We start from the raw sequence: 111,646 nt of genomic DNA on the forward strand, positions 1-111,646 counted from the left end.
GCCGCGTCACGCGCCTGACGCGCGCGTGGAGACATGCGTCACGCGCGCGTAGGCGCACGCTTCAGGGGACGAGGTGCCCCACGTCGTTCCAGCTCTCCACGGCCGGCTCGCCGTACGCCCAGCCCAGGACCGACAGGGAGGTCGGGCTGAGGCGGATGCGGGCCGCGAAGTCCAGCGGCAGGCCCAGCCAGCGGGCGCCGATCGAGCGCAGGATGTGGCCGTGGGCGAAGATCAGCACGTCACGGTCGGCGGAGCGCGCCCAGGCGACCACCTCGTCCGCGCGGACCCTCACCTCCGCGAGCGTCTCGCCCTCCGGGACCCCGTCCCGCCATATGAGCCAGCCCGGACGCACCGCCTGGATCTCCGCCGGGGTCATGCCCTCGTAGGCGCCGTAGTCCCACTCCAGGAGCGCGTCCCAGTGCCGGGCACGGTCGCCGAAGCCGGCCAGTTCACAGGTCTCCCGCGCGCGGGACAGCGGGCTGGTGCGCACCTCGACGTCCGCCGCCCCGTCGTACGGCGGCCGCTGAAGACGCTCACCGAGCAGCTTCGCCCCCTGACGGCCCTCCTCCAGCAACGGCACGTCGGTCCTGCCGGTGTGCTTGCCGGACAACGACCACGCGGTCTGTCCGTGCCGGGCCAGCAGGATGCGCGGAGCCATGGGGAACCTTCCGGGAAATTCACAGGCGGGACCCGTCCATCATCGCTCACCCTGGTCGCGGGCAACCCGGGGGGCGATCTCCGCGTCTATCCGGTTCCGAAGAGGTGTACGCGGGAAGACGCGCACACACCGTAGAGTGGCTGGCCGCCGACCAGGACAGCACGAGGACAAGGGGGAGCGATCGGATGCCGCACACCGAGACACCGGGCACCGAGGCGGTCCCGGCGACCCGGATGCGCTGGTGGACGGAGCTGCCGCTCATCCTCCTCGTGTACGCCTGCTACTCCGCCGGACGGCTCGTCGTCCGCGGCGACGTCTCCGACGCCGTAGACCACGGCCTGGCGCTGCTGCGCATAGAGAAGGCGTTGTACCTCAACGCCGAGCACCCGCTGAACCGCCTGTTCACCCGCGAACCGTGGATCGGCATACCCGCCGACTTCTGGTACGCCTCCCTGCACTACCTGGTGACCCCGGCGCTCCTCGTGTGGCTGTTCCGCTCCCGCGCGGTGCACTACCGGGCGGCCAGGACCTGGCTGATGACGTCGACGTTCATCGGCCTGATCGGCTTCACCCTGCTGCCCACCTGCCCGCCCCGGCTGCTCGACCCGAGCCACGGCTTCGTCGACACGATGGCCTACTACAGCTCGTGGGGCTGGTGGGGCGGCGAGGCGAGCGCCCCGCGCGGCCTCGGCGGCATGACCAACCAGTACGCGGCGATGCCCAGCCTGCACGTGGGATGGGCGCTGTGGTGCGGGGTGATCCTCTGGAAGCACGGGCGCGGGCGCTGGACCAGGACGGCCGCGGTCGTCTACCCGCTGGTCACCACGATCGTGGTGATGGGCACCGCCAACCACTACTTCCTCGACGCGCTCGCGGGCGCCGCCGTGATGGGCGCGGGCCTGCTGCTGGCCCCGCACGTGATGCGGTACGCGGACGTCGTGAAGGCCCGCTTCCGGACCGCCGCGGCGGCCGTCCCGGCGGCCTCTCCGGCCACGGATGCCATGATTGTCAGTGCCGGATGCCAGACTTCCGCGGGTGAGCGAATTCCACGGCAGCGGCATCCCGAGTCGCGGTACGGACCAGGAGCCGAACCGGGTGCCTCCCCCTCGGAAGCGGGGGAAGGGGCTCCGGCACCGGCTCGCTGAGCTGCGCGGTCCCGAGACGCAGGCCAAGGCGCTGGACGCGCGCGCCCTGGCCGCCCTCGCCGCCAACCCGGGCTGCAGACGGCGCGCGATCCTCGACGGCGCCGGGGTGGACAAGGCGGCGCTCGCGGGCGCGCTGGGCTCACCCTCGGTCTTCGGCCAGTCGCAGTTCGCGTTCGTCCGGGGCAACGCCTTCGAGGCGAAGGTCAAGGCCGACGGCGGCACGGAGCTGCTGCGCCTCGCCCACGAGAAGCTGGACCGCGGAGCCGAGCCGCCCGCCGGGGCGCGCGTGCCCGATCTCACAGCGCAGGGCCCCGAGGGCCGCACCGCGCGCACGGAACTCGCGCTGCGCGAGGCCGCAGGAGAGCCCGGTGCGTGGACGCTGCTGGACCATCCGATGCTCGCCCTGGACGTGGCGGGCTCGCCCGCGTTCCTGGAGCCGGACGCGGTGGTGGTGCACCCGGACGGCAGCTGGACGGTCGTCGAGATCAAGTCGTTCCCCATGCTGGACGGGGCCGCCGACCCGGCGAAGGTCGGCGCGGCCGCCCGCCAGGCCGCGGTGTACGTGCTGGCGCTGGAGCGGGTCGCCGAGCGGCTCGACCCCCCGCCCCGGGTGCGTCACCGCGTCCTCCTTGTGTGCCCGAAGGACTTCTCCAACCTGCCCACCGCCTCCGCCGTGGACGTGCGCAAGCAGCGCGCCGTGACCGCGCGCCAGCTGGCCCGGCTCACCCGCATCGAGGAGATCGCCGACACCCTCCCCGAGGGCGTCTGCTTCTCCCCCGAGCTGCCCGCCGAGCAGCTCGAGCAGGCCGTGGAGTCGGTCCCGGCGACCTATGCGCCCGAGTGCCTGTCCGCGTGCGAGCTGGCCTTCCACTGCCGTGACCGCTCCCGCGCGGCCGGCGCCGTCACCTCCCTGGGCCGCCCGGTGCGGGCGGAGCTGGGCGGTCTGACGACCGTCGGGGACGTGCTGGCGGCGGCCCGCGGCGAGGCGGGCGACCCCGACGACCCGGCGGTGGCGGCGCTGCGCCGCGCGGCGGCCCTGCGCGCGGAGGCGCTGGCGTCGGCCGCCGAGGGGACGCGGGAGGCCGCCGAGGGGACGCGGGAGGTGGCCCCGTGTCGCTGATCTCCACCCTCGCCCGGCTCGAGGCGGTCGACACCGGCCGCGCCCAGCCCGCCGCGACCGTCCGGCACCGGCATCTGTCCGCGCGGCCGCTGGTGTTCGTGCCGCTCATCACCGCGGGTGAGGCGGGCGCCCCGCTCGGCGCGCTGGTGGGGAGCGACCGGGACGCGCCGCGGCTGCTGGTGGTGCCGCAGCCGCGCGACCGTGAGCTGCGGTTCGCGTTCCTCGCCGAGCTGGCGGACGTGGTCCTGCCGTACCTGGACGGGTTCGCGGACGCCGTGGAGGCGGCCGAGCGCTCGGAGACCGACCCGGAGACCGGCAAGCGGGTCAAGGTCGAGGTCGAGCTGTGCGCGGACGCGCCCCAGATGATCGTGCCGAGCCGGGCCGGCGTCGACCTGGTACGGCTGCTCGGCCGGTCCATGCGGTTCCGGCGCACGGCGGAGCAGGACCCGGAGGCTCCGTTCCCGGCGCCGCCCCGCGTGCCGCTGCTCGGGCGGTGGCTCACGCACTTCGGGGAGCGGGCCCGCGTGCCCGGCTCCTGCCTGCTGCTCGCCATGACGGACGTCCTGGGCCGGCACTGGGCGACCGGCCAATCCACGCTGGAGGACCAGCATTTGGGGGCGCTGCTCGCCTGGATCGACCCGCCCGAGGGCCGCTCCGGCGCGGAGGCCGCCGAGGAGGCGGAGCTGGCGCGGGACGCCGACGGGCAGCTGGTGTGCCCGCCGGCGGGCCCGGCCACCGACCCGGCGTTCGACAACAAGCTGCTCGCCCCGGCCATCGAGCGCTACGACCGCGCGCGTACGGCGCTCGCCGCCGCCGAGGACGGTGTGGAGGCCGACGACCGGCTGGGCGCGCTGACCGCCGCCGAGCGGGAGATCCGCGCCCTGGTGGAGAGCCGTACGCGGCCCACCTGGGACGCGGTGTGGCGCGGCCTGGACCTGCTGCGGGAGCTGCCGGAGGGCGCCCGCGTGGAGGAGCGCTGGACGCGCGACCGCTGGTCGTTCACGGGCCACCGGGACCGGGTGGCGGCCGGTGAGCCGCCGCAGCCGCGCCGCGACGACGCGGTGACGGCGGCGAACAAGCTGGCGGCCCGTGAGCGGGAGCAGGCCCGGCTGGAGGCGCAGGAGGCGCTCGACGACCCGCTGGTGATGGCGGCCCGGCGGCTGTCCGGGGAGGCGTTCGCCGGGGAGGTCGTCGACGTGGTCATGGCGTACAGCGAGAGCAAGCGGCCGAGCCCCCGCCCGCTGGTCACGGTCCGTACGGACGACCGGCCGCACCTGGGCGAGCGCGTCAAGGTGTACCGCTCGCTGGGCGGGAAGCCGCAGACGGCGGAGTTCGTGGGGTACGAGACGGGCCCCGAGGGCGGTCTGCTGGTCCTGCGGATCATGGACAAGATGGGCCGGGGCAAGGAGCCGGAGCCCGGTTCGGTGCCGGAGAAGGGCGACCGGCTGTGCTTCACGCTCTTCGAGCACGAGCCGCGCGGCGGCGCCAAGCTGCCCGACCCGGAGGAGACCCCGTGGACCCACGGCGGGCCGCCCGGTGAGGAGCCCGCCCCGGAGCCCGCCGACCCGGTGACCGAGGAGGACCTGCTGTGACCGCCCCTGTCGAGGAGACGGCGTTCGACCCCGGCTCCGCGGCCGCCCGCGCCACGGACGCGATCCTCCACGACACACTCCACGGCTCCGCGCGCGGTGTCGTCGTCGACTCCCCGCCCGGCGCCGGCAAGTCCACGCTGGTGGTGCGCGCGGCGCTGGAGCTGGCGGAGGCGGGCCGCCCGCTGATGGTGGTGGCGCAGACGAACGCGCAGGTGGACGACCTGGTGCTGCGCCTCGCCGAGAAGAACCCCGACCTGCCGGTGGGCCGCCTGCACAGCAGCGACACCGACCCGTACGACAAGGCGCTGGACGCCCTGGACCAGGTGCGTACGTCGGCGAAGGCGGCGGACCTCGCCGGGCTGCCGGTGGTGCTGTCGACGGCGGCGAAGTGGGCGCATGTGAAGAACGTGGAGCCGTGGCAGCACGCGATCGTCGACGAGGCGTACCAGATGCGCTCGGACGCGCTGCTCGCGGTGGCCGGGCTGTTCGAGCGGGCGCTGTTCGTCGGCGACCCGGGTCAGCTCGACCCGTTCTCCCTCGTGGGCGCCGAGCAGTGGGCGGGCCTGTCGTACGACCCGTCGGGCTCGGCGGTGACCACGCTGCTCGCGCACAACCCGGATCTGCCGCAGCACCGGCTGCCGGTGTCCTGGCGGCTGCCCGCCTCGGCGGCGCCGCTGGTGTCGGACGCGTTCTACCCGTTCACGCCGTTCCGCAGCGGCACGGACCACGGCGACCGCGCCCTGACCCTGGCCGTCCCGTCGGACGGCTCGGGCCCGGACCGGGTGATCGACGAGGCGGCGGAGACCGGCTGGGGCCTGCTGGAGCTGCCGGCCCGCCACACCCCGCGCACCGACCCGGAGGCGGTGGGGGCGGTCGCCCAGGTGGTCCGCCGGCTGCTGGACCGGGGCGGAGCGGCGGTCTCCGAGCGCTCCCCCGACCCCACCCCGCTCACCGCGGACCGCGTCGCCGTCGGCACGGCCCACCGCGACCAGGCGGCGGCGGTGCGCGCGGCGCTGGCGGATCTGGGCGTGAGCGACGTGACGGTCGACACGGCGAACCGGCTCCAGGGGCGTGAGTACGACGTGACGGTCGTCCTCCACCCGTTGTCCGGCCGCCCCGACGCCACGGCGTTCCACCTGGAGACGGGCCGCCTCTGCGTGCTGGCCTCCCGGCACCGCCACGCCTGCATCGTCGTCTGCCGCGAGGGCGTGACCGACCTCCTGGACGACTATCCGTCCACGGAGCCGGTCCAGCTCGGGACGCTGGTGAAGTTCCCGGACGGCTGGGAGGCGAACCACGCGGTGCTGTCGCATCTCGCGGAGCACCGGGTGCGGTGGCAGCCATGAGGAGCGGCTGACGGCGACCAAAGTCGTAGTCCATCATCGACCACGGGATGACGCTCTCGCAGGTGTCGGCGCGTCGCTCATAGTCACGGACCAGGCGGCTGCGCAGGATCCAGGCGAAGGATCCTTCGACGACGCAGCGGCGAGGCAGGACCTGTGGTCCCGCCGCGGCCACGCACCTGGTCCGCAGTGCGGGGCCGCCCTCGCCGCCGCTCATCGGTGGCCGCCCCGGCCTGCTAGAAGTCCGGCGAACCCCTCCGACTGATTACCGACCCTGCCCGGACGCCCTGCCGGATGGACGCAAGGGCTCCTCCTTGAAGGACTACCGCGACCTGATCCAAACCGCCCACCAACAGCTCGGCGGCCCGATCGTGCTGGTCTGGGACATTCGAACACCCATCTGACGGACAGCGTGCGCCGTTGCATCGCCGACCGCGACTGGCTCACCGTCTTCCAGCTGCCGCCCTACGCACCCGACCTCAACCCAGTCGAAGCGTCTGGTCCGCCCCTACGACGCACCATCACGGCCAATCGCGCCTTCGCCGACCCCGACGACCTGATCACCGCGGTCCGGCGCGGCCTACGCCAGTCCAGTACCGCTCCGACGTCCTCTACGGCTGCCTCACCGGCACAGGCCTCCGAAGGCAGCCACCATGACGACATCAAGCATTCAAGGTCAGTATGTGTGGGCACTGAGCGTTGAATCTCCGAACTGGCTGCAATTAAGCCCAAGAGATCTACTCTACGATTCTGAATCGCACGGTTGCCCCATCCGGGAGATCTCGGAGTTGCACCGCCAAGTCCCCTCGAAGGCGCATTGCCTTCACAGAATCGAGCACATACATGTTTCCGGTGGAGAATTCTCCACCCAACACGAATGGACACTTCGGGATAAGGCGAGATCCATCCTCAATCACACCGTTCACAGTCTGCCACTCATGCGCTATGGGATACCCGGTCAGAAACTCGTAGTCACTGAGAATTTCCGCTGCCCAACCTTCCAAACTCTCTGCAACGGGAGAGCTCTCTCCAGTTTCCGGATCGAACGAATAGATCACCTCATCCTTGATTGCGAACTGACCACCAAAGATATCTTCAGCGAAGAAGAAAAATCCCTCCGCCATGCCGTCATAGGCATCCCGCCAGAGCTGTGGGGCGTTCCATTCCTCCAAGTCAGTGCTGAGGCCCGCCGAGTCCACAGGGAACACATGCAGGGACGCCTCAAAGGCGTAGAATCCGTTGATACGTCCCAGCAGAGTGTTCAGTTCACCGCCAATACGACCTTCGACCGAAAGCGGCTTACTCACGCCATTGACCCCGAGCGCTGGCCCCGCGAGCGAGATCAGCTTTTCCAATCGACTACCCATCAGTCACACACCACTATTCGCACCTTCGTCCCGTCAGGAAGGCCGCGGCACTGACGCCCCATTGCGGACCCCGCGCCTCGATTATCGCCAGGAGTGATAGGCCGCACGCTGGCGCCAGTCCCACCCTCCTCAAACATTGCTGGCGGGTACTCGTCCCGGTCCTTGCCGGGCACACGCGGCTTGCCACGCAACGAGTCCCTGCGGTTAGCTTCTGCACCCTTACGGTTAATAGTCAATTCGGCCGGGTAACCCGCCGCCTGAGAATCCTCGATGTGCTGAGCAGACTCAGGATACTTACTGCGACTCACGTTGATCTCGCAAGCTGGCGACGTGTTGTGCACCAGGATCGGCGTGCCACCCGCCAGCACATAGTACGTGTGCAGGTCGGTGACAGTCAGGTTGTGGACGGTAGCCGGGCGCTGCGTCAGGGAGGTGCCGTTGATGCGGACGGTCTTTCCGCTGACGGTGTGCAGTTCTTGGCCAGCGGTCAGCCGACCGGCGTCAACCCACTCTTCGAGACCAGGCACCCAGAAGGGATGGCCATCCGTCGCGGTGACCCACACCTCCTCCCCGCCCACGGAGATGGAGAGCGTCACCAGGTTCTTCGGGCCTTCGCCGGTGATTTCAGCGGTGACCGTCTCTATCTCGGTCTTCCCCGTCTCTGGATCCGTAGCCAGGACCTCATCGCCGACTTCGACGTCCTCGATGGGTTTCCTGCTGCCGTCCGCCATAAGGACTTCGGTACCAGTGGCAAAGCTATTGCAGGGCGGATCCGCCTTGAAAATCTTCAACCCCTTGAACACTCGCCCCCAGGGCAAGTCCGTCATCGCCCAGCCGCAAGCACCGAGGCTTTCTCCGCTCAAGCAGCTCTTCCACGCATCGACGTCGGGGGCAACCAGGGATATGACGATCTGCTGGAACAAGGTCTGTTCGTGGTGGACGATGCCGAGAGCTTCGGCCGCGCCGCAGAACGCATCGAGGCTGTCATCCATTTGCGAGCACTTGCGCTCTGCCCACGCTTCGAGTTGCTGCTCCCTTTCCTGGTACTGCGGGAACATTGCCGCCAGCTCCCGCGCTGCCGGTATTTGAATGTTCTCGATGAAGACCGCGCCATTCTTCTCGGTGACGTTGATCGTCACCGCCGGCGAGCTCGTCGACCCCCCACCTCCCCCGGACCCGCTCGCTAGGTCGTTGCCGTCCTGGTCATAACAGGTGTAATGCGTGCAGCCCGGTCCGTTGCCCTTACTGGGGTGCCAAACCGAGTCCGGATTGTTGGCGCTGCATCCGTCGCAGTACAGACCCGACGGGTCGGAGAAGGTGAGCGGGTTGTTGTTGCTGTACGTGTAGCCGTTGATCTGCTGCGGGTCGGTCAAGTCCATGATCGGGTCGACCGAGAGGAAACGGCCCGTGGACGGGTCGTACTCACGGGCGCCCAGATGCGTCAGGCCTGTGGATGTGTCCTGTGTGCCACCGACGAAGCCCTTGGTACCTGGCCAGTCCACCGGTTCCTCGCCCCGAATTCCGCCGAAGGGGGAAGTACGGCGCTGGGTCAGCTTCTGGGTGGACGCCTCAATGGCGAGCAGGGCTGTGCCGTGGTGGTCCGCTGTGGTGAAGGAGACCGTGCCGTCGTCCTCTTGGACGGCTGTGTGTCCTCCGCCGAGGTCGATGTAGCGGGTGCCACGGGGTGTGCTGCTGCCCTTGGCGACCGTGATCTCGGTGCTTCCGAGGTAAAGCGTGGTCTCGGTGGGAGCCCGGGAGATCAGACGGTTGCCGTCGGCGTCGTAGACGTACTCGGTGACCTTGGGCGAGCTTCCTTCGACGGGTTCGGTGACCTTGGCGAGCTTGCCTTCGGCGTCCCACTCCAGATCCTGTGTGGTGCCGTCACCCAGGGTGCGGGCGTCGGTGTTGCCAATGGCGTCGTAGGTGTACGAGTCGCCGGACGTCACACCGGCCCCCACGCGGGTGACCGCCTTCAGGCCGTGCGGGCGGACCGAGGCCGCACCCGGCTCCGGGTAGTCGTACGTGCTGGTGACGTCCTTTGTGGTGTCACCGGTGGTGTCGTGCTGGACCTCGGTGCTGCGGTTGCCGGTCTTGTCGTAACCGTAAGAGGTCCAGTACGGGGCTGGGCCGCCAAGCACCGGGGCGCTGGGCGTGCTCGCGCAGGCGGTGGTGGACTGAGTCCAGGCCTCTGTCAGACGGCGCAGGTGGTCGTAAGTGAAGCACTGGGTGTCCGTGCCGGAGCGGGAGGTGTCCGAGACGGAGAGGACGTTGCCGGCCTCGTCATACCGGAAGGTGGAGGCTTGGTCGACGCCGGGGACGTCCTGGCGGTCAACGCGGGTGGACGCCAGCCGCTGAGTGCCTGGCTCGTACTCGTTGGTTACCCAGGAATTCTTGCTGCCCGAGTCGGACAGTTCGTACTGCAGCGGCTTCCCGGTGAGGCTGTATGACGTGGTGGCCTTGAGGTTCACGGGGCCTTCCACCGCGATGGGCCGCAGTGTGTCGTCCTCGTAGGCGTAGGCCATCGTCGACGCAGCCAGGGAGCCTGCCTTGGGCAGGCCCACAGTGAAGAGCAGACCGGACGACTTGTATGAGGCGCCCGAGAGGTAGGTGCCGGCCAGGCCGATGTTGGCCTCGGACTCCGGGATCGTCACCGAGGTGCGCAGCGGCCGGTAAAGCCCGTCACGGGCCAGCACCTGGGATGTGTAGGCCAGTCCGTCATCGGCATAACGGGTGGTCTGCGCGAGGTACCCCTTGGCCCTACTGAGCGTGTCGTAGGTCCATTTGGCGCGCAGCGGGCCAGTGACGGAACCGGAGCGCAGTTCGGTCTTGCGGCCGAGGCCGTCGTAGACGTTGACGAGCGTGGTGTCACGGGCGTCGACCGTGGAGGTGAGCCGGCCCCGGTCGTCGTAGTGGTAGCGAGTGGTGCCCTTGTCCGGGTCGTCGGACCGTGTCATCCGGCCGAGCAGGTCGTACGCGAAATCCCACTCGTTGCCTGCCGGATCAGTCACCTTGGACAGGTGACCTGCTGGAGTGAAGGCGTACTTGGTGGTGTCGTACGAGGCCTCCGGGATGCGCTGATGGTGCTGCCGCAGTTCTGTGGTCTGCCCGCGGGCGTCGGTGAGGGTGGTGGTGGCGGTGCCGCCCTCGGGTGGGATCACGGTGGTGCGGTCGCCGCCGTGAAGAGTACGGGTAGTGCCGAGGAGCTTGCCGCCGTCTCCGTTGCCGGAGATCTGCCGGTGCTCCGTCTGCCGGCCGAGGCCGTCGTGGGCATATCGGTTCTGGGTCTCCACACTGAGCGCGTCCTCCGGTGCAACCAGGGATGTGGAGGGCGCGGAGGTAGCGTAATAGGGCAGAAACTCCGTTACTGTCAGGCCGCGTTCGTCATAGAAGGTATCGGTGAGCAGCCGTCCGCCGTCGGGACCCGGGGATTGGGACTGGCGAGGCCGCAGGAAACCGTCATAGAGGACGTACGAGACGACCTGGGAATTGTCGTTACCGATGACTTTGGTACCGACCGCGATAGGTGCGTCCCCGGTGACCTTGTAGGTGTACTCGTACGTGGGGATGTCACTCGTACGCCGGTCGGCGAGCCAGACCTTGGTGGTGCGGCCGAGCGCATCGTAAGCGAAGTTGGTGACTCTGTCGTTGCTGTCGGTCTGGGTCAGCGGCACTCCGCGTGCCGGGTCGTTCGTCGTGGTCGTGGACAGCGCGGTGCTGCTGTCACCAGACTTCGCAGGAGGCGTGGTGACCTTTGCGGAGGTGGGGAATCCGGTCGACGGGGTATAGGCAGTGGTCGTCGTAAGGCCGTCTGTGCGCACGGTGCGGGTCAGGGTGCCGGAGGCGACGGTGAGGGTGCCGGTAAGGTCGGTGCTGGTGAGCTTGCGGCCGTAAGCGTCGTAGGTCGCACCGCTCTCCGTGTAGGTGGCCGTTGTGCCGTCGTGGGACTTGAGGACCGCGGTCGCCGTCGCGTCGCCCTTGGCCGGCGCGGCGTCGTAGGCCCGGCCGTCATAAGCGGTGCGCAGGTCGGAGATGACGTGCTCGGCACGGTCAGGCGTCCCGGCGCAGTTCATGGCGACGGTCTCAGCCCGAGAGGGAAGAGTGAGGATCGCGCCGGCCGCCGGATAGGTCGTACGGGTGCATCGGTCGTCGGCAGTGGTGGCATCGTCGCCGCGGTCGTCGATACGGGTGATGCGGCCTGCGACGGTGTCGAAGGAATTGTTCACCGTGGTCGTACGCCACTTGGCACCCGCGCCGTCGTCCAGCGAGGTCCACGAGCGGACCTGGCCGGTGCCGGCGAGGTTGGCGGTCACCGTGCCCCAGGAGCGGGTGCGCTTCGCGGTCTCATGGTGCCAGGGCCGGTTCACGACCTTGCTCAATACCCGGCCGCCGGGGCCGGAGTACTGCACGGTCTTGTAGGCGAAGCCTGCGGCCGACTCGTGGTCGGTGATCGGGTCACCTTCACCGCTGCCGAGAGTAACGTCGACCGACTTGGTGCCGCCGCTGGGCGCGAGGCGGTCGCCGTCCATGCCGCGCAGGAAGTAGGTGTCGGCCTGCGATTTCATCGCCGCCGCGCCACCCAGTCCACCTGTCTTCACCCGGACGTGGCCGTAACCACGCCACTGTGACCACGTCTTCTCCTTCTCCTTGGTCAGCCCGTCATCGTCGTCGTAGTGCCAGGCGGCGCCATCCAGGTACTCGTACGAAGTGACCTGGTCCGGTGCGCCGCCGGTGCGGTCGGTGAGAGTGACGGTGGAGACGACGTACTTGTTGAACCAGTGCAGGTCCGGATCGTCGGAGGAGCTGCCGCCGATGTACTGCGGGAAGCAACGTGTGGTGTTGGTCTGCGGAGAGGGCAGGGCCCCGGCGTCGCAGGCCGCCGTCGAATAGCCGACGTCGATCTGGCCGCCCGCCTCGTCGGCGACGCTGCTCAGTCGTGCCTTGATGAACGGCGCATATCCGTCACCGGTCTTGTCGAGCCGGTTGGCCCGCTGGACGTACCCGAACGTGGTCTTCGGGAGAGTGATCGCCGGAGTGGCGCTGAGCCCGGTGCGCTGCACGGAGTCCAGCAGCAGTTGGTAATCGGTGTCGGCCATACCCCAGCGGTGGACGAGCTCCCAGGAGTCGACGTTCGTGTAGGCACCGGACTTCAGCACCTGGGTGGCGACAGAGGTCAGCCGCTTCTGGGTGAAGAACACCGGGGCGAGTCGGCCCTGATCACAGGTGGCGCCTTCGTCGCAGTTCAAGTCCCACGGGGTGTCGTACCAGTAAGAGGCGTCCTCGTCGATGTCGCCACAGGTGGTGTTCGCGTCGGGCAGGCAGCGTTTACCGCTGGTGAAGTCGACCTTTGCCAGCGGCTGTGCGTACATGGCGGAGGAGCGCAGACCGTACTCGATCCGGTCGAGGCTGCCGCCTCGCACATATCGCGTGTTGGCCTTCTCATCCAGGTTGCGACCGTAGGAGTTCCACTCCTTGTCGTAGTAGTACGCGATCGCGTTGCCGTGCGGGTCGACGACGTAGTCGAGATTCCACCGCCAGCCCTGCTGGCACCAGGAGTCGGCGAACGACGAGGCATGGCACGGTTCATTGGCGTCATCACCGAAGACCGGAGCGGTCCACGTGGAGTTGGTGGTCTCCTTGCCGTCGGTCCAGCCGGGCAGCCGGTTGTAGCCGAAGTAGTACTGCACTCCGTCCGGAGTGGTGACTTTCCAGTACTCATCGTTCCGCGCATCGTTGGCTCGCACGTCGGAGGAGGAGCCGCGCATTCGTTGGATCTTGGTGCCGTCGTCGTCGCGCAGCCGGAAGAGGTCGGTGCCGTCCGGCACCAGCTCACCCCCCTTGCCGTTGAAGGAGATGAACGCGTTGTCGTACGCCCAGCACAGGTCGGCCGGCTTCCCACCGTCGGCGTGCTCGATTCCGTCGTCCATGCAGGACTTGTAGCGCCGCTCGATGGAGCCGGGCCACATGTCGAAGCCGTCGCCGACCCAGGAGCCCTGGTTGTTGGAGTTGCCGGACCGGCCGTCGACGGACCCTGAGGAGTACGAGATCCCCACGCTCGGCAGCAACCCGCCCGGGACATCGGGCACGTTCATCGCGTAGGACCACGAGAAGTCGCCGGTGTTGAGGCTGGTACTCCACTGCGCCGACGACGACAACGGAGTGGCCTTGTAGTCGCCGCCCATGCTCGCGTCGTCGGCGACGGCCGCAAGGACGGTGGCGCCGGAAGCCTTCAGCGGGATGCTCGATGCGGTGAGGGTCGCCGACTCGGTGTCGTTGACGGCCTCGATGGGAGTGGCCTTACGGCAGGCGGCCTTGGCCGGGGTGGTGAGCGCGCAGGTCGGCAGCTCGACCAGGCGCAACCGGTCGGCATAACCGCCACCGAACGCCTCGGCGATGGAGGAATAGTCGAGCCGAGCCCGTACGACGCCCCCGTTCCTCTTCGTGGTCGTGTCCGGCTCGTCGGCTTCCAGACTGAACAGCAGACCGTCCGCTCCAACCTGTCTGGCGCTCTCCCGGTCGAATATCCGGGCCCGCACCTTCTCGGGCGCTTGCTTGCCGCCGACCGCCAGCGGCAGCCCTTTCGCCCGTACGACAGACGATGAGTCCTCTGGCGGGTCGATGGTCGCCACGCCCGCCAGCGGCCAGGCCGCCCGCGGGGCCTTCGCGGGAGTGCGCGGGCCCTTCGTCGGAGTACGCGGGATCACCGGGACGGCCGAGACCTCTACCGGCTTCTCCGACGCGGGCAGGTCGGGGCGGCCGGAGTCGCGGTCGGCTGCGACCGACGCGGGCTGGGCCGCCGCCTGGAGCAAGGTACCGATCATCACCGTGGCCGAGGCCAGAGCGATGCGGCGGCGCAGGGCAGGGACTCGCGTCCGGGATCTACCGTTCATCCTCGTCCTTCGTCATACGCGGTCGGTGCGGCGGGGTGGGACATGCGGGAGACCGACGGCAGGTCAGCCATCGCCGGGTACCTCGGTGGGGATCCCCGGCCAGCCCAGCGACAGGCGGGCGATCTGCAGCTCGCTCAGCGCACCCTGGAAAACCCATACGTCATCGACAGACCCGGGCCAGTACTCGCCCCACTCCCCGGAGGTCCTGGCCCGGCCGATCTGCAGTCCGCCCGTGGCCTTGTACGACAGCACGTTCTCGGCCCACGACATTCGGTCGGCACAGGTGGTGTCGTCGGACTCGCCGTCGCCGTCCCCGTCCGCGCAGGCGACCTCTTCCAACTCGCCGTTCACGTACAGCCGGACTTCCTTGGTGGAGCCGTCGTACACGAGCGCCAGGTGGTTCCAGTCCCGTGCGTCGTAGAACCGGTGGTTCTCCACTCGCACGACTGTGGCGCCCGCCGAGTCGGAGTCCGGTATCGATATCTCCCAACGCCCGGCGTCGTCCACATCCCCGGGCGTGGGTACATGTCGTACCGCGAAAGCGCTGTTGGTTGTGCCGGGCATACTCAGGACGGCCGCGCTGTTGGCAGGCGCGCCTGCAGCCTGGGCCCAGCCCATCACCGTGAAGCTGGCGTTCGTGTCGACGACGGCCGTGGCGGTCGCGGCATGGTCGTCGATGCCGTCCAGTTCCAGGGCTCCGTCGTCAACCCAGCCGAAGCCGGTCTTCGCACCGCCGCCCAGGACCAGTGCCCGGCTCTCGGCCGAGGCGTCAGGACTGGTGGCCGGAGTGGTCGTGGTGGCTTGGTCCAGCAGCCAACGGCCCTTGACCAGTGGCCGCTGCTTGAACAACTGCTGCACTTCCTCGGCGGAGACCGGCCGGTCCATCACACGCACGTCGTCAACGGTGCCAGGAAAGAAGTACTGCCTCGCTCCGCTGAAGTCACCGACGCCGATGTACATCGATCTGTCGGCGTAGAAGGGGCTGTTCTGGGTGACGGAGCCGACCTTCGTGCCGTTCACGTACAGGGTGAGCGTGTTGTCGTCCGTGTCGTGCACTCCGACCAGGTGCGCCCATTCCCCGGCGTAGGCCTTTGCGCCGGCGGGCTGCGTGACACGGGTGATGCCCCCGTCCGCCGAGTCCGCGGTGTACTGGGCGAAGGCCCACTGCTGGGCGGCGGCGGAGTAGTACAGCTCCATCCCGGGCCGTTCCTTGCCGGCCTGCAGCACCACTACGCCGCTTTCGGCCGCCAGGGAGTCCAGTTTGGCCCAGGCCGAGACGGTGAAGCTGCGGAAGGTGTTCACGTGTGGGGCGCTCGTTTCGCCGACCTTCGCGTAGCCGGTGGTGCCGTCGAAGTGGGCGGCCTTGCCCGCGACTCCAGGCACGCCCGTGGTGACCGTTCCGTGGTAGGTCGCCGGGATCACTCCGCCGTGTCCGACGATCTCCGTCGCGCCGGCTGCCTCGTCCATGGGGAACACCGCGAGCGCGGGCGAGCCTGGGTCGCCGACGGTCTGCTTCGCGTGCAGCTGAGTGACCTCGCTGTCCTCCAGCTGTCGATTGAAGATCTGCACGTCGTCGATGGCGCCGGAGAAGAAGTTGCCGGGCGTTCCGCTGTAGGAACCGGCCCCGATTCTGAGACCGCGGCGGGCGTTCCAGGGGGTCGACCAGGACTTCTCACCGACCAGTTGACCGTCGACGTACAGGCGCAGCCGGTCCAGGGTCGCGTCGTAGGATCCGGCGACGTGCGTCCACTTGCCCACCGTGACCGGGGCGGGCATGGCAGCCTTCGCCATGACCGATGCGGCGCCGGCGGTGTCCGATGCGTGCTGGTTGAACACCCATCCGTGGACCGGGGAGTAGTAGAGCTCAAAACCGGCCGTGATGTTGCCCGGCTGGGTCGCCACCACCATCGAGCGGGTGGGCTGCTGATCGAAGTTGACCCACGCGGAGACGGTGAAGCCCTGTGTGGTGTTGACCGGTGAGAGGTCGGTGTCGGCATATCCGTCCGTGCCGTTGAACCGCACCGCTGTGCCGACCGCGCCTTCGGCTTCGGCGGTCGTGCCACCGAGCAGCTTCAGGGTGCGCGGGGGTGTCGATCCCTTCGCCTGGTTCGCCCCCGCGCCTTCGTCCATCTGCCATGTCGCCCGGTCGGGCTGCCCGGCCTTGACCCGGTACTGGTAGGTGCGGATCTCACTGCCGTTACCGGCTGAGTCGAAGGCCTGTGCCGTGAAGAAGTTCACGCCGGGTCTGGCCGGCAGCACCTTCGCGATCCGCGCTGCACCGCCCGAGGTGGTGATCTTGTTTCTTGAGGTCGGATCCCCGTTGATGCCGTACCAGTACGTCGTCACGTCCGAGTCGACCCCGTCGACGGTGAACGACCCGTACTGGCCCACTCCGTCGTACCAGGGGTCCTCGGGGTTGGCCGGATCCGATTCCGGATACTCTCCCGAGCTCACGGTCGGCGCCTGGGGCACGCTGGTGTCGTAGACGAAATAGCACGCCGATGCGGCCCCCGCATGTGACCACGGTGAGTACTGCGCCCCGTCGAAGACCCTGGCGTACCAGCGGACGGTCTTGTTCTTCGGGATCGACGACGGCAGGGAGATCGCAAACGACGAGCCGGACGCCTTGCCCGCCGCACGAGTCGGACTCCACGAGCCTCCGTCCCACTTCGCCTGGAACTGCACACCGACGTTGTCCCCGTCAGGATCGGTGACATTGTTCGCGCGGATCGTGCCGAGGGTGCGGACGCGGGCGAGGGAGGACGGGGTCTTGCAGGTACCGCCGTAAGTCATCGTGAGCTGCGACATCTTCAGCTGGGCCGGCGGACGGTTGTACTCGACCCGGAGATAGGCGTCGTCCGAGAGCCGCTTCCAGCCGTAGCCGTCACTTTCACTCGACGCCCGCAGACCGAAGGTCATCGTCGACCACTTGCCGTTCGCGGCCTGCTGGACAGCCGACTTCACCTCGAACTCGGCGTCCTTGGCAGCGCACCCCTCGTACCCGTACGCAAACTCCTCGGTCTTGAGGTGGTCGATCCAGAAGCCCGAGGCGTTCTGCGAGTTCCACGTGGTGGACGAACTGATGTCCTTGGTACGCCACAATTGCACGCCACGGTCGGAGCACGACGCCGACCAGGTGTTGCGTACGACGAATTCCGCTGACAGGATGCTGCGTCCCGCGAACTTGGATACGGGGATGCGGTAGAAGAGACGCTTGGTGTCGTGCGGCTTGCAGTAGTTCCAGTTGCAGTAGCCGAGGCCCGAATCGGAGTCACCGTTGAACTTCCACTGTGGTGAATCCGCCCAGTACTTGGACACCATCGTCCAGGCGGAGGCCTTGGGGGTGTACCACTGCGGGTCGATGAACACCGGGTACTCGGTGTCCTCTCCCTTCAGCACATCCGCGTCCGGCGTCAGAACCAGTTCGTCCTGCCCCTCCGCCACGTCGACCCCGACAGGGGCGAGCTTGCCCGACTCCCCCGCGCCCGGCTGATCGCCCGACTCCGCTACCGCGCCGGCCGACGCACTGCTGCCCCCTGCCTTCTCAACTGGTGTTGTCATGCTCGATTCCGCGCCTGCCGGGCTCTCTCCCGGGCTTGAATCCCACATCATCGGCCGCGGAGCCTCGAAGACCGGCGACTCGGCTCCCTTGTCGAGTGCCTGCAGTCCCCCCTCTTCGGTCTCCTCCACCGACAGACCGCGCGTATCCAGCTCCAGCCGCAACTGGGCGAGCTCTGGGCTCGCGGCAGCTTCCGCCGACTTGACCACCAGCAACTGGGTGAACCCGTCCTGCTGCGCCGTCATCCGCAAATCGACGTCCGGCAGCACCGACGGGTACGTGGCGACCGGACCCTCGACCTCGGGCTTCGGCAACGGCGTGGGCCAGGTCAGGCTCAGTTCACGCCCGGCGCGCTCCATACGCACCAGCGGGCTCTCTCCTCCGCCGGAAAACTCCAGATCTATGGTTGACGCCTCGGGGGCGATGGTGCCGTCGCTCGTGGCAGTCAGGTCGGTGTTGACCCGCTTCCAGCCGCCGTGGATGCGGGTCCACACCGGACGCAGATATTCACGCGCCTGCAACCGACCGTCCGGAGTCGCGAAGACCTCACTCGCCTCCCCGCGCAGCGACACAACTTCCACGGGCTCGCCGGTCTTCTTGGCCTTCTCCAGCGCTTCGGCCTCCGTGAGACCACTGGCGTCCAGGTCGGCAGTCTTCGCCGCGCTCGTCGGCGAAACCGGCGCATCCGGCGTACCTGCCACGGCCTCACTGGTCAGGGCTGGAGTCGACCCGACGGCCAACGCTGCGCCCATCAGAACGCCAACGATTCTGGTCCTACCTCGACTTCGGCCCCACATCCCCGCCACACCCCACCCACAGAGCCCACACAGTTGCCTTCCGTACCCCACCCCGTTACCGAACGTCAGGTCAACGGGCAGCAAACGGACATTGGCGTCGGAGATTCATGTAGCGAGCGTGATGATCGTTACGTTTGAGAAGGGGCCTGTGAGGCTTGATCACGCTATGGGCCGGTGTGGGATGCACCACAGTCCGAGTCGGCGACGCACCGTCTCAATGGGCCCGCTGAGTGCAGATACCGGACGCGCACCCCACAACTTCGCCCGACCGCTCCATACGGCTCCCCGATGTCACGTCCTGCCCCAGTTCGCACTGGATGTACGTGCCCCAGAGCGGTCGAGCACGCATACGACACACCCCCGGCCAGGGGAATAACCGGGGACCACCCCCTGTTCCCCCACCGCACATGCACCGAGTGCGAGGACGTCCGACAGGAGGCACCCACGTGACCGCAGACGACGAGATCAGGGGCACGGCACACGGCACCGCCCCGGTGCCCCTCTCCGTTCTCGACCTGGTCACGGTGGGAGCCGGGCGGACCGCGTCCGACGCGCTGCGGACCAGCGTGGAGCTGGCGAAGCTCGCCGAGGCGCGTGGGTACCACCGGTACTGGGTGGCCGAGCACCACTCCATGCCGGGCGTGGCCTCCTCCTCGCCGGCCGTGATCCTCGCGCATCTGGCCGCCCACACCGGACGGATCCGGCTCGGGTCGGGCGGCGTGATGCTGCCCAACCACGCGCCGCTCGTGATCGCCGAGCAGTTCGGCACGCTGGAGGCCATGGCGCCGGGGCGGATCGACCTGGGGCTCGGGCGGGCGCCCGGCACCGACGGCGCGACCGCCGCCGCCCTGCGCCGCACCGACCGGCTGAACGAGGGTGCCGACGACTTCCCCCAGCAGCTCGCCGAGCTGACCCGCTTCCTGGACGACGACTTCCCCGACGGGCACCCGTACCGGCGGATCCACGCGGTGCCCGGACCGGTGCAGGCCACCTCGCCCGGAGGGGTGCAGTCCCCGCACCGGCCGCCCCTCTGGCTGCTCGGCTCCTCCGGGTTCAGTGCCCGGCTGGCCGGCGTGCTCGGCCTGCCGTTCGCCTTCGCCCACCACTTCTCCGCGCAGAACACGGTCCCCGCGCTCGACCTGTACCGGGAGAGCTTCCGGCCGAGCGAGGTGCTGGACGCGCCCTACGCGCTGATCGGGGTGGCCGCGCTCGCCGCCGACGACGAGAAGGAGGCGCGCCGCCAGGTGCTGGCCGCCGCGCTGAACATGGTGCGGCTGCGCACCGGACGCCCGGGGCTCGTGCCGACGCCCGAGGAGGCGGAGGCGTACGACTTCAGCCCGATGGAGCGGGAGTTCGTGGAGTCCTGGAACGCCAACGTCGTCCACGGCACGGCGGACGAGGTCCGGGCCGGTCTGGACGACCTGCAGAAGCGCACCGGGGCCGACGAGCTGATGCTCACCGCCAACGCGCACGGCGGTGACGTCCGGGTGCGGTCGTACGAACTGATCGCCGACGCCTACGGGTTGCCGACGCCCGCCTGAACCCCGGGTGTGCCGAGCAGTTCGGAGATGCGGTCGGGCGGGACGGGCCGTGAGTACAGCCAGCCCTGACCGGTGTCGCAGCCGATCCGGCGCAGCCGGGTGGCCTGCGCGGAGGTCTCCACGCACTCCGCGGTGACGGTCAGCCCCAGCCGGTGGGCGAGCTGGACCATCGCCTCCACGATGACCTCGTCCGCCGGGCTGGCCTTGGCGGTGCGGTCCTCGATCTGGAAGCCGCGCACGAAGGAGCCGTCGAGCTTGAGCACGGACACCGGCAGCCTGCTGAGGTAGGCGAGGTTGGAGTAGCCGGTGCCGAAGTCGTCGATGGCGATGCGGACGCCCATGCCGCTGAGGGCTTCGAGGACCTGGAGGGGGCGGCCCGAGGAGCCCATCACCGCGGACTCGGTCAGCTCCAGCTGGAGCAGGTGCGGGGGCAGCCCGGTCTCCTCCAGGGTGTCGGCGACGTCCGCGACCAGGTCGGAGTCCCAGACCTGACGGACCGCCACGTTCACGCTGACGAAGATCGGCGGCTCGTCCGGGTGCTGCGTCTGCCAGGCGCGCGCCTGCCGGCAGGCGGTGCGCAGCACCCAGCGGCCGAGCGGCACGATCGAACCGTCCTCCTCCGCCAGGGAGATGAACCGATTCGGCGTGAGGGTGCCGAAGCGGGGGTGGTGCCAGCGGATCAGGGCCTCCACGCCGTGCACGCGGTCGTCGTCCATGCCGACCAGCGGCTGGTACTCCAGGGCGAACTCGCCCCGGTCGATGGCCGGGCGGAGGGACGAGGCGAGGGCCTGGCGGGTGACGCGGGAGGCGTTGCGCTCCGGGTCGAACAGGGTCCAGCGGGCCTTGCCGTCGGCCTTCGCCCAGTAGAGCGTGGTGTCGGCGGCCTGCATCAGCGCGGTGGGGGTGGTCCCGGCGGCGTGGCGCTCGACCACGCCGATGGAGGCGGACACCTTCAGACGGCGGCCGGACAGGTCGAACGGCTCCTGGATCGCGTCGAGCAGCGACTCGGCGAGGTCGGCGAGCTGTTCGGTGCCGGTGGAGTCCTCCACGAGCAGGGCGAACTCGTCGCCGCCGAGCCGGGCGACCAGCGGAATCCCGGCGCGGGCCCGGCCCGCGTCCTGCGCGCACCGGGTGAGCCGCTCGGCGACGGCGGCCAGCAGCTGGTCGCCGACGCGGTGGCCGAGGGTGTCGTTGACGGCCTTGAAGCCGTCCAGGTCGAGGTAGCAGAGCCCGATCCGGCCGGTGCCGCTCTCCGCGTACGACTCCGCCTCCAGGGCTGTGGTGAGGCGTTCGAAGAACAGGGTGCGGTTGGGCAGCCGGGTCACCGGGTCGTGCATGCGCAGATGGCGCAGCCGGGCCTGGAGGGCGCGGTGGTCGCTGATGTCGGCGACGGAGACGAGGACGCCGCCGTCGTCGGGGGGCAGCGGGGCGACCGTGACCCGCACCCACAGGGCGTGTCCCTCGGGGTGTTTCAGCCGGCGGGTGCAGCGCAGCCGGGCGCGGCGGCCGCGCAGCAGTTCGCGGTAGGCGTGCCAGGTGCGGGCGTCGGAGGCGAGGTCGACCAGATCGGCGGCGACGGCGCCGGTGAGGGTGTCCTGGTCGCGGCCCAGCAGGTCGGCGAGGGCGGCGTTGGCGCCGGTGACCATGCCCTCGCGGTCGACCACGGCCATGGCGAGCGGGGCGGCGGTGAAGACCGAGCGGTAGGACGGGGGCGCGGGCGAGCGCGGGGACGGCGACTCGACGGGCTCGACGAGTCCGGCCGGCCGGAGAGGATCTGCCGGCCGGACAGGATCGGCCGGCTCGCCGGATGCGGCGGGCTCGCCAGGGTCGGCCGGCTCGGCGAACTCGACAGGCTCGGCGCGCTCGGCCCGCGCGGCGACCTCGGCACCGGGGGACGCCAGGATCTCACTCTCCGTGACGACCGGCCGGTTGAGCTCAGTCGCGGGCGTCGGCCCTTCGGACGTTCCGCTCACCACTCGCTCCCGCAGTGCACTCGCTCGCTGTCGTGCAGGAAAACACCTTCCGCATCCGGAAAGTGTGCCGATCATAGAGGCCCGCGTCGGGCCGCTCCAGCCACTGTCCGGCCTCGGACCCGGTTCCGCATCTCTGCCGGATCGTTTCCGCACGGGTGCGGACGGCTCCGTCGGGGCTCCGACCAGTTGTGACGTTCCGTGAGTGCGGACGGTGCGGATCGCGCACGATCCCGCCCGTTTCCCCGCTGTTCTCACCCGACCGGTGCAGCTGAACAGGGCGTAGTACGACAAATCATCCCACTCTGGGTGCGGTGTCCCGCGAACCGTCTCCCGGAGGTCCCCGTGCCGCGTCAGCTCACCCCGAGAGGACTCGGTCGTGAGGCACTGCGGCAGCGGCTCGGCCGTTCGGGTGTCCGGCCCCGGCTGCGGACCACGGCGGCGATGTGCACGACGATGTCGGCGCTCGCGGCGACGTCCTTGGTGAGCGTGCCGTCAGGACCCGAGCCGTTCTCGGCGGAGCCCTGTGTGCTGACCCGGACCGACGCCCACCACTCGGAGGGCCTGGACACCTGGAACACGGCCTATCCGCGTCCGACGAGCCGGCTGGACGCGGTGATGGTGTTCCTGTCGTTCCCCGACTCGCACCCGCTGACCTCGCCGGACGAGCTGGCCGCCGACCACTTCCCGATGACCAGCCGCTTCTTCGACCGGGCCTCCTACGGCAAGTTCAGCCTTCGGGCACACCCGGTGAAGCGGTGGATCCGCATGCCGCGCTCCTCGACGGCGTACGCCATACAGCGCGACTGGACGGTGGCGCACCGGGCGGCCTATCTGCGGGACGCGCTCGCCGTGTCCGATCCGCACGTCGACTACTCGCGCTACGACATCGTGTACTTCGTCGCCGATCCGGACGCGCCGGGGGTGGACTCCGACGCCACGAAGGTGGTCAACCTGGACCGGCCGATGCGTGCGGACGGCGCCGACATCCGGCGGGTCGTCACCGTGTTCGAGAACCATCCTCCGGACCGGCTGGTGCTGGCGCACGAGACGGGGCACGTCTTCGACCTGCCGGATCTGTACCACCGGCCGGTGGACGGCAAGGGCGACTGGGACACCCATGTCGGGGACTGGGACCTGATGGGCAGCCAGTTCGCGCTGGCTCCGGATCTGTTCGGCTGGCACAAGTGGAAGCTGGGCTGGCTGGAGCCGCGGCAGGTGCGGTGCGTGCAGGAGGGCGGTCCGGTGCGGCTGACGCTGGAGCCGCTGGGGGCGGGGCCCGGCACGCCGGTGACGGGCGCGGCGGGGGCGCCGTCGTTCGGTCTGGGGCGGGGCACCAAGCTGGCGGTGGTGCGCACGGGCGCGGACACCGCCCTGGCCTTCGAGGTGCGCGGCCCGGTCGGCAACGACCGCGCGGCCTGCCGGCCGGGGGTGCTGGTCTACCGGGTGTCCAGCGGCACCCGCTCGGGGCGCGGCCCCGTCGAGGTGATCGACGCCCACCCGCACACCGAGGCGTGCTGGGAGGACTCGGTCTATCCCCCGCTGGCGGACGCCCCGGTCGCCCTGGGCGAGAGCTTCACGGTCCCCGGGGAAGCGGTACGGGTGGACGTGGAGGGCCGCACTCCGTCCGGCGCGTGGACGGTGAAGATCACCACGGGCGACCGGGCGGCCAAGGCGTCCTGACCGGACGCGTGACCTGCGCGAAGAAGGCCCCCCGCTGATGCGGAGGGCCTTCTTCGTGTCGTGCGCCGCCAGGGACTCGAACCCCGGACCCGCTGATTAAGAGTCAGCTGCTCTAACCAACTGAGCTAGCGGCGCCTGCTGACGTCGTAGACATTAGCATCACGATCGGCGGGAGGAAAAATCGATATCCGCACGGCCGAGCGGGCCGCCCGCACCGCCGCCCAGAGCAGTACCTCCGGGCCCGGCAGCCAGGGGCTCCGGCTGTCGGGGGCGACCAGCCAGCGGGCCGGGGACACCACGTCGGGGCGTACGGGTCCTGACGGGGCGGGGACGGTCACCGCGTCGCCGGCGCCGTGGCACAGCAGGGGCGGGACACCGTCCGTGCGGCTGCCGTGGGCGCCCCATTCCTCCCACTTCAGCAGGGCGGGCAGCCGCTGGGCCGTGCCCACGGCGCCGAACAGCAGCGTCCGGCCCCGGTACTCCGCCACGGGACCCGAGCCCGGCCCCTCCTCCCACAGGCGGTCCAGCATCCGGCGCCCGAAGATCGCGGGCACGCTCACCACGTCGAAGACGACGCCGCAGTGCAGGACCACCGGGGCGTCCGGCCGCTCGCCCCAGAGGGCGCGGGCGCCGCGCGGGGCGGCGCCGGCCGAGGCGAGCCAGGCGGCTCCGTCCGGAGTGACACCGCTGACGTCGGAGACATTCGGTGTGCTGCTCATACAGATATTTCTACGGACCGTGAGGGAACGGTTCCGCAGAGTTGCCGGAATCCGGGACAGGAACCCGGCCGGGCGCGTACCCTGTCGCCCGGCATATGCCGCACCCGTTCGACGGGCCGGGGAACCGGGGAGGCCGGCGCGGCTCACACGGGGTCGACGTGCCCCGGGCCCTCGCCGCCGCGCATCAGGTCGCGGCCGAACTCGACCATCTTCTTCGCGTAGTCCTCGGTCCACTCGGCGCGCTCGGCGATGTCCGCCGTCGACAGCCGGTCGAAGCGCCGGGGGTCGGCGAGCTGGGCCGCCGCCACCGCCTGGAACTCCGTCGCCCGGTCCGCGGCGGCACGGAACGCGAGCGTCAGTTCCGTGGCCCGCTCCAGCAGTGCGCGCGGATCCTCGATCGACTCCAGGTCGAAGAAGTGCTCGGGGTCCGAGGCCGCCTGCGCGGGCTCGAACAGCAGGGGCGCGGGGCGTAGCCGCGGCTGGTCCGGGCGCGGCGTGTGCTCCGCCATGACTTCTCCTTCGTACGTCGCGGGGGCCACCCGGATGCCGGAGGGCCACCGTCCATTGTCCCGCGCCCCCGCAAGAGGGCGTCCGGCCCGCGGGGGCCGGCCGGCCCCGGCGGTGCGGGTGCGCCGACCGGTGACTACCCAGCTCGCGGGGCGCACAAAGACGGCGACGGCAACGCGCTCCGGGCGCGCGGGAGGGTGTACGCCCGCACCAGTGGTGTTCCTCACGCCGCTACGGGCACGTCACACCTGGACGACCGGCTCCCGCGTGAAGAGCGCGCCCAGTTCGGGCGCGTTCACACGGCGGTCGGTGAGGCGCAGGCACTCCCAGACGGTGACCTGGTTGGCGGTGAGGACCGGCTTGCCCAGGTCCTTCTCCAGGGCGGGGATGTGGGCGACGGTGTGCAGGGCGGTGTCCGGCAGGAGCAGCGCCTGGGCGTCGGGGCTGTCGGCGGCGCGGGCCAGCGCGAACAGTTCCCGCTCGCCCCAGGCGCCGGCCTCGGCGGCCGTGACGGTCCCGGAGCTGTGCACGCCGGTGACCTCCGCTCCCCCGGCCCGCAGGAAATCGGCGAAGAGCCGGGCCACGTCGTCGGGGTAGGTCGCGGCGACGGCCACCCGCCGCACCTCGATCTCCTGGAGCGCGTGCACGAAGGCGAAGGAGGTGGAGGAGGCGGGCATGCCCGCGGCCAGGGCGATCCCCCGCACCTGTTCGTGGGCGCCGTCCCAGCCGAGCACGAAGCTGCCGCCGGCGCACGCCCACACCACGGCCTCGACGCCGGCCAGCCGCAGCTCCTCCAGGCCGGCCGCCAGCCGCTCGGGCGAGCCCGTCCCGCGCAGCGCGTCCACCCGGTACGCGTCCTCGCCGATGTCGGTGTGCACCAGGTCCACGCGGATGTCGCTGCCCAGCAACTGCTCGATGCGCGGATAGTCGTCCTCCGCGGAGTGGCCGGGGTAGAGGAATCCCAGTGCGGTCATGTCCAGCCTTTCTGCTGCTTCTCTCCGGGTGCGTCCGACAGGACCGGTGCTCCTCCCGGGTACCCAGTCGGCGCAACGCTGCCCACACGGTCACCCGGTTGACCGAGATGAGCGGTATGCGCCGCTCGGCCTCCCGCCGCGGGATCACGCCGTACGCGCACGGGGCCGAAACTGGCCGGAATAACTCGCATCCGTTCGGGTATCCGCGCCGCCATGGCTCCACCACTTCAACCACTGAGACGAATCACGGGGACCTCCGGGCCCTCGCGTCGGTCGCTGCTCGCGGGGGTCGCGGCGCTCGGCGCGCTGGGCGCGGCGGGGTGTTCCCGCGTACCGACGGCCTCCACGACGGACGGCGGCGACCTCCTCGAGCGGCTCAGGGCGGCGGGCGTGGTCCGGCTGGGCATCGCCGGCGAGATCCCGTTCGGCTACATCGACAAGGACGGTGAGCTGACCGGTGAGGCGCCCGAGCTGGCCAAGGTCATCTTCAAACGGCTGGGGGTGGACCGGGTGCAGCCCGTGCCCACCGAGTTCGGCTCGCTCATACCCGGGCTGAACTCCCAGCAGTTCGACGTCGTGGCCGCGGGCATGTACGTCAACCCCGAGCGCTGTGAGCAGGTCATCTTCTCCGACCCCGACTACCAGATGCTCGACTCGTTCATCGTCCGCAAGGGCAACCCGCTGGGGCTGCGCGACTACCAGGACGTCGTCGAGAAGAAGGCGAAGTTCGCCACCGGCACCGGCTACGCGGAGATCGCGTACGCCGTGGAGGCCGGTTACAAGGAGAGCGACATCCTGATCGTCCCCGATCAGGTGGCCGGCCTGAACGCCGTCGAGGCCGGACGTGTCGATGTCTTCGCCGGTACCGCGCTCACCACCCGCGAGGTGGTCAAGAAGTCGGGCAAGGCCGAGGCCACCGAGCCGTTCAAGCCCCTCGTCGACGGCAAGCCGCACGTCGACGGCGGCGCGTTCGCGTTCCGTCCGACCGAGACCAAGCTGCGGGACGCCTTCAACGTGGAGCTGGCGAAGCTCAAGAAGAGCGGCGAGCTGCTGCGCATCCTCAAGCCGTTCGGGTTCACCGAGGACGAGATGACCGATCTGACCGCGAAGGAGCTCTGCGGCGGATGACCTCTGGACTCTGGGAACGCGTACTCGACGGCGTCTGGGTCACGATCCAGCTGCTCGTGCTCAGCGCGCTGCTCGCCACCGCGGTGTCGTTCGTGGTCGGCATCGCCCGCACCCACCGGCTGTGGATCGTCCGCTTCCTCGCGGGCTTCTACACCGAGGTGTTCCGGGGCACCTCCGCGCTGGTGATGATCTTCTGGGTGTTCTTCGTGCTGCCGCCGGCCTTCGGCTGGCAGCTCGTGCCGCTGTGGGCGGGCACCCTGGCGCTCGGCCTGACCTACGGGGCGTACGGGTCGGAGATCGTGCGCGGCGCGCTCGCCGCGGTCGACCCGGCCCAGCGTGAGGGCGGCATCGCCCTCAGCTTCACGCCCTGGCAGCGGATGAAGCTCATCCTGCTGCCGCAGGCGGTGCCGGAGATGATCCCGCCGTTCTCCAACCTGCTGATCGAGCTGCTCAAGGGCACCGCCCTGGTGTCGATCATGGGCATGGGCGACCTGGCGTTCAGCGCCAACCTGGTGCGTCTGGCGTTGCAGGAGAGCGCGGAGATCTACACGTACATCCTGCTCATCTACTTCGTGATCGCCTTCCTGCTCACCCGGTCGATGCGCGGGCTGGAGAAGAAGCTGAAGGCGGGCGTCGGCAAGGCGCCGAAGAAGAAGGCCGCCGCCGCCGGCCGCGTGCCCGAGGGAAGTGGTGTGTCGTGACGTGGGACTGGGGCGCGGTCGCCGACTTCATGCCGTACTTCTGGGACGGTCTGCTGGTCACCCTGCAGATCCTGGTGTTCGGCTCGCTGATCTCCTTCGCGCTGGGCCTGGTGTGGGCGCTGCTGATGCGGACGCCGACGCGCTGGGTGACCTGGCCGGTCGGCGCGGTCACGGAGTTCATCCGCAACACCCCGCTGCTGGTGCAGCTGTTCTTCCTCTTCTACGTGCTGCCCGAGTGGGGGATCACCTTCTCGGCGCTGACCACCGGCGTCTTCGCCATCGGGCTGCACTACTCGACGTACACGATGCAGGTCTACCGCGCCGGTATCGAGGCCGTGCCGGTGGGCCAGTGGGAGGCGGCGACGGCGCTGAACCTGCCGCTGCGCCGGACGTGGACCGTGGTGATCCTGCCGCAGGCCGTGCGCCGGGTGGTGCCCGCGCTCGGCAACTACGTCATCTCGATGCTGAAGGACACCCCGCTGCTGATGGCCATCACCGTGCTGGAGATGCTCGGCCAGGCACGGCTGTTCGCCCAGCAGAACTTCCAGTTCACCGAGCCCCTGACGGTGATCGGCGTGGCCTTCATCGTCATCTCCTACCTGGCCTCCCTTGCCCTGCGAGCCCTGGAGCGACGCCTTGTCCACTGACACCCACGCCCCGTTCGACGAGAAGCCCGAGACCCCGCGCGCGACCGGTGAGCTGATCCGGCTGGAGCGGGTCACCAAGCGGTTCGGGGACCACACGGTCCTGGACAACCTCGACTTCTCGGTCGACGCCGGCAAGCACGTGACGCTGATCGGCCCGTCCGGGTCCGGCAAGACCACGATCCTGCGGCTGCTGATGACCCTGCTGAAGCCCGACGAGGGCGTCATCACCGTCGACGGGCAGCGGCTGTTCCCGGCACCGGAGAAGCAGGTCCGCGAGGTCCGCAAGAAGATCGGCATGGTCTTCCAGCAGTTCAACCTGTTCCCGAACATGACCGTGCTGCGGAACATCACCGAGGCCCCGGTCACCGTGCTCGGCATGTCCAAGGACGCGGCCGAGGAGCGGGCCCGGGAGCTGCTGGAGATGGTCGGGCTGACCGACCACCTCGACAAGCACCCGGCCCAGCTCTCCGGCGGCCAGCAGCAGCGGGTGGCGATCGCCCGGGCGCTGGCGATGCGCCCGCAGGTGCTGCTGCTGGACGAGGTCACCTCGGCCCTGGACCCGGAGCTGGTGGCTGGTGTGCTGGACGTGCTGCGGGACATCGCCCGCTCCACGGACATCACGATGCTCTGCGTGACCCACGAGATGAACTTCGCGCGGGACATCTCGGACCAGGTGCTGATGTTCGACTCGGGACGGGTCATCGAGGCGGGCTCGCCGGAGAAGATCTTCAACGAGCCGGAGCACGACCGGACGCGGGAATTCCTCAGCGCGGTCCTCTGACCACGGAGCGCGCCCGGCGCATCGCCCGAGGTCCCTGGCGCGGGTCGTTCCTCTGGCATATGCCAGAGGGTCGGCGCCGCAGTTCAGAGGGCCGCAATCTTGTCAACCCCCGCTTCCGCCAGGGCCTTTGACGGCTATCGTGGAGGGGATTCGCTGACCGGATTGCGGCCCTACGAGCGAGCGCAGGGGGAAACCGTGGCGCTGAGGCACGAGCCGACCGCGTCGTACCACTCGGTCCAGGACGCGCTGCGCGTCCTGGAGACGGTGGGGCGGCGCGGCACAGGAATCAACGAGACCGAACTGGCCCGCGAGACCGGCATCGCCACGGAGCGGCTGACCACCCTCCTGCGCATGCTGCGCCGCGAGGCCTACGTCGAGCAGATCACCGACGGCGCCTACGTCACCGGGGCGGCCTTCGCCCGGCTCGGCTCCGCCGACGGACACCGGCAGGCCCAGCGGGACACCCTCCAGCGCACCCTCGACCGGCTGCGCGACCGCGTGGGCGCCGCCGTCTACCTCAGCCGGTACGTCGACGGCGAGGTCCGGGTCACCCAGTACGCCGACTCCCCGGCCACCCCGAAGGTGAACGAGTGGGTGGACTTCCGCTACTCGGCGCACGCCACGGCGGTCGGCAAGAGCCTGCTCACCCAGCTGGACCACGAGGGACGGCGCGACCACCTGGCCCGGCACCGCCCGGCCCGGCTCACCTCGCGCACCATCACCAGCGACCGCCTGCTGCTGTCGAAGCTCGCCGCACAGCCGCCGACGGCGCCGGTCCTGGACCTCCAGGAGTACGCGGTCGGCACGGTCTGCGCGGCCGTCCCGCTCACCGCCGGGTCCACGGCCGGCTGCCTGGCGCTGTCCCTGCCGCTGGAGCACGCCCACCGGCTGCGCCGGGCCGCCGACACCCTCAACCGCAGCGCCGCCCCGATGCTGCTGTCGCTGGCGATCTGAGCCCGCCACGGGAGTGGTCGGAAGCACCCTCGCGGACCAGGTATGATTTTTCCCGTCGCCGACCGCGGAAGCGGACGGCGGGAGTCATGCGCCGCTAGCTCAGTTGGTTAGAGCAGCTGACTCTTAATCAGCGGGTCCGGGGTTCGAGTCCCTGGCGGCGCACCGAGAAGGGCCTCTCGTGGGAGCGAGAGGCCCTTTGACGTGCCCGGATCCTTATCTCGGGCCGTGGGGCCCGGACCGGTCTAGAAGGTCACGTCCGAGCAGGCGTAGAACGCGTTGCCCGTGTCATGGACCGTCCACACCGCGAGGATCACGTGGTGGCCGCTGAGCCCGGTGGGCAGCCGGCCGCTGTGCGACAGGGTCTGCGGCGGACGCTGACCGTTGTAGGGGACGGTCAGGAACGGCGTGAGGTTGAGGTCGGACCGGGACAGGTTGTGGTTCTGGTTCCAGCCCGGCTTGGTGACGTAGTACTTGAAGTCGGTGGTGGCGTGCATCGCCGTGAACTGCCACCGGAAGGTGTACTCCTGGCCGCCGGTCACCCGGGTGGTGGGCCAGGCGCCGCCCGACGGGGTGCGCGGGGCGTCGAGGGGGGCGAAGGACGCGTTGCCGGCCGAACAGAGCTTGCCGTCGGCGGGGCCGCCCGCCGGGAAGCCCTTCGGGCCCTCGACGCTCTGCGGCTCCCACTGGATGGCGCCGCAGTTGGAGACCCCGCCGTTCTGGCAGAGCTTCTGCCTGCTGACCGGCAGGTCGGTGTAGCCGTGGCCGCTGGCGCCGCCGGAGGAGAGCATGAGCGCTCCGGTCGTGGCCAGTCCCACCGCGGCCGCGTACAGCTTGGTCCGTTTACGCATACTGCCGCTCCTGGAGTGTGGGGGAGTTGTCAGGGTGCAGGTCTAGACCAAGTCTCAGCGTAAGGACGCCAGTTGGGCATGTCCAGACCAATCGCAGGGCTTTTGTTTCCCCTTCTGTCTCCCGGTGCTTCCCCACCGCCTCGGGCGCCGTTCAGGACCCGGTCTCGCCCCGGCCCGCGCAGAACGCCACCGTCAGGTCCTTCACCAGCACCTGGCGCTCGTAGTCGTCCAGGTCCACCAGACCGCGCATGGTCAGCCGGGCCACGGTGTCCTCCACCGAGTCCACGACGGAGCCGATCACACCGGCCCGGTGCCGGGCGTCCAGCGCCGCGATCCGGCGCCGGTGCATCGCGGCGGCCACCTCCGGCGCGTACTCCACCCGCAGCGGCCGTACCGCGCACACCTCCACCCCCACAGGACCGGCGTCCGCCGCCACCAGCCGGGTCAGCGCGTCCTGCGTCGCCTGCACCGCACCCCGCCCGGCGCCCGGCGCGGCCACCGGCACCCGCAGCAGCGCCGCCTCCACGCACGCCCGCAGATACCCCTCGTGGTCCTCGACGCCCAGCGTCGCCCGCGCCGTGTCCCGCACCCGCCACACCACCAGCACCGTCACCCGCAGCGCGACCCCGCCCCGGTCGGCGGCCGGCAGCGGCTCACCGCGCCAGTGCCGCAGCCGCACGTCGACCCGGCGGCGCAGCAACAACGGGTTCACCCACAGCAGTCCGGTGCCCCGCACGGTCCCCCGGTAGCGGCCGAACAGCTCCAGCACCCAGGCCCGCCCGGTCCGCCCGCGGGCCAGACCGCCGAAGCCGAACAGCCCGAGCGCCCCGGCCCCGGCGAACGCCGCCCACTGCGCCGGCCCGGGACCGCCGGTCCCGGCGGACAGGCCGGGCGCCTCCGCCGCGAGCGGCGGCAGCACCCCCGCCCACCACGCGGTGACCGCGCAGCCCGCCGCGCCGCACATCCCCGCGAGCACCCCGGCGATCCCGGGCAGCACCCGCGCGGGCCGCTCCACGATCTCCGGGTCGACGCCGGGCGCGGACGCCCGGGCTCGTACGCCGATGTCCCGCGTGTCCCGGTCCTCCTTGTCGGGCGCGGGACGGTGGGCGACGACCGCGGGCCGCAGCTTCACCTCCGCGGGAGGCGCCGCGGGTTCCTCGCGGAACAACAGGTGGACGGGGATCTCGGTGGTGGACTCGGTGTGGATCAGCCGGGCCGGGCGGGCGGCCGCGACGCCGCCGTCGGCCCCCTCGGACTCGGGGACGTGCTCGGGGATGTGGGATGTCGTGGTGGTCATGCGTGCCTCCAGCCTCCGCGCCAGATGCGTCACAACGGGGAACAGCGAGAACAGCGAGATACCCGGACGGGGGCGGACGCCCGGCGCCCCGGTCGGGTCAGGAGAAGAGCCGCCGCCAGGTCTCCGGGCCCGGGACGCCGTCCGCCGCCCTGCCGCTCCGGCCCTGCGCCCGCTGGAAGTCGGCCGCGTCGCGGCGGTCCTCCTCGCCCCGGCGCGGGCCGGGCCCCTGAGTTCGGTGCCGGCCGGACCCCTTCGCCGCCGGCTGCCGGCCCAGCCGGGTGACGTGCTCGTTCTCCGTCCCCGGGCGGAACCGCGCCCGTCCCGGAGAGCCCGGTGCCCCGTGTGACGCGGGCGCGGCGAGAAGGCCCGCCGGAGCAGAAGCGGAACCTCCGTTTGAGACATCCGGGGCCCCGCCGGACCGACCGGTCCGGGGACCAGGAGCGCCGTCCACGGCGACGCCCCGCCGCGCCGGCGTCCCACCGGCCGCCCCCTCCCCGGCGTCCGTTCCGCGCGGACCGTCCGGCACGGCGGGCGCCGGCTCCCCGCCGCCCGGCCCGGCGGCGTCCGCGCCCTCGGCGACAGGTGGGGAATCCGCCACCGGCTCGGCCGGAAGCGCGGGCCGGGCGGCCGCGACGGCCTCCGGACCGGCTCCCGCGGCCCCGTCGGTCACGCCCTTGTAGCGGTACGGCACATAGCTCGCCGAGTTGTTCCAGTAGGCGTACGGAGTGGTCATCTTGCGGGTGTGCGGCGGGGTCTGCTCGTAGGCGACGTACTGGGTACGGGCGGAGTTCGCCCATCCGCCGAAAATGACGACGTGCGAACCGTTGTACGGGTCGGACGCATTGTGGAACAGGAGGATGTCACCCGGCTGGAGTTCCGCCTTGGTGATTTTGTCGGCGTATTGCGCGAGGCTGCCCGTCCATTCGTTGCCGGGCAGTTTCCAGGCCATCGACACATAGCCCGAGCAGTCCTGCCGGTATCCGTCGGACCAGTAGGAGGACACGTTGTAGGGGACCTTCTGGCTGACCCAGGAGGCGGCCCGCTCGACGATGTCCGTCCGGCTGATCGCGGGGATCGTCCCCGGGGCGCCGGGCGGCAGCGCGGGACCCGTGCGCCCGTCGGAGCCGAACAGCGGACCCGGCGCGCCCTGCCCGCCGCCGCTCCCCTGATCTGCGGAAACGCCCTGGCCCGTGGAGACCCGGGCGTCCTGGGCGGCGACCGCGGGGACCGGGTGGGCGCCGAGCGCGGCGGACGTGACCGCGGCCACCACCAGGGCGGCGCGGTGCGCCGGGGAGCGATGCGGCCGCCCCGCGCGGGGAAGCGGCCGCTCCCGATGTTCACCCGCACAGCCGGGGCACGCGCGGTCTCCGGCCGGACCGAATTCCTGGCACACCGGAGACCCCATGCGATTCCCCTCACATTCCCGGAACGTTTCTCCGCCTCTGCGCACGAGCGTCAGTGTCGCAACGGTCCTCCGGGCGCGCACTTTGACGGTCCGAATGATGTAAAGCACCCCTCCCCCGGACGCCCCCGGGTGGCGGACGCCGGACCGGGGCGGTCACGAGCACCCTCCGCGGTCCTGTAGAGTTCTGCCGTCAGCAGGCGCCGCTAGCTCAGTTGGTTAGAGCAGCTGACTCTTAATCAGCGGGTCCGGGGTTCGAGTCCCTGGCGGCGCACCGACACGACGGGCTCCTCGTTCCACGAGGAGCCCGTCGGTTTTTGGCCGGAAACTCTCTCGCCCCCGTTGAGCGCCGCACTCTCGCGCCCCGTACGGAACTGTGACACCACAGGACGCCCTCGGGCGTCACTTTGACCTCCTTTGCCCGGTCTGCACCATGTTTCGCACCTTGCGATCATGAGGAGCGAACCGGGAACCTGGTCCCTTCAACGAACCGTGCCATCGCGGCCGTTGGGGGGACCGGGGGAAGCACCGGCCGGCGGCCGGGACGGGGTGGGGGACCCCGTTCCCCCGCGCCGGCACCGAAGGGGGATCATGCAACCGGAAGGACACGGGATCGTGTCTATAAGGTGTGCGTGACGTGGTGACCGCGGTCCGCCACTGACACGTCCGGAGGTCGAGGGGGACCGGCCCGGACGTAAGGAAGCGACGAAACACGCGTTCCAACCGCGTGTGGGGGGATGACTCATGACGTCGACGCCGACGGGCGCCCACCGGGACGACGACCCGTCCCAAACCACCCAGCTACGGGTGCCCGGCCATCGGAACTGGAACACGGGGACGTTCCGCCGGATCAAGAAAGCGCTGCCCAGATACGACTACGAGCACTACAGCCGCCTCGCGGGTCCCCTCACCCAGCCCGATCCGAACAAGCCGTACCGGGTCCAGTACCGCTCGCTGATCTCGCAGGAGCCGCACCGCATCCGCATCGCGCTGATGCTGCTGGCGGCCCCGGTGCTGTCGCTGGTGCTGCTGGTGTGGCTGCTCCAGCCGTCGCACTGGACGGAGCGCGACCATCCGGCGTTCGAGTGGCTGCCCGCCCTCGACGTCGTGATGCTCGTCTCGATCGGTCTGATCGAGTTCTTCCGCTGCATGAACGTGGTGTCGAACGCGCATGCCACGCTCGTCGCCCGCGACCCGGTCCCCGTCGTGCCCGAGACCGGCACCCGGGTGGCCTTCCTCACCTCCTTCGTGCCCGGCAAGGAGCCGCTGGAAATGGTGACGAAGACCCTGGAGGCGGCCGTGAAGATCCGCCACCGGGGACTGCTGCACGTCTGGCTGCTCGACGAGGGCGACGACCCCGAGGTCAAGGCGGTCTGCGAGCGCCTCGGCGTGCACCACTTCTCCCGCAAGGGCGTCGCGAAGTGGAACCGGAAGAAGGGCCCGCACCGCGCCAAGACCAAGCACGGCAACTACAACGCCTGGCTGGACGCGCACGGCGACAACTACGACTTCTTCGCCTCGGTGGACACCGACCACGTGCCGCTGCCGAACTACCTGGAGCGGATGCTCGGCTTCTTCCGCGACCCGGACGTCGGCTTCGTCATCGGCCCGCAGGTCTACGGCAACTACGACAACTTCGTCACCAAGGCCGCCGAGTCCCAGCAGTTCCTCTTCCACGCGCTGATCCAGCGGGCCGGCAACCGCTACGGCTCCCCGATGTTCGTGGGCACCTCCAACGCCGTGCGCATCAAGGCACTGAAGCAGATCGGCGGCCTGTACGACTCGATCACCGAGGACATGGCGACCGGGTTCGAGATGCACCGCGCCAAGAACCCGGAGACCGGACGGAAGTGGCGCTCGGTCTACACCCCGGACGTGCTGGCGGTCGGTGAGGGCCCCAACGCCTGGACCGACTTCTTCACCCAGCAGATGCGCTGGTCGCGCGGTACGTACGAGACGATCCTCAAGCAGTACTGGAAGGGTTGGTACTCGCTCCCGCCGAGCAGGCTCTTCAACTACACGATGATGATCATCTTCTATCCGATGTCCGCCCTGAACTGGATCCTCGCGGCGCTCAGCTGCGCGCTGTTCCTGGGCCTGGGCGCCTCGGGTGTGAACATCGACCCCGCCGTCTGGCTGATGCTCTACGGCAACGCCTCCGCGCTGCAGATCGGCCTGTACGTCTGGAACCGTCGGCACAACGTCTCCCCGCACGAGCCGGAGGGCTCCGGCGGTGTGGCCGGCATGGTGATGTCCGCGCTGTCGGCCCCGCTCTACGCGAAGGCGCTGATCGACTCGGTGCTGCGCCGCAAGAGCAAGTTCGTGGTCACCCCGAAGGGCGACTCGGCCAGCCCGGACACCTGGTTCGGCACCTTCCGCTACCACTGGTACTTCATCCTGATCTTCGGCGGCTCCATCGCCGCGGGCCTCGTCCTCGGGCACTCCCACCCGGCGATGGTCATCTGGGCCACCTTCGCCCTGCTCATCACCGCGGCGCCGATGTTCGCCTGGCGCCACGGCATGCGGCAGGACCGGAAGAAGCCCGGCGCGCACGCGGCGGGGCAGCAGCGTGAGAGCGCGACCCCGGCCGACGGCGTGCGGATGCCCCAGCAGCAGCACGCCCCGCACCAGCCGCAGCCCCGGCCCCACTGGGCCGGGTCCCACGGCGCACCGGGCGGATCCGGGGGCCCCGAAGGGCCGGGAGGCCCCGGGGGCGGCACCCCCGGTGACGACCAGACCATGCAGATCGCCCTTGGTGGACTTGGGGGACGTAAGGAATGACTGACCGTGCAGGCCGCCGTCGCGCCCGTCGGATCGCGATAGGCACGGCGGTGGTGCTCGCGCTGGCCGGGATGAACGGGCCGTGGCTGTACCGCTTCGGGACCGAGAAATACCACCAGTACAAGATCAATCAGCCGGAGTACAAGGCCGCGAACGGCAAGTGGGAGATCGTCGAGTTTCCCGAGGAGTACCGGCAGAACACCATCCACGCGGCGCTGCTGCGCACCGGCAAGGTGCTGCTCGTCGCGGGGTCGGGCAACAACCAGGACAACTTCGACGCGAAGAAGTACGACACCCGGATCTGGGACCCGGTCAAGGGGACCGTCAAGAAGGTCCCCACGCCGAACGACCTGTTCTGCACCGGGCACACCCAGCTTGCCAACGGCAACCTGCTGATCGCGGGCGGCACCAAGCGGTACGAGAAGCTCAAGGGCGATGTGAAGAAGGCCGGCGGCCTGATGCTCGTCCACAACGAGAACCCGGACAAGCCGATCACCCTGCCGGCGGGCACGAAGTTCACCGGCAAGGAGAACGGCAAGACCTTCGTCTCGAAGGACCCGGTGCTCGTGCCGCGCGCCGAGAAGAAGTTCGACCCGGAGACGGGCGAGTTCCTCGGCACCACCCCGGGCGTGGGCCGTATCTACGTCGAGGCGCAGAAGGAGGGCGCCGCGTACGAGACCGGCACCCAGGACAACTACCGGGTGCGGGGCCTCAGCGGCGCCGACGCGCGCAACACGTACGGCATCGCCGAGAAGCTCGCCCTGGACAAGAAGGACTTCCAGGGCATCCGGGACGCCTACGAGTTCGACCCGGTCGCCGAGAAGTACATCAAGGTCGACCCGATGAAGGAGGCCCGCTGGTACCCGACGCTCACCACCCTGAGCGACGGGAAGATCCTCAGCGTCTCCGGCCTGGACGACATCGGCCAGCTGGTCCCGGGCAAGAACGAGGTCTACGACCCGGAGACCAAGGAGTGGGAGTACACCGACGAGGTCCGGCAGTTCCCGACGTACCCGGCGCTGTTCCTGATGCAGAACGGCAAGATCTTCTACTCGGGGTCGAACGCGGGGTACGGGCCGGACGACGTCGGGCGCGACCCGGGCGTCTGGGACGTGGAGACCAACAAGTTCAAGAAGATCCCGGGGCTCAGCGACGCGAAGCTGATGGAGACCTCCAACACGGTGCTGCTGCCGCCCGCCCAGGACGAGACGTACATGGTCATCGGCGGCGGCGGGGTGGGCGAGTCCCCGCGGTCCAGTGAGAAGACCCGGATCGTCGACCTGAAGGCCGACGACCCGGCGTTCGTCGACGGGCCGCCGCTGGACAAGGGCACCCGTTACCCGCAGGCGTCGATCCTGCCGAACGACGAGGTGCTGATCTCCGGCGGCTCGGAGGACTACCGCGGCCGCGGCGACTCCAACATCCTCGAGGCGCGGATCTACGACACGGAGAAGAACGAGCTGCGGCGGGTCGCCGACCCGCTGGTGGGCCGCAACTACCACTCGGGCTCGATCCTGCTGCCCGACGGCCGCGTGATGTTCTTCGGCTCGGACTCGCTGTTCGCCGACAAGGCCAACACCAAGCCGGGCACGTTCGAGCAGCGCATCGAGATCTACACCCCGCCGTACCTGTACGGCGACGAGGAGCAGCCCGACCTCTCCGGCGGGCCGCAGACCATCAAGCGCGGCGGGTCCGGGACGTTCACCTCGCGGGACGCGGCGTCGGTCAAGAAGGTCCGGCTGATCCGGCCGAGCGCCACCACCCACGTCACCGACGTGGACCAGCGCTCGATCGCCCTGGACTTCACGACCGACGGCGACAAGGTCACGGTGACCGTGCCGAAGAACAAGAACCTGGTGCAGTCGGGCTGGTACATGCTGTTCGTCACCGACGGCGACGGCACGCCCAGCAAGGCCCAGTGGGTGCAGGTGCCGTAGCGCGCCCGCCGGTACACGAGAAGGGGGCGCCGTGCGATCCGCACGGCGCCCCCTCTCATGTCGTCGCTGCCCGGCCGCTACCGCGTCGACGCGCGCGCCAGGCCCAGGGCGTAGTCCTCCCACCACTCGCCGGCCTTCGGGCCGCCCTTGCACTCGCCGTCCGACTCCCCCGGGCGCTTGATCCACAGATAGGCGTCGACGAGCGGGTCGGCCGTGCGGGTCGTCGGGGTCTCGCCGAGCGCCCGGCCGGGCGGGTTGCACCAGCGCTCGTCCGGATCGCCGCCGGTGTAGGGGCCGTTGCCGTTGCGGCTGGTGTCGACGACGAAGTGCTTTCCGCCGACCTTGGCGGACAGCTCCTTGCCGTAGGCGATGGAGTCCTCGGTGGTGTAGAAGTTCGAGACGTTCACCGCGAAGCCGTCGGCCTGCTCGATCCCGGCCCAGGTCAGCGGCTCGTGGATCTGGTCGGGGTTGCCCCAGCCCGCGTTGCCCGCGTCCAGGTACACCGTGGTGTCCTTCAGGCCCTTCAGCTTGGTGACGGCGCCCTTGAGGAGGTCGTAGCGCTCCTCGTGGTACTCCTGCGGGGTGCAGCCGTCGACCAGGTGCAGCACCGCGTCCGGCTCCAGCACCACCGTCGCCGGACGGTCCCCGATGCCCTCGGCCACCGCGTCGACGAAGTCCCGGTAGGCGTCGCCGTCGGCGGCCCCGCCCTGCGAGTACTGGCCGCAGTCGCGGTGCGGGATGTTGTAGAGGACCAGCACCGCACGGCGGCCGGCCTTGTCGGCGCCCTCGGTGAACTCCCGGGCCTGCTCCTCGGCGTTCTCCGGGTTGATCCACTCCGCGACGGGCTGCTCGGCGATCTTGCGGAGCTGCTGGGCCTCCGTCTTTCTGCCGTCCCCCAGCAGCTCGCCGACCTCGCGCGCCGCGACACCGTCCGGGTTGACCCAGAAGGGGTCCGCCTCCTTCGGCTGCTGCGTGACGACGCCCGCCGAGCCCTCCTTCTCGTCGTCACCCCCGGAGGAACATCCCGCGAGCAGCAGCGCCGCCCCCAGCACCGCTGCGGACGCCCGCCCCCCGGCGAACGCCCCGACCCCCCTGCTGCCGTACATCCAACCCCCCTTGGGTGCACTTGTTCCAAGTGTTCCGAGCCCCAATCCTGGCACACCCCACGGCCCGCCAGGACGGCCGAGTGCCGCTTGTCCACGGCCTGTTACAGCGGGCCGGGGACGGTTCGGCGCCCGCCGTGCCGGGCGTGGCCGGATCCGCGCCCACCTGCGCCGATCACGGGATGCGACCGGTCCGGGACTTGACGTCCGCCGCCCCCTGGGCCGGGCCCGGCTTTCCCTCTGAAGTCGTGTGCGCCGGCCGGCCGGGGCCGCGCCGGTGTTCCCGCGCGCCTTCTCCGGACCTCCCGCGCGTCCCGCCGGGTCATCTCCCGCGGCCCGTGCTGCGCGCGGTCGAGGACCGGCCCGGCCGACGGCCTCCGGGGAGCAGGCCGCCGGCCGGGCCCGGGGCGCCCGCTCCGCTCACGCGTCGGTGTGCGGCGCCGAAGCGTCGGTGAGATACGCGGAGACCACGACGTTGGCCTCGTAGGCGCCGGCCGCGGGGTCGAAGGCGCCGCCGCAGGTGATCAGCCGGAGTTCGGCGCGCCCGTCGTGGCGCGGGCCGTACGCCTCCTGGGCGTCGAAGCCGTCCCGGTCGAGCACGCGGACGTCCTCGACGGTGAACTCGGCGACCGTACCGTCGGTGCGGGCGACCCGGATCTCCTGGCCGGGCTCCAGCGTGTCCAGCCGGTGGAAGACGGCGGGCCGCGTCTCGGTGTCGACGTGCCCCACCATCAGCGCGGCGCCCTCCGCGCCGGGGGCGGTGCCGGCCGCGTACCAGCCGACCTCGCCCGCGCGGTCCAGCGGCGGCGGCTCGGGGCCGCCGCGCTCGTCCAGGCCGCGGGCGACGACCGGGGCGCGCAGGTCCAGGCCGGGGATGTCGAGGGTGAGCGGCTCGGCGGCCTCCAGCGGCCGGTGCACGGTGGGCAGGTCGGTCAGCGGCGGGCGTCCGGCCGCCGCCATGTCGCCGGTGGCGGGCCCGGCCGTCCCGGCGGGCACCTCGGTGAGTCCCTGCCCCCACAGCCACAGTCCGAGCAGCAGCGCCACCCAGACCGCGCCGGCGGGCAGCCGCTTCGTCAGGTCGCGCATGACGCCGGTCACCCTGTCCCCCGCCCGCGCCGCGCCTGACGGCGGGCCGCCCGGTGCACGGTGAGCGCCGCGGTCCCGGCCAGGGCGAGGGCGACCACCGTCTGCGCGGCGCCGGGCCCGTGCCGCTCACGGCCGTCCGCGAAGACCCGCGCGGCGCCGCCGCCCCCGGCGTTCACGGGCGCGACGGGGGACGGATGCGCGGAGGGCTCGGCGCCCGCCGCGGGTGCCTGCTTCCGGACGACCTCGACGGTGCCCTTGTGCTCGGTGCCGTCGCAGGCGACGGTCACCGTGTACGTCCCGGCGGTGAGCGTGGACCGCACCCGCCCGTCGCCCGCGAGGCCGTCGCCGTCGTCGGGGGTGAGGCGGGCGTCGGACACCAGCGCCGGGGACTGCGCGACCGCCTCGCGCGCATCGCACCCGGTCACCCTGAGGGCGATGTCGGCGCCGGGCGCGGGAGCCGCGGGGACCACCGAGACGTCCCCGCCGTCCGCCGCGTACGCCGCGCAGGCCGCCGGGCCGAACGCGGTGACGGTCAGGACACCCGCGCAGAGAGCGAGTCGCCGCTTACCCATCGTGTACCTCCAGACACTCTGGAGGTTCCCCCGCCCGGTCCGGCCCCGCACCCTCTTACGCGCGGCACTGGACCGGTCGGGTGAACGAGGTACGGCGAAACGGCCGTACGACGATCAGACGAGGTCGACGATGTCCGCGATCGAGTCGACGACCTTGCTCGGCCGGTACGGGAAGTTCTCCACCTGCTCCGGCCGGGTCAGCCCGGTCAGCACCAGGAACGTCTTCATGCCGGCCTCGATGCCCGCCAGCACGTCGGTGTCCATCCGGTCGCCGATCATCGCGCTGCTCTCCGAGTGCGCCCCGATGGTGTTCAGCCCGGTGCGCATCATCAGCGGGTTCGGCTTGCCCGCGAAGTAGGGCTGCCGGCCGGTCGCCTTGGTGATGAGCGCGGCCACCGCGCCGGTCGCCGGGAGCGGGCCCTCGGTGGAGGGGCCGGTCTCGTCGGGGTTGGTGCAGATGAACCGGGCCCCGGCGTTGATCAGCCGCACGGCCTTGGTCATCGCCTCGAACGAGTACGTGCGGGTCTCGCCGAGGACCACGTAGTCGGGGTCGTGGTCGGTGAGGATGTAGCCGATGTCGTGCAGCGCGGTGGTCAGGCCGGCCTCGCCGATGACGTACGCGGAGCCGCCGGGCCGCTGGTCGTCGAGGAACTTGGCGGTGGCCAGGGCGGACGTCCAGATGTTCTCGATCGGCACCTCGAGCCCCAGCCGGCGCAGCCGGGCGTGCAGGTCGCGCGGGGTGTATATCGAGTTGTTGGTGAGCACGAGGAAGGGCCGCCCGGACTCGCGCAGCTTCTTGATGAAGGCGTCGGCCCCGGGAATCGGCACCCCTTCGTGGATCAGCACCCCGTCCATGTCGGTGAGCCAGGACTCGATGGGCTTCCTGTCTGCCATGTACACGATCTCCTGCCGTCGTCGGGCCCTGTGGGCCCCAGCCTAAATCGTCCCGGGTGCGGGTCGTCCGTGGCCGGTCGCGCAGTTCCCCGCGCCCCTGAGGGACGCCGCAGGCGCGGGCAGTCGTGCCGCAGGGCGATGGGGGTACCTCCCGCTCGAGCGAAGCCGAGAGTGGGGGAGGGTGGGCGCGACCGCACCCCGCATCGCCGGGTTGCGCAGTCCCCCCCCCCGGCCCGCACCGACACCGCCGTGTCTCAACCCCCGCCCGCGCAGCTACCCGTCCTGCCCGAACACCGGCGCCAGCACCAACTGCGCCGCCCCCTCCGCGACCCGCTCCTCCCCCGACACCAGCCGCACCACCCCGCACTCCTCCCCCGTCCGACGCGCCCGCGCCTCCAGCACGCCCCGCACACCGGAGACGAACACCTCCGGCGCCCCCTCCACCGTCCGCCCGCCCACCAGCACCCGGTCGATGTCCAGCAGCCCCACCAGATTCGCCGCCCCGGTCCCCAGTACCCGCGCCGCCTCCGCCGTCTCCCCCCGGGCCACCGCCGCCAGGCACAGCGCCTCCACGCACCCCCGGTCCCCGCACCCGCACGGCGGCCCGTCCAGCTGCACCACCTGGTGTCCGAACTCCCCCGCGCCGGTCCGCGGCCCCCGGTGCACGCTCCCGCCGATCACCAGCCCGGCCCCCAGCCCCGTACCGAGGTGCAGATAGGCGAAGGACCCGCCCTCGCCCGCGACGGCCAGCCCGAGCGCCACGGCGTTGGTGTCCTTGTCCACCACCACGGGCACACCTCCCAGCCGCGCGGACAACGCGTCCCGCAGCGGGAAGCCGTCCCACTCGGGAAACCCCGTCACCCGGTGCAGCACCCCCCGCCGGTGGTCGAGCGGCCCGGGCAGCGCGACCCCGGCCCCCAGAAGCGAGCCGCCTGCCGGAAGCTCCGCCTCCAGCTCCTCGACCACCGACGCGACCCGCGTCAGCACCGCCTCCGCCCCGGCCCCCAGGTCCAGCGGCGCGTGCCGCCGGGCCACCACCGTGCCGTCGAGATCCGCCAGCACGGCCCGCAACTCGTCCCGGTCGAGATGCACGCCCACCGCGTGCCCCGCCTCCGGGACCAGCCGCAGCACCGTGCGCGGCTTGCCGCCCGTGGACGCCCGGCGCCCGGCCTCCGCCGCGAGGCCCTCCTCGCGCAGCCGGGCGGTTATCTTGCTGACCGCCTGCGGGGTGAGCCCGGTGCGCTCGGCGAGCTCCAGCCGGCTGATGCCCTCCGGCCCGGCCGTGCGCAGCAGGTCCAGCACCAGCGCGGTGTTGTGGCTGCGCAGGGCGAGCAGGTTGGCCCCGCCGCCCGGGCCTCGCATGCCACCGCCGTACGTCCTGTTCACCCGCCCATTGTGTCCCGCCCTTGCACTTTGGCAACAGCGTTGCGAAAGTAGGACGCATGACTGGCATTCCCCTCCGCGTCGGCCTCGTCGGCTACGGCCTCGCGGGCTCCGTGTTCCACGCCCCGCTGATCGCCGCGACCCAGGGCCTCGCGCTCGACACGGTCGTCACCTCGAACCCCGAGCGGCAGGCGCAGGCCCGCGCCGCGTACCCGGACGTACGGGTCGCCGCCTCGGCGGACGAGCTGTGGGCGCGCGCGGGCGAACTGGACCTGATCGTCGTCGCGTCCCCGAACAGGACGCACGTCCCGCTCGCCACCGCCGCCCTGGAGGCCGGTCTGCCGGTCGTCGTGGACAAGCCCGTCGCGGGCACGGCGGCTCAGGCCCGGGCGCTGGCGGAGCTGGCCGAGAAGCGCGGCCTGCTGCTGTCCGTCTTCCAGAACCGCCGCTGGGACAACGACTTCCTCACCCTGCGCCGGCTGATCGCCGACGGCGAGCTGGGCGAGGTCTACCGGTTCGAGTCGCGGTTCGAGCGCTGGCGCCCGCAGCTCAAGGGCGGCTGGCGGGAGTCCGGCGACCCGGCGGAGATCGGCGGCCTGCTGTACGACCTCGGCAGCCATGTCGTCGACCAGGCGCTGGTCCTGTTCGGCCCGGTGACGTCGGTGTACGCGGAGACGGACGTCCGCCGCGAGGGCGCGCGGACCGACGACGACACCTTCCTCGCGCTCACCCACGCGAGCGGGGTCCGCTCCCACCTGTACGTCTCCGCGACCACCGCCCAGCTCGGCCCGCGCTTCCGGGTCCTCGGCTCGAAGGCCGGTTACGTCAAGCACGGCCTGGACCCGCAGGAGGCCGCGCTGCGCGAGGGCTCGCGCCCGGGCACGTCCGGTACCGAGTGGGGTGCCGAGCCCGAGGAGCTGTGGGGCCGTCTCGGCGCCGGGGAGTCCCCGGTGACCGGCGGCGGCAGCCCCGTCCGCACCCTGCCGGGCGACTACCCCGCCTACTACGCGGCCGTGGCGCGGGCGCTGCTCTCCGACGGCCCCAACCCGGTGACCGCGCTGGAGGCCGCCGCGGCGCTCGACATCCTGGAAGCGGCGCGCCGTTCGGCCGCCGAGAAGGTGACGGTGACCCTGTGACCACCACCCCGAAGCCGGAACTCACCCCGACCGTGGAGGAGCTGGAGGCGCAGGAACGCCGCCTGGTCTTCCGCCGGTTCACGCACGACGACGCGTGGGCGCTGGGCTCGCTGCTGGTGGAGCTGGCGCGCGAGCGGCAGGCGCCGGTCGCGATCGACATCCACCGCGCGGGCCAGCAGCTGTTCCACGCCGCGCTGCCGGGCTCCACGCCCGACAACGACGCGTGGATCGCCCGCAAGCGCCGGGTGGTGGAGCGCTACGGCTCCGCGTCCTACCTGGTGGGCGCGCGGTTCCGGGCGAAGGGCACGACGTTCGAGGAGTCGTCCCGCCTCGACCCGGACACCTACGCGGCCCACGGCGGCTCCTTCCCGGTCACCGTCGAGGGCGTGGGCGTCGTCGGCGCGGTGACGGTCTCGGGCCTGCCCCAGCTCCAGGACCACCGGCTGGTGGTGGAGGCGCTGGAGCACTTCTTGTCACGGGCGTAGCCCGGGTCATGTGACGAGGAGGAGGACGAGGACGACGAGGGCCGCGGCCGCCGCCAGCACCGCTGCGGTGTTCCGGCGGCCCTCGTCCGACATGGCCGGCCGCACCGTGAGGCGGCCGGACACGTTCCTGAAGACGTAGTACTCCCTGTTGCCGCTGCCCTTGGGTCGCGCCCTGACGACGGTGAGCCGTCTGATGACGACGGTGCGGTCCTGCTCCCCCTTCACCGGGTCCAGGTGCTGTTCGACGAGCGAGCGGTGCGGGAGGGAGAGGTCGTCGGGGAGCGGGTCCCCGGGGCCGAGCCGGTTCTCGTGCCACGACCCGGCGTGCAGCTGTGACGTCACCCGCTTCGGCGGACGGTGCGGCCACGGCACCTTCTCGGTCTCCGAGGTCCAGGTGATCCGTCCGGCGGTCCAGGAGGTCAGCTCACCGCGGCCACCGCACGTCCTGCACCTGACGGTCCCCTTGGAGGTGCAGGTCGTGCACGGAACGCGCCCCCGTCCCTGGCACGTCTGGCATCTGACCTTCCCCCAGCCCTGGCAGCCGCCGCACGCGCTGTCGGGTGTGCCGCAGGCCGCGCATGTCACCCGCTCCTCGGGGCGCACCGGCCTGCGCGCCTTGGGCGGGCGGGCCGTACGGCCGGGCTTGCCGCCGTGCGCGAGGTACTGCGTGCACGGGGAGACCCCGGCGCACACGGGGCAGGGCCGGGCGGGCTCGCACGGACGGTATGTCATGCCGTCGCAGGCGGGACACTGCCGGAGGCCGTTCCCGCAGGCGCAGGCACGCTTGCTCACCGTGTCCCGCTTGACCAGGTCGAGCGGCTCGCCGCGCCGCACGTCCCGCGGGTCGACCTCGTACTCGTCCAGCACGTCGTAGACCGGCCGTTCGGCGAGGCCGGGGTCGCCGGGCTCGTCACGGGTCGTCTCGGTGCGCGTCTCGACGCGCCGGATGACCGAGGCGTCGAGCAGGTGCAGCCGGTCGAGGTGGAAGTACGCGGACGTCCGAGCCCCCCATCTCCCCCGGCGGCGAGCCAGGCGCGCGTCCAGCTCCGCCCGCACCTCGTCCTCGGACGGATCCTCGGCCACCGTCACGCAGCTCACTCCCCCCGGGTCGCGCGCCGCCCCGCCCCTCGGCGGGCGTGGACCGGCGTCGGGCGGACCCAGTGTGGCGGGGCGGGGCCCGACGGGGAAGGGCGCGTACGACGGCCCCGCGGGGGAGCGCGGGAAACCCGCGCTCCCCCGCCGTGGCTACGCCTGTGCCAGCACCTGCCGTTGCCGTCCCAGCCCCGTGACCTCCAGCTCCACCACGTCCCCTGCCCGCAGGTACGGCTTCGGTTCGGGGTGGCCCATCGCCACCCCGGCCGGGGTGCCGGTGTTGACGACGTCGCCCGGGTACAGGGTCATGAACCGGCTGACGTAGCGGACGACCTCGCCGACCGGGAAGATCTGCTCCGCCGTCGTGCCGTCCTGCTTCAGCTCGCCGTTGACCCACAGCCGCAGGGACAGGTTCTGCGGGTCGGGCACCTCGTCTGCGGTGACCAGCCAGGGTCCGAGCGGGTTGAACGTCTCGCAGTTCTTGCCCTTGTCCCAGGTGCCGCCGCGCTCGGTCTGGAACTCCCGCTCGGAGACGTCGTGGGCGACGGCGTACCCGGCGACGTGCGCGAGTCCTTCCTCCGCCGACTCCAGGTACCGCGCGGTCCGCCCGATCACGACGGCCAGTTCGACCTCCCAGTCGGTCTTCACCGACCCGCGCGGGATCAGCACGGTGTCGTCGGGGCCGACGACGGTGTCCGGGGCCTTGAAGAAGATCACCGGCTCGGCGGGCGGCTCGGCGCCGGTCTCGCGGGCGTGGTCGTGGCAGTTCAGCCCGATGCACACGATCTTGCCGATCCGCGCGAGCGGCGGCCCGGTGCGCAGCCCCGTCGCGTCCAGCGCGGGCAGGTCGCCGGCGGCGGCCGCGCTCCTGATCCGGCCGAGGGCGTCCTCGTCGGCGAGGAGCGTCCCGTCGATGTCCGCGACGAGTCCGGACAGGTCCCGCAGGGTCCCGTCGGGGTCGAGCAGCGCGGGCCGTTCCCGTCCCGCCGTACCGACGCGCAGCAGCTTCATGGTCGTGTCTCCCTCGCTCGCGGGCGCCCGCCCGACGGGGACGACCGGTGCGGCGGGCGCGGCCGTCGGAGGACCGGCCGATCCTCCAGGCCGGGCCCTCCACTCCGCAAGACCCGGTTCACGTACTGGACCGCGCCCGCCGCACACCTCACCGGTACAGCACGGACCGCTCGATCACGCTCCACGTCGTGGAGGTGACCACGTACAGCGCGGCGGCGAGGGGCACGACGGCGACGGTGACCAGGGTGAGGAAGGACATGAACGGCATCACCTTCATGACCCCGCCCATGGCGGCGGCGCCCGGCACCTGCGGGTCCGCGCCCGCCGTGCCCGCGAGCGCCGCCGACGCCTCGGTCATCCGGCGGGAGAGCCGGTAGCTGACGTACGCGACGACCGTGACGACGGCGAACAGGCCGAGGTACACCAGGCCGGCCCCGCCGAACACGCCGCCGTCGCCGAGGGCGTCCGCCCACCGGCCGCCGAGGGGCGCGTCGAGGAGTTGGTGGGTGAGCAGCGTGTTGGGCTCGCCGCCGATCGTGCCGCTGGAGAAGAGGTGGTAGAGCAGGAAGAACGCGGGGAGCTGGAGCAGGCTGGGCAGGCAGCCGGACAGCGGGGACACCTTCTCCTCGGCGTGCAGTTCCAGCACGGCCTTCTGGAGCTTCTCGGGGTTCTTGCCGTGCTTGCGGCGCAGTTCGGCGATGCGCGGCTGGAGCGCGGCGCGCGCCTTCTGCCCGCGTGCGGCGGCCCGGGAGAGCGGGTGGACGAGGAGGCGTACGAGGGCCGTGAACGCGATGATCGCGGCGGCCGCGGCGGACAGGCCGAACAGGGGGCGGAGCAGGTCGGCGAGCTGCTCGACCAGGGTGGCGAAGACAGACAAGGGTGAGCCCTCCGGGGGTCTCGTCGTGCCGGGGGTCCCGGCGCGGCGGACGGCCGGGACGGGACGGGGAAGGTCGGCATGACGACCCGCGCGCGGGGCGGGCGGAAGGATCGCGGAGAGAAACGTCCCGCGAGATGCCCTACGCGGCGGTCGCCGGGAGGGCGTGACCGGGCGCTCGGGGACGGGTGCGCCCCTTGGCGTCGGGATCCCGCTGGGGCAGGAAGGCGGTGCGCCGGGCGCGGTCGCGCAGGGCCGTCCGCACCCGGGTGGGCGGCACGGCGGGCGCGCTGCGGGCGGCGACCACGGAGCAGAGGCTGAGGGCGGCGCCGGCCGCGGCGGTCGCGGCGAGCGTGACGTGGACCAGGGCGAGGCCGCCGTCGGGGGCCGGGCTCAGCAGCAGGGCGATCTGGAGCAGCGGGAAGAGCACGGCGAGGAGGGTGCGCGCGGAACGCGTGGCCGGCTGTCCGGCGGGCGCGTGCCGCGTGGTGAACCCTGACATGGGCCGTGTCTCCCCTCTCTCCGTCTCGTGGTGCGTCGTGCACCGCATTGTGCCAGGCCCCTCTGTCGGCGCGGCGTGAGCCGGGCGGTCAGGCGGGGTCGGTCTCCACGGGCCGCAGCAGCCGCTTGGGCTTGAGCAGCGCCCGGCTGACCGGGTCGGCCGGGTCCCGGCTGAGATCCGGTCCCGGCACCACTTCGACGTCCCCGACGGCCACGACGGTTCCGCAGGACGGGCAGTCGCTGTACGGGCCGAGCTCGGTGCCGCAGTCGGCGTGCCGGAAGATCCGCAGCCGCCGCTGGGTGAGGTGCTCGCGGCCCCACAGCCCGAGGGCGCGCAGGGTGGGCCACAGGGCGATGCCGCGGTCGGTGAGGACGTACTCGTCGCGGGGCGGGGACTCCTGGTAGCGGCGCTTCTCCAGGATGCCCTGGGCGGTGAGCGTCTGGAGCCGGGAGGCGAGGACCGCGCGCGGGATGCCGAGGTGGACGAGGAAGTCGTTGTAGCGGCGCACGCCGTAGAACGCGTCGCGGATGACGAGCAGCGTCCAGCGTTCGCCGATGACCTCCAGGGCGCTCGCGATGGAGCACTCCTGTGTCGCGTAGTCCTTGCCCAGTGCCATGCCGTCCACTGTAACCACATTTCCCCTTGTTGGTTCAATGACCGAACCGACTGGTGCTACGGTGGCCGGGTCCGGGTGAGTTCATTAGGCGAACCCACTCTCCCCCGACTCCTCACCCAGCCCCTCCCCGATCCCGCAGAGGACCCCGACGACATGACCGCCACCCCCGCCTCCGCCGCACCGGCGCAGGCCGCCACCGCGCGCGCCGCCGGCCCCGCATCGTCACCGCGCCCCGGCGCCACCCTGGCCCTGACCAGCGCCGCCACGGCCGTGGCGCTGATGACGTACACCGCCCCGATCGTCACGCTGCCCGCGACCGCGGCCGCCCTGCACACCCCGCTGTCCGCCCAGGCGTGGCTGCTCAACGGCACCCCGCTCGGGCTCGCCGCGCTGCTCCTGGTGGCCGGCAGCCTCGCCGACGACTACGGCCGCCGCCGGATCTTCGTCTGGGGCACCCTGGCGCTCGGCGTCACCACGGCCCTCGGGGCCCTCGCCACCGGCACCTGGCTGTTCACCCTGGCCCGGATCGCACAGGGCGCGGCCAGCGCGGCCCTGCTGGCCAGCAGTCTCGGCCTGATCGTGCACGCCTTCCCCACGGCCGCCGGACGGCTGCGCGCGACGGGGGTGTGGGGCGCGTTCGTCACCGGAGGCATCGCGGTGGGCCCGCTGCTCGCCGCCGGGATACCCAACTGGCGGACGGTCTACGGCGTTCTCGGCGCCGCCGCCCTGCTGATCGCCCTCCTCGGCACCCGCGCGCTCACCGAGTCGCGGTCCCCGCGCGGCGGCCGGCCCGACTTCGCCGGGGCCGCGACCTTCGGACTCGCGCTGGTCTCCCTGGTGGCGGCCCTCACGCTGGGCCGGGACGGCTGGCTGCGGGCGCCGGTGTGGCTGCTGCTCGGCGCGACCGTCGTCCTCCTCGCCGGGTTCACCCTGGTGGAGCGGCGCACGGCGACCCCGATGATCGACCTGTCCCTGCTCCGCCACCGCGGCTTCCTCGCGTCCTCCGTCGGCGGCCTGTTCACGGGACTGTCGGTGATCGGCCTGTTCAGCTTCCTGCCGGCGGTGCTCCAGCGGGTGCTCGGGATGTCCGCGATGGACACGGCGCTGCTGTCGCTGCTGTGGGCGGGTCTCGCCTTCGCCGTCGCGCTGCAGGCCCGCCGCCTGGCCGGCCGTATCCCGACGCGCGTCCAGCTCGCCCTCGCCTTCGCCCTGCACGCCGTCGGCGTGATCACCATGCTCGGCGCGGTCGACGCGGGCTCCACGGCCCGGTTCGTCCCCGGCATGATGATCGCCGGTGTCGGCAGCGGTCTGCTCAACGCGGCGCTGCCGCTGCTCGCCGTCGAGTCGGTCCCGGCCGCGCGGGCCGCGATGGGCTCCGGCGCGCAGCAGACCCTGCGTTACATCGGCTCGTGCGCCGGCGTCTCCCTCACCATCGCCGTGGCGACGTCGTCGAGCGGCGGCCCGGCCCGCGGCACGGACGTCGCGATGGTGGTGTCCGCGGTGCTGGCGCTGGTCGCGGCGGTGGCGGTGCTGGCGCTGCGGGAACGGTCGTAGGACCGGGACGAGTCGGCCGTGGACCGGCCCCGGAGGGCCTTCAGGCCCTCACTTCTGTCACCTGCCGGCAGTACGGTGTCCCCCATGCGCCCCGACACGCCTGCCGAAAACGTCGACCACATCAACGAGGCCGCCCGTCTGGAGCGGACCGCCGACCGCTACCCCGAGGACGCCGAGGCCCTGCTGCTGCGGGCCGCAGCGCACCGGGAGCTGGCCGGCGACCGCCCGGCCGCGACGGCGCTCTACGACCGCCTGCTGACCTCGGGCGCGGACCTGGACAACCCGCACCTGGTCCGCGCCCTGAAGGCCTCCAACCTGTGGGAGTACGGCCACGAGGCGGAGGCCCGCGCGATCATCGCCGGCATCCGCACGGCGTCCCCGCGCGACCCCGCCGCCTGGGTGATCGTCGCGGAGGCGCTGGAGGCGCACGACGAACTGGAGCAGGCGCACGAGACGTTCACCGAGGCGGTGCGTCTGCTGCTGTCCGGCGTGAGCGAGCCGCCGCGCGCCACGCACCCGCTGCTCCTCGGCCGCCACCGGGTGCGCAGGATGCTGGGCGCGGCGCACGACGAGTGGGACGCGCTCGCCGACTCCGTGCACACGCACATCATCGGCCTGGACGAGCTGCACGACCCCAAGCGCGTGTGGTCGCTGGGCTCGGAGAACCCGGAGGAGCTGGAGGCGGAGATCCTGCGGCTGCGCGCCGAGCTGGGCGCGTACCGGGAGGCGTTGTCCCGCCCGTTCCCGGTGGCGGTGCTGCACTGGCCGGCCGGCGAACTGGCGGAGCTGACGGAGGCGTACCCGGACCTCGCGGAGGAGTACCCGTCCTACGAGGCGCACCTGGGGACGATAGAGGCGGCCCTGCGCGAACTGGCCGCCTCCGGCACGCCGAACCTGGGCATCGTGCGGGGCACGGTCCCGTCGTACGAGGCGTTCGCCGCGTCGGAGTCGGCGTCCCCGTCCGACGCCTCACTTCTCCCCCAGTACGCGACGACGCTCGCGGCGCGGGGGCGTGCGGTGGCGTGGCCGCCGGAGCGGTCGGAGGCGTGCTGGTGCGGGTCGGGGCGGGCGTACGGGGAGTGCCACGGGGCGTAGACGCTTGCGTCACCGACGCGCGCGCAGGGGTGCGCCCGGCCACCGGTTCGTCCGGCGGCCGGGCGCGCTCGCTGTTGCCGGTGTCGCCACCGGCTCCGGTGTCGGTACCGACTCCGGTGTCGCTACCGGCTCACTTGGCCAGGAAGGCGAGCAGGGCGTCGGTGACCTCCTGGGCGTGAGTCCACAGCAGGCCGTGCGGGGCGCCCTCGACGACGACGTACTCGGCCTGGGGCAGGGCCCGGTGGAAGGGCTCGCCGGTGGCCTCGATGGGCAGGATCCGGTCGGCGGTGCCGTGCAGGATCAGCGCCGGGACGTCGATCTTGGCCACGTCGGCGCGGAAGTCGGTGGTCCAGGTGGCGACGGCGGCGATGGAGGCGTAGGCGGACGACCCGGCGGCCACGTTCCAGCTGTTGCGCAGGGCCTCCTCGCTGATGCGGGTGCCGAGGTTCTCGTCCAGGTTGTAGAAGTCCTGGTAGAACCCGGTGAAGTAGGCGTACCGGTCCGCGATGACGGCCTTCTCGATCCCCTCGAAGACGGCGCCGTCGACGCCCGTGGGGTTGTCGTCCGTCTTGAGCAGATACGGCTCGAGCGAGGCGAGGAAGGCGGCCTTCGCGACGCGCTCCGACCCGTAGGTGCCGAGGTAGCGGCCGACCTCGCCGGTGCCCATGGAAAACCCGACGAGGACCGCGTCGCGCAGGTCCAGGGTCTCCATGACGGTGTTCAGGTCGGCAGCGAAGGTGTCGTAGTCGTACCCGGTGGTCGGCTGGCTGGACTGCCCGAACCCGCGCCGGTCGTAGGTGATGACCCGGTACCCGGCGGCGAGCAGGGCGGCGGTCTGCTTCTCCCAGGAGTGACCGTCGAGCGGGTACCCGTGGATCAACACGACCGGCTGCCCGGTGCCGTGGTCCTCGTAGTACAGGTCGATGGTGGTGCTGTTCTCCTGGCCGACGGTGATGAACGGCATGGTGTGGGCCCCTCTGTGAGGTGTGGGGTGCGGTGAGCACTGATGAAGAAGATAGCGCGCCCTTTGATTGTGTGCAACTGGATTGCACACAACCTATCTAGACGTGGTGGACTGTGACCCGAGGGGTTTCTGGCGCGGGGCGGTTCACTACCGCCAGTAGACCGGGTCGGAGGCGGCCACGGCGGTGCGCAACAGGTCGCGGACCAGGTCGAGGTCGACGCTGTCGGGCCTGACAGAAGCGGCCTTACCCGTGCACTGGCCGACCGGCTGCTGCGCGAGGGCGTCCCGGACGTCGCCGCGCATGAGGGAGGAAGAGACGCACTGCTTCTGGCTCACGTAGGTGGCGTCAGCGCCTCCATCCCGCTCGTACGCGGGCATCCCGTACGCCATGACCTTCGTGAAGCCCTTACAGGCACGTCAGGATGCTCTCTGCGGTCGGGAGGCTCCGCAAGGTAACCATCGACGTCGGTCGAACTGCTGCTTTGCGTGACCATCTCTGACACATGTGAACCTTCGAGGTAATAACGGCAGACGCATGAGTGAAAGATAGACACAAAGCCTGCAGAACCTCATAAGATGCAAGGTCAGTAGCCAACGAAAGGTAGCACAGAGTGAGCCACGCGGGCGGAGACGCAAATATGGCTTCAACATCCGACGAAGAAGCCGAGCAGACGGTAATCCTCGATCCCGAACAGGATGAGGACGAGGATGACGTTAACGTTTTAGTTGACATTGAGGTTGAGGTCGGCCCCCCCTCGGCAGAGGAGGCGCTCCGCTACTTCGGAGTTGACTTCGACGTTGACGGCCTAGTACGCAGGTTCAAGCAAAAGGAAATCATCGTCCCGCGGTTCGACCCAGAGGAACCCGAGAATTCAGGTACCGGTTACGCCGGATTCCAGAGGAACTTCGTTTGGAAGAAGCGGCAAATGGATCGATTCGTCGAATCCATCCTTCTGGGTTATCCGGTTCCGGGAATTTTCCTCGTTGAACTTCCGAATCGTCGATATATCGTACTTGATGGACAGCAGCGACTCACCACACTGCGGGACTTCTTCAATGGTACTTACGAGGCGAAGAACGGGGAGCGCCCCTTCGCTCTCGACTACGCCGCTCCACCCTTTCAGGGGCAAACCTATGCCACCCTCCAGCCCGCAGACCGCCGCCTCCTGAATAACGCTTTGATTCAGGCCACGGTCGCCCTTCCTATCGGAGAAAACGGGAAGCTTGCCGTATATACATTGTTCGAGAGGATTAACAGCGGCGGGACTAAACTAAACGAACAGCAGATTAGAGTCGCCATCTTCCCGGGAAGCGCCACGCAACTTGTGCGCCGCCTAAATCGGGATTCGAATTGGCGCCAACTGTTCGGAAATGTACATAGAGACCTTAAGGACCAGGAACTAATTCTCCGCTACCTGGCACTTAAGCGAGTGGCCGCTGAAGAAACTGACCCCAAGGGTGAACCCGTTCAGTACAGAGCCCCTATGGCCACGTTCATGAGCCAGTACCTCAGCGACAACGAGGACATGAGCGAAGAAAAGATCGAAGAGGAGGAGCGCGATTTCGCCGCTGCCTGTCGTCTCCTTGTGGAGGCCGTGGGGGCGAACGCGCTGAAGCGAAATCGGACCATCAATGCAGCGCGAGCCGATTCGGTTCTAGTCGGCCTCTCTCTCGCCGTCCGGGAGGACCCGACCATCAATGCACTCAAGGTTCGCTCAGCCATGGCTGAGCTAGAGGCGAATAATGATTATGTAGAGAAGACACAAAAGAGCACGTCCCACAAACTAAGCGTAACAGGGCGGCTGAGTGCCGCAATGTCTGCGTTCACGGGACGCCAATGATAACGACCAGATCTGTCGCCCGTCTCGAGATCCATCGCATGAAGTCGGCGCTGGACGCTACGTACGATCGATATCGAAGATCACTCTTAGAGGTGCCGCTTGACCTGCAACAGGACTTGCATCTCTACATGTGTATCCGCTTGTCAGGCTACCTTGAGCAGTTGATGTACCAAGCGATCTGCGGATATATCTCAGATGCTTCTGGCGGAGCCGCGAGAGCGTTTGCTCTGTCATGGTTCAGGAACGCCCCTAATCTTGGCCCTAGCGCACTCGAAAGCCTCATTGAGCGATTCGGCGAGGACTGGCGAAATGACCTGAGTGAATTTCTCAATAAAGACAATAATCGCGGCTCTCTGGGAACATTAATAAAGATCAGGAATGACACTGCGCACGGCAAGAGTTACGGTGGCGCTCTGGCCAACGTCGCCTCATATAAGAAATTAGTTGATGACATTCATGACTGGGTTCATCAACGGATGATCGACGATTGAGCAGGCGCCGACCTCGATGCAGTCCTGTAACCTGCCGCCACAGTACTTCACGTGGGTACCGAACCCGATTTCTTGAGGCGGATCCTGTCGTTGCGCCGCGTACGCAACACATGCAGGACCCGCTACGGTTTCGCAGCCACGATGCCCGCAGTGCGCCGACAACGCCTCCCAGCGGTTAGCTCCAAAACGAACAGGACGGACATTGCTACCCTTCGACGAAAACGTCACTGCCCAATCAGCGGCCCGCATTGCGATGCAGGAGGCGCTGGAGCGGGACGTAGAGGCAAAGCAGGTAGCCGAGCACGTTCGCTTTCTCGACCCAGACGGAAAGAGGTTCGCCGGCGTCCTCCGCGACACCATCGACCAACTGCTGAACGGCGAAGTGACGGGAAGATACGCCTGGAATCAGCTGTTCAAAACGGAGAAGACTCACGCAGGCACGCTCGTTGAGATCAACTTGCAGCGCGAGTTCAGATTCGACGACGGTGGTGATGTGGGCAGGGTTGACGATAAGCACCCCATGGACTACCGCATCCTTGACATCGACGTGGACTGCAAGTTTTCTCAGACCTTCGGCGGATGGATGATCCCTCCGGAGGCCATGGGGCACCTCTGCCTTCTGGTGTGGGCGGATGACAGCAAGAGCAAGTGGAGTGCTGGAATACTCCGGGTGCGGAGAGAATGGCTCAACAGCGGCAGCAACCGCGACAAGAAGCTGACGCTGAAGGCGGAGCACCGGGACGATGCGGTGCACTGGATCTGGCGAGACGCGGAGCTTCCTGAGAACGTTCTGCTGCATCTGCCAGAATCCACACGCTCCGCTATTCTCAGCGAAAAGTCCGGCCAGAAACGTGTCATCGAACTGTTCCGCAGGGTTCAGAACCGCCGCATCGGACGGGGAACGGTCCGGACGGCTGCACAGCAGCTCGACTACATGGCCCGGCTGCGAGAGGGTAAGGGCCGAGCACGAACAGTTCTCCGCCGAGATGGCATCGTCATAGTCGGCCCGTACAGCAAGCACCGTGAGATCGCCAGGAAGATCGGAGCCGTGGTCCCCCAGCGAGGTGAGTTCGTCAGCTTTCGGGTGGCCGAGGCCATGCCGCATCATGGCGACCGTCCACGTGTTGAACTGGAGGGACGTGAATGGGTCCTCGCGGATCCAGGCGACCCCGTGATCACAGCACCTCGTCTGCCCAAGGTCGTCGGTGAAGAAGAAGCCTGATCAGGAAAGCACTGACCGGGACACCGCTGCTGCCGTGACGGTCAGCAAGGAGGTCTGGGTGCCGCCCGCCGGCTCCTGGGCCTCCTCAGCGGCCCGTCGGCGCAATATGCAGGCCATCCGCAGCCGGGACACCACACCCGAGAAGCTGATCAGGCGGCTGGTCCACGCCCAGGGCCTGCGCTACCGCGTGGCGGCGAGGCCGCTGCCTGACCTTCGCCGGACGGCTGACATGGTCTTCCGTCCGGCGAAGGTGGCGGTCTTCATCGACGGCTGCTACTGGCACGGATGCCCTGAGCACTACGTCCCGCCGAAGACCAACGAGGGCTACTGGTCAGACAAGGTCGCCCGGAACGTAGCCCGTGACCGGGACACCGACCAGCGTCTGACAGAGGCGGGATGGACGGTGCTCCGGTTCTGGGAGCACGAGGCGTCGGAGGAGTGCGCCGCACGCATCGCTGCCGAGGTGGAGAAGCACCGCAATCAAGGCAAGCAGGCGAAGCCTAAGCAGACTTAGCCTCGGAGCGGTCACGCTCCTGTGCTGCCCTGAGCACATCGGCGATCGACTCCCCCACGGCCTTGGCTACGGGCGGCGGGAATGCGTTACCGACCTGCCGGTATTGCGCCGTCTTCCCGCCGAAGAAGTCCCACTCCACCGGGAAACCCTGGACGAGGGCTGCCTGCCGCACCGTAAGCATCGGGCCGTCCGGGCGGAAGAGATCACGGTCTTCGGTCTGCTTCTTCTCGCAGGTCTCGATATCGTTGGCGACACCCATGCCGGAGATACCGAGCTGGCGCCAGGCCGCCTTCGCGCGACTCGGCCCCAGGTCTGCGCCGCCGTGCTTCTTGGATCCGCCTACAAGAGTCGGGGCGATCCCGCCGCCCTTGCCCTTCAGCTCGGCGTCTCGTTCCTGCGCCTTGCGGAGCCAGTTCTCGTAAGCATCACGGGCCCGCTGTGCGTGGATTCCTTCGAAATACCGCGAGTACCGCTCCAGCATCGAAGGCTGGAGTTTTGCAGCCACACTCACCGGTTCCTCGTGGGTGGGGGTTGGCCACTCGTACTTCAAGTCCTTGATGACGTCGTCACGGAAGGCAACGAGGATGGCGCGCGGTCTGAGCTGCGGCACGCCGAAGTCGCTGGCTTCGAGGACTCCCCACTTCGCGACCGTGTAGCCAAGACCTGGGTCCTTGGCCATCTGGCCGTCGTCACCTCGGTACTCGCCGCCCTGCAGCCGGGCCGTAATCCAGTCCCGGTAGTCCGAGAACTTGGGGTCCATGATCCCGCGTACATTTTCAATCATGACGGCACGAGGCCTGAGAATGTCCACCAGCTCGAGCATGCGCGGGAAAAGATCCCGCTCATCATCCTTGCCGAGCTGCTTGCCGGCGTGAGAGAAGGGCGGGCAAGGCACGCCACCAGCCAGCAGATCGAGGCCTCGCATCCGCAGCAGCTCAGCGCTCTTCTTGATGTCCCGGTAAGGGTCGAACTCTTTGACGTCTGCGGACAGAACGTCGCAGTGCTCCCGCTCCCAGGCCCATACCTCATGATCTTCGATGTTCAGCTTGAGTGTCTCGACCGCATGTGCGTCGATCTCGACCAAGGCCAGATGTCCGAAGCCCGCCTGATGGAGACCGATGGCCTGACCTCCAGCCCCAGCGCAGATCTCGATCGAAGTGAGCTGAGGCTCCATCGGCGTCGCCCGGACGCCGTGAGCTTCCTTCATGTGGGTCATGCCCCCTCCTTACAGCCGTGCAGCGGCAGACACATCTTGCGATCCACCATCACTGAGGGTGACAGACCCCACTGACAACGAGACCTGACCAAGTGTGCAGCACGCCTCGCAGTCCCCAGAACGCACCCTCCGCCACGCCGAACACTCATACGATATTGCCTATGCGGATACCTGCCTGGACCGAGGATGAACTTGTGCTCGCAGGGGCCCTGGTGGTGAAGAACGGCTGGCGTGAGCTGCGGACCGGAGACCCCGAAGTCCATGAGCTGTCTGATCTGCTCCGCTCGCTGCCACTCCACACCCCAGAGGCCCGCAGCCTTCCCAGCTTCCGGTCGCCGGACAGCGTGAGCCGCAAGACGACGGACTTCATGACCAACCACCCGTCCTACGCCGGCAAGGCCACACGGTGCGGGAAGCCCACCCTGCTGATGATCCAGGCCTTCAACGAGCGGGAGGCGGACATGTGTCTCGCTGCGGAAACCATCAGGGAGGCCATTGGCTCCGGCGAGCTGTACCACATCCGGCCGCAGGACGACGAAGTGGACGAGACAGGCACGTCGGCGATCGAAGGCCGCCTTCTCGTCCGGCGGGCGCTCGCACGTGAGCGTGACCCCAAGCTGCGCGCCCGCAAGATCGGACATGTGCGACGTCAAGGACTCCCTTTGCGTTGTGAGGTCTGCGCCTTCGACTTCGCCCAAGCGTACGGAGACCTCGGGGAGGATTACATCGAGGTCCATCACATCACTCCTCTTCATGTCTCCGGAGTCAGGGAGACGAAGCTGGACGACCTCGCATGCCTGTGCGCTAACTGCCATCGCATGTGTCACAGAATCCGCCCGGGAGAATCCTGGCGTACGCCAGACGCGCTTCGTGAGCTGATGCGGAAGCCCGCCGAGAGAGTCGTCCACTAAGCCGCGTCCGCCTCAGCCTCGTAGTGCATCTGCGCCCGGTCCAGCACGTCATCCGGATCCAGTCCGCGCGCGCTGGTCCAGTGCAGCAGGTCGGCGATCAGCTCCACGGCTGATTCCGCCAGGACGGCGTCGCACCGGCCCTGCGGAAGCGTTCCGCTGCGCGCCCGGTAGGTCTCCAGCGCGTCGGCGGCCCGCTCCATGCGGAGGCAGCCGGCGTCCTGGCCGAGCTCGATCTCGCACCAGACCGCCTTGCCCATGGCCGTGGCCACCGTTCCCCAGTCCACGGCCATCGCAGCCAGCATGTGCAGGCCTCGGCCGCATTCCGCGTCACAGTCGGCGGCACGCAGCGAGGGCGGCGAGCTGGCCTTGTCATGCATCTCGACGCGCAGCCGCTCAAGCTTCCGCTCAAGAATGAGCGTCGCCGCGGAGCCCTCGCCGACGTGCTTGATGACATTCGTCGCCAGCTCCGTCACGATGAGCTGTGCCGCGTCAGCGGCCGTCGGCACGCCCCACTGGCTCAGCTGGGTAGCCGCCGCTCTCCGCAGCAGACGCACTTCACTGGGCAGCGCTTCGAAAGGCAGCACGCAACGGCGCTGCACGTCCTCCGTGTAGATCCCGGACACGGCGATTCTCCCTCCCACGCCACTTTCCGAATGCGCATCGTGGCCGACCGGACGCGCTGGGTGGCGGTGCGCTATCGAGAATGGCACAGAGAACTCTCACCATGTAACTTCTCACGAACCTCGATCGGGTGAATCCGTGTGTGGCGCAAGCCCGGCCTCCCTAGCCTGTTCTCGCCCCGAACGGCCGCCTGGCCTACGCCTCAGAGGAGTCCCATGTCCGTAAGGACCACAACCCGCCGCCGCCAACTGGGCTCAACCCTGCGCAAGTTGCGTGCTCGCAGCGGCATGACGCTCGAGGAGGCCGGAAGGCTGGTCGGCGTGTCAAAGGCGACGGTCAGCCGTTACGAGACGCAGGCAGGGCCGGTGAAGTGGATCGTCGTCGACGCCCTGTGCCGTGAGTACGGCGCGACGGACGCCGAGCGGGAGGCCGTCGTCAGGCTGGCCAAGGACGCCAAGCAGCAGGGCTGGTGGAGTTCCTTCGCCGACTCCATCCCGGAGAGCATGAACCTGCTGCTCACGCTGGAGGACGAGGCTGTACGGGAGGATCACTTCTCCTGTGTGTACGTCCCTGGCCTCCTGCAGACCCGCGCGTACAGCACCGCACTCCAGAGGGCGAACGAGATCCCGCTGGCGCCGGCGGAGATCGAGCGGCTCGTCGACATCCGCATGAAGCGACAGGAGATCCTCACCCGTCCCAGCCCGCCGCGGTTGTGGGCGATTCTCGACGAGTCCGTCATCCGCCGGGTCGTCGGATCACCGGAGACGATGAAGGAACAGCTGGAGCGGCTGCTGGAGGCGAACGAGTCCCCTCACATCACGCTTCAGGTGCTGCCGTTCTCCAAGGGCGCCCACTCCGCCGCGCTCGGCAGTTTCGTCATCCTCGGCGGCTCCGAGTCGGCCCTCGACGTCGTGTACGTCGACTTCCACACCGGCTCGCTCTTCCTTGAGAAGGAGGAAGAACTCCACCGATACAGGCTTGCGTTCGAGTACCTCCGCGCACAAGCGTTGGACATGGAGGCGTCGTCTTCCCTGATCCAGCGCGTCTACGAGGAGCTGTGAATGCCAGTCGACCAGCCATCCGCCCACAAGCCGAAGTGGTTCAAGTCGTCCTACAGCGGCGGCAACGCGACGGAGTGCCTGGAAGCGGCTTACACGCCGAACGGTGTGCTCATAAGAGACTCGAAGCGGTCGTCAGGGCCGCGCCTTGAACTGTCCCGCGAAGCCTGGGCGCACTTCATAGCGGGCGTGCCCGCGCGGTGACCGCGTCACGGTGCCGCGCAGGCGAGGTGTGACTTCCGGCAGCGTCAGGGCTGACGGCGCTGCAGTCCCGGCAGGAGGTTACGCCGCCCCACTCCCCTCCCACTCCCCCGCCAACAACCCCAGCACCACCTCATCCATGAACTCCCCCAACACCCACGCCGACGACCGCAGCACCCCCTCCCGTACGAAGCCGTTGCGTTCCGCCGCGCGGATCATGCCCTCGTTGTCCGCGAGGGTCTCGATCTGGAGGCGTTGCAGGCCGCGCACGGCGAAGCCGTAGTAGCAGAGGGCCGCGACGACGTCCGTGCCGTAGCCCTTGCCGCGGGCGGCGGGGAGCAGGCCGACGCCGATGTGGGCGTTGCGGTTGTGGGTGTCGATGCCCCACAGGTTCGCCGTGCCGATGAGGGTGTCGCCCTCGAGCTCCACCACGGAGAAGGACGCCAGGTTCTCCGGTGGGTTGTCGAAGGCGAGTTGCGGGTCGTTCGCCGTGACCGGCCGCCAGGGACGGCCCTCGGCGCGCGCGGCGTTGACCACGTCGTTGTAGAGCTCGGCCCGCAGGACCGGTATGTCGTCCTCGTGCCGGGCCCGGAGGCCGACCCTGGTTCCCTTCAGCATGCGGCCCTTCCTATCCCCGCGCGCCGGCCGGCGGCAAACGATTAAGGCGTGCCGTATGCGCCCCGCTGGGCGTCACGGATTCCAGGTCATGGTGGCGTAGACCCGGTCGAAGCGGCCCGCGGCCAGGTCCTGCCGGGAGATCGACCAGGAGTAGAGGGCCATCTCCAGACCGTCGAGCCCATGTATCCACTGGGCGAGGCACACCCAGTCCTCGGGACGTACGTCCGTGTCGGGCGGGGGCAGTTCGCCGCGGGCCACCGCGCGTGCCGCCTCCCGCCCGGCCGCCACGCTGGGATCCTCGTCCCCGTACTCGTCCTCGGCGTATCCACCCAGCTGAAGCCCGAGGCCGACGCCCTCGCCCGGCATCTCCGTCCACACGTCGATCAGTTCGCTCGCATACGGATGTTCCGGGTGAGGCTCGCAGCCCGAAGGGGCTCCGGACGCGTGGACCGAGGTGAAGTACGGGAGGGAGACGTCGGTACTCAGGCGGAGCAGCCCTTCCGGGAGATCCTTCTCGTACGGGTAGTTTCTCCATTCCGGGTCAAGGTCCGCAGGGCGTTCCTCGACGGGTGTGCCTGCGGGGATGTGGAGGGCGGTGCCCAGGTTTCCCTCCCCGATCCGGTCGGGGTCGGGGTCGGCGAACAGCAGGAGGTGGCCGTCGACGGGCAGGTCGAGGTCGGTCGCTCCGGCGGGCAGCGCGGCCAGATCGATGGTGGCGGCGAGCTTGCACCACGGGTCGGGGGCGTCCGCGGGAAGCATGAGGGGCCCGCCGAGCCGGCCCACCACCGGCCCGTCCCCCTTGGTGCCCAGGAAGGCGCAGGGTCGGGCGAGGTCCGTCCACCGGGCGATGTCGTCCGGGGGGATGCCCTCTGTCAGAGCTCTCTCACGGAACTCACGCAGTACGTCCGGCGTTTCGGGGGGCATGGGGAGTCTCCTCGCGGTCAGGTGGGTTCGACAAGGGGTAGCGCTCCGGGTGAGCGGCGGACCGTGGACGGTCAGGGGTGCAGCGTGACGGTCACGCCGCGTGCCCTGAGGTCGGTCACCACGGGATCGGGGACCCCCGAGGGCGAGATCGCGATCCGCTCGGCCAGGTGGACGTGTGACAGCGCCGGCATGTCGAGCAGGGGCCGGAGATCCGTCAGGGACCGGCAGTGGCGCAGGTCGAGTTCCGCGAGGCGGGGCGAACCGGTGAACAGGGTGATGTCCTTCCACGCGGCCCAGCTCGGGCCGGCCACGCTGAGGGAGCTGAGGCGTTCCACCGGTATGCCCTCGGCCGGGGGGCAGTTCTTCAGGGAGCGGAGGGTCAGTTCGCGCAGACCGGGGCAGTCCTGAAGGGCGCCGAGCGATTCCAGCTCCTCCATGTAGAGCAGGGTCAGCGTGGACAGCGGAGATCCGGACAGATCGCCGAGGCCGCGGACGGCGGACCCGTTGATCATCAGCGTGCGCAGTCCGGGCAGGCGGCCGAGTCCCCTGAGGTCGGCCAGCGTGGAGCAACCGGTCAGCGTCAGCTCCCGCAAGGCGGGCAGCTCGCCCAGACCCTCCGTGGTGCGCAGGAGCGGACTGCCGTGGATGCCGAGCTTCACCAGCCGTGGGTGGCCGCCCAGCCCTTCGAGCGTCGTCAGCTCATCGCAGTTGTCGAGTTCCAGGGACCGGAGTCCGGGAAGAGCCGCGAACGGCGAGAGGTCGACATGGTGGCCGCCGCTCAGCTGGAGGTGTGCGAGGCGTGGTAGTCCGGCGAGTCCGTCCAGGTCCGTGAGAGACCCGCAGTGCCGGAGATCCAGGGATTCCAGAGCGGCCAGTGCTTCGCCCCACATGCGGAGGGAACGCACCTTGGTCCGGATCAGCCTCAGCTGACGCAGGCCGCTGAGGTTCAGCAAGGGGTCGAAGTCCTCGACGGCGCCGCACCAACTCAGATCCAGGCGGGTGAGCCGGGTGAGCCGGCCGACCGGGGTGATGTCCTCCACGCTCGTGCAGCCACTCAGATCGAGGTCCGTGAGACGGGTGAGTTCACCGGCCTCGGTGAGGTCGGTGAGCCCGTCACACTGATGGAGGTCGAGCTTCTCGAGCATCGTGAGATGCCGCAGCCCCCGCAGGGAGGAGGCGTACGGCAGGCGCAGTTCCGTCCTGCCCTCCTGACGGAACGCGGGAGCGAGCAGGTGCTCGGCGAAGGGGTCCGGGTCAGGGTGCGTCCTCCACAGGCGAACGAGGAACTTGGACGCGTAGGGATCCAGGTGGGTGAACCGGGCGGCCAGTTTCAGGGCGTGGTGTCCGCCGTCACCCGCTGCGGACAGGGCGACAAGGGCCCTGACGGCCTTGCGCGCACGGTACGCCGAGGCCTCGAAGGTCTCGCAGAAACCGAACGGGTCTCCGTCGGCCCTCGCCCACAGGAGGAGCAGTTCCTCGGTGGAGCAGTCGGACGCTTCGCTGTACCGCACGGCCAGACGCAGCGCCGCGTCACCGCCGCCGGACGCCGCCAGCAGCATGAGTTCCCTGACCGCCTCACCCGCCTCGGCGGGACTCGCGGTCCCGAAGCCCTCCCTCAACTGCCGTATTCGTAAGGCCGTGTTGTCGTCCGGTGTGCTGTCGGCGGGCACACCGGAGGGGGTCGGTTGTGTCATGTGAGGACTGTAGGGGCCAGGGGTGACAGGCGGCTCTGTCGGGCCTTGGGTGCCGTGGCCGGTCGGTCACGGTACTCGTATGCCTCAGTCCGCCGTGATCCGCCGCACCGCCTCCCGCGTCACCGACCGGTCCGGCGGATCGTCGTCCAGGGCGCGGTGGAGGGTCAGGCCCTCGATCAGGGCGTCCAGGCGGCGGGCCGTGGCCGGGGGGAAGTGGGCTTCCAGCAGGGCGCGGCTGCGGCGCATCCACCGGGCGCACAGCGCGCGGTACGGCTCGCGGCGCGCCGCCAGGGTGTACAGCTCCTGGACAAGGATCAGGTCGCGGCGCGGGCCCTCCGAGAGGGTGTGGACGAGGTCGGTGACCGCCTCGCGGGCCTCCTCCTGGGTCGCGGCGCCCGCGAGGTGCCGTTCGAAGACGGCGACCACGTGGTCGGCGTACCCGGTGAACGCCTCAAGCAGCAGTTCGTCGATGCCGGTGAAGTGGTACGTCATCGAGCCGAGCGGCACCCCGGCGCGGGAGGCGATCTTGCGGTGGGAGACGCCGGCGACGCCCTCCTCGGCGATCAGGTCTAGCGCCGCCGCGAGGATCCGTTCGCGGCGGCGGGGGTCGGTGTGTCCGGTGGCCATGCGTGCGGTGCGCGGGCGGCCGTCAGAGGGTGCGGACCGGGCGGGCCGGGTTGCCGACCGCCACGACGTTCGCCGGGATGTCCTTGGTGACCACCGCGCCCGCGCCGATGACCGTGTTGTCGCCGATGGTCACGCCGGGGCAGACGATCGCGCCGCCGCCGATCCACACGTTGTCGCCGATGGTGATGGGCCGCGCCGCCTCCAGCTTGTCACGGCGGGGCCCCGGATCCACCGGGTGGGTGGGCGTGAGGAGTTGGACGTTCGGGCCGATCTGGCAGTCCTCGCCGATGGTGATGGCGGCGACGTCCAGCGCGGTGAGGTGGTAGTTGACGAAGGTGCGGGCGCCGACGGTGATGTTGCTGCCGTAGTCGACGTAGAGCGGCGGGCGGATCTCGACGTCCTCGCCGACCGAGCCGAGGAGTTCGGCCAGGACCGCCTTCGCCTGGTCCCGCTCCTCCAAGTAGGCGGCCTGGTAGCGGGCGGCGAGCCGCATGGCGCGCTCCAGCCGGCGGCCGATCTCCGGGTCGTCGGCGATGTACAGGTCGCCCGCGAGCATCCGCTCCAGGTTCGTGCGCGGATCGCCCGCGAAGTAGTCCGTCGTCATGCGTACGACCGTACGCTCACGGGTGCCCGGAGTGGACGGGGCGTGGACTCCCGTCGCGCGGCGAGCGCCCCCGCGCCTGAGGGGCACGAGGGCGCTCGCCGGTGAGGAAGGGGAGCTACGGCGTGGCCGTCACGCCGCCGGTGTCAGCTCCGCCCGGCCGAACAGGAGGGCGTAGCCGGGGGGAAGCTGGTTCAGGATGCGCGTCACCAGTTCGTCGCCGACCAGCGGCGGCAGGACGCTGAGGACGGAGCTGACGTCCCAGCGGGCCGTCGCCGGGGTCGCGCCCTCGATACGGGCCGCCACCGAGTCGACGAACTCGGCCGCCGTCAGCGGGCGGGTCGCCGGGACCTGCGAGGCGACCACCCGTGCCGCCTCCTCGGGCAGGGCGCGGGCCAGGTCGACGCGCTCGTCCCCGACGACGTGGCCGCCCAGGGCGGACAGGACGATGCGGGTGACGCTCTCCGCCTCCGGCCGCGTCGCGTACTGCCCGGAGTCCCGCACGGCGTCGACGAGTTCACGCCAGGCGGGGTCCTGCGCCGGGCGCGGCCCGGGCGCCGGGGCGACGTCGCCTCCCGGCTGCGGGATCGCGGGCTTCCGCGGCGTCAGCGTGGTCATCCGAAGCTCCTCTCCTGCTGCGGTATTCGGTTCTGAAGGGGGTGCGGTGTCTGAAGGGGTTCCGGGGTCGCGTCGCCCGCCGGGGGCGTACGGCGCGTGGACGCGTCCCGCGGGAGGGGGATCCGCGGGACGCGTGGAAGGGGCGGGCGGGTGTCAGCCGGCGATCTGCCTGCGGCTGTCGCCGCCCGTGATCTGGATGCGGCGCGGCTTCGCCGCCTCGGCCACCGGGATGCGCAGGGTCAGGACACCCGCGTCGTACGTGGCGTCGATGCGCTCGGTGTCCAGGGTGTCGCCGAGGAACAGCTGCCGGGTGAAGGTGCCGGTCGGCCGCTCGGCGACCACCGTCTCCGCGCCCTCAGGGGCCGGCGAACGGCGCTCGGCGCGCACGTTCAGGACGTTGCGCTCGACGTCGAGCTCGATGGACTCCGGGTCGATGCCGGGGAGGTCGAAGTGGACGATGAAATCGTCCCCCGCCCGATAGGCGTCCATCGGCATCACCGAGGTGCGGGCGGCCTGGCCGAAGGCCTGCCGCGTGAGGCGGTCGAACTCGGCGAACGGGTCGGTACGCATGAGCATCACAGTCCACTCCTCTCCGTGAAGCCGCTTGTGCGATGCCCTACGGCTCACTTCCTTATATAGCCCACCCGCTGGAAAGTTGACAACCCCCGACTCAGTTTTGCGGGGTCGGCTGCTGCGGGGCTGGTGGGAGGGGGCGCCGCCGGGCGCGTTAGCCTCGGAGGTCCGTGGTTCCCGCGCCCCGCGCGGGGCGCAGTGGCAGGAGGCAGCAGGCATGGCGAAGGTTCCCAGTTCGGTCGTGGCCGCGAGCGGGCTCGTCGGCGGGTACGGCGTGGCCCGCTGGACCCGTAAGCGGCAGCTCGGCGGGGTCGTGCTCGCCGCCGCCGGGGTCGCCGCCGCCCAGCAGTGGCGTGAGCGGGCCGGTGGCCCGGCGGCCGGTGTGCTGTCGGCGGCGTATGTGGCCGCGTTCGCCGGGTCGCACCCGCTGGCGAAGAAGGTCGGCGCCTGGCCGGCCGTGTTCGGGGTGGCCGGCGCGGTCGCCCTCGCGTCGTGGGCGGTGGCCGACCGGCGGGGCTGAGAACCCCCGCCGGCCGTACCCGGTCGAAGCGCCCCTCAGGAGCCCGTCCCTCAGGGGCGGGCCACCGCCTGCTGCGGTTCGGCCGCCGACAGCGGCGTGGCGATGTCCTCCAGGGACCGCCGCTCCGCGTTCACCGCGAGGACCGCCGCGACGATGCCCGCCGCGACCATCAGCCCCGCACCGATCTGGAACGCGAGCACCGTGTCGCCGACCTCGCCGGTGTTGGTCAGCTCGGCGAAGAGCAGCGGGCCGCTGATGCCGCCGGCGGCGGTGCCGAGGGCGTAGAAGAAGGCGATGGACATGGCCCTGGTCTCCATCGGGAAGATTTCGGAGACCGTGAGGTAGGCGCTGGAGGCGCCGGCCGAGGCGAAGAACAGCACCACGCACCAGCACGCCGTCATCGTCGCCGCGGTGAGCGCGCCGCGGTCGAACAGCCAGGCCGTGCCGAACAGCAGCGCGCCCGACAGCACATACGTGCCGGAGATCATGATCCGGCGGCCGACCGTGTCGAACAGCTTGCCCAGCAGCAGCGGGCCGAGGAAGTTGCCGGCCGCGATCACCGCGAAGTAGTAGCCGGTGCTCCCGGACGGCACGTCGAAGAACTGCGTGAGGATCGCGCCGAAGCCGAAGGTGATCGCGTTGTAGAGGAACGCCTGCCCGATGAACAGGGCGAAGCCGAGGGCGGAGCGCCTGCGGTAGCGGGCGAAGACGGTCCGGGCGATTTCGGTGAACGTGGTGCGGCTGCGCTGGTGGATCGTCATCTCGTCCGCGGCGGGCGGCAGTTCCTTGCCCTCCTCGGCCGTGACGCGTTCCTCGATGGAGCCGACGATGCGCTCGGCCTCGTCGTCCCGGCCGTGGATCAGCAGCCAGCGCGGGCTCTCCGGGACGTGCCGCCGTACGAGCAGGATCACCAGGGCGAGGACCGCGCCCAGCGCGAAGGTGAGGCGCCAGCCGACGTCCGCCGGGAAGATCGAGGTGTCCAGGGCGACGATGGACAGCAGGGCGCCGCCGACCGCGCCCAGCCAGTAGCTTCCGTTGATCAGCAGGTCGACGCGGCCCCGGTACTTCGCCGGGATCAGCTCGTCGATCGCGGAGTTGATGGCCGCGTACTCGCCGCCGATGCCGAAGCCGGTGAGGAAGCGGAAGAGGAAGAACCACCAGGTGTCGAAGGACAGCGCGGTCATCGCCGTCGCGCCCAGGTACACGGCCAGGGTGATCAGGAACAGCTTCTTGCGGCCGTAGATGTCGGTGAGCCGCCCCCAGAACAGGGCGCCCAGGCAGGCGCCCGTGACATAGAGGGCGGCGGAGATGCCGGTGACCTCGCCGGAGGTGATGGGCAGTCCGCTGCCGGGCTCGGACAGGCGGGCCGCGATGTTCCCGACGATGGTGACTTCCATCCCGTCGAGGATCCATACGGTGCCGAGACCGATCACGATGGACCAGTGCCAGCGGGACCACGGCAGGCGGTCCAGGCGGGCGGGGATTCTGGTGGTGATGGTGCGTCCGGTCCCGGACTGCGCGGTGGCCATGGGCTCCCTCCTCGACGAAGTGAACCTCGTGTGCCCCGCGCCCGCCGGTTTCACGCCCGGGCGGTCCGCGGCCGGGGCCGCCCGCACGGCCCCGGCCGCGTCGCTACGCGCCCAGCGCCCGCGACACCGTGTAGATCAGCAGGCCCGCCAGGGAGCCGACCACCGTGCCGTTGATGCGGATGAACTGCAGGTCGCGGCCGATGTTGGCCTCGATCTTCCGCGTCGTGTGCTCCGCGTCCCAGCTCGCCACCGTGTCCGTGATCAGGGCGGTGATCTCCTTGCGGTAGGTGGTCACCACGTACACCGCGGCGCCCTCCAGCCAGCCGTCGACCTTGCCCTGGAGCTTCGGGTCGAGCGACATCCGGGCGCCCAGCGACAGCAGCGACGCCCGCAGGCGCAGCCGCAGCTCGCTGCGCTCGTCCTCCGCCGCCGAGACGATCATGCCCCGTACGGCCGTCCAGGCGGACGCGATGAGGTCCTGCACCTCGCTGCGGCCCAGGATGTCGCCCTTGAGGCGCTCCACGCGGGCGCGGGTGTCGCTGTCGGACTGGAGGTCGGTCGCGAAGTCGGTGAGGAAGCGGTCCAGGGCGCCGCGCGCCGGGTGGCTCGGCATGTCCCGCATCTCGGTGACGAAGCGCAGCAGCTCCTTGTAGACGCGCTCGCCGACCTTGCGGTCCACGAACTTCGGGGTCCAGCCGGGGGCGCCGCCGTGCACGGCGTCCATCACGGTGTCGCTGTGCAGGACCAGCCAGTCGTGGGCGCGGGAGACGACGACGTCCACCGCGCGTTTGTGGGCGCCGTCGGTGACGATCCGTTCCAGCATCTTGCCCATGCCGGGCGCGATCTCCTGCGCGCTCGCCCGGCGCGTGACGGCCTCCCCGACGACCGCCTGCACGTCGGAGTCGCGGAGCACGGTCAGCGCGCCGCGCAGGGCCGCCGACGCCTCGGCGGTGACGCGGTCGGCGTGCTCGGGGACGGCGAGCCAGGCGCCGAGCCGGCGGCCGATGCCGACGGCGCGGAGCCGTCCGCGGACGACGTCCTCGGAGAGGAAGTTCTCCCCGACGAAGTCGCCGAGGGCGGTGCCGAGCTGGTCCTTCTTGGTGGGGATGATCGCGGTGTGCGGGATGGGCAGGCCCAGGGGGTGCCGGAAGAGCGCCGTGACGGCGAACCAGTCGGCCAGCGCGCCCACCATGCCCGCCTCCGCCGCCGCGGCGACGTACCCCGCCCAGGCGCCGGCGCCCTGGTGGGAGGCCCACTTGGCGAGGACGTAGACGACGGCGACGAACAGCAGCAGGCCGACGGCGGTGAGCTTCATACGGCGCACGCCGCGCTGCTTCTCCTCGTCCGCGGCGCTGAACGTCGTCATCGCGCGGTTCGTGGCGGCGCCCGCGCCGGGCCGCTGCCCGGCGGCGTCCCGGTCCTCGGTGTCCGCCGTCTCAGTCCGTTCCATCCGCTCCACCCGTTCGGTGATCCCTCACGCATTGTCCCTTCCTGACCGACTCCTGGAACGGAACAGGAGTTCCCGGCGTCTGTCCGTGGGGGGATTGTCCAGGGACGTCACCTAGGGGTACCCCGGGCCGGCCCCGACACCCCGGGCCGCCCGGATCGACCACCCGAAGGCCCGCCCGGGGCCGGTCCCGGGTCCGCCCGGATGATCTTCGGCCGCGTCCCGCACCCGGCCTCCCCCGCCCTGACCCACCATGGTGCGACGGACGGAGCCGCCCGCGGCTCCCGCTTCCCGAGGAGAACAGAACAGCATGACCCGTGACGGGGACACGGCGGTGCCGCCCCGCGCACCCCAGCCCTCCGCCCCGCGAGGGCGGCCCGGACGGCACGCGGCCCTGCTGGCCGCGATGGCCGCGGCCGTCCTCGCCGTCTCCGCCGTGATCTTCGTCGGGGTGTCCGCCGACGGCCTGCGCGGACGGGACACCCCGGCCCGGGAGGGCGGCGGGGCCGGCAATCCCGTCGCGCCCGCCTCCGCCGGGACCTGGGTCACCGCCTGGGCCACCGCGCCGGGCGGCGGCGAGCCCGGCACGGAGACCGCCGGGCTCGCGGGCCGCTCCGTGCGGAACGTCGTGCACACCACCGCGGGCGGCACCCGCGCCCGCGTCACCCTGTCCAACCTTTTCGGCCGCGCCCCGCTCACCCTCACGCACGCGTCGATCGCCGTCTCCGCCGGCCCGGACACCGCCGCCGCGCTCGCCGGCACCCTGCGTCCCCTCACCTTCGCCGGGAACCCCTCGGTCGTCGTCCCGGCGGGCGGGCAGGTGGTCAGCGACGCCGTGCGCGTCCTGATCCCCCGCGACGCGCACGTGCTGATCAGCACGTACTCCCCCGTCCCTTCCGGTCCGGTGACGTACCACAAGCACGCCCGGCAGATCTCCTGGGTCGCCGAGGGCGAGCACACCCGCGACACCTCCGGGGCCGCCTACGACGGGCAGAGCACCGTCTGGCGGTACGTCACCGCGCTGGACGTGCTCAGCAACGACTCCGAGGGCACGGTCGTCGTCCTCGGCGACTCCCTCACCGACGGCATCTCCGCCACCGTCGGCGCCGACGCCCGCTGGCCCGACGTGCTGTCGGACCGGCTGCGCACGGCCCTCGCGTCCGGCCGGGACCTCCCCCGCTACAGCGTCGTCAACGCGGGGCTCAGCGGGAACCGGGTGCTGGCCGACGGGCCCGGCCGGCCGCCGCGCAACCCCAGCGCGCCGCGCCGCTTCGACCGGGACGTGCTGGGCCGGGCGAACGTCCGGGTGGTGGTCGTCGTCCTGGGCGTCAACGACATCCTGCGCGCGCCGGGCACCGCCGACCCGGAGCGGATCGTGGGCGGGCTGACGGCCCTGACGGAGCGGGCGCACGCGCGGGGGCTCAAGGTCGTCGGGGCGACGCTGATGCCGTACCGCGGGCACCACGGGTACACCCCGTCCGGCGAGGACGTGCGGCAGCGGGTCAACGCGGAGATCCGCGACGGCGGGGTGTTCGACGAGGTCGTGGACTTCGACGAGGCGGTGCGGGACCCGTACGACCCCCGCCGCTTCCGCGCCGGGTACGACTCCGGCGACGGGCTGCACCCCAGCGACGCGGGCTATGCGCGCATGGCGGAGACGTTCGAGCTGACGGCGCTGAAGGGCGGGGCGCCGGCCCGGCTGTGACCGACGCCGGGCCGGTGAGGAGGCTCAGCCGTCCTCGGGCCGCCGCTCGTGCTGCCGGTGCGGGCCGTGCAGGTTCAGCGGGTCGTGCAGGCGGCGGGACTCCTCCAGCTCCCGGCGGTGCCGCTCGGCGCTGTCCAGATGCTCCCGCCGCTGCTCCTCCTTGAGCTCCAGGTGCTCCCGCCGCCGCTCCTCCTTGAGCGCCTGCTTCTCCCGGCGCCGCTCCTCCCGCAGCCGCTCGCGCTCCGCGCGGGGCAGCTTGCGCTGCACGCCGACGCCGCCCCAGAAGGCGAGCCCGGTGACGATCACGCGCGGGGCGCCCGGCTCGGCCGGCACGCCCTCCTCCCGGTGGTCGAAGCCGCCCATGATGCCGACGCCGCGCACCACGACCTCGACGCCCGGCGGCACGATCACATCGATGCCGCCCATGATCGCGACGGCGTTGACGACGATCTCCCGGTCCGCGAAGTTCGCCTCGCGCAGGTCGATCTCGCCGCCGCCCCAGAAGGCGAGGCAGTTGAAGCGCCGGGGCGCCGTCCACCGGCCCTTGCGCTGGAAGCCGCTCATCACGGCGACCGCCCAGGTCGACGTCCCCGAGTCGTCCCCGCCGACGATGCGGTCCGCCCAGCCGCCGCCCGCCGCCGGGTCCTTCGTCATCGACACGGCGGGCGCGACCGTCGCTCCCGGCGCGGGCAGGTCGCGGGTGATGGGCGCCAGTTCCCCGTAGGTGCGCGCCTGGTAGGTGGCGTCCAGCCGCTCCTGGAACTCCTCCATGTCCAGGCGGCCCTCGGCGAGGGCGTCCCGGAGGACTTCGGCGACCCGTTCACGGTCGGCGTCGGAGGCGCGGAGGTCCGGTGCGGGTGCGTCGTCGGTCATACCCAGCAGCCTACGAGTTGTCCCCGTCACACGGCTACGAGGACTGCGTGGACGCCCGCCCGGCCCGCTCCGCGTACATCTTCGCGATGACCGCCTCGATGTCGGGCTCCCGCACCGACAGGTCGACCAGCGGGTAGCGCTCCGCGATCCGCGCCACCAGCCCGGCCGCCGACTCCGACGCGGGGAACGCCACCCACTGCCGGGCCCCCTCCACCCGTACCACCCGGGCGGGCGCCGGCACCTCCACCGGGGGGCGCTCCCGCTCCAGGTCCACCACCAGCGTCCGCTCGCTCTCCCCCACCTCGTGCAGCCCGGCGAGCGCCCCGTCGTACACCAGCCGGCCGTGGTCGATGACCATCACACGGGAGCACACCTGCTCGATGTCCTGGAGGTCGTGCGTGGTCAGCAGCACCGTCGTGGAGCGCTCGGCGTTCACCTGCCGCAGGAACTCCCGCACCCGGGTCTTGGAGACGACGTCCAGGCCGATCGTCGGCTCGTCCAGGTACAGCACCTCCGGGTCGTGCAGCAGCGCCGCCGCGATGTCCCCGCGCATCCGCTGGCCCAGCGACAGCTGCCGCACCGGCACCTCCAACAGGTCGCCCAGGTCGAGCAGTTCGACCATCCGCGCGAGGTTCTCCCGGTAGCGGGCGCCGGGGATGCGGTACATGCGGCGCATCAGCTTGTACGAGTCGATCAGCGGGAGGTCCCACCACAGGGTGGTGCGCTGCCCGAACACCACCCCGATGCGGTGCGCCAGCCGGGTCCGCTCCCGCGACGGGTCGATCCCGGCGACCCGCAGCCGGCCGCCGCTCGGGGTGAGGATGCCCGTCAGCATCTTGATCGTCGTCGACTTCCCCGCGCCGTTCGGCCCGATGTAGCCGACCATCTCGCCACGCGCCACCGTGAAGGAGATCGAGTCCACCGCCCGCACCTGGTGCCGCTCCCGCCGCAGCAGCCCCTTGCGCCTGCGCACGTCGAAGACCTTCTCGACCCGGTCCAGCGCGATGAACGCCTCAGGTCCGGCACCGGGCCCCGGTCCGGCTGTCGTGTGCATCCGCCCTCTCAACTCCCCACACTCCTGTACGACCTCAGACCCGTCCGCCACGCCAGCCCCGCCAGCGCGCAGCACCCCGCCGCCACCAGCGGCGACGCGAACGCCGCCCACCCCGGCAGCGCCAGCGGGTACGGGCGTCCCAGGACGTGCGCGGCGGGCACCCAGTTGACGAAGGCCAGCGGCAGCACGAACGTCACCCCGCGCACCAGGTCCTTCCCGAACACCGCCGGCGGGTACTGCAGCATCGTCGTCCCGCCGTACGTGAAGGCGTTCTGCACCTCCGCCGCGTCCTGCGCGTAGATCTGGAACGCCGCGCCCGCCACGAACACCGCGACGAAGATCACCGCGCCGGACACCAGCATCAGCGGCAACAGCAGGACCTTCGACACCGTCCAGTCGATGTCCGCCGCCACCAGCGCCCAGCCCAGCACCGCCCCGCCCTGCGCGATCCGCCCCAGGCGGCGCAGCGAGAAACGGTCCCCGCCGACCTGCGCGAGCACCGGCACGGGACGCACCAGCAGCACGTCGAAGGAGCCGTCCCGGATCCGCGAACCGAGCTGCGGCATCGACCCGGCCGCGAGATGCGCGAGCCCGAACGACGTCACCGACGCCCCGTACAGGAACGCCACCTCGGGCAGCGACCAACCGGCCAGCGAGTCGACCTGCGAGAACATCAGCAGGATCCCGACGAAATCCATCCCGGTCATCACCAGGTTGCCGAACAGCGTGAAGACGAACGACGCCCGGTAGGTCATCCCGGACCGCACCCACATCCCGGCGATCAACCGGTACGCCCGCAGCCCCTCCAGCACCGCGCCGCGCTCAGCCACCCTGCACCACCACCCGGCGCGTGGCCGCCGACTGCAGCAGCCGGCCCGCCGCGAGCAGCAGCACCGCCCACATCGCCTGGAAGGCGAACGCCCCCGCCACGGCCGTCTCCCCCATCAGCACGTCCGCCGGGACCTGGAGCTGCGCCGCCCACGGCAACGCCCGCGCCACCTCGCCGAACACACCCGGGAAGACGTTCAGCGGCAGCACCATCCCCGAGAAGAACACCCCGAGGATCATCAGCACCTGGTTGACGCCCGTGCCGTCCAGCAGCCAGAACACGCTCAGCGCCACCAGATAGCGGATCCCGAAGCTCACCAGGGCCGCCAGCGCCAGCGCCACCGCGAACCACACCCAGGTGTCGAAGCGCGTGGGCAGCGCCGTCGGGAAGAACAGCCCGCCCACCAGGAACGGCACCACCCCGCGCCCCAGCAGCTGGAACGCCGCCCGGCCCAGGTCGCCCGCCAGCCACCACAGCTGAAGATCCGCCGGCCGGTACAGGTCCACCGCGATCTCACCGGTGCGGATGCGCTCCATCAGCTCCGTCTCGACGCCGCCCCCCTGCAGCGCCAGCGCCGCGAACAGGCACTGCCCCAGCCACACGTACGTCACCGCCTGCGCCTGGTCGTAGCCGCCGAGGTCCGGACGCTCGTCCCACAGCGCCAGATACGTGTACACGAGGATCAGCCCGAAGACCGTGTTGGTGAACACCCCGGCCGCGGTCGCCGCCCGGTACGACGCGTACCGCCGGAACCCCCGGGCCGCCACGGCCAGGTACAACCGTGCCGAACCCACCCCTTTCCTCCCCTTCCGCCGCGGACACCGAAGCGCAGGAGCCTAATGCGCGCGCCGATTGCGCCGCCACGGGTTTTCCGGCCCGTACTCCGGTCAGGTGAACACCCGGCGCGGCCGTACGGCGGGAGCCGCAGGGTGCACGACGCGCGTCGCCGCCCGGCGAACGCGGCGACGGATGCGACAGTCTTCAATAAGAGGCACGCACCAGGCGTACGCGCACACATGACGCGTACGCCTACGCATGAGGCGTACGGGAACGAACGAGGCGAATCAGGAGTCCGTGCACGACATGAGCGACGAGCCGCAGCCGAAGAAGCCCCGCCCGGGCTGGGCATCGCACGAGCCTCAGGCGGCCGACACGCCCGACGACGCCCGGGACGACACCCGGGCGGACGCAGCCGGCCTCCCACGATCGAATGAATCCGACGGGGAAGCCGACGGGCACGGTGAGCCCGGCCCCGCCTCCGCGAAAACCGGCGCCTCCGCGACGGCCGGCGCCTCCGCGAAGAAGGCCGCCCGCGAGGAGCGCCGCGCCGCCCTCAAGGCCCGCCGCACCGGCTGGCGCCGCCTCGTCCCCACCTGGCGCATGGTCCTCGGCGCGTTCCTCGTCACCGCGCTGCTCGTCGTCGGCAGCTTCCTCCTCGGCTACACCCTCGTCCAGATCCCCGCCGCCAACGCCGCCGCCACCCAGCAGGCCAACGTCTACCTCTACGCCGACGGCACCGTCATCGCCCGCGACGGCGAGGTCAACCGCGAGAACGTCACGCTCTCCCAGATCTCCGAGGACGCCCAGCACGCCGTCCTCGCCGCCGAGGACCGCGACTTCTACACCGAGTCCGCCGTCGACCCCCTGGCCATGGTGCGCGGCGCCTGGAACACCCTCACCGGCAAGGGCAAGCAGTCCGGCTCCACCATCACCCAGCAGTACGTGAAGAACTACTACCTGCGCCAGGAACAGACCGTCACCCGCAAGGTGAAGGAGTTCTTCATCGCCATCAAGCTGGACCGCAACCAGTCCAAGGACGAGATCCTCGAGGGCTACCTCAACACCAGCTTCTTCGGCCGCGGCGCCTACGGCATCCAGGCCGCCGCCCACGCCTACTACGACATGGACGCCTCCGAACTCGACGCCGGCCGCGCCGCCTACCTCGCCGCCCTCGTCAACGCCCCCAGCCAGTACGACGTCGTGGCCCACCCCGGGAACCGCGCCTTCGTCGAGAAGCGCTGGAACTACGTCCTCGACGGCATGGTCGACGAGGGCTGGCTCGACCCCGCCGAACGCGCCCGCCTCACCTTCCCCGTGCCCAAGCGGACCACCCTCTCCACCACCATGTCCGGGCAGCGCGGCTACATCGTCAACATCGTCAAGCAGCACCTCGTCGACAACAAGATCGTCGACGAGGCCTCCCTCGACGCCGGCGGCTACCGCATCACCACCACCCTGCAGAAGAGCAAGCAGGACGCCTTCGTCGAATCCGTCGACGACAACCTCATGGACCGCCTCGACAAGAAGAACCGCAAGGTCGACACCTACGTCCGCGCCGGCGGCGCCTCCATCGAGCCCAAGACCGGCAAGGTCGTGGCGATGTACAACGGCATCGACTACGTCAAGCAGTACACCCCCAACGCCACCCGCCGGGACTTCCAGGTCGGCTCCTCCTTCAAGCCGTTCGTCTTCACCGCCGCCGTCGAGAACGGCTCCCGCACCCAGGACGGCCGCCGCATCACCCCGGGCACCCACTACGACGGCACCAGCGAACGCCCCGTCCAGGGCTGGCCCGGCCCCCGCTACGCACCCGAGAACGAGGACCACGAGGACTACGGCGACATCACCGTCAGCGAGGCCACCGACAAGTCCGTCAACGCCGTCTACGCCCAGATGGCCGTCGACGTCGGCCCCGACAAGGTCCGTAAGACCGCCGTCGACCTCGGCCTCTCCCCCGACACCCCCGACCTCGACGGCGCCGGACCCTCCATCGCCCTCGGCGTCGCCAACGCCAGCGTCCTCGACATGACCCAGGCGTACGCGACCCTCGCCAACCACGGCAAGCACACCCCGTACACCCTCGTCGAGAAGGTCACCCAGAACGGCCGCGACATCGCCCTCCCCGAGCGGCACACCCGGCGGGCCGTCAGCCGCGAGGCCGCCGACACCACCACCTCCGTCCTCAAGGGCGTCGTCGAGAAGGGCACCGCCACCGCCGCCCAGACCTCCGGACGCCCCGCCGCGGGCAAGACCGGCACCGCCGAGGAGGACACCGCCGCCTGGTTCGCCGGCTACACCCCCGACCTCGCCACCGTCGTCGCCGTCATGGGCCAGGACCCCGTCACCGCCGGCCACAAGTCCCTCTACGGCGCCATGGGCCTGCCCCGCGTCAACGGCGGCGGCGCCCCCGCCGAGATCTGGGGCCAGTACACCCGCGACGCCCTCGAGGGCGAGCCCGTCAGCTCCTTCAGCCTGCGGCTCCAGCCCGGCGCCGACGAGAGCCAGCCCCCCGCCCCCGACTCCAGCGGCGGACCGTCCTCCTCCGGCGACGTCTCCGCCCCCGCCACCGACGCCCCCGACGACGAGGACACCGACAGCGGCACCCCCGACGACGACGGCGGCAGCACCGGCGACGACGGCTCGGAGAGCGAGGGCGAGAACAGCACCGGCGGCACCACCACCGGCTCCCCCACCGGCGACACCGGCGACAGCGGCGGCACGGGCACAGGCACGGGCGGAGGGGACACCACCGGCGGCGGCACCACCGACGACGGCGGCTCCAACCGCGACGAACTCCCCGGCCCCGGCGGACTCAGCGGCGCCCTCGACGGACGCCGCTGGGACTAGCGCCGAAGCCCTCGGGGCTCAGTGACCCGAGGTCGCCTTCAGACCCACCACGGCCACCAGCAGCAGACAGATGAAGAAGATCCGCGCGGCGGTCACCGGCTCCCCCAGCACCACCATCCCCAGCACCGCCGCCCCGGCCGCACCGATCCCCACCCACACGCCGTACGCCGTACCGATCGGCAGCGTCCGCGCCGCGTACGACAGCAGCAGCATGCTCGTGACGATGCCGGCGCCCGTCAGCACACTCGGCCACAGACGGGTGAAACCGTCCGTGTACTTCATACCGACCGACCAGCCGACCTCCAGCAGACCGGCGACCACCAGCAGAACCCAGGCCATGACGGCACCTCCGGGACACGAAGCGAAACGGGGGTGCGTCGTCTTTGCCTCCACCCCGGTACGGCGCGTCTCGTCGGGGCCCGCACGGTCACGCCACACAGGACGCCGTACAGGACCTCCCACGGTAGCCGACCACGCGCAAAGGGCCGGTGACGGATGTCACCGGCCCTTCCGAACAGCTGGAACTACGGAACTACAGATACAGCCCGGTCGAGTCCTCCGACCCCTCGAAACGGTCCGCGGCCACCGCGTGCAGATCGCGCTCCCGCATCAGCACGTACGCCGTACCGCGCACCTCGACCTCCGCCCGGTCCTCCGGGTCGAACAGCACCCGGTCACCGGGCTCCACGGTCCGCACGTTCTGCCCCACCGCGACCACCTCGGCCCAGGCCAGCCGACGGCCCACCGCCGCCGTCGCGGGAATCAGAATGCCGCCCCCCGAACGCCGCTCACCCTCACCGGTCTCCTGCCGCACGAGCACACGGTCGTGCAGCATCCGGATCGGCAGCTTGTCGTGCGGGGAACTGTCGTTTCTGTTGGCGCTCACGACCTGAAACCTACCTGCCTCGACGACGGACGCACACGGGAGGGGGGACCGTCGGACGGCACCTCAGCGCCGCCGCTTACGGGACCCCAGGGCCAGCAGCCCCACGACCCCCACCACCAGCAGCCCCACCGGGACCACCCGCTCCAGCCGCGGCGCGCCCGTCTCGTCCACGAACTGCGCCTTCACATCGCTCACCACACGGTTGACGCCCACATAGGCGCGCCCCAGCGTGTGGTCCACGTTCGACACGACCCTGGCCTTCGCGTCCCCCACGATCGTCTTCGGGTGCACCCGCACCCCGATCTCGTCCAGGGTCTCGGCCAGCACCGCGCGGCGACGCGCAATGTCCGCCTCGATCTGCGCCGGGGTCCTGGTGTCCGCCGTGTCCGCCACCGTGTCGCCTCCACGATCCGCTGTGTTGCCTGTGCCGGACAGTCTGTCAGCTTCAGGCCGCGCCGCACTGTCAGGACCCCCGGTTACCCTCGATCCCGGCACCCGATCCACGCAGTGCACGTACGAGGAGACGAGACCGATGAGCGCACGCCTCACGCCCGGGGACGAGGCCCCCGCCTTCACCCTGCCCGACGCCGACGGCAACGAGGTGTCGCTGGCCGACCACAAGGGCCGCAAGGTCATCGTCTACTTCTACCCGGCGGCGCTGACGCCCGGCTGCACCAAGCAGGCGTGCGACTTCACCGACAACCTCGACCTGCTGGCCGGCGCCGGGTACGACGTGATCGGCATCTCCCCGGACGCCCCGGAGAAGCTCGCGAGGTTCCGCGAGAAGGAGAACCTCAAGGTCACCCTGCTCGCCGACCCGGACAAGAAGGTCCTGGACGCCTACGGCGCGTTCGGCGAGAAGAAGAACTACGGCAAGACCTACCTGGGCGTCATCCGCTCCACGATCGTCGTCGACGAGGAGGGCAAGGTCGAACACGCCCTCTACAACGTCCGCGCGACGGGCCACGTCGCCAAGATCATCAAGGACCTGGGCATCTGACCCGGCTGCCCGGTCGCTAGCATGGCCGGGCAGCAGCACGCGGTCGTGGCGAAATAGGCGATACGCGCGGGTTTTAGGTGCCCGTGGGAGAAATCCCGTGTGGGTTCGAGTCCCACCGACCGCACAGGAAGAGGCTGTCCGGGACGGACAGCCTCTCTTCGTGTCTCAGCCCAGCAGTTCCTTGACCACCGGCACCAGCGCCCGGAACGCCTTCCCCCGGTGGCTGATCGCGTTCTTCTCCTGCTGGGTCAGCTCCGCGCACGTGCGTGTCTCGCCCTCCGGCTGGAGGATCGGGTCGTAGCCGAAGCCGTTGGCGCCGGCGGGGGCGTGGCGGAGGGTGCCGGTGAGGCGGCCTTCGACGACGCGTTCGGTGCCGTCGGGCAGGGCGAGGGCCGCGGCGCAGGCGAAGTGGGCGCCGCGGTGTTCCTCGGCGATGTCGGAGAGCTGGGCGAGGAGCAGGTCCAGGTTGGCCTGGTCGTCGCCGTGGCTGCCCGCCCAGCGGGCGGAGAAGATGCCGGGGGCGCCGCCGAGGACGTCGACGCAGAGGCCGGAGTCGTCGGCTACGGCGGGCAGGCCGGTGGCCTGGGCGAGGGCGTGGGCCTTGAGGAGGGCGTTCTCGGCGAAGGTGACGCCGGTTTCCTTGACGTCGGGGATGTCGGGGTAGGCCTCGGCGCCGACGAGTTCGTGGGGCAGGCCCGCGTCGGCGAGGATCGAGCGGAGCTCGGTGATCTTTCCGGCGTTGCGGGTGGCGAGGATCAGGCGGGTCATGGGCCCAGTATCCCTGGGCCCATGACGGGGGCCGTCGCTACGGGGTGCAGACCTTGGTGAGTTCGCCCGCGGCGTCGGTGACGGGGCTGAGGTCGGGGGTGGTGTCGCCGTTGTCGATGGAGGTGCGGACGTTGGCGACGGCCTTCTCGAGGTCGTCGACGGCCTTGCTGACGTCGGCGTTGTCGGTCTCGTCCTGGAGTTTGCCGAGGTTCTGGTCGACGGAGTCGAGGGCTTCCTCGAGCTGGGTGACGTCGTTGGAGGCGTTCTCGACGGCCTGCTGCATGTCCGTGACGCTTTCGGCGACGGCGTCGGCGGTGCGGACGCAGTCGAGTGCCTTGTCGACGGCGGAGCAGCCGGTGGTGAGTCCGGCGGTCAGCGCCACGGCCGCCAGGGTGGCGGCGACGGCTGCGGTGCGGCGTCGACGGCTCGCTGCCATGGAACGTTCCCTCCCTCGTCGGGCCGGTGCGGCCCGGTGTGTCGGCGGGGCGCGCGGGGGGTGCCCGTGCGCCCGTATCCCTTCAGACGCGGCGGCGGTCGGCGCGGTTGCTCGCGCCGACCACGGTTCTTGGGGTGCCTTTTACTTTTCGAGGAGGGTATCGAGTGCGGTGCGCTGGGCGGCGGCGAGGTCGGTGCATCCGGCGACGGCGAGGTCGAGGAGGGCGTTGAGCTCGTCGCGGGCGAAGGGTTCGGCCTCGGCGGTGCCCTGGACCTCGACGAAGCGGCCGTCGCCGGTGCAGACGACGTTCATGTCGGTGTCGGCGCGGACGTCCTCCTCGTAGCAGAGGTCGAGGAGGGGGACGCCGGCGACGATGCCGACGGAGACGGCGGCGACGGTGCCGGTGAGGGGTTTGCGGCCGGGCTTGACGAGCTTCTTGCCCTGGGCCCAGCCGATGGCGTCGGCGAGGGCGACGTAGGCGCCGGTGATGGCGGCGGTGCGGGTGCCGCCGTCGGCCTGGAGGACGTCGCAGTCGAGGACGACGGTGTTCTCGCCGAGGGCTTTGTAGTCGATGACGGCGCGCAGGGAGCGGCCGATGAGGCGGCTGATCTCGTGGGTGCGGCCGCCGATGCGGCCGCGGACGGACTCGCGGTCGCCGCGGGTGTTGGTGGCGCGGGGGAGCATGGCGTATTCGGCGGTGACCCAGCCCTCGCCGCTGCCCTTGCGCCAGCGGGGGACGCCTTCGGTGACGGAGGCGGTGCAGAGGACTTTGGTGTCGCCGAAGGAGACGAGGACGGAGCCTTCGGCGTGTTTGCTCCAGCCGCGTTCGATGGTGACGGGGCGGAGCTGTTCGGGGGTGCGGCCGTCGATGCGAGACATGGCGTCGAGCCTAGCCGTAGACGCGGCGGGCCCTTCCCGGTGTGAGGGGAAGGGCCCCGGGTGCGGTGGCGGCCGGTGGGGGCCGCGGCGCGCGTCAGGTGGTGCGGTGGTTACATCATGTCTTCGATCTCGGCGGCGATGGGGTCGGCGTCGGTGCCGATGACGACCTGGATGGCGCTGCCCATCTTGACGACGCCGTGGGCGCCGGCGGCCTTGAGGGCGGTGTCGTCGACCTTGGAGGGGTCCACGACCTCGGTGCGGAGGCGGGTGATGCAGCCCTCGACCTCTTCGATGTTGTCGATGCCGCCGAGCCCGGCAACGATCTTCTCAGCCTTGGTGGCCATGTTCGTTCTCCCTGATCCGAACCGCTTTGTCGCAGTAACCCACAGTTGGCCCATCTTTGCGAGCGGTCATGTCGTGGGCGCTCGATGATGGGCGTCACGACAGCGGAACCGTCCTGCCTCACTGGTCTACACCACCGGGTGGACTGCCGCCAAACCCTCAGGGTCGTCCGTCGAAGGGGGACTTGATGGCTGCCGAGAGCCCCGCCGGCGCCGGCGCCGGGGTGAACCCGCTGCGGGAGCGTTGGCACCGGCTGTTCCAGGGCCTGCAGAAGATGGGGCGGAGTCTGCAGTTGCCGATCGCGGTGCTGCCGGCGGCGGGCATCCTCAACCGGCTGGGACAGCCGGACGTGTTCGGGGACGACGGTCTGGGGTGGACGGACGTCTCGAAGGTGATGGCGGGGGCGGGCGGGGCGCTGCTGGACGGTTCGCTGGGGCTGCCGCTGCTGTTCTGCGTGGGTGTGGCCATCGGGATGGCGAAGAAGGCGGACGGGTCGACGGCGCTGGCGGCGGTGGCGGGGTTCCTCGTCTACTTCAATGTGCTGCGTCAGTTCCCGAAGGACTGTCCGGAGGGGTCCCGGGCGGTGCCGAACGTCGGCTGTCAGCTGGCGGACGGGACGGTGACGTCGTTCGACTACCAGAATCCGGGGGTGTTCGGCGGCATCGTCATCGGTCTGACGGCGGCGTATCTGTGGCAGCGGTTCCACCGGACGAAGCTGGTGGACTGGCTGGGCTTCTTCAACGGGCGGCGGCTGGTGCCGATCATCATGGCCTTCGCGGCGATCGTGTTCGCGGCGCTGTGTCTGTGGGTGTGGCCGCCGATCGGTTCGGCGCTGGAGAGCTTCAGCGACTGGATGACGGGTCTGGGCGCGTGGGGTGCAGGTGTGTTCGGTGTGGCGAACCGGGCGTTGCTGGTGATCGGGCTGCACCAGTTCCTGAACGTGCCCATCTGGTTCCAGTTCGGTTCGTACACGAAGCCGGACGGGACGGTGGTGCACGGTGACATCAACATGTTCCTGGCGGGCGACCCGGACGCGGGGCAGTTCCTGTCGGGGTTCTTCCCGATCATGATGTTCGCGCTGCCGGCGGCGGCCCTGGCGATCACGCACTGCGCGCGGCCGAGCCGGCGCAAGGAGATCGGCGGTCTGATGCTGTCGGTGGCGCTGACGTCGTTCGTCACGGGCATCACGGAGCCGATCGAGTACTCGTTCCTGTTCGTCGCGCCGCTGCTGTACGCGCTGCACGCGGTGCTGACGGGGGTGTCGATGGCGGTGACGTGGGGGCTGGGGGTGCACGACGGGTTCAGCTTCTCGGCGGGGCTGATCGACTACGTCATCAACTGGAATCTGGCGACGAGGCCGTGGCTGATCATCCCGATCGGGCTGGGGTTCGCGGCGGTGTACTACGTGGTGTTCCGCTTCGCGATCACGAGGTTCGATCTGAAGACTCCGGGGCGGGAGCCGGAGGAGGAGGTGGAGGACGCGACGCGGCGCTGATCTCCTAGGCTGGAGGCGGCTGTCCAAGCCCTCGGAACCTTGTGTTCCGGGGGCTTTTCGGTGCGCCCGTGAAGGGGTCCGTCCGGCGCTCCCGCGGAGGCACCGTGCGTAGTCGCGCGGTCGCGGATCCGCGGGTTCCTTACGTGGCCTTCATCGTGCTACAACAGGTCTACACCAGTAGTGGTGTAGACCACCACCGATGGAGGAAGTATGAGCACCGCCACCGACTCGGCGGCCCCCGCAAAGAAGCGGGGATCCGGCCTCTTCCAGGGCCTGCAGAAGGTCGGCCGCAGCCTTCAGCTCCCGATCGCCGTGCTGCCGGCGGCGGGCATCCTGCTGCGCCTCGGCCAGCCGGACGTGTTCGGCGCGGACGGACTGGGCTGGGACAAGGTCGCGGCCGTCTTCGCCACCGCGGGTGGCGCCATCTTCGACAACCTGCCGATGCTGTTCTGCATCGGTGTGGCCATCGGCTTCGCCAAGAAGTCCGACGGTTCGACCGCCCTCGCCGCGCTCGTGGGCTTCCTGGTCTACAGCAACGTGCTGAAGGCCTTCCCCGTCACCGAGGCCAAGGTGCAGGACGGCGCGGACATAGCGGCGACCTACAACAACCCCGGTGTGCTCGGCGGCATCCTGATGGGTCTGCTGGCCGCGATGCTGTGGCAGCGGTACCACCGCAAGAGGCTGGTGGACTGGCTCGGCTTCTTCAACGGCCGCCGGCTCGTCCCGATCATCATGGCCTTCGTCGGCACGCTCGTGGGCGTCTTCTTCGGCCTGGTCTGGGAGCCGATCGGCAGCCTCATCTCCGACGCGGGCGAGTGGATCACCGGTCTGGGCGCCGCGGGCGCGGGTCTGTTCGGTCTGATCAACCGCGCGCTGATCCCCATCGGCATGCACCAGTTCGTGAACACCGTCTCCTGGTTCCAAATCGGTGACTTCACCAACGCGGCGGGCGAGGTCGTCCACGGCGACCTGAACCGCTTCTTCGCCGGTGACCCGGACGCCGGCCAGTTCATGTCGGGCTTCTTCCCGATCATGATGTTCGGTCTGCCGGCCGCCGCCCTCGCCATCGCGCACGCCGCCCGCCCCGAGCGCCGCAAGGCCGTGCTGGGCATGATGCTCTCGCTCGCGCTGACCTCGTTCGTGACCGGTGTGACCGAGCCGATCGAGTTCGCCTTCATGTTCATCGCCCCGGCGCTGTACGTGATCCACGCGCTGCTGACCGCGCTGTCCATGGCGATCACCTGGGCGCTCGGTGTGCACGCCGGCTTCACCTTCTCGGCGGGCTTCATCGACTACGCCCTGAACTGGAACCTGGCGACCAAGCCCTGGCTGATCATCCCGATCGGCCTGGTGTTCGCGGTGATCTACTACGTGCTCTTCCGCTTCGCCATCGTCAAGTTCGACCTGCCCACCCCGGGGCGTGAGCCCGAGGAGGAGCTGGAGGACGCCACCAAGGCGTAGGTCTCCCCCGTACGACGCGGAAGGCCCCGGAACCGGCTCGGTTCCGGGGCCTTCGGCGTGTGCCGCGACGTCGCGCGGCCTCAGATCTCGTACGTCGCGCCCGGCGCGGCCAGCCCGACCGGGCCGTCGTACACCGCGCGGGCGTCGGTGAGGTTGATCTGCGGGTCGGTCCACGGCGGGATGTGCGTGAGGATCAGTCGGCGGGCCCCGGCGCGGGCCGCGGACTCGCCCGCCTCGCGGCCGTTGAGGTGCAGGTCCGGGATGCTCTCCTTGCCGTGCGTGAAGGCGGCCTCGCACAGGAAGAGGTCGGCGTCCCGGGCGAGGTCGTCCAGCAGCGGGGTCACCCCTGTGTCGCCGGAGTAGGTCAGCGTCTTCCCGCCGTGCTCGATGCGGATGCCGTACGCCTCGACCGGGTGCGCGACGCGCTCGGTGTGCACGAGGAACGGGCCGATCTCGAAGGTGGACGGCTTGACCGTGTGGAAGTCGAAGACCTCGCTCATGGAGGAGGCCGAGGGGGTGTCGGCGTAGGCGGTCGTCAGCCGGTGCTCGGTGCCCTCGGGGCCGTAGACCGGCAGCGGGGCGCAGCGGCCGCCGTCGTGCCGGTAGTAACGCGCCACGAAGTAGGCGCACATGTCGATGCAGTGGTCGGCGTGCAGATGGCTGAGGAAGATCGCGTCGAGGTCGTAGAGACCGCAGTGGCGCTGCAGTTCGCCCAGGGCGCCGTTGCCCATGTCGAGGAGCAGCCGGAAGCCGTCGGCCTCGACGAGGTAGCTCGAGCAGGCCGATTCCGCGGACGGGAACGACCCCGAGCAGCCGACGACGGTGAGCTTCATGAAGCAGAAACCTCCGCTGGCGGGTGTGAGAAGACGGGGGTCGTGCGGTTCGTCGAGCGTAAGGCGCAAAACCTGCGGTCGCTCCTCCACCAGGCGCCGTTGTGGGCGAACTCACCTGTGCTGTCACCGGTTCGGCTGGAAGGGACGCGTGCGGGGGCGGGAGGGGGCGCGCGTCCTCGGCCCGCGCCGGTACGGTCTGGGCATGAACACGGCCTGGTGGCTCGCACTCGCCGCGGTGGTCCTGCTCGCCCTGGTCACCGCCCTCGTCGACGGCTGGGGCAGAGGCCACCGGCCGCGCAGGGACCGTCGCCGGGAGAAGGAGGGGGAGGCGGAGTGAGTCCGCCCGGGACGGAGGAAGGGCCGGGGAGTGTGTCCCCGGCCCTGGCATGTCACGCGTGACGGACTACGCCCAGAGCTGGCCCTGGAGGGTTTCGATGGCTTCCTCCGTCGTCGCGGCCGTGTAGACGCCCGTCGACAGGTACTTCCAGCCGCCGTCGGCGACGACGAAGACGACGTCGGCGGACTCGCCCGCCTTCAGCGCCTTGTTCGCGACGCCGATCGCCGCGTGCAGGGCGGCGCCGGTGGAGACGCCCGCGAAGATGCCCTCCTGCTGGAGGAGTTCGCGGGTGCGGGTGACCGCGTCAGCGGAGCCGACGGAGAAGCGGGTGGTGAGGACGGAGGCGTCGTACAGCTCCGGCACGAAGCCCTCGTCGAGGTTGCGCAGGCCGTAGACCAGGTCGTCGTAGCGCGGCTCGGCGGCGACGATCCTCACGTCGGGCTTGTGCTCGCGCAGGTAGCGGCCGACGCCCATCAGGGTGCCGGTGGTGCCGAGGCCTGCGACGAAGTGGGTGAGGGACGGGAGGTCGGCGAGGATCTCCGGGCCGGTGGTCGCGTAGTGGGCGCCCGCGTTGTCCGGGTTGCCGTACTGGTAGAGCATCACCCAGTCCGGGTGCTCGGCGGACAGCTCCTTGGCGACGCGCACGGCCGTGTTGGAGCCGCCCGCGGCCGGGGAGGAGATGATCTCCGCGCCCCACATGCCGAGCAGGTCGCGCCGTTCCTGCGAGGTGTTCTCGGGCATCACGCAGACCATGCGGTAGCCCTTGAGCTTCGCGGCCATGGCGAGGGAGATGCCGGTGTTGCCGCTGGTCGGCTCGAGGATCGTGCAGCCCGGGGTGAGGCGGCCGTCCTTCTCCGCCTGCTCGATCATGAACAGGGCGGGGCGGTCCTTGATGGAGCCCGTGGGGTTGCGGTCCTCCAGCTTGGCCCAGATGCGGACGTCGGCGGACGGCGACAGCCGCGGCAGGCGCACCAGGGGGGTGTTGCCCACCGCGGCCAGCGGGGAGTCGTAGCGCATCGCCGATCAGGCCATACCGCCGGCGACGGCCGGCAGGATCGTCACGTTGTCGCCGTCGCTCAGCTTGGTGTTGATGCCGTCGAGGAAGCGGACGTCCTCGTCGTTGAGGTAGACGTTGACGAACCGGCGCAGCTGGTCGCCGTCCACGATGCGGGCCTGGATGCCCGCGTGCCGGGTCTCGAGGTCGGCGAAGAGCTCGGCGAGGGTGTCCCCGTTGCCCTCCACCGCCTTCTGACCGTCGGTGTACTGGCGGAGGATGGTGGGGATGCGGACCTCGATGGCCATGGCTGAGGGCTCCTGTCGGAAGGTGTCGTGGGTTCTTCGTAGGCGCGCGGCGGCGCCGCGGCTCACGGCCGCAGGCGACTGCGGAACGTCAACAGATGGCGCTGTTCAGCCTGCACAGGTCGACGTGGAGCCGCGCCACGAGCAGCATGCCCGGCGCGTTGTCGCCCACGTCGAAGAGAACCATGGACTCATCGTATCGATTCCCTGTCCGGGACCCGGAGTGTGATCCCACATACCGGACCTCTTCCATCCGCCATGCGGGATCAGTACGCGTCGACGACGCGCACCTCCTCCTCGGTGACCTCTCCCTCGACGATGCGGAAGGAGCGGAACTGGAACTCGCCGGCGCCGTCGGTGTCGGCGGTGGAGACCAGCACGTAGTGGGCGCCGGGCTCGTTGGCGTAGGTGATGTCGGTGCGCGAGGGGTAGGCCTCGGTCGCGGTGTGCGAGTGGTAGATGACCACCGGCTCCTCGTCGCGGTCGTCCATCTCCCGGTACAGCTTCAGCAGGTCCTGGGAGTCGAACTCGTAGAACGTGGGCGAGCGGGCCGCGTTCAGCATGGGGATGAAACGCTCGGGGCGGCCGGAGCCCGCCGGGCCCGCCACCACGCCGCACGCCTCGTCGGGGTGGTCCTCACGGGCGTGCGCGACGATCTGGTCGTGGAGGGCCTGGGTGATGGTCAGCATGGGCTCAGGATAAGCAGACGGGCCGTTCCGTACCGAGGGGTGGTACGGAACGGCCCGGATGCCGGACGCCTTGAGCGGGCGGCGGCGGGGAACGCCACGAGTGCTCCCCGTGCGCCGGCGTCCTTCGGGGTGGTCAGCCGACCTTCTCGAACCGGCTCTCGTCGCGGTCCGCGATCGCCGGGTTGCCCTTCTTGAGCACGGTCCAGCCGACGCCCAGGGCGACGGCCCAGCCGGCCGCCACGTACAGACAGACGCGGGCGTCCGCGTCCGCCGCGATCATGCCGGTGACGCCGATCAGGAAGATGAGGGCGACCCAGCTGAACAGGGCGCCGCCCGGGGCGGGGAAGGACGAGGCGCGCAGCCGGCCGGCCTCGACGGCGCGGCGGTAGCGGATGTGGCTGACGAGGATCATCATCCAGGTCCAGATGCCGGCCGCGGTGGCGACGGAGGTGACGTAGGCGAACGCCTTCTCCGGGACGACGTAGTTGAGGATCACGCCGATGCCCATGAGCGCCACGGAGACGGCGATGCCGACGGCGGGCGTCTTGCGGGCGTTGAGCCGGGCGAAGGCCTGCGGGGCCTCGTTGTTGGCGGCGAGGCCGCGCAGCATCCGGCCGGTGGAGTACATGCCGGAGTTGCAGGACGACAGGGCCGCGGTGAGCACGACGAAGTTGACGATGCCGGCGGCGAGCGGGATGCCGATCTTGCCGAAGGCGTGCACGAAGGGGCTCTCGCCGGCGGAGAACTCGGTCCACCTGACGACGGAGAGGATCACCAGCAGGGCGCCGACGTAGAAGACGATGATGCGCCAGGGCAGGGTGTTGATGGCCTTGGGCAGGGTCTTCTCGGGATTCTCGGACTCGCCCGCGGTGACGCCGACCAGCTCGACGGCGAGGTAGGCGAACATGACGCCCTGGAGGGTCATCAGGCTGGAGCCGATGCCGTTGGGGAAGAAGCCGTCGTGCGACCAGAGGTTGGAGACGGCGGCGGTGTCGCCGGCGTCGGAGAAGCCGAGGGTGAGCACGCCGAGGCCGATGACGATCATGCCGATGATGGCGGTGACCTTGATCATCGAGAACCAGAACTCGACCTCGCCGAAGATCTTGACGGAGATCAGGTTCACGCCGAACAGCACGACGAGGAAGACCAGGGCGCTGACCCACTGCGGGATCTCGGGGAACCAGAAGTGGATGTAGATGGCGGCGGCCGTCAGTTCGGCCATGCCGGTGACCACCCACATCAGCCAGTACGTCCAGCCGGTGACGAACCCGAAGAACGGGCCGAGGAACTCGCGGGCGTACTCGGCGAAGGAGCCGGAGACGGGCCGGTAGAGGAGGAGTTCTCCCAGGGCCCGCATGATGAAGAAGATGACCACGCCCGCGAGGGCGTACATGAGGATGATGCTGGGGCCGGCCTTGGCGATGTTCGCCCCGGCGCCCATGAAGAGGCCGACGCCGATGGCGCCGCCGATGGCGATCATCTGGACCTGGCGGCTGCCGAGTCCGCGCTCGTATCCCTCTTCAGGAGCTTCGGTGACCTTCGCAGAGGTCATGTGTCGTGCGCCTTTCTCCATGCCGACCCGGGCCGGTACGTCGGCCGCGGATCGGGTCTCGATCCCCCCGGACTGATGGAGCTGAGCGGGCGCGCGGGCCCGCTCGTGCCTGGCCGGCGGTGACCGGCTCGGTGGCGCACCCGGCCGAACGTTCGGGTGGCGTTCGCCGGGCGGTCGTGAAGGTCTATCACGGTCGCGGGAGTGGTCACCCGTGTCCCGTGTGACGCGCCGCACAGGAAAAGGGGGACAAACGCGACCCGGAGACGGAAAGGCGATGCCGCGTTTGACGGAACCGTTATGCGGATTTGAGACACCGTTGAGCGAACACCCGTGCACAAGTTGCAGGTTGGACAGAATGCGGAAGGGGCCCGTCCGCACCGGCACGCGGTACGGACGGGCCCCTGGGGCCGGGGCGCTCAGAGCGCCTTGACCTGCTCCGGCTCCCCGGTACCGGCGTCCGGCTCCACCGCGCCCGAGCGGCGGTCGCGGACGTAGGCGAGGAAGGAGTCCAGCTCGCGCTTGACCACCGGGGCCAGCAGATAGAGGCCGATGATGTTGAACACCGACAGCAGGAACAGCGCCGAGTCGGCCAGGCTGATCAGCGAGTCGAGGGAGAGCAGCGAGCCCGCGACCACGAAGACGCTCCACACCAGCTTGAAGACGGTCTCGCTGGTCTTGCTGCGGCCGAAGAGGTACGCCCACGCCTTCAGGCCGTAGTAGCCCCAGGTGAGGATCGTGGAGAAGGCGAACAGCAGCACCGCGACGGTCAGCAGGTTCGGGAACCAGGGCAGCACGGTCGCGAAGGCGTCGGAGGTGATGGTGACGCCGCCGATGCTCTCGCCCTGGCGGGCCGCGTCCCAGCTGGCCGGGGCGGCGATGACGATGGTCAGCGCGGTCATGGTGCAGATGACGACCGTGTCGATGAACGGCTCCAGCAGGGCGACCAGACCCTCGCTCGCGGGGTGCTTGGTCTTCACCGCGGAGTGGGCGATGGGCGCGGAGCCCAGACCGGCCTCGTTGGAGAAGGCGGCGCGCTGGAAACCGACGATCAGGGCGCCGATGACACCGCCCGCGACGCCTTCGGCCTCGAAGGCGCCCTGGAAGATGTTGCCGATGGCGTCGGGCACGGCGGTGACGTTGGTCAGGATGACGATCAGACACGCCACGACGTACATGATCGCCATGGCCGGGACCAGGCGGCTGGTGACCGAGGCGATGGAGCGGATGCCGCCGAGCAGCACCAGACCCACGAGGGCGGCGACCACCAGACCGAACAGCACGGCGCCCGCGGAGGACGCCAGGAAGCCGTCCTCGCCGCCGAAGGTCGAGGAGATCTGCGCGTAGCTCTGGTTGGTCTGGAAGAGGTTGCCGCCGAACAGACCGAAGAACAGGATCATCACGGAGGCGAGGACCGCGAGCACCTTGCCGAGCTTGGCGCCGCCGCGGCCGAAGCGTTCGGCGAGGCCCTTGGGCAGATAGTGCATCGGACCGCCGGAGACGGTGCCGTCGGGGTGCTCCTCGCGGTACTTCACGCCGAGGGTGACCTCGACGAACTTGGTGGCCATGCCGAGCAGGCCGCAGAGGATCATCCAGAAGGTGGCGCCGGGACCGCCGATGGAGACGGCGACGGCCACACCGGCGATGTTGCCCAGGCCGACGGTGCCGGAGACGGCGGCGGTCAGCGCCTGGAAGTGGCTGACCTCGCCGGGTGATCCCTTCTCGTCGTAGCGGCCGCGCACGACGTCGAAGGCGAGCTTGAGCTTGCGGGCCTGGACGAGCCCGAACCAGGCCGTGAAGACCAGGCCGGCGATCACCAGCCAGGCGACGATCAGCGGGAGGTCGGTCCCGGCGACGGGGACCGTGTAGAAGACGATGTCGCCGATCGTGGTGGCGACAGGGTCGAAGAAGTCGCTGACGGCGTCGTCGATGGTCGTGGTGATGGAGTCGAGTGACATCGAACTTCCTCAGATGGTGCGGGGACGTTCTGGCGGTGTGAGGAGTCGGGGACGTCTCGGGCATGGCCCGCGTCCCGGTCCGGCGACGGCGGTAGGGGGGCGCCCCCGGGGGAAGGGGCCGCGTCCGTGTCGGGCAGGCGTACACACCGGCGGATCACCGGCTTCGTCGCTCGTCACCGCGAGGGCGGCGCGAACGGGTTGCCGATTCTTACCACGCCCTTACCGAGGGCCAAGTGGCCCAGATCACAAAGAACCGCCCCCGCGGCATGAATGCGCAGGGGCGGTGACACGATCGTTATCCGGACTTGAGGTTCCTCTGAGCGAACGCGTCGCGGTACTTTCCGGCCGGATTCGGGCGTTCTCTACGGCGTCAGCGTCGAGACCAGCGTCTCCTGGAGGCCGCCCAGCCAGAGGTAGGCCATCACCATCGGCTTGCGCGGATCCTCGTCCGGGAGACGGAACAGGACATCACTGTCGTCCTCGTCGGTGATCTCCAGCCGGGCGCCGATCGCCAGGCGCAGGTCGTTCAGCGCGCCGAGCCAGCGCACGGACTCCTCCGGCGTCAGCCGGAGCACCGCCTCATCCTCGCCGGCCGCGGCCCTGAGCGCGTCCAGGGAGCGGATCACCGCCAGCGCGTTCTCCCGCTTGCCGGCCCGCAGGTCGTTCTCCGTGTAACGACGGAACTCGGCGGAGTGCGCCCGCTGCTCCTCGGCCTCCTCGGCCCGCGGGGCGCCCTCCGGGTCGACGTAGGCGTCCGGGAAGAGGCGGCGCAGCACCGGGTCGGAGGGCGGCTCGCTGGGGCCGTCGGCGAAGAGCTCCGCGAGCGGGTCGCCGCCGGACTCCTCGGCCGGGCCGGGGCCGATGATCTCCATCAGCTGCACGGCGAGCGAGCGGATGATGGAGATCTCGACGTCGTCGAGGGCGACGGCCGCGCCGCCGCCGGGGAGCGGTTCGAAGTGTCCTGGCATGGAGGCGATTCGCTACTTCCGGTCCTGCGGGCGGGGGCGGGCCACGTCCGGTGCGGTCATGTCCGGCTTCACTTCCGGTCGTGCTGGAGGGTGGCCCACAGGCCGTAGCCGTGCATGGCCTGGACGTCGCGCTCCATCTCCTCGCGGGTGCCGCTGGAGACGACGGCCCGGCCCTTGTGGTGGACGTCGAGCATGAGCTTGGTGGCCTTGTCCTTGGAGTAGCCGAAGTACGTCTGGAAGACGTACGTCACATAGCTCATGAGGTTGACCGGGTCGTTGTGGACGATCGTGACCCACGGGACATCAGGCTCGGGTACGGCGAAGACCTCCTCCGCCGACTCGGTGCGTTCGATCTCCAGGGGTGCGGGTGACGTCACACAGCCCATGCTGCCACCGGAGGGGGGTGGTCGCACAAACCGGCCCGCTCACCGGGCCGCCGGAGTGTTCCGCGGAGCGCGCGGCGGCCACCGCGACACTAAAATCGTCAGAGTGACGAAATGGGGGTACCATCCTCGCCATGGACACAGCGGACCTTGGGTTGCCGGTGACTGTGCCGTCGACGGCGCTCTTCACCGACCAGTACGAACTGACGATGCTGCAGGCGGCGCTGAAGGCCGGCACGGCCGGGCGGCACAGCGTGTTCGAGGTCTTCACCCGGCGGCTGCCGAACGGCCGCCGCTACGGCGTCGTGGCGGGCACCGGACGGGTGCTCGACGCGGTGGAGAACTTCCGCTTCGACGAGGGCGTGCTGCGCTTCCTGCGCGAGAAGGCCGTCGTCGACGAGGAGACCCTGGACTGGCTGGCCGGCTACCGCTTCTCCGGCGACATCTGGGGCTACCCGGAGGGCGAGGTCTACTTCCCCGGCTCGCCGGTCATGCGGGTGGAGGGCAGCTTCGCCGAGTGCGTGCTGCTGGAGACGGTGATCCTGTCGATCCTCAACCATGACTCGGCCATCGCCGCCGCGGCCTCCCGGATGTCGTCCGCGGCCGGCGGCCGGCCGCTGATCGAGATGGGCGCCCGGCGCACCCACGAACTGGCCGCCGTGGCCGCCTCCCGCGCCGCCTACATCGGCGGCTTCTCCTCCACCTCCGACCTGGCGGCCGGCTTCCGCTACAACATCCCCACCGTCGGCACCTCCGCGCACGCCTTCACCCTGCTGCACGACACCGAGCGGGACGCCTTCCGCGCCCAGGTGGACTCCCTCGGCGCGGGCACCACACTGCTGGTGGACACCTACGACGTGGCCGAGGCGGTCCGCGCGGCCGTCGAGGTCGCCGGACCGGAGCTGGGAGCGGTGCGCATCGACTCCGGCGACCTGCTGCTGGTGGCGCACCGGGTGCGGCAGCAGCTCGACGAGCTGGGCGCCCGCGACACGAAGATCGTCGTGACCTCGGACCTGGACGAGTACGCCATCGCCTCGCTCGCCGCGGCGCCGGTGGACGCGTACGGGGTGGGCACCCAGCTGGTGACCGGCTCCGGGCACCCGACCGCCTCCATGGTCTACAAGCTGGTCGCCCGGGCGGAGTCCGCCGAGCCGGGGGCCCCGCTGACGGCGGTGGCGAAGAAGTCCACCGGCGGCAAGGCCTCCGTGGGCGGCCGCAAGTGGGCCGCCCGGCGGCTGGACGCCTACGGCGTCGCCGAGGCCGAGGTGATCGGCACCGGCGAGGTGCCGCCGGAGCTGGCCGAACGGCAGCTGCTGGTGCCGCTGGTGCGCGGCGGCGAGGTGGTCGCCCGCGAGCCGCTGGACGTGGTCCGTGACCGGCACGCCGCCGCCCGCGCCGGGCTCCCGCTGTCCGCGACACAGCTCTCGCGCGGGGAACCCGTCCTTCCGACGGAGTACGCGCACGGGCCGTCGGGTAGCTAAAGGCAAGCCGTAGGCGCGAGTCCCCGTCCTCGGGTGCCGAGGTCCGCCCGCCCGGCCCCGCCGCATCCATCCGTCCCCATCCATCCGTCCGCCAGAGCCGAAGGACACCGACCATGCGCCGCGCACTGATCGTCGTAGACGTGCAGAACGACTTCTGCGAGGGGGGCAGCCTCGCCGTCGCCGGCGGCGCCGACGTGGCCGCCGCCGTGACCGAGCTGATCGGGCAGGCCCCGGCCGGGTACCGGCACGTGGTCGCCACCCGGGACCACCACGTCGACCCCGGCGACCACTTCGCCGACCACCCCGACTTCCAGCGCTCCTGGCCCGCCCACTGCGTCGCCGGCACCGAGGGCGTCGGCTTCCACCCGAACTTCGCGCCCGCCGTGACCTCCGGGTCGGTCGACGCCGTCTTCGACAAGGGGGCGTACGCGGCGGCCTACAGCGGTTTCGAGGGCGCCGACGAGAACGGCACACCGCTCGCCGAGTGGCTGCGGGAGCGCGGGATCGACGAGGTGGACGTCGTGGGCATCGCCACCGACCACTGCGTTCGGGCCACCGCGCTGGACGCCGCGCGGGAGGGCTTCCGCACCCAGGTGCTGCTCGACCTCACCGCGGGCGTGTCCCGGGAGACCACCGAGCGGGCGCTGGAGGAGATGCGGGAGGCCGGGGTGGAGCTGTCCGGCAAGCCGGTCGTGCGGTGAGCCGGGTCAGGCGGAGGCGGCCGGGCGTTTGATCAGCGCCCGGATCGGGTGCCAGAGCTCCAGCGAGAGCACTCCCCCGGCGGGCGCCGTGCGCCATATCAGGCCGTCGGGATGGTGCAGCACCGCCGTGATCTCGTCGGGCGTGGGCGGCGCGGTGTTCCCGCGCAGGTAGACGGCGCGCAGACCCAGGTTGCGCAGCCTGGTCAGGGCGCGCGCCCGGTTCTGGGCGTGGACCAGCACCCGCACCCCGGCCGGTGCGTCGGCGGCGGGGCTGGGCAGGTTCAGCGCCACCACCACCGTGCCGTTCGGCAGCTTGCAGAAGCCTCCTGCGGCCATGCGGTCATACCCCCGTGTCAGCGGATGTCAATAAGCGAGTCACAGGAGGCACCTAAACACGGATCGGCGGTGACCCGCCAGGGGGTCACCGCCGATCATGTTCTGACCTGCGAGAACGCTATTTACCGGCCCGCAGGGCCCACCTCGAGCTCGATCGTGGAGCCGTCCTTGGCTTCCTTCTTGATCTTGATCTTGGTGTTGGTGTCAGTGACCTGGACGCTGCCGGTCGGGTTCGCCGGGTCCCAGTAGGTGTTGGTGCGGTCGTTGAAGACCGGCACACCCTTCGAGGACGGGACGTACGTGGCGACGTCCGCCTTGTGCAGCGTGATGGCGTCGGTGCGGAACGTGCTGAACGTGGCGTCGTAGGTCTGGATGCGGTTGCGCATCAGGGTGCCGTCGGACCACTTCAGCGCGGTCGGGTGGGAGTCGATCGGGAGGATCAGACCCGCGCCCGGGTGCACGCTGGTGTTGTTGTCCAGCTGGGAGGTGTCCCACTTCCAGATCAGCAGGCCGTTCTGGTAGGCGTAGTGCTCCACCCAGTCCGGACGGCTGTTCGCGAAGCCGAAGTTGTACGGGCCGACCTTGAGCGTCTTGTCGTACGACACGTACTGCCGGTTCTCGGCGATGTAGTACTGCTCGTAGTCGTTGGTGAACGACGCGCCGATGCGGGAGAAGCCCTTCGCCGTCCAGGCGGCGTCGGCCGTCTCGGCGTTGTCCGTGAACAGCGCGGTGCCGTCCGCCGTCACCGTGATCGCGTCGGCCGTGAAGCCCTTCAGGGCGACACCGCCGTCGGTCTGGTAGCGGAAGCGCAGGTCGATCTTCTGGCCCGCGTAGGCGTCCAGCGGGTACACCAGCTTCTTGTGGCCGTCGACCGTGCCGTGCAGGGCCGGCTTGTCGCTGCCGTCCCGCGGGATCGGCTGACCGTCCACCGTGCCGTCCAGGGCGGTCCAGTTGGCGCCGCCGTCGGTGGACACCTCGGTGTAGAGGAAGTCGTAGTCGGACTCGATCTCGTACCAGCCGTCCAGGGACAGCTCGGCCGACGACCTGCCGGTGAGGTCGACGCTGCGGGTGAGGGTGTTCCGCAGGTCGTCACCGCTGCCGCTCCACCACTGGGTGCTGCCCTCGGCCGGAGTGACGACCTCGGTGGTGACGGCCTTCTTCGGGAGCTGGACGACCAGCGCCTGCTTGTGCTTGGTGTTGTACTCGGCGACGCCCAGCTTGTGCCAGGAGTTGACGCCGGCCTTGGCGATGTCGTAGTTCAGCCAGCCGAGCTGGAGCTTGTCCCAGGCGGTCATGTCGCCGGGCAGGTTGCCGATCTCGTTCTTGCCGGTGCCCAGCCAGGAACCGGAGGACATCAGCGTCCAGAAGCCGGTGGCGTTCTCGCCGCCCTGGGTGTCGTAGAGGTCCGGCAGGCCGAGGTCGTGGCCGTACTCGTGGGCGAAGACGCCGAGTCCGCCGTTCTCGGGCTGGATGGTGTAGTCGCCGACCCAGATCCCGGTGTTGCCGATCTGCGTGCCGCCGAGCTTGTTGTTCTCGGGGCCGGTGGCGCCGGCGTCGGTGCCGAAGGCGTACCAGCGGTGGGCCCAGATCGCGTCCTCGCCCTGGGCGCCGCCGCCGGCGGACTCGTCCTCACCGGCGTGCACGATCTGGAAGTGGTCGATGTAACCGTCGGACTCGTTGAAGTCGCCGTCGCCGTCGAAGTCGTAGCGGTCCCACAGGTCGTACTGGGAGAGCTGCGCCTTGATCTGGGCGTCGGTCCGTCCCGCGGCCTTCTGCTGCTCGGCCCAGGCGGTGACGCCGTCCTGCACCGCGTACCAGGCGCAGTTGTCGGGCACGCACTTGTTGGAGCCGTAGCGGGCCTCGTTGTAGGGCACCTTGACCCAGTCGGAGACCTCGCCGTCCACGGAGTAGCGGCCCGAGGACTGCTTCTCGAAGTAGGTCTTGACCGAGTCGACGCCCTTGCCGGACCCGAAGTACAGGTCCTCGAAGTGCTGCTGGTCGTAGTCCTCCTGCCAGGCCGTGGAGTTGTCCACCTCACGGTCCGGCTCGGCGATCTGGTTGTGCAGGGGTCCCGGGGTGCCGCCGTAGCGGCTGTCGATCTTGTCGCCGAACTCCACCAGGATGGTGAAGATCTTGTCGGTCTTCTCCCGGCCGAGCTCGACGTACTTGCTGTCGCCCTTCTTGCTCTTGAGCTGGACGACCTTCGAACCGTCGCGGTTCTTGACCGACGTCCTGCCGGACAGCACCTGGTTGAGTGCCTCCTCGCGCTGGGCCGCCTGCGTCTTGGAGAGCGGGCCCTCGAGGTCGTGGTCGACGTGGTTCTTCGACGCCGGGTCGTGCCGGTCCACGGCGCTGGGACGGTCGGCCGGGTCGGCCGAGTCCGCCTGCGCCACGGTGAACGCAGAGCAGGTGGCGGTGGCCGCCGCAAGGGCCACGCCTATCGCGGCCGCTCTGAACGTCCAGGGTCTACTGGTCACTTGAGATCCCCTCCCGCGTGCCTGCGCGCGGCCGAAGGAGGTTCCGTCTGTGGAAGGTCCCGCGCGCACGTGATCAACGCGTGTAGTCAAGTGACGTCATTTGACTAGAGGTTCGTCAGAAAAAACAGACCTTGACTTGAACAGATCAAACACGTTATGCGGAGCGGCGTTTCGCATTGCGGACAGTTCCGTGCGAAACCCCGGCGGGCGCGTCTCCGCGGCCCCGTGTGGGGCGCCATGAATCCGTGCGCCCCCTGTGCACCGGCCCTGTAGGTCAGGTCACGCTTACCGTCCGTTCCCCTCGGGCACGCTCGCGGTTAGAGTCGCTTGGCGGAACGCCCTTGAGCCGGTGGAAAGCCAGGCCGACAGCCCCCGACTTCCGAGGACACGATGGCCATGCCCCGTCCGACTGTCGCTCAGTTCGCCTACGGCTCGTGCGCCGTGATCCTGTCGACCCTCGCGTTGCTGCTGCTGTCCGGGACGAGTTCCGGCGCGGGCGTCGCGGCGGTGGCCGTCGTGGCGCTCGCCCTGGGACTCGTGGTGGCCGTGCGCGTACCGGGCCCCCGGTCCCGGCGCCCCGCCGTGACCCGGCCCGCGACGCCGCTCCCGGTGCGGGCCACGGTGCCGTCCCCGTCCCGCGAGCAGGTCCGCGAACCGGTCCACGAGCGGGCGGCGTCCTGACGCTCCCTCCGTCCCGTGAGACGCTCCCCGGCCGCCCGGCCGGGGTGGCCCGCGGTGCGGCGGCCGGGTCTCACTGGGCCGTGACCACGACGGTTCTGGCCGCCTTGTCGTGCAGACCCTGCTTGTAGGGCCGGTCGAAGTAGCTCCAGCCGCCCGCGATCGCGGTCCACACGCAGGCGCAGCAGAAGGCGAACGGCAGCCACAGCACGGCCGCGCGGACCAGCGCGGTCTGCACGGAGGGGTTGGAGCCGTCGGCGAGGTTGGCCACCCGCAGGCCCAGCCACTTCTTGCCCAGGGTGCGGCCGTAGCGGACGGCCATGAAGGTGTCGTACGCGATGTAGAGGGCCGCGGCGATGACCGACTGGGCGAAGCCGTTGCCGACGTTGACCTGGTCGCCGTCGAAGTTGTACTCGCTGACCCCGACCGGCCAGGTGAGCAGCCAGACGACGATGCCGACGAGGATCATGTCGATGATGCGGGCGAGCGTGCGCCGGGCGCTGTCGGCGAGCGGGGGCATCCCGGCCAGCGGGTCGCCCGGCCCGCCGCCGTAGGGACCGCCGCCCGGGCCGCCCCCGTACGGGCCGCCGGGTCCGCCCCCGTACGGGCCGCCGCTCCCGCCGTAGGGGCCGCCCGCTCCCCCGCCGCCGTAGGGCCCTGAGGCGCCGCCGCCCTCGTACGGGCCGCTGCCGCCCTGACCGGGCGGGGGCGGGCCGCCGGGGGTGTCGTACGGGGAGCCGGGGGCGCCCGGCGGGGGCTGTTTCCTGAACGGGTCGTCGTCCGGCGGCTGCTTCCGGAACGGGTCCTCGTCCGGCGGCTGCTGACCGGGGCCGGGGGGAGGTTCGGTGGTCATGCCCCCGATCCGATCCCGAACCCCGCGCCCCCGCATCCGGCGGGCCGCCGTCCGGGGTACCGGCGCCCGCCGAACCGATGCGTCGTCAGGGCTCCGTCAGGCGGCGGCCACGAAGGTGTGCGCGGCCTTGTCGTGCCAGCACTGCCGCCAGGGCTTGTCGAACAGGCACCACAGCACGCCGACGACCCCGACCACGAGCAGTCCGGGCACGCTGTAGACCAGCCAGCGCCGCAGCGCCGCGCCGAACCCGGGCGCCTCGTGCGCCTCGATGTCCCGCACCTCGATGCCCAGGAGCCTCTTGCCCAGCGTGCGGCCCCACTTGACGGTGGGCAGCACCTCGAGGAGCACCCCGCCCAGCAGCAGGACGGCGAGGACGATGCCGAGGTGGACGGCGGTGGTGCCGTCGATCAGCCACACCGTGACGGTCCGTCCGGACAGCTTGGCCGCCTCGATCTTCCCGTCGATGTGGTCCAGCGCCTTCATGCCGAGCGGCACGGCGGCCGCGGCGGTGACGGCGCCGAGGACCACCGTGTCGAGCAGGCGGGCGGCCAGCCGCCGGCCCAGGGCGGCCGGGCGGGCCGCGGCCTGACGGCGGGCGGCGGCCTGGAACACGTCGTCGACCGGCGGCTTCCAGGGCGCGACCGGCTGTTCCGGGGCGGCGCCCGCGAGCCGGTGCACCTGCTGCGGCCAGGAGGGCTGCCCGCCCCCGGGGCCGGACGTCAGCGGGGCCGAGGCGGCCGGGGCCGCCGCTGCTGCCGGGGCCGCTGCCGCCGCCGGAGCCGCCGGGACGGACGCGGCCGGAGCGGCGGAGGCGGGGCCGGTGGTCTGCGCGGGCACGCCGGGCGCGGTGGCCTGCTGCGGGCCGGACGGCGGGGCGGGGGGCGCGGACGCCGACGCGGCGGCGGCGCGCTCGGCCGCGGCCTTCCCCGCGGTGAAGCCGGGCCGCCCGCCGCCGGGCGCGCTCCCGGTGTTGTTCTCCCCGGCGCGCGGGGGGACGGCGCGGAAGGTCATCGTGCCCTCGTCGGGGGACGCCGCCGCGCCGCCGGACGGGCCCTGCTGCTGCGCGGAGCCGGCCGTGGGCCTGCGGAACACGAACGTCCCGTCGGGCCGCGGGGCGTCCGGGGCGGCGGCCGCCGGTTCGGACACGGCCGGGCCGCTCTGCCCCGCGGGCGGGGTGTGCGGCACGCGGGGGTCGGCGCCTGCGGTCCCCCAGGAGACCTTGCGGTCCTGGTCGCCGCCGAAGCCGGACTGGCGGGAGCGGTCGGCGCCCCAGGCGGAGGCGGGCTCGGGCCGGCTGCCGTGCTGGGCGTCGGCCGGGGACGGGACCGCCGGGGCCCCGCCCGCCGGGGCGGGCGCCTCGTCCGGGTCCTCGTCGAAGAAGTGCGGGCCGGTCTCCTCCACGGACGGCACGGCCGGGGCGGCGCCGGAGGGCGCGGCCGGCGCCGCGCCCGGCGGCGGGGCGAGCGGCTCGCCGTCGGCCGGTGCCGGACGGCTGGTGCCCGGCACCCAGGAGGCGCCGTTCCAGTACCGGACGTATCCGGGAATGGAGGGGTCCGGGTAGTACCCCTCGCGGGGCCTGTCGTCTCCGGGTGCCGGGGTTGGGGCGCTCATGTCCGTCGTCCCGTATCTGCTCGAGGGATGGGTCGGGGGCCACCACATCTATCAGACGGGCGGGGGCCGGACGTCCCGTCCGGCCGGAGCCCACCCCTTTCGGGCACCTTCTCGTTCAGAAGAGCTTGCCCGGGTTCAGAATGTTCAGCGGATCGAAAGCGTGCTTCACGGCCCGCTGCATCTCCATGCTCACGGGGCCCGCCTCCCGCGCCAGCCACTCCTTCTTCAGCACGCCGACGCCGTGCTCGCCGGTGATGGTGCCGCCGAGCTCCAGGCCGAGCGCCATGATCTCGTCGAAGGACTCGCGGGCCCGCCGGGACTCGTCCGGGTCGGAGGCGTCGAAGCAGACCGTGGGGTGGGTGTTGCCGTCGCCTGCGTGGGCGACGACGCCGATGGTCAGCCCGTGCTTCCTGGAGATCCGCTCGACGCCCTCGATCAGCTCGCCCAGCCGGGAGCGGGGCACGCACACGTCGTCGATCATCGTGGTGCCCTTGACGGCCTCCAGCGCGACCAGGGACATCCGGCGGGCCTGGAGCAGCATCTCCGACTCGGCGGCGTCCTCGGCGGGGACGACCTGGGTGGCGCCGGCCTCCTCGCACAGCGCGCCGAGGGCGGCGAGGTCGGCGGCGGGGTCGGTGGTGTCGAACGCGGCCAGCAGCAGCGCCTCGGTGGACTCCGGCAGGCCCATGCGGGCCATGTCGTTGACCGCCTTGACCGTGGTGCGGTCCATCAGTTCGAGCAGGGACGGGACGTGACCGCCGGCCATGATGCGGCACACCGCCTCGCTCGCGGCGGCCCCGGAGGCGAACTCGGCGGCCAGCACCAGCTGCTCCGGCGGCTTGGGCCGCAGCGCGAGGACCGCGCGGACGACGATGCCGAGGGACCCCTCGGAGCCGACGAACAGCCGGGTCAGGTCGTAGCCGGCGACGCCCTTGACGGTGCGGCGGCCGGTGGTCAGCAGCCGCCCGTCGGCGAGGACGACGTCCAGGCCGAGGACGTACTCCGCGGTCACGCCGTACTTCACGCAGCACAGGCCGCCCGAGGCGGTGCCGATGTTGCCGCCGATGGTGCACATCTCCCAGCTGGAGGGGTCCGGCGGGTAGGCGAGGCCGTGCTCGGCGACCGCGCGGGAGAGCGCGGCGTTGATCACGCCCGGCTCGACGACGGCGATCCGGTCGACCGGGTCGATCTCCAGGATGCGGTCCATCCTGGTCAGCGAGAGCACGATGCAGCCGTCGGTGGCGTTGGCGGCGCCGGACAGGCCGGTGCGGGCGCCCTGCGGGACGACCGGCACCCGGAGCTCGGTGGCGGTGCGCATGACGTGCTGGACCTGCTCGACCGTCCGGGGCAGCACCACCGCCGCGGGGCTGCCCGCCGGACAGAAGCTCGCCATGTCGTGGGCGTAGGAGGCCGTGACGTCCGGGTCGGTGAGGACGGCCTCCGCGGGGAGGCCGCCGAGCAGCCGGTCGACGAGAGGTCCGGCCGCCACCGTGTCTTCATCGCGTCGCGCTTCGATACGGCTCATGATCACAGCGTGGCACCCGGGGCCATCGGTGTGAACCCCACGGGGGCGGCCGGGCCCCGTCGGAGTGTGATGATCATATGCAGGCGGGGTGTGACGCACAGTGTGCGCCATGGACGACAAGCCTCGTGCGCACCGGCGGAGGCTCCGCCGCGCGCTGCTCGCCTCGGCCGCCGGGGCCGCCGTGCTGGGCGGGGTGCTGGTGACGCTGCCGTGGGGCGGGCAGCCGCCGCCCCCGGCCCCCACCCCTCAGGAGCGCGCCCTGGCCGCGGTGACCAGCGGCGTCCCGGCCGCGCTGCCCGACCTGGAGGCGCTGGCCGCGGAGCGCGAGCGGCATCTGCGCACGCACCCCGGGGACGCGCGGGCCTGGGCCGAGCTGGGCGCGGCCCGGGTGGAGCAGGGGCTGCGGCTGGCCGACCCCCGGTACTGGCCGCGCGCCGAGAAGGCGCTGCGCACCGCCCTGAAGGTGCGGAAGGACCATGTGCCGACGCTGCGGACGATGGCCGTGCTGGCGAACGCCCGCCGTGACTACGCGGGCGCCCGCGCCTGGGGCGAGGCGGCGCGGAAGCTGGAGCCCGAGCGGTGGACGACGTACCCGCCGCTGATCGAGGCGTCCGCCGGGCTCGGCGACGACGAGGAGACCGGCCGGCTGCTGGAGAAGCTCGCGAAGCTGCGCTCGGGCCCGGAGGTGATGGCGCGGGCGGCGGCCGTGTACCGGGACCGGGGCTGGCGGGAGGACGCGGCCGCGAAGCTCACGGACGCCGCGTCGGCCGCCGGGGAGCCCGCCGAGCGCGCGGCCTACCTGGAGCGGGCCGGGCAGCTCGCCTGGGAGCGCGGCGACCGGGAGGACGCGCTGCGCCGCTTCCAGGAGGCGGTGCGCACCGACCCCGACCAGCGGGCGGCTCAGGCCGGACAGGGCAGGGTGCTGGCGGCGCTGGGCCGCACGACGGAGGCGCTGAGCGCGTACCGCACGGCGCTGGCGAAGCACCCGCGGCCGGAGTACGCCCTGGAGCTGGGCGAGCTGTACGAGTCGCTGGGGATGCGGCAGGCCGCCGACGCGCGGTACGCGCTGCTGCGGGAGCGGGTCCGGCTGGCCGCCGCGCACGGCGCGGACGAGGAGCTGGTGCTGGGCCGGTTCGAGGCCGACCACGGGGACGCGGAGGCGGCGGTGCGACGGCTGCGGGCGGAGTGGAAGCGGCAGCCGTCGACGGAGGTGGCGGACGCGCTGGGCTGGGCGCTGCACCGGGCCGGGGAGCACGAGGAGGCGCTGCCGTTCGCGGTGCGGGCCACGGAGGGCACCGAGGGCGGGGGCGTGCGCAGCGCGCTGTTCGCCTACCACCGGGGGATGATCGAGGATTCCCTGGAGCGGTACGGGGCCGCGCGCCGCCATCTGACGGAGGCGCTGCGGATCAACCCCTGGTTCTCGCCGCTGCACGCGCCGCGCGCGAAGGAGGCGCTGGCCCGCCTGGGTGAGCCGTCCGTCCAGGCGGGCCCCGAGTCCTCCTGACCGGAGGGCGCGGTGCGGGGCGCGGCGCCTACAGGTTGCCGCGCCTGGCCTGCTCGCGCTCGATCGCCTCGAACAGGGCCTTGAAGTTGCCCTTGCCGAAGCCCATGGAGCCGTGGCGCTCGATCATCTCGAAGAAGACGGTCGGGCGGTCCTGGACCGGCTTGGTGAAGATCTGCAGCAGGTAGCCGTCCTCGTCGCGGTCGACGAGGATCTTCAGCTCGCGCAGCGTCTCCACCGGCACGCGGGTCTCGCCCGCCCACTCGCCGAGGGTGTCGTAGTACGAGTCCGGGGTGTCCAGGAACTGCACGCCCGCGGCGCGCATCTGGCGGACGGTGTGCACGATGTCGTTGGTGTTCAGCGCGATGTGCTGGACGCCGGCGCCGCCGTAGAACTCCAGGTACTCGTCGATCTGGGACTTCTTCTTGGCGATGGCGGGCTCGTTGATCGGGAACTTGACCTTGAGCGTGCCGTCGGCCACCACCTTCGACATCAGCGCGCTGTACTCGGTCGCGATGTCGTCGCCCACGAACTCCTTCATGTTCGTGAAGCCCATGACCTTGTTGTAGAACTCGACCCACTCGTTCATGCGGCCGAGCTCGACGTTGCCGACGCAGTGGTCGATGGCCTGGAAGGACCGCTTGGCCGGCGGCTCGACCATCGGGTCGGCGGCGACGTAGCCGGGCAGGTAGGGGCCGTCGTAGCCGCCGCGCTCGACCAGGGTGTGCCGGGTCTTGCCGTAGGTGGCGATGGCGGCCAGCACGACGGTGCCGTGCTCGTCCTTCAGCTCGTACGGCTCGGCGACGGAGGTGGCGCCGTGCTCGATCGCGTACGCGTAGGCGGCGCGGGCGTCCGGCACCTCGATGGCGAGGTCGATCACCCCGTCGCCGTGCGCGGCCACGTGGTCCTCCAGGAAGGCGCCCCACTCGGTGGACCGCTTGACGACCGAGGTGAGGACGAAGCGGGCCGAGCCGCTCTCCAGCACGTAGGAGGCGGTCTCGCGGCTGCCGTTCTCCGGTCCGGAGTAGGCGACGAGCTGCATGCCGAAGGCGGTGGAGTAGTAGTGCGCCGCCTGCTTGGCGTTGCCCACGGCGAAGACGACCGCGTCCATTCCCTTGACCGGGAAGGGGTCTGCCTGCCGTGCGGTGTCGGGAGCGGTGTGTGTGGTCTGCGTCATAGGGGCAGAGTGGAACAGCCCTGCAAGGTGCGCAATAGTTCGCCCATTCACTGGGCAACATGCCCAGCCGAACGCCCGTATCGGCGGGCTTTCTGTACAGGATGACCACTGGGGAGAGCGGTATGGCGATCGATCATCTGGACGGGCGGATCATCCTGCTGCTGGCGCGCGAGCCGCGGATCGGGGTGCTGGAGATGTCCCGCCGGCTGGGGGTGGCGCGCGGGACCGTGCAGGCCCGCCTGGACCGCCTTCAGTCGAACGGAGTCATCCGCGGATTCGGCCCCCAGGTGGATCCCGCGGCCCTCGGCTACCCGGTCACCGCGTTCGCCACCCTGCAGATCAGACAGGGCCAAGGCGCCGACGTACGAGCCCACTTGGCGACCGTGCCCGAGGTCCTGGAGCTGCACACCACCACCGGGACGGGGGACATGCTGTGCCGGCTGGTGGCTCGCTCGAACGCCGATCTCCAGCGGGTGATCGACCGCGTCGTCGGTTTTGATGGCATCGTCCGGGCGTCCACGGCGATCGTCATGGAGAACCCCGTTCCGCTGCGGATCATCCCGCTGGTGGAGCAGGCCGCGCTCGGCGAATGACCGGACCTGGCCGAGCTGGGGTGAGCGGATGTGAACTTCTGGGAGTACCTGGAGAGCCGGCACCAGCAACTGCTCATCGACGCCTACCAGCACGCCAGCGTCGTCTTCCAGTGCATGGTGGTGGCCACCGCCATCGGCGTGCTGATCGGGATCCTCACCTACCGCAGCGAGTGGGCGGGCAGCCTCGCCACCACCGTCACCGCGACCCTGCTGACCGTCCCGGCGCTGGCCATGATCGGCCTTCTCATCCCGATCGTGGGGCTCGGCGTGGCGCCGACGGTGATCGCGCTGACCCTCTACGGGCTGCTGCCCGTCGTGCGCAACGCGATCGTCGGGCTGCGCGGGGTCGACCCGGCGCTGGTGGACGCGGCCACCGGCATCGGCATGTCCCGGCTGTCCCGGCTGGTCCGGGTGGAGCTGCCGCTGGCCTGGCCGCCGATCCTCACCGGCATCCGGGTCTCCACCCAGATGCTCATGGGCATCGCCGCCATCGCCGCCTTCGCCTCCGGACCCGGCCTGGGCAACCTGATCTTCCGCGGGATCGCCTCCCTGGGCAGCAAGAACGCGCTGAACCAGGTGCTCGCCGGCACCCTCGGGATCATCGTCCTGGCCCTGCTGTTCGACGCCGCGTACGTCCTGATCGGACGGCTGACCATCTCCAGGGGGATCCGTGCCTGAGTCCGGTACGACCGAGGCCGCTCCCCGGTCGGTCGGGGCGACCATCGAGCTGGAGGGCCTCACCAAGCGCTACCCGGGCAGCGACCGGCCCGCCGTCGACAACGTCAGCATGGAGATCGGGGCGGGTGAGACGGTGATCCTCGTCGGCCCCTCCGGGTGCGGGAAGTCCACCACCCTGAAGATGATCAACCGGCTGATCGAGCCGACCGGCGGCCGGATCCGCATCGGCGGCGAGGACGTCACCGACATGGACCCGGTGAAGCTGCGCCGCACCATCGGCTACGCGATCCAGGCGAGCGGGCTGTTCCCGCACATGACCGTCGCGCAGAACATCGCCCTGGTGCCGAAGATGCTGCGCTGGCCGTCCGCGCGGGTGCGGGACCGGGTCGAGGAGATGCTGGACCTGGTCGGCCTGGACCCCGGCGAGTTCCGCGACCGCTATCCGCGCCAGCTCTCCGGCGGCCAGCAGCAGCGGGTCGGCGTGGCGCGGGCGCTGGCCGCGGACCCGCCGGTGCTGCTGATGGACGAGCCGTTCGGCGCGGTCGACCCGATCACCCGGGACCACCTCCAGGACGAGCTGATCCGGCTCCAGCGGGAGCTGCACAAGACGATCGTCTTCGTCACCCACGACTTCGACGAGGCGATCAAGATCGGCGACCGGATCGCGGTGCTGCGCGAGCAGTCCCACATCGCCCAGTTCGACACCCCGGAGGCGATCCTCACCAACCCCGCCGACGACTTCGTGTCCGGCTTCGTCGGCGCGGGCGCGGCACTGAAGCGGCTCAACCTCACCCGGGTCAGGGACGTGCCGATCACCGACTACCCGACGGTGGGCGTCGACGACCCGCTCGACGAGATCTCCGCCCGGCTGCGCTCCGCCGGCACGGACGAGGTGCTGGTCCTGGACAAGCGGGGCCGCCCCTACAAGTGGCTGCGGCGCGGCGACATCGTGCGCGCCCAGGGTTCGCTGGCCCGCGCGGGCGTGCTGGTGCACGACACGGTGACCCGGGACGCGACCCTGCGGGACGCGCTGGAGGCGGTGCTCACCGACAACACGGGCCGCGTCGCGGTGACCGGGCGGCGCGGCGCGTACGAGGGTGTCGTGGACGTGGAGACGCTGATGAACTCCGTGCACGAGCTGCTGGAGGCGGACCGGCTGGAGGCGCGGGAGGCGCAGGCCGGCCTGGAGGAGCAGCGGGCCGCGCAGACGCACGCCGAGCAGGAGGGGGCGCACCCCCCGGGCGACCGCGGGGAGGCGCAGGCGTGAGGACCTCCGAGGGGCGGCGGCCCGAGGACGGGCCCGAGGCGCCCGAGGACGCGGGAGCGGACGGGGAGGAGGCCTCTCCCCCGCCCCGGCCTGCCGTGGCGCCCACGCGGGTGAGCTGGCAGAAGCTGACGCTCCTGCCGGTGCTGCTGATCGCCGTGCTGCTGGCGACGTGGCTGTGGTTCGAGCAGGCCGACCTGGACGCCCTCACCCGCAACGCGCTGTCGGACGGGCGGGTGTCGAAGGCGCTGTGGCAGCACATCGAGCTGACCGTGATCTCGACGTTCTTCGTGCTGATCATCGCCATCCCGCTGGGCATCCTGCTGACCCGGGGGCAGGCCGGCCGGGCCACCCCGGCGGTGATGGCGCTGGCCAACATCGGCCAGGCCACCCCGGCGATCGGTCTGCTGGCGCTGCTGGTGATCTGGCTGGGCATCGGCCGCCGGGCGGCCCTGATCGGCATCATCGCCTACGCCGTGCTGCCGGTGCTGTCCAACACCATCACCGGGCTGCGGGCCAACGACCCGGCGCTGCTGGAGGCGGCGCGCGGCATCGGCATGTCCCCGGTGGGCGTGCTCACGCGGGTGGAACTGCCGCTCGCCGTGCCGCTGATCCTCGCGGGCGTGCGCACCGCGCTGGTGCTGAACGTCGGCACGGCGACGCTCGCCACCTTCGGCGGGGGCGGCGGGCTCGGGGTGCTGATCACCACCGGGATCACCAGCCAGCGCATGCCGGTGCTCGTGGTGGGGTCGGTGCTCACCGTCGCGCTGGCCCTGCTGGTGGACTGGCTGGCCTCGCTGGCGGAGCTGCTGCTGCGTCCGCGCGGACTGGAGGCCGGGCCGTGAGCGGGCGTCCGGGGGTACGGCTGACGGTGGCGGCGGTGCTGCTGGCGGTGGTGTCGGGGTGCGGGCTGACCAGCGGGTCGCCCATGGTCGACGATGTGGAGCCGGGCACCGTCGGCCGGGGGAAGCCGCTGGAGGGCGCGACACTCACCGTCACCTCCAAGGAGTTCACCGAGCAGCTGATCCTCGGCGCGATCATGGGCATCGCCTTCCAGGCGGCGGGCGCGGAGGTGGTGGACCGGACGGGCATCCAGGGCTCGGTCGGCTCCCGGGAAGCGGTCGTCAAGGGCGAGGCGGACGCCGGGTTCGAGTACACGGGCACGGCGTGGATCACGTACCAGGGCAACAGCAGGCCGATCCCCGATCCGCGCGAGCAGTGGCTGGCGGTGCGGGACGCGGACCTGAAGAACGGCGTGACCTGGCTGGAGCCGTCGGAGCTGAACAACACGTACGCCCTGGCCATGAACCAGGCCAACTACGAGCGGTACCGCACCCGCACCCTGTCGGAGGTGGCGGAGCTGTCGAAGTCCGACCCGGGCGCGGTGACGCTGTGCGTGGAGGGCGAGTTCGCCAACCGCGAGGACGGGCTGCCCGGCATGCGGAAGGCGTACGGGATGGACATCCCCGCGGGCAACGTCACGCAGATGGACACCGGGATCATCTACACGCAGACGGCGAAGGGCGCCTGCACCTACGGCGAGGTGTTCACCACCGACGGGCGGATCAGGTCGATGAACCTGGTGGTGATGGAGGACGACAGGAAGTTCTTCCCCAACTACAACGCGGCCCCGACCGTGCACAGCGAGACCCTGAAGAAGTGGCCCGCGATCGCCGAGGTGCTGGCCCCGGTGACGGAGAAGCTGGACAACGACGTGGCGCAGACCCTCAACGCCCGGGTCGACGTCGACGGGGAGGACCCCCATCAGGTCGCGCTGGACTGGATGGTGGCCGAGGGGTTCGTGAAGGAGGGCTAGCGGGGAGCCGGGTCAGCAGCTCGGGACCTTCCCGGTGCCCTTCTCCAGCGCGACCAGCGCGTCGACGGCGCCGCGCAGCGTGGTCACGGGGACCAGGCGCAGGCCCTCGGGCAGTTCCGCCTTCGCCTCGGAGCACTCGTCGCGCGGGACGAGGAAGACGGTGGCGCCGTCCCGCCTGGCGGCCTGCGTCTTCAGCGGCACGCCGCCGACCGCGCCGACCCGGCCCTCGGCGTCGATGGTGCCGGTGCCGGCCACGACCCGGCCGCCGGTGAGGTCGCCGCCGCTGCCGTCGCCGTCCAGCTTGTCGACGATGCCGAGGGAGAACAGCAGTCCGGCGCTCGGGCCGCCGACGTCGGCGAGCTTCAGGGTGACGTCGACGCCCTGGTTCTCCCGGCCCAGGTACGACAGCGCGGCCCGGGTGGCCTCGTCCTGGGACTCCTTCATCTGCTTCCGGTTGAACTGCTCGATCTCCCGCACGTCGCCCCCGCCGGGGTAGACGGCGTCGCGGGGCATGACCGCCTCGTCGGTGCGGAACCAGCTGTCGATCACCTGCGGCAGACTGACGCGGGTGTCCGGCGAGGTCGCCTCGATGGTGGTCATCCGCAGCTGGCCCGTGGTCTTCCGCACGGGGGCGCCGGAGATGGTGATGACCTGCTGCCCCTTGTTCTCGCCGAGCACGTCGGCCGTCATCCCGGGCTGCGCCACGGAGAAGGGCAGCGGCGCGAGCACGGCGGTGGCCAGCAGCGCGGCGACCGGGGCGGCGCAGACGGCCAGGGCCTGGGGACGTGTGAGGCGAGTGAGCACGGTGCCAATCTAACGTGACGGGGGTGGGGGGCCGGCGGCCACCGGGGGGCAGGGGGCTGTCGCACGCCGGGTGCGGGCGGCACGGCGGCTGGAGGCGCCTGCCGCCTGCGGGCAGCCGTGCCGCTAGGGGCGGCACGGGTGGGCGCAGGCGGCACCCTCCAGCGGGCCCGCGCCCACACCCCCGTACGGCCACCGGGGTGCCGGGGGCTGTTGTACGCCGGGTGCGGGCGGCGCGGGGCTGGTCGCGCAGTTCCCCGCGCCCCTGGAAGGGCGCGCTGCCGCGCCCCCGGCGGCAATCGGGGTGCCGGGGACCGTTGCATGCCGGGTGCGGGCCGCACCGGGGCTGGGCGCGCAGTTCCCCGCGCCCCTGGAGGGGCGTTCAGCGCAGGGCCTCGGCGACCTCCCGGGCCGCCTCCACCACCCGCTTGCCGACCCGTTCCGGCACGACGTCCGCGAGCATGACGACGCCCACGCTGCCCTCGACGCCCGTGACACCCAGCAGCGGCGCGGCCGCCCCGCAGGCGCCGGTCTCCAGCTCGCCGTGGGTGAGGGTGTAGCCGGGGTCGCCGGGGGCCTTCTGCCGGGCGGCGAGTATCGCCTTGCCCGCCGCGCCGCGGTCCAGCGGGTGCCGGAAGCCGGCCCGGTAGGCCACGTGGTAGTCGGTCCACGACGGCTCCACCACCGCCACCGCGAGGGCCTCCGCCCCGTCGACCAGCGTCAGATGGGCGGTCGCGCCGATGTCCTCCGCGAGGGACCGCAGCGCCGGCATCGCCGCCTCCCGTACCAGCGGGTGCACCTGCCGTCCCAGCCGCAGCACGCCAAGGCCGACGCGGGCCCGGCCGCCCAGGT

104 protein-coding genes, 4 tRNA genes and 1 riboswitch (2 of these 109 only partly in view) are annotated in these 111,646 nt (G+C 70.8%); of the genes, 45 read left to right on the plus strand and 63 right to left on the minus strand.

From position 1 onward, the window contains the following. Positions 1 to 18: the 3' end of a TetR/AcrR family transcriptional regulator gene (locus ACP7TJ_RS11625; RefSeq protein ID WP_266546339.1), read on the plus strand. 579 nt of this gene lie to the left of the window's left edge; only the last 18 of its 597 coding nucleotides appear in the window; its start codon lies off the left edge, out of view; it ends in the stop codon at positions 16 to 18. A 43-nt stretch (positions 19 to 61) separates the two neighbouring features. On the opposite strand, the gene ACP7TJ_RS11630 is transcribed toward ACP7TJ_RS11625, so the two are convergent. Continuing rightward, entirely contained in the window at positions 62 to 658 is a 597-nt protein-coding gene (locus tag ACP7TJ_RS11630; RefSeq protein ID WP_427763048.1) for a histidine phosphatase family protein, read from the minus strand. 185 nt (positions 659 to 843) lie between these two features. On the opposite strand from ACP7TJ_RS11630, the gene ACP7TJ_RS11635 reads away from it, so the two are divergent. The 5 genes from ACP7TJ_RS11635 (at position 844) to ACP7TJ_RS11655 (ending at position 6,561) form a co-directional block, all read left to right on the plus strand. Beyond that, the gene (locus tag ACP7TJ_RS11635) at positions 844 to 1,803 is read left to right on the plus strand and encodes a phosphatase PAP2 family protein (protein WP_193458911.1); all 960 of its coding nucleotides are present in this window, start codon (positions 844 to 846) and stop codon (positions 1,801 to 1,803) included. Continuing rightward, complete coding sequence (locus ACP7TJ_RS11640; protein WP_193458912.1) at positions 1,754 to 2,923, plus strand: hypothetical protein; 1,170 nt, start codon at positions 1,754 to 1,756, stop codon at positions 2,921 to 2,923. The genes ACP7TJ_RS11635 and ACP7TJ_RS11640 overlap by 50 nt, the downstream gene beginning before the upstream one ends. Next, complete coding sequence (locus ACP7TJ_RS11645) at positions 2,914 to 4,515, plus strand: hypothetical protein (protein WP_427763050.1); 1,602 nt, start codon at positions 2,914 to 2,916, stop codon at positions 4,513 to 4,515. The genes ACP7TJ_RS11640 and ACP7TJ_RS11645 overlap by 10 nt, the downstream gene beginning before the upstream one ends. Further along, complete coding sequence (locus ACP7TJ_RS11650; RefSeq protein ID WP_427763052.1) at positions 4,512 to 5,861, plus strand: AAA domain-containing protein; 1,350 nt, start codon at positions 4,512 to 4,514, stop codon at positions 5,859 to 5,861. Before ACP7TJ_RS11645 ends, ACP7TJ_RS11650 begins: the two co-directional genes overlap by 4 nt. 397 nt (positions 5,862 to 6,258) lie before the next feature. Beyond that, positions 6,259 to 6,561: a transposase gene (locus tag ACP7TJ_RS11655; RefSeq protein WP_427767334.1), complete on the plus strand. Its 303-nt coding sequence runs from the start codon at positions 6,259 to 6,261 to the stop codon at positions 6,559 to 6,561. A gap of 34 nt (positions 6,562 to 6,595) precedes the next feature. Here the strand turns inward: ACP7TJ_RS11655 and ACP7TJ_RS11660 are convergent, their stop codons facing one another. The 3 genes from ACP7TJ_RS11660 to ACP7TJ_RS11670 form a co-directional block, all read right to left on the minus strand. Next, entirely contained in the window at positions 6,596 to 7,213 is a 618-nt protein-coding gene (locus tag ACP7TJ_RS11660) for an SMI1/KNR4 family protein (protein WP_218061068.1), read from the minus strand. Between the two features lie 11 nt (positions 7,214 to 7,224). After that, positions 7,225 to 14,112, minus strand: a complete 6,888-nt coding sequence (locus ACP7TJ_RS11665; protein WP_367559346.1) for a polymorphic toxin-type HINT domain-containing protein — start codon at positions 14,110 to 14,112, stop codon at positions 7,225 to 7,227. Positions 14,113 to 14,175: 63 nt separating this feature from the next. After that, positions 14,176 to 18,423, minus strand: coding sequence for a LamG-like jellyroll fold domain-containing protein (locus ACP7TJ_RS11670; RefSeq protein WP_387789804.1), 4,248 nt, complete (start codon positions 18,421 to 18,423; stop codon positions 14,176 to 14,178). Positions 18,424 to 18,875: 452 nt separating this feature from the next. Between ACP7TJ_RS11670 and ACP7TJ_RS11675 the strand changes: the two genes are divergently transcribed. After that, positions 18,876 to 20,009 carry an LLM class flavin-dependent oxidoreductase gene (locus tag ACP7TJ_RS11675; RefSeq protein WP_167741860.1) on the plus strand — a complete coding sequence of 378 codons (1,134 nt, stop codon included), beginning with the start codon at positions 18,876 to 18,878 and terminating at the stop codon, positions 20,007 to 20,009. Here ACP7TJ_RS11675 and ACP7TJ_RS11680 read toward each other — a convergent pair. Continuing rightward, positions 19,985 to 21,982 carry a putative bifunctional diguanylate cyclase/phosphodiesterase gene (locus ACP7TJ_RS11680; RefSeq protein WP_367559349.1) on the minus strand — a complete coding sequence of 666 codons (1,998 nt, stop codon included), beginning with the start codon at positions 21,980 to 21,982 and terminating at the stop codon, positions 19,985 to 19,987. The two genes, ACP7TJ_RS11675 and ACP7TJ_RS11680, sit on opposite strands and share 25 nt — an antisense overlap. A gap of 441 nt (positions 21,983 to 22,423) precedes the next feature. On the opposite strand from ACP7TJ_RS11680, the gene ACP7TJ_RS11685 reads away from it, so the two are divergent. Continuing rightward, the gene (locus tag ACP7TJ_RS11685) at positions 22,424 to 23,662 is read left to right on the plus strand and encodes a M6 family metalloprotease domain-containing protein (protein WP_427767336.1); all 1,239 of its coding nucleotides are present in this window, start codon (positions 22,424 to 22,426) and stop codon (positions 23,660 to 23,662) included. Between the two features lie 61 nt (positions 23,663 to 23,723). On the opposite strand, the gene ACP7TJ_RS11690 is transcribed toward ACP7TJ_RS11685, so the two are convergent. From ACP7TJ_RS11690 to ACP7TJ_RS11705, 4 genes are all read right to left on the minus strand, one after another. Further along, positions 23,724 to 23,797, minus strand: a tRNA-Lys gene (locus tag ACP7TJ_RS11690). Beyond that, a complete protein-coding gene (locus tag ACP7TJ_RS11695) occupies positions 23,788 to 24,381 on the minus strand; it encodes a bifunctional DNA primase/polymerase (protein ID WP_093767183.1) in 594 nt (197 codons plus the stop codon). The genes ACP7TJ_RS11690 and ACP7TJ_RS11695 overlap by 10 nt, the downstream gene beginning before the upstream one ends. Before the next feature lie 143 nt (positions 24,382 to 24,524). Beyond that, positions 24,525 to 24,890: a hypothetical protein gene (locus tag ACP7TJ_RS11700; RefSeq protein ID WP_033274741.1), complete on the minus strand. Its 366-nt coding sequence runs from the start codon at positions 24,888 to 24,890 to the stop codon at positions 24,525 to 24,527. A gap of 240 nt (positions 24,891 to 25,130) precedes the next feature. Beyond that, positions 25,131 to 25,862 (minus strand): maleate cis-trans isomerase family protein, encoded by a 732-nt coding sequence (locus tag ACP7TJ_RS11705; protein WP_093767182.1) that lies wholly within the window; start codon positions 25,860 to 25,862, stop codon positions 25,131 to 25,133. A gap of 213 nt (positions 25,863 to 26,075) precedes the next feature. Here ACP7TJ_RS11705 and ehuB point away from each other — a divergent pair, with 213 nt between their 5' ends. From ehuB to ACP7TJ_RS11735, 6 genes are all read left to right on the plus strand, one after another. Next, complete coding sequence (gene ehuB / locus ACP7TJ_RS11710) at positions 26,076 to 26,990, plus strand: ectoine/hydroxyectoine ABC transporter substrate-binding protein EhuB (RefSeq protein ID WP_093767181.1); 915 nt, start codon at positions 26,076 to 26,078, stop codon at positions 26,988 to 26,990. After that, a complete protein-coding gene (ehuC, locus tag ACP7TJ_RS11715) occupies positions 26,987 to 27,691 on the plus strand; it encodes an ectoine/hydroxyectoine ABC transporter permease subunit EhuC (RefSeq protein ID WP_093767180.1) in 705 nt (234 codons plus the stop codon). The genes ehuB and ehuC overlap by 4 nt, the downstream gene beginning before the upstream one ends. Further along, on the plus strand, positions 27,688 to 28,338 hold the full coding sequence (gene ehuD / locus ACP7TJ_RS11720) for an ectoine/hydroxyectoine ABC transporter permease subunit EhuD (RefSeq protein ID WP_093767179.1): 651 nt from the start codon (positions 27,688 to 27,690) through the stop codon (positions 28,336 to 28,338). The genes ehuC and ehuD overlap by 4 nt, the downstream gene beginning before the upstream one ends. Continuing rightward, on the plus strand, positions 28,328 to 29,119 hold the full coding sequence (gene ehuA, locus ACP7TJ_RS11725; protein ID WP_093767178.1) for an ectoine/hydroxyectoine ABC transporter ATP-binding protein EhuA: 792 nt from the start codon (positions 28,328 to 28,330) through the stop codon (positions 29,117 to 29,119). The genes ehuD and ehuA overlap by 11 nt, the downstream gene beginning before the upstream one ends. A gap of 195 nt (positions 29,120 to 29,314) precedes the next feature. Further along, positions 29,315 to 30,073, plus strand: coding sequence for an IclR family transcriptional regulator (locus ACP7TJ_RS11730; protein ID WP_093767177.1), 759 nt, complete (start codon positions 29,315 to 29,317; stop codon positions 30,071 to 30,073). 88 nt (positions 30,074 to 30,161) lie between these two features. Further along, positions 30,162 to 30,235, plus strand: a tRNA-Lys gene (locus ACP7TJ_RS11735). Between the two features lie 80 nt (positions 30,236 to 30,315). On the opposite strand, the gene ACP7TJ_RS11740 is transcribed toward ACP7TJ_RS11735, so the two are convergent. The 3 genes from ACP7TJ_RS11740 to ACP7TJ_RS11750 all read right to left on the minus strand — a co-directional run bounded on the left by ACP7TJ_RS11740 (position 30,316) and on the right by ACP7TJ_RS11750 (position 33,485). Further along, positions 30,316 to 30,921 carry a lytic polysaccharide monooxygenase auxiliary activity family 9 protein gene (locus ACP7TJ_RS11740; RefSeq protein WP_093767176.1) on the minus strand — a complete coding sequence of 202 codons (606 nt, stop codon included), beginning with the start codon at positions 30,919 to 30,921 and terminating at the stop codon, positions 30,316 to 30,318. A 151-nt stretch (positions 30,922 to 31,072) separates the two neighbouring features. Further along, on the minus strand, positions 31,073 to 32,218 hold the full coding sequence (locus ACP7TJ_RS11745; protein WP_427763057.1) for an SPFH domain-containing protein: 1,146 nt from the start codon (positions 32,216 to 32,218) through the stop codon (positions 31,073 to 31,075). 97 nt (positions 32,219 to 32,315) lie between these two features. Next, a complete protein-coding gene (locus ACP7TJ_RS11750) occupies positions 32,316 to 33,485 on the minus strand; it encodes a peptidoglycan-binding protein (protein ID WP_427763058.1) in 1,170 nt (389 codons plus the stop codon). A gap of 335 nt (positions 33,486 to 33,820) precedes the next feature. Here ACP7TJ_RS11750 and ACP7TJ_RS11755 point away from each other — a divergent pair. The 3 genes from ACP7TJ_RS11755 (at position 33,821) to ACP7TJ_RS11765 (ending at position 38,338) form a co-directional block, all read left to right on the plus strand. Beyond that, positions 33,821 to 33,894 (plus strand) — tRNA-Lys (locus ACP7TJ_RS11755). A 470-nt stretch (positions 33,895 to 34,364) separates the two neighbouring features. Then, a complete protein-coding gene (locus ACP7TJ_RS11760; RefSeq protein WP_189909950.1) occupies positions 34,365 to 36,401 on the plus strand; it encodes a glycosyltransferase family 2 protein in 2,037 nt (678 codons plus the stop codon). Further along, on the plus strand, positions 36,398 to 38,338 hold the full coding sequence (locus tag ACP7TJ_RS11765) for a kelch motif-containing protein (RefSeq protein WP_167741868.1): 1,941 nt from the start codon (positions 36,398 to 36,400) through the stop codon (positions 38,336 to 38,338). The genes ACP7TJ_RS11760 and ACP7TJ_RS11765 overlap by 4 nt, the downstream gene beginning before the upstream one ends. 77 nt (positions 38,339 to 38,415) lie before the next feature. On the opposite strand, the gene ACP7TJ_RS11770 is transcribed toward ACP7TJ_RS11765, so the two are convergent. From ACP7TJ_RS11770 to ACP7TJ_RS11790, 5 genes are all read right to left on the minus strand, one after another. Beyond that, positions 38,416 to 39,444 carry a glycoside hydrolase family 6 protein gene (locus ACP7TJ_RS11770; protein ID WP_427763059.1) on the minus strand — a complete coding sequence of 343 codons (1,029 nt, stop codon included), beginning with the start codon at positions 39,442 to 39,444 and terminating at the stop codon, positions 38,416 to 38,418. Positions 39,445 to 39,861: 417 nt separating this feature from the next. After that, complete coding sequence (locus tag ACP7TJ_RS11775) at positions 39,862 to 40,527, minus strand: class F sortase (protein WP_266397451.1); 666 nt, start codon at positions 40,525 to 40,527, stop codon at positions 39,862 to 39,864. An 8-nt stretch (positions 40,528 to 40,535) separates the two neighbouring features. Beyond that, entirely contained in the window at positions 40,536 to 41,099 is a 564-nt protein-coding gene (locus ACP7TJ_RS11780; RefSeq protein WP_167741871.1) for a hypothetical protein, read from the minus strand. A gap of 114 nt (positions 41,100 to 41,213) precedes the next feature. Then, entirely contained in the window at positions 41,214 to 41,993 is a 780-nt protein-coding gene (locus ACP7TJ_RS11785) for an HAD-IIA family hydrolase (RefSeq protein WP_093767169.1), read from the minus strand. A 273-nt stretch (positions 41,994 to 42,266) separates the two neighbouring features. Beyond that, positions 42,267 to 43,355, minus strand: a complete 1,089-nt coding sequence (locus tag ACP7TJ_RS11790) for an ROK family transcriptional regulator (RefSeq protein WP_266404178.1) — start codon at positions 43,353 to 43,355, stop codon at positions 42,267 to 42,269. 80 nt (positions 43,356 to 43,435) lie between these two features. On the opposite strand from ACP7TJ_RS11790, the gene ACP7TJ_RS11795 reads away from it, so the two are divergent. Further along, positions 43,436 to 44,512 (plus strand): Gfo/Idh/MocA family protein, encoded by a 1,077-nt coding sequence (locus ACP7TJ_RS11795; protein WP_401624983.1) that lies wholly within the window; start codon positions 43,436 to 43,438, stop codon positions 44,510 to 44,512. Further along, entirely contained in the window at positions 44,509 to 44,997 is a 489-nt protein-coding gene (locus tag ACP7TJ_RS11800) for a heme-degrading domain-containing protein (RefSeq protein WP_167741873.1), read from the plus strand. The genes ACP7TJ_RS11795 and ACP7TJ_RS11800 overlap by 4 nt, the downstream gene beginning before the upstream one ends. Positions 44,998 to 45,003: 6 nt before the next feature. Here ACP7TJ_RS11800 and ACP7TJ_RS11805 read toward each other — a convergent pair whose 3' ends face one another. The 5 genes from ACP7TJ_RS11805 to ACP7TJ_RS11825 form a co-directional block, all read right to left on the minus strand. After that, on the minus strand, positions 45,004 to 46,086 hold the full coding sequence (locus tag ACP7TJ_RS11805) for a hypothetical protein (protein WP_427763062.1): 1,083 nt from the start codon (positions 46,084 to 46,086) through the stop codon (positions 45,004 to 45,006). Positions 46,087 to 46,242: 156 nt separating this feature from the next. Continuing rightward, positions 46,243 to 47,100: a fumarylacetoacetate hydrolase family protein gene (locus ACP7TJ_RS11810; RefSeq protein ID WP_427763064.1), complete on the minus strand. Its 858-nt coding sequence runs from the start codon at positions 47,098 to 47,100 to the stop codon at positions 46,243 to 46,245. A 148-nt stretch (positions 47,101 to 47,248) separates the two neighbouring features. Further along, positions 47,249 to 47,977, minus strand: coding sequence for a YidC/Oxa1 family membrane protein insertase (locus tag ACP7TJ_RS11815; protein ID WP_266546388.1), 729 nt, complete (start codon positions 47,975 to 47,977; stop codon positions 47,249 to 47,251). 139 nt (positions 47,978 to 48,116) lie between these two features. Further along, on the minus strand, positions 48,117 to 48,476 hold the full coding sequence (locus ACP7TJ_RS11820; protein ID WP_189909964.1) for a DUF6412 domain-containing protein: 360 nt from the start codon (positions 48,474 to 48,476) through the stop codon (positions 48,117 to 48,119). An 88-nt stretch (positions 48,477 to 48,564) separates the two neighbouring features. After that, positions 48,565 to 49,092, minus strand: coding sequence for a winged helix-turn-helix transcriptional regulator (locus tag ACP7TJ_RS11825; RefSeq protein WP_373312378.1), 528 nt, complete (start codon positions 49,090 to 49,092; stop codon positions 48,565 to 48,567). A gap of 153 nt (positions 49,093 to 49,245) precedes the next feature. Between ACP7TJ_RS11825 and ACP7TJ_RS11830 the strand changes: the two genes are divergently transcribed. Then, positions 49,246 to 50,646 carry an MFS transporter gene (locus ACP7TJ_RS11830; RefSeq protein ID WP_427763067.1) on the plus strand — a complete coding sequence of 467 codons (1,401 nt, stop codon included), beginning with the start codon at positions 49,246 to 49,248 and terminating at the stop codon, positions 50,644 to 50,646. 84 nt (positions 50,647 to 50,730) lie between these two features. Continuing rightward, a complete protein-coding gene (locus ACP7TJ_RS11835) occupies positions 50,731 to 51,741 on the plus strand; it encodes an SEC-C domain-containing protein (protein WP_093767159.1) in 1,011 nt (336 codons plus the stop codon). Positions 51,742 to 51,871: 130 nt separating this feature from the next. Here the strand turns inward: ACP7TJ_RS11835 and ACP7TJ_RS11840 are convergent, their stop codons facing one another. Both ACP7TJ_RS11840 and ACP7TJ_RS11845 read right to left on the minus strand, forming a co-directional pair. Continuing rightward, positions 51,872 to 52,705, minus strand: a complete 834-nt coding sequence (locus ACP7TJ_RS11840) for an alpha/beta fold hydrolase (RefSeq protein WP_093767158.1) — start codon at positions 52,703 to 52,705, stop codon at positions 51,872 to 51,874. 147 nt (positions 52,706 to 52,852) lie between these two features. Continuing rightward, positions 52,853 to 53,041: a hypothetical protein gene (locus ACP7TJ_RS11845; protein ID WP_427763069.1), complete on the minus strand. Its 189-nt coding sequence runs from the start codon at positions 53,039 to 53,041 to the stop codon at positions 52,853 to 52,855. A 302-nt stretch (positions 53,042 to 53,343) separates the two neighbouring features. On the opposite strand from ACP7TJ_RS11845, the gene ACP7TJ_RS11850 reads away from it, so the two are divergent. From ACP7TJ_RS11850 to ACP7TJ_RS11865, 4 genes are all read left to right on the plus strand, one after another. Further along, complete coding sequence (locus ACP7TJ_RS11850; RefSeq protein ID WP_427763070.1) at positions 53,344 to 54,546, plus strand: DUF262 domain-containing protein; 1,203 nt, start codon at positions 53,344 to 53,346, stop codon at positions 54,544 to 54,546. Positions 54,547 to 54,638: 92 nt separating this feature from the next. After that, positions 54,639 to 55,037 carry a HEPN domain-containing protein gene (locus ACP7TJ_RS11855; RefSeq protein WP_380866053.1) on the plus strand — a complete coding sequence of 133 codons (399 nt, stop codon included), beginning with the start codon at positions 54,639 to 54,641 and terminating at the stop codon, positions 55,035 to 55,037. A 202-nt stretch (positions 55,038 to 55,239) separates the two neighbouring features. Next, positions 55,240 to 56,259 carry a NaeI family type II restriction endonuclease gene (locus tag ACP7TJ_RS11860; protein ID WP_427763073.1) on the plus strand — a complete coding sequence of 340 codons (1,020 nt, stop codon included), beginning with the start codon at positions 55,240 to 55,242 and terminating at the stop codon, positions 56,257 to 56,259. Positions 56,260 to 56,317: 58 nt separating this feature from the next. Next, the gene (locus tag ACP7TJ_RS11865; RefSeq protein ID WP_376724722.1) at positions 56,318 to 56,773 is read left to right on the plus strand and encodes a very short patch repair endonuclease; all 456 of its coding nucleotides are present in this window, start codon (positions 56,318 to 56,320) and stop codon (positions 56,771 to 56,773) included. On the opposite strand, the gene ACP7TJ_RS11870 is transcribed toward ACP7TJ_RS11865, so the two are convergent. Further along, a complete protein-coding gene (locus tag ACP7TJ_RS11870; protein WP_376724701.1) occupies positions 56,760 to 57,989 on the minus strand; it encodes a DNA cytosine methyltransferase in 1,230 nt (409 codons plus the stop codon). The genes ACP7TJ_RS11865 and ACP7TJ_RS11870 overlap by 14 nt on opposite strands. Positions 57,990 to 58,150: 161 nt before the next feature. Between ACP7TJ_RS11870 and ACP7TJ_RS11875 the strand changes: the two genes are divergently transcribed. Next, positions 58,151 to 58,900 carry an HNH endonuclease gene (locus ACP7TJ_RS11875; protein ID WP_427763075.1) on the plus strand — a complete coding sequence of 250 codons (750 nt, stop codon included), beginning with the start codon at positions 58,151 to 58,153 and terminating at the stop codon, positions 58,898 to 58,900. On the opposite strand, the gene ACP7TJ_RS11880 is transcribed toward ACP7TJ_RS11875, so the two are convergent. Continuing rightward, on the minus strand, positions 58,897 to 59,523 hold the full coding sequence (locus ACP7TJ_RS11880; RefSeq protein WP_403432363.1) for an ATP-binding protein: 627 nt from the start codon (positions 59,521 to 59,523) through the stop codon (positions 58,897 to 58,899). The two genes, ACP7TJ_RS11875 and ACP7TJ_RS11880, sit on opposite strands and share 4 nt — an antisense overlap. A 213-nt stretch (positions 59,524 to 59,736) precedes the next feature. Here ACP7TJ_RS11880 and ACP7TJ_RS11885 point away from each other — a divergent pair, with 213 nt between their 5' ends. Then, the gene (locus ACP7TJ_RS11885; RefSeq protein WP_380873200.1) at positions 59,737 to 60,582 is read left to right on the plus strand and encodes a helix-turn-helix domain-containing protein; all 846 of its coding nucleotides are present in this window, start codon (positions 59,737 to 59,739) and stop codon (positions 60,580 to 60,582) included. Further along, a complete protein-coding gene (locus ACP7TJ_RS11890) occupies positions 60,583 to 60,783 on the plus strand; it encodes a DUF397 domain-containing protein (RefSeq protein WP_427763078.1) in 201 nt (66 codons plus the stop codon). It begins immediately after the preceding gene. A 78-nt stretch (positions 60,784 to 60,861) separates the two neighbouring features. On the opposite strand, the gene ACP7TJ_RS11895 is transcribed toward ACP7TJ_RS11890, so the two are convergent. The 7 genes from ACP7TJ_RS11895 to ACP7TJ_RS11925 form a co-directional block, all read right to left on the minus strand. Beyond that, positions 60,862 to 61,398, minus strand: a complete 537-nt coding sequence (locus tag ACP7TJ_RS11895; RefSeq protein ID WP_427763080.1) for a GNAT family N-acetyltransferase — start codon at positions 61,396 to 61,398, stop codon at positions 60,862 to 60,864. 72 nt (positions 61,399 to 61,470) lie between these two features. Beyond that, the gene (locus tag ACP7TJ_RS11900; RefSeq protein ID WP_367460701.1) at positions 61,471 to 62,322 is read right to left on the minus strand and encodes a DUF1963 domain-containing protein; all 852 of its coding nucleotides are present in this window, start codon (positions 62,320 to 62,322) and stop codon (positions 61,471 to 61,473) included. Positions 62,323 to 62,393: 71 nt separating this feature from the next. After that, the gene (locus tag ACP7TJ_RS11905; RefSeq protein ID WP_427763083.1) at positions 62,394 to 64,016 is read right to left on the minus strand and encodes a leucine-rich repeat domain-containing protein; all 1,623 of its coding nucleotides are present in this window, start codon (positions 64,014 to 64,016) and stop codon (positions 62,394 to 62,396) included. 84 nt (positions 64,017 to 64,100) lie between these two features. Then, on the minus strand, positions 64,101 to 64,643 hold the full coding sequence (locus tag ACP7TJ_RS11910; protein ID WP_367548703.1) for a TetR/AcrR family transcriptional regulator: 543 nt from the start codon (positions 64,641 to 64,643) through the stop codon (positions 64,101 to 64,103). 22 nt (positions 64,644 to 64,665) lie between these two features. Continuing rightward, complete coding sequence (locus tag ACP7TJ_RS11915; protein WP_427763085.1) at positions 64,666 to 65,247, minus strand: sugar O-acetyltransferase; 582 nt, start codon at positions 65,245 to 65,247, stop codon at positions 64,666 to 64,668. 129 nt (positions 65,248 to 65,376) lie between these two features. After that, the gene (locus tag ACP7TJ_RS11920; protein ID WP_427763087.1) at positions 65,377 to 65,862 is read right to left on the minus strand and encodes a DUF2267 domain-containing protein; all 486 of its coding nucleotides are present in this window, start codon (positions 65,860 to 65,862) and stop codon (positions 65,377 to 65,379) included. Positions 65,863 to 66,015: 153 nt separating this feature from the next. Further along, positions 66,016 to 66,438, minus strand: coding sequence for an Hsp20/alpha crystallin family protein (locus ACP7TJ_RS11925; RefSeq protein WP_427763089.1), 423 nt, complete (start codon positions 66,436 to 66,438; stop codon positions 66,016 to 66,018). Between the two features lie 214 nt (positions 66,439 to 66,652). On the opposite strand from ACP7TJ_RS11925, the gene ACP7TJ_RS11930 reads away from it, so the two are divergent. Then, a complete protein-coding gene (locus ACP7TJ_RS11930; RefSeq protein ID WP_167741897.1) occupies positions 66,653 to 66,955 on the plus strand; it encodes a hypothetical protein in 303 nt (100 codons plus the stop codon). A 50-nt stretch (positions 66,956 to 67,005) separates the two neighbouring features. Here the strand turns inward: ACP7TJ_RS11930 and ACP7TJ_RS11935 are convergent, their stop codons facing one another. Then, entirely contained in the window at positions 67,006 to 68,484 is a 1,479-nt protein-coding gene (locus ACP7TJ_RS11935) for an MFS transporter (RefSeq protein ID WP_266546427.1), read from the minus strand. A gap of 103 nt (positions 68,485 to 68,587) precedes the next feature. Next, entirely contained in the window at positions 68,588 to 69,934 is a 1,347-nt protein-coding gene (locus ACP7TJ_RS11940; protein WP_427763092.1) for a DUF445 domain-containing protein, read from the minus strand. A gap of 403 nt (positions 69,935 to 70,337) precedes the next feature. On the opposite strand from ACP7TJ_RS11940, the gene ACP7TJ_RS11945 reads away from it, so the two are divergent. Then, positions 70,338 to 71,636, plus strand: coding sequence for a GDSL-type esterase/lipase family protein (locus ACP7TJ_RS11945; RefSeq protein ID WP_427767340.1), 1,299 nt, complete (start codon positions 70,338 to 70,340; stop codon positions 71,634 to 71,636). A gap of 24 nt (positions 71,637 to 71,660) precedes the next feature. On the opposite strand, the gene ACP7TJ_RS11950 is transcribed toward ACP7TJ_RS11945, so the two are convergent. The 4 genes from ACP7TJ_RS11950 to ACP7TJ_RS11965 are packed head-to-tail and all read right to left on the minus strand — an operon-like array spanning position 71,661 to position 75,186. Next, the gene (locus tag ACP7TJ_RS11950) at positions 71,661 to 72,509 is read right to left on the minus strand and encodes a DUF1707 SHOCT-like domain-containing protein (protein ID WP_427763094.1); all 849 of its coding nucleotides are present in this window, start codon (positions 72,507 to 72,509) and stop codon (positions 71,661 to 71,663) included. Positions 72,510 to 72,543: 34 nt separating this feature from the next. Next, positions 72,544 to 73,563 (minus strand): ABC transporter ATP-binding protein, encoded by a 1,020-nt coding sequence (locus ACP7TJ_RS11955; RefSeq protein ID WP_167741901.1) that lies wholly within the window; start codon positions 73,561 to 73,563, stop codon positions 72,544 to 72,546. An 8-nt stretch (positions 73,564 to 73,571) separates the two neighbouring features. Then, positions 73,572 to 74,393 (minus strand): ABC transporter permease, encoded by an 822-nt coding sequence (locus tag ACP7TJ_RS11960; protein WP_266397517.1) that lies wholly within the window; start codon positions 74,391 to 74,393, stop codon positions 73,572 to 73,574. Next, a complete protein-coding gene (locus ACP7TJ_RS11965) occupies positions 74,386 to 75,186 on the minus strand; it encodes an ABC transporter permease (RefSeq protein WP_246532013.1) in 801 nt (266 codons plus the stop codon). The genes ACP7TJ_RS11960 and ACP7TJ_RS11965 overlap by 8 nt, the downstream gene beginning before the upstream one ends. Positions 75,187 to 75,475: 289 nt before the next feature. Here ACP7TJ_RS11965 and ACP7TJ_RS11970 point away from each other — a divergent pair, with 289 nt between their 5' ends. Further along, a complete protein-coding gene (locus ACP7TJ_RS11970; protein WP_427763098.1) occupies positions 75,476 to 78,019 on the plus strand; it encodes a transglycosylase domain-containing protein in 2,544 nt (847 codons plus the stop codon). Between the two features lie 18 nt (positions 78,020 to 78,037). Here the strand turns inward: ACP7TJ_RS11970 and ACP7TJ_RS11975 are convergent, their stop codons facing one another. The 3 genes from ACP7TJ_RS11975 to ACP7TJ_RS11985 form a co-directional block, all read right to left on the minus strand. Beyond that, entirely contained in the window at positions 78,038 to 78,358 is a 321-nt protein-coding gene (locus tag ACP7TJ_RS11975; RefSeq protein WP_019525098.1) for a DMT family transporter, read from the minus strand. Positions 78,359 to 78,390: 32 nt separating this feature from the next. Next, positions 78,391 to 78,451: riboswitch (guanidine-III (ykkC-III) riboswitch) on the minus strand. 100 nt (positions 78,452 to 78,551) lie between these two features. Continuing rightward, positions 78,552 to 78,854: a GroES family chaperonin gene (locus ACP7TJ_RS11980; RefSeq protein ID WP_156698885.1), complete on the minus strand. Its 303-nt coding sequence runs from the start codon at positions 78,852 to 78,854 to the stop codon at positions 78,552 to 78,554. Positions 78,855 to 78,968: 114 nt separating this feature from the next. Then, entirely contained in the window at positions 78,969 to 79,298 is a 330-nt protein-coding gene (locus ACP7TJ_RS11985) for a DUF3618 domain-containing protein (RefSeq protein ID WP_093767137.1), read from the minus strand. Between the two features lie 139 nt (positions 79,299 to 79,437). Between ACP7TJ_RS11985 and bcp the strand changes: the two genes are divergently transcribed. Both bcp and ACP7TJ_RS11995 read left to right on the plus strand, forming a co-directional pair. Next, entirely contained in the window at positions 79,438 to 79,905 is a 468-nt protein-coding gene (bcp, locus tag ACP7TJ_RS11990; RefSeq protein WP_427763101.1) for a thioredoxin-dependent thiol peroxidase, read from the plus strand. A gap of 39 nt (positions 79,906 to 79,944) precedes the next feature. Further along, positions 79,945 to 80,029: transfer RNA gene (locus tag ACP7TJ_RS11995), tRNA-Leu, on the plus strand. A 41-nt stretch (positions 80,030 to 80,070) separates the two neighbouring features. Here the strand turns inward: ACP7TJ_RS11995 and rdgB are convergent. From rdgB to ACP7TJ_RS12015, 4 genes are all read right to left on the minus strand, one after another. Then, a complete protein-coding gene (gene rdgB, locus ACP7TJ_RS12000; protein ID WP_427763103.1) occupies positions 80,071 to 80,673 on the minus strand; it encodes an RdgB/HAM1 family non-canonical purine NTP pyrophosphatase in 603 nt (200 codons plus the stop codon). Positions 80,674 to 80,710: 37 nt separating this feature from the next. Further along, entirely contained in the window at positions 80,711 to 81,109 is a 399-nt protein-coding gene (locus ACP7TJ_RS12005) for a hypothetical protein (protein WP_093767132.1), read from the minus strand. 141 nt (positions 81,110 to 81,250) lie between these two features. Beyond that, a complete protein-coding gene (gene rph / locus ACP7TJ_RS12010) occupies positions 81,251 to 81,988 on the minus strand; it encodes a ribonuclease PH (RefSeq protein WP_167741908.1) in 738 nt (245 codons plus the stop codon). Positions 81,989 to 82,098: 110 nt separating this feature from the next. Then, complete coding sequence (locus tag ACP7TJ_RS12015; RefSeq protein ID WP_093767130.1) at positions 82,099 to 82,332, minus strand: glucose PTS transporter subunit EIIB; 234 nt, start codon at positions 82,330 to 82,332, stop codon at positions 82,099 to 82,101. A gap of 185 nt (positions 82,333 to 82,517) precedes the next feature. On the opposite strand from ACP7TJ_RS12015, the gene ACP7TJ_RS12020 reads away from it, so the two are divergent. Together ACP7TJ_RS12020 and ACP7TJ_RS12025 are read left to right on the plus strand one after the other, a co-directional pair. Continuing rightward, the gene (locus ACP7TJ_RS12020; RefSeq protein WP_427763105.1) at positions 82,518 to 83,825 is read left to right on the plus strand and encodes a PTS transporter subunit EIIC; all 1,308 of its coding nucleotides are present in this window, start codon (positions 82,518 to 82,520) and stop codon (positions 83,823 to 83,825) included. A gap of 210 nt (positions 83,826 to 84,035) precedes the next feature. Beyond that, positions 84,036 to 85,286 carry a PTS transporter subunit EIIC gene (locus ACP7TJ_RS12025; protein WP_093767128.1) on the plus strand — a complete coding sequence of 417 codons (1,251 nt, stop codon included), beginning with the start codon at positions 84,036 to 84,038 and terminating at the stop codon, positions 85,284 to 85,286. Between the two features lie 80 nt (positions 85,287 to 85,366). Here ACP7TJ_RS12025 and ACP7TJ_RS12030 read toward each other — a convergent pair whose 3' ends face one another. After that, positions 85,367 to 86,119, minus strand: coding sequence for an MBL fold metallo-hydrolase (locus tag ACP7TJ_RS12030; RefSeq protein WP_093767127.1), 753 nt, complete (start codon positions 86,117 to 86,119; stop codon positions 85,367 to 85,369). A 202-nt stretch (positions 86,120 to 86,321) separates the two neighbouring features. Between ACP7TJ_RS12030 and ACP7TJ_RS12035 the strand changes: the two genes are divergently transcribed. Further along, positions 86,322 to 86,456 carry a hypothetical protein gene (locus ACP7TJ_RS12035; RefSeq protein WP_086701800.1) on the plus strand — a complete coding sequence of 45 codons (135 nt, stop codon included), beginning with the start codon at positions 86,322 to 86,324 and terminating at the stop codon, positions 86,454 to 86,456. Positions 86,457 to 86,522: 66 nt separating this feature from the next. On the opposite strand, the gene ACP7TJ_RS12040 is transcribed toward ACP7TJ_RS12035, so the two are convergent. From ACP7TJ_RS12040 to clpS, 8 genes are all read right to left on the minus strand, one after another. Next, positions 86,523 to 87,473 carry a PLP-dependent cysteine synthase family protein gene (locus tag ACP7TJ_RS12040; RefSeq protein WP_093767126.1) on the minus strand — a complete coding sequence of 317 codons (951 nt, stop codon included), beginning with the start codon at positions 87,471 to 87,473 and terminating at the stop codon, positions 86,523 to 86,525. A gap of 6 nt (positions 87,474 to 87,479) precedes the next feature. Beyond that, positions 87,480 to 87,758: a MoaD/ThiS family protein gene (locus ACP7TJ_RS12045; RefSeq protein WP_093767125.1), complete on the minus strand. Its 279-nt coding sequence runs from the start codon at positions 87,756 to 87,758 to the stop codon at positions 87,480 to 87,482. A gap of 88 nt (positions 87,759 to 87,846) precedes the next feature. After that, positions 87,847 to 87,942, minus strand: coding sequence for a putative leader peptide (locus ACP7TJ_RS12050; protein WP_019525082.1), 96 nt, complete (start codon positions 87,940 to 87,942; stop codon positions 87,847 to 87,849). A gap of 79 nt (positions 87,943 to 88,021) precedes the next feature. Continuing rightward, the gene (locus tag ACP7TJ_RS12055) at positions 88,022 to 88,444 is read right to left on the minus strand and encodes a Mov34/MPN/PAD-1 family protein (RefSeq protein WP_093767124.1); all 423 of its coding nucleotides are present in this window, start codon (positions 88,442 to 88,444) and stop codon (positions 88,022 to 88,024) included. A gap of 133 nt (positions 88,445 to 88,577) precedes the next feature. After that, positions 88,578 to 89,996 carry an amino acid permease gene (locus ACP7TJ_RS12060; protein WP_093767123.1) on the minus strand — a complete coding sequence of 473 codons (1,419 nt, stop codon included), beginning with the start codon at positions 89,994 to 89,996 and terminating at the stop codon, positions 88,578 to 88,580. Between the two features lie 416 nt (positions 89,997 to 90,412). Beyond that, the gene (locus tag ACP7TJ_RS12065; protein ID WP_189912828.1) at positions 90,413 to 91,951 is read right to left on the minus strand and encodes an alanine/glycine:cation symporter family protein; all 1,539 of its coding nucleotides are present in this window, start codon (positions 91,949 to 91,951) and stop codon (positions 90,413 to 90,415) included. A gap of 362 nt (positions 91,952 to 92,313) precedes the next feature. Further along, on the minus strand, positions 92,314 to 92,919 hold the full coding sequence (locus ACP7TJ_RS12070; protein WP_167741989.1) for a DUF2017 domain-containing protein: 606 nt from the start codon (positions 92,917 to 92,919) through the stop codon (positions 92,314 to 92,316). Positions 92,920 to 92,987: 68 nt separating this feature from the next. Then, the gene (clpS, locus tag ACP7TJ_RS12075; RefSeq protein WP_093767120.1) at positions 92,988 to 93,305 is read right to left on the minus strand and encodes an ATP-dependent Clp protease adapter ClpS; all 318 of its coding nucleotides are present in this window, start codon (positions 93,303 to 93,305) and stop codon (positions 92,988 to 92,990) included. Positions 93,306 to 93,436: 131 nt separating this feature from the next. On the opposite strand from clpS, the gene ACP7TJ_RS12080 reads away from it, so the two are divergent. Both ACP7TJ_RS12080 and ACP7TJ_RS12085 read left to right on the plus strand, forming a co-directional pair. Further along, complete coding sequence (locus ACP7TJ_RS12080; protein WP_093767119.1) at positions 93,437 to 94,783, plus strand: nicotinate phosphoribosyltransferase; 1,347 nt, start codon at positions 93,437 to 93,439, stop codon at positions 94,781 to 94,783. Between the two features lie 113 nt (positions 94,784 to 94,896). Then, positions 94,897 to 95,484: a nicotinamidase gene (locus ACP7TJ_RS12085; protein ID WP_093767118.1), complete on the plus strand. Its 588-nt coding sequence runs from the start codon at positions 94,897 to 94,899 to the stop codon at positions 95,482 to 95,484. A 6-nt stretch (positions 95,485 to 95,490) separates the two neighbouring features. Here the strand turns inward: ACP7TJ_RS12085 and ACP7TJ_RS12090 are convergent, their stop codons facing one another. Together ACP7TJ_RS12090 and ACP7TJ_RS12095 are read right to left on the minus strand one after the other, a co-directional pair. Further along, on the minus strand, positions 95,491 to 95,820 hold the full coding sequence (locus ACP7TJ_RS12090; RefSeq protein WP_033277498.1) for a hypothetical protein: 330 nt from the start codon (positions 95,818 to 95,820) through the stop codon (positions 95,491 to 95,493). Between the two features lie 122 nt (positions 95,821 to 95,942). Then, positions 95,943 to 98,297 (minus strand): immune inhibitor A domain-containing protein, encoded by a 2,355-nt coding sequence (locus ACP7TJ_RS12095; RefSeq protein WP_427763111.1) that lies wholly within the window; start codon positions 98,295 to 98,297, stop codon positions 95,943 to 95,945. A 396-nt stretch (positions 98,298 to 98,693) separates the two neighbouring features. Here ACP7TJ_RS12095 and ACP7TJ_RS12100 point away from each other — a divergent pair, with 396 nt between their 5' ends. Continuing rightward, a complete protein-coding gene (locus ACP7TJ_RS12100) occupies positions 98,694 to 98,978 on the plus strand; it encodes a hypothetical protein (protein WP_167741912.1) in 285 nt (94 codons plus the stop codon). A gap of 70 nt (positions 98,979 to 99,048) precedes the next feature. Here the strand turns inward: ACP7TJ_RS12100 and ACP7TJ_RS12105 are convergent, their stop codons facing one another. The 3 genes from ACP7TJ_RS12105 to ACP7TJ_RS12115 all read right to left on the minus strand — a co-directional run bounded on the left by ACP7TJ_RS12105 (position 99,049) and on the right by ACP7TJ_RS12115 (position 102,970). Continuing rightward, complete coding sequence (locus ACP7TJ_RS12105) at positions 99,049 to 99,828, minus strand: RDD family protein (protein WP_167741913.1); 780 nt, start codon at positions 99,826 to 99,828, stop codon at positions 99,049 to 99,051. A gap of 96 nt (positions 99,829 to 99,924) precedes the next feature. Continuing rightward, positions 99,925 to 101,439, minus strand: a complete 1,515-nt coding sequence (locus ACP7TJ_RS12110; protein WP_427763113.1) for an RDD family protein — start codon at positions 101,437 to 101,439, stop codon at positions 99,925 to 99,927. Positions 101,440 to 101,554: 115 nt separating this feature from the next. Further along, positions 101,555 to 102,970, minus strand: coding sequence for an FAD-binding oxidoreductase (locus tag ACP7TJ_RS12115; RefSeq protein WP_427763115.1), 1,416 nt, complete (start codon positions 102,968 to 102,970; stop codon positions 101,555 to 101,557). A 103-nt stretch (positions 102,971 to 103,073) separates the two neighbouring features. Here ACP7TJ_RS12115 and ACP7TJ_RS12120 point away from each other — a divergent pair, with 103 nt between their 5' ends. Continuing rightward, complete coding sequence (locus ACP7TJ_RS12120; RefSeq protein ID WP_427763117.1) at positions 103,074 to 104,468, plus strand: tetratricopeptide repeat protein; 1,395 nt, start codon at positions 103,074 to 103,076, stop codon at positions 104,466 to 104,468. A gap of 28 nt (positions 104,469 to 104,496) precedes the next feature. Here the strand turns inward: ACP7TJ_RS12120 and hppD are convergent, their stop codons facing one another. After that, positions 104,497 to 105,642, minus strand: coding sequence for a 4-hydroxyphenylpyruvate dioxygenase (hppD, locus tag ACP7TJ_RS12125; RefSeq protein WP_266546454.1), 1,146 nt, complete (start codon positions 105,640 to 105,642; stop codon positions 104,497 to 104,499). A 122-nt stretch (positions 105,643 to 105,764) separates the two neighbouring features. Between hppD and ACP7TJ_RS12130 the strand changes: the two genes are divergently transcribed. Genes ACP7TJ_RS12130 through ACP7TJ_RS12150 form a run of 5 tightly spaced genes read left to right on the plus strand, consistent with a single transcriptional unit; the run spans position 105,765 to position 109,993 of the window. Continuing rightward, positions 105,765 to 106,235 carry an Lrp/AsnC family transcriptional regulator gene (locus tag ACP7TJ_RS12130; RefSeq protein WP_006134418.1) on the plus strand — a complete coding sequence of 157 codons (471 nt, stop codon included), beginning with the start codon at positions 105,765 to 105,767 and terminating at the stop codon, positions 106,233 to 106,235. Positions 106,236 to 106,265: 30 nt separating this feature from the next. After that, on the plus strand, positions 106,266 to 106,913 hold the full coding sequence (locus ACP7TJ_RS12135) for an ABC transporter permease (protein WP_093767110.1): 648 nt from the start codon (positions 106,266 to 106,268) through the stop codon (positions 106,911 to 106,913). Then, complete coding sequence (locus ACP7TJ_RS12140; protein WP_093767109.1) at positions 106,906 to 108,180, plus strand: betaine/proline/choline family ABC transporter ATP-binding protein; 1,275 nt, start codon at positions 106,906 to 106,908, stop codon at positions 108,178 to 108,180. Before ACP7TJ_RS12135 ends, ACP7TJ_RS12140 begins: the two co-directional genes overlap by 8 nt. Further along, entirely contained in the window at positions 108,177 to 109,022 is an 846-nt protein-coding gene (locus ACP7TJ_RS12145) for an ABC transporter permease (RefSeq protein WP_167741919.1), read from the plus strand. The genes ACP7TJ_RS12140 and ACP7TJ_RS12145 overlap by 4 nt, the downstream gene beginning before the upstream one ends. Next, positions 109,019 to 109,993, plus strand: a complete 975-nt coding sequence (locus ACP7TJ_RS12150) for a glycine betaine ABC transporter substrate-binding protein (protein WP_367453860.1) — start codon at positions 109,019 to 109,021, stop codon at positions 109,991 to 109,993. The genes ACP7TJ_RS12145 and ACP7TJ_RS12150 overlap by 4 nt, the downstream gene beginning before the upstream one ends. Before the next feature lie 12 nt (positions 109,994 to 110,005). On the opposite strand, the gene ACP7TJ_RS12155 is transcribed toward ACP7TJ_RS12150, so the two are convergent. Then, a complete protein-coding gene (locus ACP7TJ_RS12155; RefSeq protein ID WP_167741920.1) occupies positions 110,006 to 110,797 on the minus strand; it encodes a S16 family serine protease in 792 nt (263 codons plus the stop codon). A 379-nt stretch (positions 110,798 to 111,176) separates the two neighbouring features. Beyond that, positions 111,177 to 111,646 carry the 3' portion of an IclR family transcriptional regulator gene (locus tag ACP7TJ_RS12160; protein WP_093767105.1) on the minus strand. Its footprint extends 172 nt past the window's final position, so the window shows 470 of its 642 coding nt (coding positions 173-642); its start codon lies beyond the right edge, outside the window; its stop codon occupies positions 111,177 to 111,179.

Origin of the sequence: Streptomyces sp. DSM 41931 (assembly GCF_050271085.1) — a bacterium.
Lineage (GTDB): Bacteria > Actinomycetota > Actinomycetes > Streptomycetales > Streptomycetaceae > Streptomyces > Streptomyces albogriseolus.

Bases quoted from the DNA above. Each gene is read 5' to 3' on its own strand.
- rdgB (WP_427763103.1), bottom strand. From the start codon at position 80,673: ATGACCCGCCTGATCCTCGCCACCCGCAACGCCGGAAAGATCACCGAG.
- ACP7TJ_RS11630 (WP_427763048.1), bottom strand. From the start codon at position 658: ATGGCTCCGCGCATCCTGCTGGCCCGGCACGGACAGACCGCGTGGTCG.
- ACP7TJ_RS11850 (WP_427763070.1), top strand. From the start codon at position 53,344: ATGGCTTCAACATCCGACGAAGAAGCCGAGCAGACGGTAATCCTCGAT.
- ACP7TJ_RS11890 (WP_427763078.1), top strand. From the start codon at position 60,583: ATGCCAGTCGACCAGCCATCCGCCCACAAGCCGAAGTGGTTCAAGTCG.
- ACP7TJ_RS11870 (WP_376724701.1), bottom strand. From the start codon at position 57,989: ATGACCCACATGAAGGAAGCTCACGGCGTCCGGGCGACGCCGATGGAG.
- ACP7TJ_RS11970 (WP_427763098.1), top strand. From the start codon at position 75,476: ATGAGCGACGAGCCGCAGCCGAAGAAGCCCCGCCCGGGCTGGGCATCG.
- ACP7TJ_RS12080 (WP_093767119.1), top strand. From the start codon at position 93,437: ATGGACACAGCGGACCTTGGGTTGCCGGTGACTGTGCCGTCGACGGCG.
- ACP7TJ_RS11760 (WP_189909950.1), top strand. From the start codon at position 34,365: ATGACGTCGACGCCGACGGGCGCCCACCGGGACGACGACCCGTCCCAA.
- ACP7TJ_RS11875 (WP_427763075.1), top strand. From the start codon at position 58,151: ATGCGGATACCTGCCTGGACCGAGGATGAACTTGTGCTCGCAGGGGCC.
- ehuC (WP_093767180.1), top strand. From the start codon at position 26,987: ATGACCTCTGGACTCTGGGAACGCGTACTCGACGGCGTCTGGGTCACG.
- ACP7TJ_RS11820 (WP_189909964.1), bottom strand. From the start codon at position 48,476: ATGTCAGGGTTCACCACGCGGCACGCGCCCGCCGGACAGCCGGCCACG.
- rph (WP_167741908.1), bottom strand. From the start codon at position 81,988: ATGTCTCGCATCGACGGCCGCACCCCCGAACAGCTCCGCCCCGTCACC.
- ACP7TJ_RS12130 (WP_006134418.1), top strand. From the start codon at position 105,765: ATGGCGATCGATCATCTGGACGGGCGGATCATCCTGCTGCTGGCGCGC.
- ACP7TJ_RS11975 (WP_019525098.1), bottom strand. From the start codon at position 78,358: ATGGCCTGGGTTCTGCTGGTGGTCGCCGGTCTGCTGGAGGTCGGCTGG.
- ACP7TJ_RS11935 (WP_266546427.1), bottom strand. From the start codon at position 68,484: ATGGCCACCGCGCAGTCCGGGACCGGACGCACCATCACCACCAGAATC.
- ACP7TJ_RS12110 (WP_427763113.1), bottom strand. From the start codon at position 101,439: ATGAGCGCCCCAACCCCGGCACCCGGAGACGACAGGCCCCGCGAGGGG.
- clpS (WP_093767120.1), bottom strand. From the start codon at position 93,305: ATGGGCTGTGTGACGTCACCCGCACCCCTGGAGATCGAACGCACCGAG.
- ACP7TJ_RS11940 (WP_427763092.1), bottom strand. From the start codon at position 69,934: ATGGAACGGACTGAGACGGCGGACACCGAGGACCGGGACGCCGCCGGG.
- ACP7TJ_RS11900 (WP_367460701.1), bottom strand. From the start codon at position 62,322: ATGCCCCCCGAAACGCCGGACGTACTGCGTGAGTTCCGTGAGAGAGCT.
- ACP7TJ_RS12040 (WP_093767126.1), bottom strand. From the start codon at position 87,473: ATGCGCTACGACTCCCCGCTGGCCGCGGTGGGCAACACCCCCCTGGTG.
- ACP7TJ_RS11835 (WP_093767159.1), top strand. From the start codon at position 50,731: ATGCGCCCCGACACGCCTGCCGAAAACGTCGACCACATCAACGAGGCC.
- ACP7TJ_RS12065 (WP_189912828.1), bottom strand. From the start codon at position 91,951: ATGTCACTCGACTCCATCACCACGACCATCGACGACGCCGTCAGCGAC.
- ACP7TJ_RS12025 (WP_093767128.1), top strand. From the start codon at position 84,036: ATGAGCACCGCCACCGACTCGGCGGCCCCCGCAAAGAAGCGGGGATCC.
- ACP7TJ_RS11740 (WP_093767176.1), bottom strand. From the start codon at position 30,921: ATGCGTAAACGGACCAAGCTGTACGCGGCCGCGGTGGGACTGGCCACG.
- ACP7TJ_RS11770 (WP_427763059.1), bottom strand. From the start codon at position 39,444: ATGTACGGCAGCAGGGGGGTCGGGGCGTTCGCCGGGGGGCGGGCGTCC.
- ACP7TJ_RS11675 (WP_167741860.1), top strand. From the start codon at position 18,876: ATGCACCGAGTGCGAGGACGTCCGACAGGAGGCACCCACGTGACCGCA.
- ACP7TJ_RS11775 (WP_266397451.1), bottom strand. From the start codon at position 40,527: ATGCGCGACCTGACGAAGCGGCTGCCCGCCGGCGCGGTCTGGGTGGCG.
- ehuB (WP_093767181.1), top strand. From the start codon at position 26,076: ATGGCTCCACCACTTCAACCACTGAGACGAATCACGGGGACCTCCGGG.
- ACP7TJ_RS12090 (WP_033277498.1), bottom strand. From the start codon at position 95,820: ATGGCCGCAGGAGGCTTCTGCAAGCTGCCGAACGGCACGGTGGTGGTG.
- ACP7TJ_RS11925 (WP_427763089.1), bottom strand. From the start codon at position 66,438: ATGCTCATGCGTACCGACCCGTTCGCCGAGTTCGACCGCCTCACGCGG.
- ACP7TJ_RS11920 (WP_427763087.1), bottom strand. From the start codon at position 65,862: ATGACCACGCTGACGCCGCGGAAGCCCGCGATCCCGCAGCCGGGAGGC.
- ACP7TJ_RS11765 (WP_167741868.1), top strand. From the start codon at position 36,398: ATGACTGACCGTGCAGGCCGCCGTCGCGCCCGTCGGATCGCGATAGGC.
- ACP7TJ_RS11840 (WP_093767158.1), bottom strand. From the start codon at position 52,705: ATGCCGTTCATCACCGTCGGCCAGGAGAACAGCACCACCATCGACCTG.
- ACP7TJ_RS11950 (WP_427763094.1), bottom strand. From the start codon at position 72,509: ATGACCGACGACGCACCCGCACCGGACCTCCGCGCCTCCGACGCCGAC.
- hppD (WP_266546454.1), bottom strand. From the start codon at position 105,642: ATGACGCAGACCACACACACCGCTCCCGACACCGCACGGCAGGCAGAC.
- ACP7TJ_RS11795 (WP_401624983.1), top strand. From the start codon at position 43,436: ATGACTGGCATTCCCCTCCGCGTCGGCCTCGTCGGCTACGGCCTCGCG.
- ACP7TJ_RS11945 (WP_427767340.1), top strand. From the start codon at position 70,338: ATGGCCGCGGCCGTCCTCGCCGTCTCCGCCGTGATCTTCGTCGGGGTG.
- ACP7TJ_RS12045 (WP_093767125.1), bottom strand. From the start codon at position 87,758: ATGGCCATCGAGGTCCGCATCCCCACCATCCTCCGCCAGTACACCGAC.
- ACP7TJ_RS11980 (WP_156698885.1), bottom strand. From the start codon at position 78,854: ATGCTGCACGACCGTGTGCTCGTGCGGCAGGAGACCGGTGAGGGTGAG.
- ACP7TJ_RS12120 (WP_427763117.1), top strand. From the start codon at position 103,074: ATGGACGACAAGCCTCGTGCGCACCGGCGGAGGCTCCGCCGCGCGCTG.
- ACP7TJ_RS11665 (WP_367559346.1), bottom strand. From the start codon at position 14,112: ATGAACGGTAGATCCCGGACGCGAGTCCCTGCCCTGCGCCGCCGCATC.
- ACP7TJ_RS12030 (WP_093767127.1), bottom strand. From the start codon at position 86,119: ATGAAGCTCACCGTCGTCGGCTGCTCGGGGTCGTTCCCGTCCGCGGAA.
- ACP7TJ_RS12005 (WP_093767132.1), bottom strand. From the start codon at position 81,109: ATGGCAGCGAGCCGTCGACGCCGCACCGCAGCCGTCGCCGCCACCCTG.
- ACP7TJ_RS12050 (WP_019525082.1), bottom strand. From the start codon at position 87,942: ATGGTTCTCTTCGACGTGGGCGACAACGCGCCGGGCATGCTGCTCGTG.
- ACP7TJ_RS12020 (WP_427763105.1), top strand. From the start codon at position 82,518: ATGGCTGCCGAGAGCCCCGCCGGCGCCGGCGCCGGGGTGAACCCGCTG.
- ACP7TJ_RS12060 (WP_093767123.1), bottom strand. From the start codon at position 89,996: ATGACCTCTGCGAAGGTCACCGAAGCTCCTGAAGAGGGATACGAGCGC.
- bcp (WP_427763101.1), top strand. From the start codon at position 79,438: ATGAGCGCACGCCTCACGCCCGGGGACGAGGCCCCCGCCTTCACCCTG.
- ACP7TJ_RS11825 (WP_373312378.1), bottom strand. From the start codon at position 49,092: ATGGCACTGGGCAAGGACTACGCGACACAGGAGTGCTCCATCGCGAGC.
- ACP7TJ_RS12105 (WP_167741913.1), bottom strand. From the start codon at position 99,828: ATGACCACCGAACCTCCCCCCGGCCCCGGTCAGCAGCCGCCGGACGAG.
- ACP7TJ_RS11915 (WP_427763085.1), bottom strand. From the start codon at position 65,247: ATGACGACGGACTACTTCGCGGGCGATCCGCGCACGAACCTGGAGCGG.
- ACP7TJ_RS11695 (WP_093767183.1), bottom strand. From the start codon at position 24,381: ATGAGCAGCACACCGAATGTCTCCGACGTCAGCGGTGTCACTCCGGAC.
- ACP7TJ_RS12015 (WP_093767130.1), bottom strand. From the start codon at position 82,332: ATGGCCACCAAGGCTGAGAAGATCGTTGCCGGGCTCGGCGGCATCGAC.
- ACP7TJ_RS11910 (WP_367548703.1), bottom strand. From the start codon at position 64,643: ATGGCCACCGGACACACCGACCCCCGCCGCCGCGAACGGATCCTCGCG.
- ACP7TJ_RS11790 (WP_266404178.1), bottom strand. From the start codon at position 43,355: ATGCGAGGCCCGGGCGGCGGGGCCAACCTGCTCGCCCTGCGCAGCCAC.
- ACP7TJ_RS11905 (WP_427763083.1), bottom strand. From the start codon at position 64,016: ATGACACAACCGACCCCCTCCGGTGTGCCCGCCGACAGCACACCGGAC.
- ACP7TJ_RS12085 (WP_093767118.1), top strand. From the start codon at position 94,897: ATGCGCCGCGCACTGATCGTCGTAGACGTGCAGAACGACTTCTGCGAG.
- ACP7TJ_RS11830 (WP_427763067.1), top strand. From the start codon at position 49,246: ATGACCGCCACCCCCGCCTCCGCCGCACCGGCGCAGGCCGCCACCGCG.
- ACP7TJ_RS11810 (WP_427763064.1), bottom strand. From the start codon at position 47,100: ATGAAGCTGCTGCGCGTCGGTACGGCGGGACGGGAACGGCCCGCGCTG.
- ACP7TJ_RS11955 (WP_167741901.1), bottom strand. From the start codon at position 73,563: ATGCACACGACAGCCGGACCGGGGCCCGGTGCCGGACCTGAGGCGTTC.
- ACP7TJ_RS12035 (WP_086701800.1), top strand. From the start codon at position 86,322: ATGAACACGGCCTGGTGGCTCGCACTCGCCGCGGTGGTCCTGCTCGCC.
- ACP7TJ_RS11635 (WP_193458911.1), top strand. From the start codon at position 844: ATGCCGCACACCGAGACACCGGGCACCGAGGCGGTCCCGGCGACCCGG.
- ACP7TJ_RS11885 (WP_380873200.1), top strand. From the start codon at position 59,737: ATGTCCGTAAGGACCACAACCCGCCGCCGCCAACTGGGCTCAACCCTG.
- ACP7TJ_RS12070 (WP_167741989.1), bottom strand. From the start codon at position 92,919: ATGCCAGGACACTTCGAACCGCTCCCCGGCGGCGGCGCGGCCGTCGCC.
- ACP7TJ_RS11705 (WP_093767182.1), bottom strand. From the start codon at position 25,862: ATGACCGCACTGGGATTCCTCTACCCCGGCCACTCCGCGGAGGACGAC.
- ACP7TJ_RS11930 (WP_167741897.1), top strand. From the start codon at position 66,653: ATGGCGAAGGTTCCCAGTTCGGTCGTGGCCGCGAGCGGGCTCGTCGGC.
- ACP7TJ_RS11670 (WP_387789804.1), bottom strand. From the start codon at position 18,423: ATGGGCGCAGCGTTGGCCGTCGGGTCGACTCCAGCCCTGACCAGTGAG.
- ACP7TJ_RS11785 (WP_093767169.1), bottom strand. From the start codon at position 41,993: ATGGCAGACAGGAAGCCCATCGAGTCCTGGCTCACCGACATGGACGGG.
- ACP7TJ_RS11780 (WP_167741871.1), bottom strand. From the start codon at position 41,099: ATGGGTAAGCGGCGACTCGCTCTCTGCGCGGGTGTCCTGACCGTCACC.
- ACP7TJ_RS11745 (WP_427763057.1), bottom strand. From the start codon at position 32,218: ATGACCACCACGACATCCCACATCCCCGAGCACGTCCCCGAGTCCGAG.
- ACP7TJ_RS12055 (WP_093767124.1), bottom strand. From the start codon at position 88,444: ATGCTGACCATCACCCAGGCCCTCCACGACCAGATCGTCGCGCACGCC.
- ACP7TJ_RS11895 (WP_427763080.1), bottom strand. From the start codon at position 61,398: ATGCTGAAGGGAACCAGGGTCGGCCTCCGGGCCCGGCACGAGGACGAC.
- ACP7TJ_RS11700 (WP_033274741.1), bottom strand. From the start codon at position 24,890: ATGGCGGAGCACACGCCGCGCCCGGACCAGCCGCGGCTACGCCCCGCG.
- ACP7TJ_RS12100 (WP_167741912.1), top strand. From the start codon at position 98,694: ATGCCCCGTCCGACTGTCGCTCAGTTCGCCTACGGCTCGTGCGCCGTG.
- ACP7TJ_RS11685 (WP_427767336.1), top strand. From the start codon at position 22,424: ATGTGCACGACGATGTCGGCGCTCGCGGCGACGTCCTTGGTGAGCGTG.